The following is a 115,343-nucleotide window of genomic DNA, read 5'->3' as shown; positions in this document are numbered from 1 at the left end:
TTAGACACTATGGTGTAATTTTTCAGGATTTACATATTGAATTTTCGTATTAAATATTACTTTTGTGCATGCAACACAACAAGATACTTATTTTAGATTTCGGATCGCAGTACACGCAACTTATTGCACGTCGAGTTAGGGAACTCAACATCTACTGCGAAATTCACCCATTTAACAAAATTCCATCAACTGTAAACGAGTTTAAAGCCGTAGTGCTTTCAGGTAGTCCGTTCTCTGTAAGAGGAGAAGATGCACCTCACCCAGACTTGTCTCAAATTCGCGGAAAAAAACCACTTTTAGCAGTGTGTTATGGCGCGCAATATTTGGCACATTTTTCGGGAGGAGAAGTCGCACCTTCAAATACAAGAGAATATGGTAGAGCCAACTTAACTTACGTAAAAGACGATGCTTTTTTCAATAATATTTCTGAAGGAAGCCAAGTTTGGATGAGTCATAGTGACACCATTAAAGATTTACCAACAAACGGAGTGCTTTTAGCAAGTACACACGATGTTAAAAATGCAGCTTATAAAATTGAAGGCGAACAAACTTATGCAATTCAATTTCATCCAGAAGTATACCATTCTACAGACGGAAAACAATTATTAGAAAACTTTTTAGTAAACATCGCAGGCGTAGCTCAAGACTGGACACCACAATCTTTTGTGGAAGAAACTGTTGATGGCTTAAAAGCAAAACTAGGTAATGATAAAGTTGTTTTAGGACTTTCGGGAGGAGTAGATTCATCTGTAGCAGCAATGTTACTGCATAAAGCCATAGGAGAAAACTTATACTGTATTTTTGTAAACAACGGTTTATTACGTAAAAACGAATACGTTGAAGTTTTAAAACAATACGAAGGTATGGGCTTAAATGTAAAAGGTGTTGATGCTTCGGCACGCTTTTTGGATGCTCTTAAAGATCTAAGCGACCCAGAACTTAAACGTAAAGCTATTGGTCGTGTATTTATTGAAGTTTTTGATGACGAGTCACATTTAATTCAAGATGTGAAATGGTTAGCTCAAGGCACAATTTATCCAGATGTTATTGAAAGTGTTTCGGCAACAGGAGGACCAAGTGCAACTATTAAAAGTCACCATAATGTAGGAGGTTTGCCAGACTACATGAAATTACAAATTGTTGAACCTTTACGTATGCTTTTTAAAGATGAAGTAAGACGAGTAGGAGCCTCAATTGGAATGAGTAAAGAACTCTTAGGACGACACCCTTTTCCTGGTCCAGGATTAGCAATTCGTATTCTTGGAGATCTAACTGCCGAAAAGGTACGTATATTACAAGAGGTAGATGCTGTTTTTATAAACAACCTTAAATCTTGGGGGTTATACGATAAAGTATGGCAAGCAGGAGCAATACTATTACCTGTTAATAGTGTTGGTGTTATGGGAGATGAGCGTACATACGAAAAGTGTGTGGCGCTACGCGCTGTAGAAAGTACCGATGGTATGACTGCAGATTGGGTAAATTTACCATACGAGTTTTTACAAAAAACATCAAATGAGATTATTAATAAAGTGAAAGGTGTAAATAGAGTAGTGTACGACATTAGCTCAAAACCACCAGCAACTATAGAGTGGGAATAACATTCTGTAACATACAGAATTATTTTAAATAAAAACTTCCTCCTCGTTCATCTCGAGGAGGAGTTTTATTCTTATGTAATGCGATGTGTTACGAAATAATATAACACTCTCATTAAGAATAATATATAATTAATTTTTTCTCTTACGAGGAAATATAGAAATAAAACCATAAATGAAAAAACATCTTTTATTAGCCATCGTTATTATGCTGTCTTGTAGCTTTTTTATGAACGCACAAGATTTTAAAACTCATAAAGTAAAGCAAGGTGAAACAATTGAGACTATTGCTAAAAGCTATTTAATAACAGTTTCAGACATTTATGCTTTAAATCCTGATGCTAAAAAGAAATTGGATGTAGACACGGTATTAATTATACCAAGTTCTAAAGTTAAAAATGAACCTCTTGTAGAAGAATCAAAAGAGGTGATTGATTATAAAACGCATAAAACAAAACGAAAAGAAACATTGTACAGTATTTCTAAAAAATACAATGTTGAAATCGATGAAATTAAAAAATACAACACCTTTTTATACGCTAACAACTTGCGTAAAGGTGATAAATTGAAAATTCCGCGTTATAAAACCATCGTTTCAAACGTGAGTTTAAATAATACGCTTAAAAAATATACTGTATTACCAACAGAAGGTAAATGGAGAGTGGCTTATAAATTTGGAATTACAGTTCCAGAATTAGAAGCATTAAATCCTGAGATGAACGTTGTGTTACAACCAGGAGATGTGCTTAACATGCCTAATATTTCTAATAAAGAAGAAAAAGCAGTTGAAGACAATTATAGCTATTATACCGTTTTAAAAAGCGAAGGTTATATGGCTTTAAAACGAAAACTAAACGTTGATAAAGAAACTTTAGAAACTCTTAATCCAGAATTAAAAGATGGTGGATTAAAATTAGGAATGGTTTTAAAATTACCAGCAGAAACAGCAAAAGCATCTGAAGATGTTTTAGATATTACTTCAGTAGCAGTTGCAAATATAGAACCTGTTGAAAACGTAAACCTAACAGATAATCTAACCAACTTAAAAGCAAAACGTATTGCGTTGATGATGCCATACCGTTTAAATCGTATTGATGCTAGTGATGAAAATGCAGCCAAACGTATTATAAAAACAGATAGTAGATTATCTATTTCTTTAGATTTTCATGTGGGAGCTTTAATGGCTTTAGATTCAGCAAAACAATTAGGGATTTCTACATATTTAAAAGTTTTTGATACCAGAGATCAAATTGCTCAAGTTGCAAAAATATTAGATGAGAATGACTTTTCGGAATACAATGCCGTTATTGGACCGTTAATGCCTGCTAATTTAGAGCGCGTAGCTTCAACATTAAAAAGTGATGATGTACCAGTGCTTTCACCTTTTACAATGCCAGAACATTTATATGAAAATGTGTATCAAACAATTCCTTCAAACGATTTGTTAGAAATTGCAATGATTAATCATGTAAAACAAGATAGTTTACCAAAACAAATTATCATTATTTCTGATACAAAAAGTAAAGCGATTAGTACAAGATTAAAAGCAGAATTCCCTTCGGCAAAACAATTGTTTTCAAGAAAAAATAAAGATGGTAAAGATGCCAATTATCTTTTAGATCGCGATATTATTAACGTTTTAAAATCAGGTAGAAATATTGTGTTTTTAGAAACTGAAAGTGAAGCATTTATTTCTAACGTTACAAGTAGATTAAATAGCTTGATGGATAAAAATAAGACGATCATTTTAATGACAACCGATAAAAATAAAGCCTTTAACGGAAAAGATATTTCTAATTATCACTTATCTAATTTACAATTACATTATCCATCAGTAAACAAAGTCTTTAGTACAGCCAATAAAAATAGCTTTGTTAAAGCTTATGAAAAAGAATATGGAGTGCCACCAAGTAAATATGCTGTTCGTGGTTTTGATTTAACTCTAGATGTGATTTTACGATTGGCTTCAGAAGAAGATTTATATAAAGCTTCAGGTAAAGATGTAGAAACAGAATATATTGAGAATAAATTCCGTTACGGAAAAAAACTTTTTGGAGGTTATTATAATGAGTCTGTTTATGTTTTAAAATATGATGAGTTAACCATTGTTGAAGCTAAATAACTTAGCAGTTAATAAAAAATTACTTTTAATTTAAAACTCAACCAGTGTTATTAGAACCCGATAAAGATTTCCTGATACAACTAGCGCATACCAAAATGCCTTACGGAAAATACCAAGGCAAAGATTTAATAGAACTCCCCGAACATTATGTAGTTTGGTATAACACCAAAGGTTTCCCAAAGGGGAAATTGGGAGATATGCTTAAAACCGTTTATGAACTTAAACTAAATGGTCTTGAAGATTTAATAAGAAATATTAAAAGAAAATATCCTAAATAAATAGGAATGCTTTTTATAGAATTGTGTTTTGTAACACCTTAAATATCATTAAGTTATAAATAGCAGGAAATAACTAATAACAATACCCTAATAACTATTTAAATTTTGTAAATTTGCCTGCGTTTAACAACGCAACATGACAACTACAACAAAATACATTTTCGTAACAGGAGGAGTAACATCCTCATTAGGTAAAGGAATTATAGCTGCATCTTTGGCTAAATTACTTCAAGCTCAAGGCTACCGTACAACCATTCAAAAATTAGATCCATACATTAACATTGATCCGGGGACATTAAATCCTTACGAGCATGGTGAATGTTATGTGACTGATGACGGTGCTGAAACCGATTTAGATTTAGGACATTACGAACGTTTTTTAAATGTTCCAACAAGTCAATCTAATAACGTCACCACAGGTAGAATATACCAAAGCGTTATCAATAAAGAACGCCGTGGCGAGTTTTTAGGAAAAACCGTACAGGTAATCCCTCATATTACAGATGAAATTAAACACCGTATCCAAATTCTTGGAAAATCTGGTGATTACGATATCGTAATTACAGAAATTGGTGGAACCGTTGGTGATATTGAATCATTACCATACATAGAAGCTGTACGTCAAATGCGTTGGGATTTAGGTGAAAACAATGCTATTGTTATTCATTTAACGCTTGTGCCTTATTTATCTGCTGCAGGTGAATTAAAAACAAAACCAACACAACACAGTGTAAAAACATTAATGGAAAGTGGTGTGCAAGCCGATATTTTGGTGTGTAGAACAGAGCACGAACTTCCAGAAGACTTAAGAACCAAACTTGCCTTATTTTGTAACGTACGTAAAGAAGCTGTAATTCAATCTATTGATGCGTCTACAATTTACGATGTCCCTAACTTAATGTTGGAACAAGGTTTAGATAAAGTTGTGCTTAAAAAATTAGCATTGCAAAGTGATGTACCAGATTTAACACAATGGAACCAATTTGTACAACGTCATAAAAATCCTAAAGGAGAAGTGACTATTGGTTTAATAGGTAAATATGTAGAATTACAAGATTCTTACAAATCTATTTTAGAGTCATTTATTCATGCAGGAGCTGAAAATGAAGTTAAAGTAAATGTAGAGTCTATCCATTCTGAATACCTAACCGTAGATGATGCTGCCGAAAAATTAAAACATTTAGATGCTGTTTTAGTAGCACCAGGATTTGGAGAAAGAGGAATTGAAGGAAAAATTGAAGCGGTACGCTATGTAAGAGAAAACAATATCCCTTTCTTAGGAATTTGTTTAGGAATGCAAATGGCAGTTATTGAATATGCTAGAAACGTCCTTAAATTAGAAGGTGCAAATTCTGCAGAAATGGATCCAGAAACTAAATACCCCGTAATTGATCTTATGGAATCTCAAAAAGATGTCACTAATAAAGGTGGAACTATGAGATTAGGATCATGGGCTTGTGAACTAGCCGATGATAGTATTGTAAAAGAGGTCTATAAATCTAATACTATCCAAGAGCGTCACAGACATCGTTATGAATTTAATAATGATTATAAAGCACAAATTGAAGCAGCAGGAATGATTGCTACAGGATTAAACCCGGATACAGGATTAGTTGAAATTGTTGAAATTCCAACTCATAACTGGTTTGTAGGTGTGCAATATCACCCAGAATATAAAAGTACAGTCTCAAATCCACACCCATTATTTGTGGCATTTGTACAAGCAGCTTTAAAATTTAAGAATAATAAATAAGTGTCACAATGGCATAAAAGTAAAGATGGATAGCTTTTTGTTAAGCTTTACTTGCGCTATAAAGTTTTTGGTGCGTGTAAAACAATAGGTTTTTCAAAAAAAAATCCAATTACAATTGATTAATAAATAGATGGAAGAAAAAAAATTAGACGTTAAGTCCCTTATTGGTTTTGTACTTATTTTTGGGATATTGTTATTTATGCTTTGGCAAAGTAAGCCAACTCCAGAGGAGCAAGCAGCAGAGAAAGCAAAACAAGAACAGATCAAACAAGAGGCAGCAGAAACGTCAACCTCACTTTTAGGAGATGATACTACTGTAGCAAAAGCACAAGATTTTTCTAGTACAGCAGTCGCTACAGATTCAGTAGACTTAAATGCGCTAAAAATTAAGTTAGGTGCATTTGCATACGCATCAACTTTACCATCTGCAACAGATAATGAAACTGTTGTAACTACAGAAGCTTTTACTTTAAAGTTTAACAATAAAGGAGGCGCACTTTCTGAAGTTAAATTAAACAAATTTGTAGATTACGATTCACTTCCTATTTACTTAGTAAAAGAAAATAGTTCAGAATTTAATATCAATTTTGGAACTACAGGAAACCGAACGTTTAATACTAAAGATTTATACTTTCAACCAACCGTAACTAAAAATGGTGAAAACACAGTAGTTTCAATGAAACTTAAAGTGTCTGAAACTGAATTTTTAGAATACAGATATGAGTTAAAACCTAACGATTATATGTTAGATTTTGCAGTGAAATCTCAAGGACTTCACAATGTCATAAATGGTTCTCAAGAAGTTAATTTAGATTGGGAGTTTAAAGGATTACGTCACGATAAAAGTATTCAATACGAAAATCGTTACACACGTTTAACTTACCAACATGAAGGCGATAAGATTAGTAAATTATCTCAAGCTGGTGAAGATGATGAAGATTTAGAAGACGTAAGCTGGATTTCTTACAGACAACACTTTTTTAGTTCAATATTAGTTGCAGATGCACCATTTAAGAACGCTAAAGTATTATCTAAAAGTTTAGTTGAAGATGAAGATATTGATACTGTATACACTAAACAATACGCAACTAAATTACCTTTAGAATTAAAAGGAGGAGAGCTTAACGAAAATATGAGCTTTTATTTCGGACCAACAGATGGTAAGGTTTTAAAAGTATATGAGAAAAACTTAGAAGAAAGTATTCCTTACGGATGGGGTATTTTTGGATGGATTAATAAAGGAGTATTTATACCTTTATTTGGATTTTTAAGCGGATTCTTACCTTACGGTTTTGCCATTATTGTAATGACAATCTTAGTAAAAATCTTAATGTCGTTTGTACAATACAAGCAATTCTTATCTCAAGCGAAAATGAAAATTCTGAAACCAGAATTAGAAGCGATTAGAGAAAAACATAAAGACAACAAGTTAAAAGCACAACAAGAAACAATGAGTTTACAATCGCGGGCAGGAGCAAGTCCTTTAAGCGGATGTTTACCAGGGCTAATTCAAATACCAGTGTTTTACTCACTGTTTATGTTTTTCCCAACAGCGTTTGATTTACGTCAGAAAAAATTCCTTTGGGTAGACGATTTATCATCTTATGATGTTATTGCAGAATTACCTTTTAAGATTCCATTTTATGGAGATCATGTAAGTTTATTCCCAATACTTGCTGCAATTGCAATTTTCTTTTATATGAAAATGACAACAGGTCAGCAAATGGCATCACAACCAACGCAAGAAGGGATGCCAGATATGCAAAAAATGATGAAGTACATGATTTACTTCTCACCATTATTAATGTTAGTATTCTTTAACCAATACGCTTCAGGATTAAGTTTATATTATTTTATATCTAACTTAATTAGTATTGGAATTATGCTCGTGATTAAAAACTTTGTAATAGACGAAAATAAAGTCTTAGCGAAGATTCAGGAGAAAAAGAAAAAACCGAAAAAAGAAGGTCGTTTTCAACAAAAAATGAAAACAATGATGGAGCAGGCAGAACAGCAAAAAAATGCTCAAAAACGCAAATAAATTTAAAAGCTGCCATTTTTGGCAGCTTTTTTGTTTACACAATTTAAGTACAATAAAAACGTTATTACTTTCATGAAAAACATCTATTTTATATTATCACTATTTGTAACCTCTGTAATGGTGGCACAAACCGTAAACCAGTTTGATAAAGACGGTAAACGTCACGGGATTTGGAAAAAAGATTATAATCAAACCGATCAAATACGTTACCAAGGTACTTTTGACCATGGTAAAGAAATTGGCGTGTTTAATTACTATACCTTAAATAAAGGTAAAAGTGTATTGAGCGCCGTTAAAACTTACACAGAGAACTCAAATATTGCTGAGGTGAAATTTTTGTCTTCAAAAGGAAAAATAATTAGCCAAGGTCAAATGAATGGTAAATTATACGCAGGAACTTGGACGTATTACCACAGAAAATCTGCAGCAGTAATGTCTACAGAAAGTTATAACAATCAAGGAGAACTAGAGGGTGAAAAATTGGTGTTTTATGATAACGGGCAAGTTGCAGAACGTCTTAATTATGTGAATGGTAAAATTGAAGGTGTTTCAACTTGGTATTCAGAAAAAGGAATTGCTTTAAAAATATTTACTTATAAGAATAATGAGCTTCACGGCTCATCAAAATATTACGATATAGAAGGTGTTTTACTTGCTGAAGGTGATTACAAGCATGATTTAAAACATGGGATTTGGAAGTATTATGAAGACGGAAAACTTAAAGAAGAAAAAGATTACACTAAAAAAAGTAACAACCCATATAAACAATAGGCAAATCCTATAAACAGTATTGTTTTTTATAATGGCAACTTTAGCGAGTTGCCATTTTTTATTTCGTAATTTTGCAGACCAAAATTAATTATATTTTATCATGAAACGCGTTATTGTAGGACTTTCGGGAGGTGTAGATTCTAGTGTTGCTGCTTACTTATTAAAGGAGCAAGGATACGAGGTTATTGGTTTATTTATGAAAAATTGGCACGATGATTCCGTGACTATTTCAGATGAATGTCCATGGTTAGATGACAGTAATGACGCCATGTTGGTTGCCGATAAATTAGGGATTCCGTTTCAAACGGTAGACTTAAGTGAGCAATACAAAGAGCGTATTGTGGATTATATGTTTGATGAATACAGCAAAGGACGTACACCAAATCCAGATGTACTTTGTAACCGTGAAATAAAATTTGATGTCTTCATGAAAATCGCTCTAGATTTAGGCGCAGATTATGTGGCAACAGGACATTATTGTAGAAAAGGAATTATTTCTAATGACGGCGAAGATACTTTTCAATTATTAGCAGGTGTTGATAAAAATAAAGACCAGTCTTACTTTTTATGTCAATTATCACAACAACAATTATCAAAAGCATTGTTTCCAATAGGAGAACTTACTAAACCAGAAGTACGCGCCATTGCTACAGAATTAGATTTAGTAACTGCCGATAAAAAAGACTCTCAAGGACTTTGTTTTATAGGGAAAGTGAGATTGCCAGAGTTTCTTCAACAGAAATTAAAACCAAAAGAAGGTGTCATTGTTGAAGTTCCAGCAACAGCTGAAGCTTACCATAAACAAGTTCCTCAGTTTGATACCAAATTGGAAGCGCTTGAATATGCTACAAAAAAAATAGACTATAAAGTTACCGATGGAATTGAAGTAGGTAAACATCAAGGCGCACATTACTTTACCAAAGGACAACGAAAAGGTTTAGGTGTTGGAGGTAAAGTAGAACCTTTATTTGTGATTGATACAGATGTTATTGAGAATGTAATTTATACAGGACAGGGTAAAAATCATCCTGGATTAATGAAAAACACACTCTTTGTAACTAATGAAGAACTACATTGGATTAGAGAAGATTTAGCTTTAAATAATGGAGAAACTCTAGAAGTTTTAGCACGTATTAGATACCGTCAGCAATTAGAAAAAGCCATACTTTATAAAGTTGAAAACGGACTATATGTTGAGTTTGAAAACTTACAATCTGCTATTACAGAAGGACAGTTTGTAGCTTGGTATTTGGATGAGGAATTAGTTGGTTCAGGTGTAATTTCTTAAATTGCAAAGGCAATGTAAAAAGAAATTAAAATGTTAAAACATCTCCTGTTATTTATTGTGGTATTTTATACTTCAGTAAATTTCGCCCAACAAGAAGAAGCTTGGGTGTTTCTCGCCGATAAAGAAAACGTCGCCGAATCATTAAGTAACCCCATATCAATACTGTCGCAAGCAGCAATTGACCGAAAGAACACACACAATATTCCTATAGATTTTAAAGATGTTCCTGTTAACGAAGCTTATATTTCTCAATTAAAACTTCAAACAGGAATTACTGTAAAAGCTAAATCTAAATGGCTAAATGCTATTCACGTTAGCGGAACTCAAACCGATATTACGGCTTTAAATACCTTAGAGTTTGTGAGTAGTATTGAATTTGCAAACAGGAGTTTCAATACAACTAACACAAGAGTTGCTACCACAACCAATAAATTTGAGCTTGAAAATACTCAAGTAGATTTTACATACGGACAAACCCAAAATCAAGTAGAAATGATAGCTGTAGATCAGTTACATGAAAATGATTTTACAGGCGAAGGAATTATTATCGCTGTTATTGATGCTGGTTTTCCTAATGTAGATACTATGGGTGCTTTTCAACGTTTACGGGATAACGGTGATCTTTTAGGAGGTTATGATTTTGTAGATAGAACGGTTAACGTTTATGAAAGTACAGCAAGTAATCACGGCACACAAGTATTGAGTACCATGGGTGGTTATGTTGAAAACAGCTATGTTGGTACTGCTCCAGATGCCTCTTATTATGTGTTTAGAACTGAAGATGCACTTAGTGAAAACCCTGTTGAAGAAAGTTACTGGGTTGAAGCTGCAGAACGTGCCGATAGTTTAGGAGTTCATATTATAAATTCGTCGTTAGGTTATAAACAATACGACAATTCAAATTATACCTACAGCAATGAAGATTTAAATGGCGAAATTGCTTTTATTTCTAGAGGTGCGCAATTGGCTAACGATAAAGGGATTTTGGTAGTTAATTCTGCAGGAAATTCTGGAGCATCAGGAGTTGGCGCTCCTGCAGATGCAGCTGGTGTATTTACTATTGGATCTGTTACAGCTACTGGAAGTTATTCAGGATTTAGTTCTCAAGGAAGTATAAATCAACCTACGCCAAAACCAGATATTGTTGCACAAGGAAGTTTATCTGCTGTAATTACTGATGATAATACAATAGTAAGTAATAGCGGAACCTCTTTTAGCTCACCAATTATTGCGGGTGCTATAGCGAGTTTATTACAAGCATTCCCAAATAGAAGCATAGAAGATATTAAAAATGATATTCGTGAATCTGCATCTCAGTTTGAAAATCACGATTACCTTTTAGGCTACGGAATTCCAAATTTTTGGAGTATTTATCAAAACGCATTATCTGTAGAAACATTTAATGTTTTTGAAGCAAAAATATATCCTAATCCTGTGCAAACAACATTCACAGTACAATTAGCAAATAACGCTACAAATACTCAGCTAGAAATATACTCTATCTTAGGAAAACAATTACTGAAAAAACAATTAACAGACGTTTCTCAAACTATTGATGTGTCTTCAATAGCTTCAGGGATTTATGTTATTAAAATTTCAAAAGGAAAAGAATCACAAACATTTAAATTCATAAAATCTTAAATGGGAAATAAAATAACAGAATTATTTGGGATAAAATACCCAATTATACAAGCAGGAATGATTTGGAATAGTGGTTGGCGATTAGCGTCGGCAGCAAGTAACGCAGGCGCTTTAGGGCTTATTGGAGCAGGATCAATGTATCCCGATGTACTGCGCGAACATATTCAAAAATGTAAAGCTGCAACTTCAAAACCTTTTGGTGTAAACGTTCCAATGTTATACCCAAATGTGGAAGAAATTATGAACATTATTGTTGAAGAAGGCGTGAAAATTGTTTTTACTTCAGCAGGAAATCCAAAAACATGGACGTCTTGGTTGCAAGAACGTGGTATTACTGTAGTGCATGTGGTGAGTAGTGTGAAATTTGCATTAAAATCTGAAGCTGCAGGAGTTGACGCTATAGTTGCTGAAGGTTTTGAAGCTGGTGGACATAACGGACGTGATGAAACCACAACGTTGACGTTAATTCCTATGGTACGCGAAAAATTACAAATTCCACTTATTGCAGCAGGAGGAATTGCAACCGGTAGAGCAATGATGGCTACAATGATTTTAGGAGCCGATGGAGTACAAGTAGGAAGCCGTTTTGTAGCTAGTAAAGAATCTTCTGCACACATAGATTTTAAAAATACTGTGGTAGAAACTAATGAGGGTGATACACAATTAACTCTAAAAGAATTAGCGCCAGTACGTTTAATAAAAAACAAGTTTTATAACGAAGTTGAAGCGTTGTATAAAACGAGTCCTACGGTTGAAGAACTTAAAGAGTTGTTAGGACGTGCACGTTCTAAAAAAGGTATGTTTGAAGGTGATTTGGAAGATGGCGAATTAGAAATTGGACAAATAGCTGGATTAATTCATGATATAAAATCAACGCAAGAAATTGTTGAAGATTTTATTACAGAGTTTGATATCGCAAAACAAGAGGTGAGTAAATTTCAGTTTTAGTGACCTATAAGATATAAAAAAGGGGATGAAAAATCATCCCCTTTTATGAAACTAATTTATGTTACAATTTTTAAATCCCTCTAAAATAATAGCAAAAAAGTTTCATTTATTAATACAAACTTTACATCCAATATTAGGATAGTAAATTTTGTACTAGTCTGTAAAGATAAATATTTTTAATTGCTTTACGAAAATATTTTAAAACCAACTTATTAACAATTCTATATTTAGTTTTCTGTTTCTTTGATAAATTTAATGAGTTAACCTGCTTTTAATATTAAAAGATCGCTTACTATATCATATCTTTGCATTTTAAAAAGCAAAAGAGTGGTTTTATCAGATTATACAAAAGAATTTAAATACAATTGGCAATTAGCAGCTCCCGTAATGTTAGGGATGTTGGGGCACACTTTTGTGAGCTTTGTTGATAATATTATGGTAGGCCAATTAGGGACTGCCGAACTAGCTGCCGTATCTTTAGGTAATAGTTTTATGTTTATAGCCATGTCTATAGGGATTGGTTTTTCAACAGCAATTACACCTTTAGTTGCCGAAGCAGATACTGCTAATAACTTCTCTGAAGGGAAGTCGGCATTTAAGCATGGTTTATTTTTATGTACAGTTTTAGGGATATCATTATTCTTACTAGTGTTTTTAGCAAAACCACTTATGTACCTAATGAAACAGCCTGTTGAGGTTGTAGAGTTAGCAATTCCGTATTTGGAGTTAGTGGCTTTTTCGTTAATTCCTTTAATTGTTTTTCAGGCATTTAAGCAATTTAGTGATGGTTTATCTATGACCAAATACCCTATGTATGCGACCTTAATAGGGAATGTTATTAATGTAATTCTTAACTACTTATTTATATTCGGTAAGTTCGGTTTTCCAGAGTATGGCATCGTTGGTGCAGCATACGGAACCGTAGTTTCACGTTTAGCGATGGTTGCTTTTCTATGGTGGATTTTGTCTAAAAAAGAAAAATCAAAAGCTTACGTAACGCAAATTAAGTTTTTTGTGCTCGATAAATTAATGATGAGAAAACTGCTTAACTTAGGAACACCAAGCGCTATGCAAATGTTTTTTGAAGTTGGAATATTCACATCAGCAGTTTGGTTAAGTGGTTTATTAGGTAAAAATCCTCAAGCAGCAAATCAAATTGCATTAAACCTGAGCTCTATGACATTTATGGTTGCAACAGGATTAAGTGTTGCTGCAATGGTACGTGTTGGAAATCAAAAAGGACTTCAAAATTATAGAGAATTACGTCGCATTGCATTTTCCATATTTTTATTAGGAACCTTATTGGCCTGCTTTTTCGCATTGCTATTTTTTGTGTTACATGGCATATTGCCAAAATTATATGTAGATTTTGATGATGCTAAAAACCTTATAGATAATACCGAAGTGGTAAATATTGCTTCTACCTTATTAATTGCCGCAGCGATATTTCAAATTAGTGATAGTATTCAAGTCGTTGTTTTGGGGGCTTTAAGAGGCTTGCAAGATGTTAAAATTCCTACAATAATTACCTTCATCTCTTACTGGGTTATTGGTTTTCCTATTAGTTATTATTTTGGGAAAGAAGACGCTTACAGTAGCTTTGGAATATGGTCTGGATTATTGGCAGGATTAACAGTAGCCGCAATTTTATTGTATATTCGATTTAATTATCTAACTAAAAAATTAATTTCACAAAAAAAAGAATAACTATGGAACTTCCAAAATTTTTATTAGGAGACAATACAGATTTTCCTGACGGAATTTATATCGTTCACACCGATTTCCCAAGATTTATTATCAATTTAGAAGATGATGAGGTTGAATTCCTTGAAGAATTTGATAAAGAAGATGAGAAAGAAATTGAAAGTGAAATGGAAAATTTAATTCAAGACGCCACAGATTTTTACGATAGAGAAGTAGAACGATACGATGAATAATGATAGAACAACTTATACAATCGGATAAAGAGTTATTTTTATTTTTGAATAACCTTGGAAGCGAACCTTGGGACAATTTATGGTTAATTATTACTCATAAATTAACGTTTGTTCCATTATATGGTGGATTACTTTTTTTATTATATAAAAAATTTGGTTTAAAACCGTTACTAGCTTTTGTAGTTATTGTAGCCGCTATGATTACGTTTACCGATCAAATGACAAACGTGGTTAAAGCAACATTTGAGCGTACCAGACCTTGCAGAACTGAAGGTGTCATGGAGTATATGCGTTTTATAGCTGTGCGTTGTGGGAAATATGGTTTCTTTTCTGGGCATGCATCAAACTCAATGGCAGCAGGAGTTTTTGCAGGTTTACTTTTAAAACCTTACTATAAAAATTTACTTTTTATAATGATATTATGGAGTTTAGTTGTTGCCTATAGTCGTATTTATGTTGGTGTACATTATCCATTAGATATTGTATGCGGATTAACATTTGGTGCCTTATCAGGTTTTGGTTTTTATAAACTCGCAAAATTTGTACTTAAAAAACGATTTTCTATTTCTTAATTGAAAATATTTAAAACGTGTTTTTTAAACCGTCTTTATAGCTTTTAGTTGAATAAACTTATAGTATTTAAATACTAAGTTCTTTTTGCTTTTACTGTATTGCTGATTTAAAAAACACGTTTTTTTTGTTTTAAATATTAGATTTATGGAGTAAAAACAGGTTTCTAATATAAAAGAACAATCCTATAAAATGCCCTATAAACAGTACAGGATCTTTTCTTATAATGGCATAAAGTAATATTAATATTGCTCCAATACTACTTAATAACCAAAAACCAAAAGGGAGGATTGATTCTTTTTTACGTTCAGAATACCACCATTGATATATAAACCTAAAGGTAAAAATTACTTGAGATACAATGCCTAATATTAATAACCACAGTGGAATATTGTTGTTTTTAAACAATAAATCAATATCAATAATAATATTATTGTAGTTGTAAATTACAATTAAAACAGGTGTAAAAAGTAAAAGGTATCGTATGAGTTTTGGAATTTTTATCCATTGATTTTGTAACTGTAAATTTCTAATATATATAAAATAGGTTAGTGATTGCCCAAGCATTATGGCGAAGTCTTTCCGGAAATATCCATACACAAAAAGTAAAAAGGAAGCCAGTAAACTCAATCCCCAAAAGAGTGTTGGCGTGATCACTTTTTTTTGTTTTTCAGAAGTAATCCACTGGGTAATTGATCTTGAAGTGAATAAAATCTGAGCAATAAAACCTATGCTGTATATAAACCAATCACTCATTAATTCTTTTTAGATACCGTATAATTGATATACTTTTTTTTCATCCATAAATAAGTAAAACAATCCATTAGCGGTTGAAAAAGACGGTTCCAAAATCCAAATTTAGCCGTTCCAGCAATTCTAGGGAAATGTTGTACAGGTATTTGTGCTACCTTTCCGTTTTGTAACATAATCATTGCGGGTAAAAACCTATGAAGTCCTTTAAACATTGGGATACGTTTGGCATAATCAGTTTTAATTACTTTTAATGGGCAACCGGTATCGTCCATTCCATCATGCGTAAAAGTACGTCTAATGCCATTTGCAATTTTAGAAGACATATTTTTTACAAAGCCATCTTTTCTATTTGCTCTTACACCTGTTACAAGTGCATTTTTATCAATATGTTGAAGCAGTAAGTTGAAATCTTTAGGTGTTGTTTGTAAATCGGCATCAATATATCCAACAAGTTCTGTAGTTGTGTAATCAAAACCAGCTTTAATAGCAGTACTCAAACCTTTGTTTTCGTTAAAAGAAATAAAATTAAAAGCTGAATTTTTATTACAAATAGTCTCAATAAGTTCTTGACTATTATCACTTGAACCATCATTAACAAAAAGAATACAGGTTGATTTTGATGCTATTTTTGTATAAGCTAATAGTTCTTTTTCAACACGTATTAAATTGTCTTCTTCATTATAAACAGGTACAATGATTGTAAATGTATAGTGCATTTGATAAAATCTTATGAAGTTGCTAAATTATCCTTTTTTATTCAAAAAGGAATTATACTTATTCATATAATAATTGTTACTTTGTAAACGTTAAAATAATTACATGAAAATACTTGTTACAGGAGCCGTAGGTTTTATAGGTTCACATACAGCAGAACGCTTGGTGTCATTAGGTCACGAGGTTATTGGGGTTGATAATTTTTCACCTTATTATAGTGTAGAGTTAAAGCAATTAAATGCTGATGCTTTGACTAAAAAAGGCGTTAAAATTATTAATTATGATTTAAGAGAGACAAACTTAAATGCGGTGTTGCCTTTAGATGTGGATTATATTTTCCATTTTGCGGCACAACCAGGTATTTCTTCGACATCTACTTTCGAGGATTATTTTACAAACAACATCATTGCGACCAAAAATCTTATTGATTATGCTCTAGATTGCAAAAAATTAAAGCTTTTTGTAAATATTGGAACCTCTTCAATTTATGGATTAGAAGCTACTTTTCCTGAAAGTATCGCTCCAAAACCAGCGTCACACTACGGAGTTACAAAATTAGCTGCCGAACAATTAGTACTTCAAAAGAGTAGAGAACTGATATTTAATTCTTGTTCATTACGTTTATATTCAGTGATTGGACCAAGAGAGCGTCCTGAAAAAATGTATACTAAATTAATAGATTTAGGGTTGAAAGGTGATGCATTTCCTCTTTTTCAAGGCAGTGATAAACACTTGCGTAGTTTTACTTATGTAGGTGATATTGTAGATGGTGTAGTTAGCGTAATTGGTAATGAAACTAAAGTAAATGGCGAAATTATAAACCTTGGTACAGAAGTAGAACATACAACTAAAGAAGGTATTGAAGCTGTTGAGCAAGTTTTAGGACAGTCTATCACTTTAAATGTCATCGCTAAACGTCCAGGAGATCAATTGCGTACTAAAGCAAATATTGATAAAGCAAGAACACTACTTAACTATAACCCACAAACTACTTTATTAGAAGCGGTAACGGCACAGGTTGATTGGTTTAAAGCTAACTTTCTATAAATTTAATAAATATTCGGCAGCTACAAAAGGTGTCGTTTCTCCGTTTTCAATACGCTGAAGTTGTATTTGAAGTTCACTTTTAATTGTTTTTCTGTTGAAGAAATCCGATTTCAAGCGCTCTTCAATAGTTTGTAAAAGCCAGAATTTATTTTGCTCTGTACGGTTCGCTTCAAAAAAGGTGTTTGATTTGGTATGCGTTACATAATCGTTAATCATTGTCCAAATTTTAGAAATACCTTCTTGATGTAATGCACTACACATGGTTACTTTTGGTTGCCATTCCGAAGCTTTTTGAGGATATAAATGTAAAGCTCTATTAAATTCTAGTTGTGCCATTTTTGCGGCTTTTTGGTTGCTACCATCCGCTTTATTAATAGCAATAGCATCGGCCATTTCAATAATACCACGTTTTATACCTTGCAATTCATCTCCAGCTCCAGCTAATTTTAAAAGCAGAAAGAAATCTACCATACTATGTACAGCGGTTTCGCTTTGACCAACACCTACAGTTTCAATCACAATTGTATCAAAACCCGCGGCTTCACAAAGAATAATACTTTCACGTGTTTTGCGCGCCACACCTCCTAATGAGGTTCCAGAAGCAGAAGGTCTGATATAAGCATTTGGGTTTTTTACCAAATCTTCCATTCTTGTTTTATCTCCAAGGATACTTCCTCTACTCAAGCTACTACTGGGATCAACAGCTAATACAGCTACTTTTTTTCCTAATGTTGTAAGATGTGTTCCAAAGGCTTCAATAAAAGTACTTTTTCCAACACCAGGAACACCGGTAATACCTATTCTGACAGATTTATTAGCATAAGGCAAACACATTTTTATAATGGCATTTGCTTTTTTTAGATGCTCAGGGTTTGAACTTTCTACTAAAGTAATCGCTCTACTTAATGCGGTGATATTTCCGTTGATAATATCTTTTACAAGCGCTTTGGAAGATGGTTGTTGCTGACGACGTTTTTTAATCGCTATAATTGAAGCGGTATTTACAGCATCAGGTTCTCGCACGCCTTCTTTTTCGTGTAAACTAGATTTCATTTTTTTATTTTCAGACAATGGTTTTGAGCTTATCTTTTATTTAGAAGGTTGAACAACTACGGCTCTTAAAGGTACCGCAATTTTTGTGTTATCCCAAGCCATAGTTAGGTGAAGGTTATCGGTTGTGTTATCAAAGCCAATAGTAAATTGCTCTACAATAGTATTTAATGTTTCAACGGGAACTTCAGTTTCTAAAATATCAAATTTAGGATCACGCATAGGTTGCATTTGTGCATCTACGCCCCAAGGGTATTGTTTGGTGTTAAAAATAACCTGCCATACACTATCTTTTGGAACGGTCCATAAGGTATAAATACCTTTAGGAATTGCCATATTATCAACATATAAAGGTTTGTTGGTTTCAAACGTGGTAGCTTCATTGGCTCCAGTTCTCCATAGTTGATTATACGGTACTAAACCTCCAAACACTTCACGCCCTTTTTTAAACGGGCGATTGTAATACACTTCTAATTCTAAGTCATTTAACTCAAACCTTACAATATCTTCAGGACTCGCACGCTTACTGAAAACATTTTCAACAAATGTGTTATATAAAAAAAGACCCACAGCAATGAATGCTAATAAGATAAGGATGCGTTTTAAGAAAGTGTTCATATAAATATAGAATAATAAAAGTTTGAGATAAATATAAATTAAAAACAGAACAAAATAGCTGCTTTAACAATGTTTTAAATTAAGATGAAATAACTAAAAACAAGATCGTATTTTTATTCAGTTATAAAATGGTTGGCTTTTACCCCTTTCACTTTAGTTTTGGTTTTAAAAATAGATCCCGCTAAAGGGTATTTTTTATGTTCTTCAGCTGTCATATCTACGCTAGCGGTTGTAATATATAAAATGTCAAAGTTTTTGCCGCCAAAGGCACATGAAGTTACATTATGTGCCGGAACTTCTATTTTTGAAATCACTTTACCGGTTTTTGGATCAAAGCAAATTACTGCATTTCCGTTCCACATCGCTACCCAAAGATGATCGTTTTCATCAATCGTCATTCCGTCAGGAAAACCTAAACTATTAGGCACCTTAACCGCCACACGTTCGTTTGAGATTTCTCCAGTTGTATCATCATAATCATAGGCTTTAATTTCTGCCGTAGGCGTATCAATATAATACATGGTTTTTTTGTTCTTGGTCCAAACAATTCCATTTGAAATAGTCACGTTATCTTTTTTTAATTCAGCATTCCCTAAAGCATCAACCATATATAAGTTTGCAGCTCCAGTTGTTTCATCTAAAGCTACCGATCCTACCCATAAACGTCCTGAAGGATCACATTTACCATCGTTAAAACGGTTACTCGTTAATTGTTGTTCTACATCAGATAAGAGCTTTAAATCACCTGTTTTAGTATTCATAAAATAAATACCATCTTGTAAAGCTACAACGACAGTATCTTTTTTAGTAGTAGGTACAACGGTTCCAATACGCGACGGTGTATTTGATGTTGTGTTTTGTTGTGTTTCAGGATTGTAGGTGTGCAGTTTTTTGCCTTCAATATCTACCCAATATAACTCTTGAGTATTTGTATTCCATATGGCACCTTCTCCAAGTTTTGCTTCAATTTTATATTCTAATTCAGTTTGATGTGAGTTGGTAATAGTTGCGTTTTCTTTTTTTGTATTGCAAGAAAAGAGTAGGAGTATGGTGGCAAAAGTAAGACTGTATTTCATGTGATAAAATTAATGAAATAAGAAGTGCTATTGAAATGATATGGGGTTAATTATTTTGAAATTATTTGTTGAAAGGCTAATTTTTTTCCAATGAAAAACCCTAATATAATTAATAACGCATCAGCAGTAATAAACCAGAGTTCTTTAGGTAGCATTATGATGTTAAAAGCCGTTGCGGCAAGCATAAGAATACCAACAATGTAACTTGGTATTGTACTTGTTTTAGAAATAAATGCCGCAGTAAACATCCCTGAAATAATACCTAAAAAATGACCAATTACAACACTTAATTTTGCGCCTATTGGAATGCTGCTCATATTTTCTTTTAACCACTCCATATCCATTGGGTTTGCGCCTTCTGGTAGAGGAAATAATGTATGTCCTAAAAGTGTTTCAAAAATATAAACAACTAATGAGGCTATTATAAAACCAATAATAGTGGCGATAATGTTTTTCATGTTAATAGGTGCTAGTTCGTTTTACAAGATAAAAAAAAATCCTGAAGCATAACACTTCAGGATTTAGATATAAGATAAACAGTTTATTTTAGTCTTCAATAATTACCCATTCGCCTTTAGCGATTAAAGGTTCTGCTTGTTTAAACTTTACTGTTTTATTTTCTCCATTCATAACATGTTTGATAGTTACCTTATCATTTCTACCAATTTTTGGTTGGTCTCTAGTGATGGTTTCTACAACAGGTTGTTGCGTTTGTGTTTGTCCGGCAGCTCTACTTTGTGCTGCACGTTCATCCATATTAGGAATTTCTTCTTTTTGAGTTTCTAATTGTTCTTGTTTCTGAACTCTAGCTTCTTGTATCGCGTTTGTAGTTTCGCTAGGAAGTTCACCTTTAAACAAGAATGAAATTACTTCTTTATTCACGTCATCTAACATGCTTTTAAATAACTCAAAAGCTTCAAATTTGTATATTAATAAAGGATCTTTTTGTTCGTGAACTGCTAACTGTACAGATTGTTTTAACTCATCCATTTTACGTAAATGTGTTTTCCAAGAATCGTCAACAATAGCTAATGTAATGTTCTTTTCAAAATCATTAATTAGTTGCTTTCCTTTAGTCTCGTAAGCTTTTTCAAGATCAGTAACTACTTGAATACTTTTTACACCATCTGTAAATGGTACTACAATACGTTTGTAGTTATCACGTTGGTTTTCGTATACATTTTCAATAACAGGGTATGCTAATTCTGCATTACGCTCCATTTTTGCTCTGTAATGTTCAAAAGCCGCTTTATATACTTTTCCTGAAGCATCTTGTACAGATAATTTAGAAAGTTCAGCTTCTGTAATTGGAGAGCTCATTGAGAAATAACGAATCAATTCGAATTCAAAATTCTTAAAATCACCACCACCTTTGTTGGCTTCTACAATATTTTCAGCAGTATCGTAAATCATGTTAGCAAGATCTACAGTTAAACGCTCACCATGTAAAGCATGACGACGGCGTTTGTAAACTACTTCACGTTGCGCGTTCATAACATCATCATATTCTAATAGACGTTTACGAACCCCAAAGTTATTTTCTTCTACTTTTTTCTGAGCACGTTCAATAGATTTTGAAATCATAGAATGTTGAATTACTTCACCTTCTTCTAATCCCATTCTATCCATCATTTTGGCAATACGCTCAGATCCGAATAATCGCATTAAGTTATCTTCTAATGACACATAGAATTGAGAACTTCCTGGATCTCCTTGACGACCTGCACGACCACGTAATTGTCTATCTACACGACGAGAGTCATGACGTTCAGTACCTATAATAGCTAAACCTCCAGCATCTTTAACTTCCTTACTTAACTTAATATCGGTACCACGACCCGCCATATTGGTTGCAATAGTTACCTGACCTGCATTTCCTGCTTCGGCAACAATATCTGCTTCACGTTCGTGTTGTTTTGCATTTAAGACATTATGAGAAATCTTTCTAATAGAAAGCATTTTTCCTAATAATTCTGAAATTTCTACCGATGTTGTTCCAATTAATACTGGGCGTCCTGCTTCAGATAATTTAATAACCTCATCAATAACGGCGTTGTATTTTTCACGCTTTGTTTTGTAAACTAAATCTTCACGGTCATCTCTAGCGATTGGTCGGTTTGTTGGAATTTCAACAACATCCAATTCGTAGATTTCCCAGAATTCACCAGCTTCAGTAACCGCCGTACCTGTCATACCAGATAGTTTACGGTACATTCTAAAGTAGTTTTGAAGTGTTACCGTTGCAAAAGTTTGGGTAGCATCTTCAATTTTCACGTTTTCTTTAGCTTCAATCGCTTGGTGTAATCCGTCACTATAACGACGTCCATCCATAATACGACCTGTTTGCTCATCAACAATCATTACTTTGTTGTCCATTACCACATATTGAATGTCTTTTTCAAATAGTGCGTAAGCTTTTAATAACTGGTTTAGGGTATGAATACGTTCAGATTTCACACCGAAGTCTCTATATAATTCTTCTTTTGCTTCAGCTTCTTCCTCTTTGATAAGGTTTTTAGCTTCAATTTTAGCAATTTCAATACCAATTTCTGGCATTACAAAGAAGTTAGGATCATCTTGACCAGATAAATAGTCAACCCCTTTATCTGTTAATTCAACTTGATTATTTTTTTCATCAATAACATAGTACAATTCTGCATCAACCTTTGGCATTTCGCGGTTGTTGTCTTGCATGTATGTGTTTTCGGTTTTTTGAAGTAGCATTTTAATACCTTCTTCAGATAAAAATTTAATTAATGCTTTATTTCTAGGAATACCACGGTAAGCTCTTAATAATAAGAAACCACCTTCTTTAGTATCTCCTGCCGCGATTAATTTTTTAGCTTCAGCTAAAACACCTGTTAATAGTTTACGTTGTACACTTGCTAACTGATCTACTTTTGGTTTAAGATCTGTAAATTCATGACGGTCTCCTTGCGGAATAGGTCCAGAAATAATTAAAGGTGTACGTGCATCATCAACTAATACAGAATCCACCTCATCTACAATTGCGTAGTGGTGTGGGCGTTGTACTAAATCGCCTGGTGCGTGTGCCATATTATCACGTAGGTAATCAAAACCAAATTCGTTATTGGTACCGTAAACAATATCTGAGTTGTATGCTTTTTTACGTGCTTCAGAATTTGGTTTGTGGTAATCAATACAATCTATACTCATTCCGTGGAACTGAAAAATAGGAGCCATCCACGCGCTATCACGTTTAGCTAAGTAATCATTTACAGTTACTAAGTGTACACCACGACCAGTAAGGGCGTTAAGGTATACTGGTAAGGTAGCCACTAACGTTTTTCCTTCCCCTGTATGCATTTCGGCAATTTTACCTTGGTGCATTGCGATACCACCAATTAACTGTACGTCATAGTGAATCATATCCCAAGTGATGGCTTTTCCAGCAGCATCCCAAGAGTTAGCCCAAAGTGCTTGATCGTCTTGTAAGTTTACATAGTCTTTATCTCCAGATAATTCTCTATCGAAAGCGCTAGCCGTTACAGCGATTGTTGTATTATTTGTAAAACGTTTAGCTGTTTCTTTTACAACTGCAAAAGCTTCAGGTAATATTTCAGTAAGGACATCTTCGGTAACTTTGTAGATGTCGTCTTTTATAGTATCAATTTCAGCATAGATATCTTCTCTTTTGTCGATATCCTCAGTCGCTTCAGCTTGTTCAAGTAATTTATCTATAGTTTCATTAAGCGGTTTCCTGGCTTCAGCAATTTTAGCCTTAAAAGCGGCAGTTTTAGCTCTTAATTCATCGTGAGATAATTTTTCGAGAGCGCTTTCAAATGTTTTAATTTGATTTACGATGGGAGTAATTGCTTTGACATCTTGTTTAGATTTGTCACCAACAAATACTTTTAAAACTGAATTTAAAAAACTCATGTGTAAATATGTTTTAGGTTCAAAGCAGGAATAGTTCCTACTTATATTGTTGTTAATCGCTTTGTTAACCTTTTTAGGTTCTCAAAGATAGGGTTTGTGCGATGTTAATTAAAGTATAGCGCACAAAAAAAGTCTCGTAATGAGACTTTTTAACTATTTCTTTAGATTTATTAATATTCCTCCTCGTTCCAGAGGTAATCTTCATCTGTTGGATAATCCGACCAAATTTCCTCAATAGAATCGTAAGAGTCCCCTTCATCTTCAATAGCTTGTAGGTTTTCAACTACTTCTAATGGCGATCCAGTTCGTATTGCGTAATCTATTAATTCGTCTTTAGTTGCTGGCCAAGGGGCATCGCTTAAATAAGATGCTAATTCTAATGTCCAATACATGTCTTAATAGGTTTTAATTTTTGCAAAAATAAATTTTTAGTTTACAAAATCAAGAAAAAAAATGATTATTTCAAGTTTATTTTATCATTACTTAAAAGAACTTCAAATTTTTAGTGTTTTATAATCCTTTATATAGGATAGTCTAAAAATTTGTAATTACCAAAGTTTCTTAAGATTCTTTTTTAGGAATCCATTTTATTTCTTCGGCTTGTAAGTCATAAGTCAACTTTCGTGCCAACACAAAAAGGTAGTCCGACAAGCGATTTAAATAGGTGAGTGCTTCAGGTAAAAAGGGTTCAATGTCATTTAAAGCAGAAGCTAAACGTTCGGCTCTACGGCATACACAGCGTGCTATGTGACAGAATGACACTGTTTGATGTCCTCCAGGAAGCACAAAGTGTGTCATTTGTGGTAAGCTACTTTCCATAGTATCCATTTCGTGTTCTAAAGCTTCTATATCTGCTGTTGAAATCTTAGGAATGTTTAAGCGCTCTTTTCCGTTTTTAAGTTGTGCTTTTTCAGGATCAGTAGCTAAAATAGCTCCAACTGTAAATAAGCGGTCCTGAATATTAATAAGTGTGTTTTTGTATATAGGATTGATGTCTTGGTCTCTAATCAGTCCTAAATGAGAGTTTAGTTCATCAACAGTACCATAACTATCAATACGAATATGATGTTTTGGTACGCGTGTGCCTCCAAATAATGCGGTGGTTCCTTTATCTCCGGTTTTAGTATAAATTTTCATGATGTAGCATTTAATGGGGGAAGTTACGTCTTATACCGGAAAGTGCAAAAGGTTTTTATTTTCTAGTGTCACTTTCAATAACGCCATCACGAAGACGGATGATACGTTGTGCATGTGCTGCAATTTCTTCTTCATGTGTTACCATAATCACCGTGTTTCCTGCATTATGAATTTCATCAAACAAGCTCATAATTTCTTCTCCTGTTTTAGAATCTAAATTTCCTGTAGGTTCATCGGCTAAAATAATTGAAGGTTTATTCACTAAAGCTCTTCCAACGGCTACACGTTGTCTTTGTCCTCCTGAAAGTTGATTTGGTCTGTGATCCATTCTATCAGCTAAACCTACATCGTTTAGCACTTCTTCGGCTCTTGCGGTACGGTCTTTTTTTGTTGCTCCAGCGTAAATCATTGGTAGTGCTACGTTATCTAAAGCGGTAGTTCTTGGTAAAAGGTTGAAGGTTTGAAATACAAAACCAATTTCTTTGTTTCTAATTTCTGCTAAATCATCATCACTCATTTTACTTACGTCTTTTCCATTAAGGATATAGCTTCCGCCAGTAGGTGTGTCTAAACAGCCTAAAAGATTCATAAGTGTAGATTTTCCTGATCCAGAAGGTCCCATGATGGCTACATATTCGCCACGTTCAATATCCAAATCAATACCTTTTAATACGTGTACCGTTTCTTGACCTAATTGGAAATCGCGAATGATTTTACGAATTTTAATAACGTTACTCATGGTGTTTAATTTTGTTACTGCAAGATACAGGATTTTAATTTACAGTAGTATGACGTTAAATAGTGAAAGTTGTTACAGTCTGATTGTAAAATGTTCTTTTACTTGTTCTTTTCGAAAGAAAACAAACCCCCAATAAAAGGTATCGATAGTTACTGTAACTTTTGGGTGTTGTTTTATGGTTTCCCAAGCTTCGGTCATTGCTTCAGACCAATGGATGTCGTCAAAAATAATTAAAGACTTGTTGTGCGTTGTGGGTAATAGTGCTTCAAAATAATTTAAAGTCGCTTCCTTTTGGTGATTCCCATCTATATAAATTAGATCAAATTTTTCTGAAGTCACTTTAGGTAAGGCTTCAGTAAAATTATCAACTATAAGCTGAATATTGTTTAGCTTAAAGGTGTTGAATTGCGCTTGAGCCACAGCGGCAGTTTCTGGGCAACCTTCAATTGTAGTAATTTTTGTATGCGGATTATTGGTGCTTAAAGCAGCAGTAGCTAATCCTAAAGACGTCCCTAACTCTAGGCTATTTTTAATCTCTAAATACGTGACCAAACGGTTCAGTAATTGCGCTCTTTTTGTAGTGATTCCTGCAGTTTTAGCAATTTTAGAAACCTCACGTTTATTAGACTTAAATACGCGACTTCCTGCGCCAAAATCACTAACAGTTATTGTTTTTTTAGTGCTATAAAGTGCTTCACGATAGTTGTGAAGCGCTTTATAAGACTGTTGTGTTTTTTTATTGTAGAAACATTCTGTTATCAAAAGATACACAAAAGGGGAGTGTACCCCATGTTGATTTGTGGATGCTAACAAGAACTTGATATATTGTATAATTTGATACATTATCTATGTAAACGTATTAAGCGTCTAGTTTTTCAGATAATTCAAACCATCGCATTTCTTTAGTTGCCAGCTCATCAATAATTTTCTGTAATTCTCCCGAAAGGGTATTAATTTCATCTTGCGAAAGACTAGGATCATTAAATTTACTTTCAAAAGCTGTTTTATCTAGTTCTAGTGAACGGACTTTACTTTCTAAGTTTTTAAGCTCTTTTTGTTCGTTATAAGATAGTTTTTTAGAGGTGTTTTTTTGCTCTACTTTTGGGGCTTCTTGTTTAGCCGGTTTAGCTCTTTTTGCTTGCTCTACCGAGTCTTCATACTCACGATAATCTGAGTAATTTCCTGGGAAATCTTTCAATTCTCCTTGCCCTTTAAAGATGAAAAGGTGGTCTACAATTTTATCCATAAAATACCTGTCGTGAGACACTACTAAAAGACATCCAGGGAAATCTAGTAAGAATTCTTCAAGTACATTTAAGGTGACAATATCCAGATCATTGGTAGGCTCATCGAGGATTAAAAAGTTTGGATTCTGAATTAAAACGGTACATAAATACAAGCGTTTTTGTTCTCCACCACTTAGTTTTTCAACAAAATCATATTGTTTTTTACGGTCAAATAAGAACCGTTCTAAAAGTTGTTGCGCACTAATTTGACGTCCTTTTTTAAGTGGGATATAATCCCCAAATTCTTTAATAACATCAATTACTTTTTGGTTGGGCTTTGGGGTAATTCCGTTTTGCGTGTAATACCCAAATTTCACGGTTTCTCCAATTACTACTTTTCCTGAATCTGGAGTGGTAGTTTGCGTCAACATATTAAGAAAGGTAGATTTCCCTGTTCCGTTTTTACCAATAATTCCAATACGTTCGCCTTTTTTGAACACGTATTCAAAATTATTAAGAATCACTTTGTCTTTGTAAGATTTAGAGACCTTATGGAACTCTACAATTTTACTTCCTAAACGCTCCATGTTTAACTCCAACTGTACTTGATGATCTTGTCGGCGTTTGTGCGCTTTGGTTTTAATATCTTGAAAATCGTCTATTCTAGATTTAGATTTTGTAGTACGCGCTTTAGGTTGGCGACGCATCCAATCCAATTCTTTTTTAAAGAGTTGTTTTGCTTTACCCGTTTCGGTTTGTTCTACAGTAATACGGGCTTCTTTTTGTTCTAAATAATAAGAATAATTTCCTTTGTAGGTATGTAGTTTTCCGTGGTCAAGTTCAATAATTTCATTACACACACGCTCTAAGAAATATCTATCGTGCGTTACCATAAATAAGGTAAATTGTGCTTTTGCGAAATATTGCTCTAGCCATTCAATCATTTCTAAGTCAAGATGATTGGTCGGTTCATCTAAAATTAAAAGATCGGGGTTGTTAATTAAAACTTTAGCGAGTGCTAATCGTTTTTTCTGACCTCCAGATAAGGTAGTTATCGGTTGATCGAGTTGATCTAATTTTAGTTGAAATAATATTTGTTTGGCTTGCAGTTCAAATTCCCAAGCGTTATTGATGTCCATTAATTCAAAAGCAGCTTGGTAAGCATCGGTGTCTTCTGGATTAAGAAGCGCTTTTTCATAATTAGATATAATTTTTAAGATGGGAAGGTCGGCATTAAAAATGGCATCTTCTACCGTTTTATGCCCATCAAAATTGGGAGCTTGCGACAAGAACGATACCTTTAGGCCGTTTCTAATAACCACCTGTCCGTTATCTGGGGTGTCTGCTCCCGACAGAATATTTAGTATTGAAGTCTTCCCACTCCCGTTTTTTGCGACAAAGGCGATTTTTTCATCTTTGTGAATACTAAATGATAGATCTGAGAAGAGTTCGCGTTCTCCGTAAGATTTTGAGATATTTTCAACAGTTAGGTAGTTCAAAGTCGTTTATTTACAATTTTTTACAAATAACGTGAATATACTTAAAAAAAGAGCGAATAGTTTTGTTATTCCTAGTGATGCCTTATATTTGTCACGTATCAAGCCCTTGTTTTATGAAGAGACTTTTATTAGTTATAAGCCTTATTTTCACTGTGTTACTTAGTTCTTGTGTCCCTTATCAGGACACCATATATTTACAGGAAAAAGATATAACTACAAGTGATTCATTACAAGTGATGACGGAGCAACAAAAACCGTATCGCGTACAAATTAATGATATTTTAAGCATTCGTGTTAAAGCATTAGACCAAGAAACGGTATCCATTTTGAATCCTATAGGGGATGAAGGTTTAGGAGCTGATTCTTCTGAACGTGCTTATTTTGATGGGTTTACTGTCGATTTACACGGTAATATTAGAGTTCCTACTTTAGGTGAAATAAATGTACTGGGGCGCACGGTTGAAGCGATTCAAGAGCTCCTAGAAACACGTCTTTTAAAAGAACAATTTAAAGCCGCTTCAAATATTTTTGTAACTGTAAAACTTTCAGGGTTCCGTTTTTCTACAATGGGAGAACTGGGGAGTACAGGAACACAGACTTTATTTCAGGAACGGGTCACAATTTTTGAAGCCATTGCAAATTCTGGAGAAATCCCTGTAACAGGAGATCGAAAAGATGTTTTAATAATTCGTCAATACCCACAAGGCCAACAAATACATCATTTAGATTTAACAGACATAGCCGTTATTAATTCGCCTTATTATTATGTGCAGCCTAACGATATGATTTATGTAAAGCCTTTAAAACAGAAAAGTTGGGGAACCGGTACAAGTGGGAAAGAAACTTTATCAAGTATTCTGGCAATTTTGTCGGTGATCACCACCACACTTTTACTAATTAATACAATTTAATATATGTCGCAGGAAGATTTTTACGACACAGATATTTCCGAACCAAGAGGTGTTAGTTTCGATTTTAAAGGGTTTCTATTTAAAGTTTTAGGCTTATGGAAATTAATTATCCTCAGTGTTGTGGTTGCTTTAACGATCGCTTACTTTATTAATGTTAGAAAAGAAAATATTTACAGATTAAGCTCTTTAGTTTCTGTAGAGAGTGAACAGAATCCTTTTTTTACCGCCAATACGAGTATTTCTTTTAACTGGGGTGGTACCTCAGGAAAAGTAGGGAAGATCATGACAACTGTTAATACACGAAGTCATAATGAAAAAGTGGTAGATTCTCTTCAGTATTATATGAACTATCTTAAGGAAGGAAAGTATCGTAAAGTAGATATCTACAAGCGGTCCCCTTTTGTGGTTACTATTGATAAAACCAAAGGCCAATTATTAGGCCAATTAGGCGTTAGATTTACAAGTGCCACAACCTTTGAGTTGTTTACTGAATTTCTTTCAGAGACCAAAAAGGTACAGCGTTATAGTGATAAGGTTAAGTTTGACGTGAAAGTGCCTTTAGGTGCGTTTACTAAATCATATAAGGTAGGTGACGTTATTAATCTTCCCTTTTTTAATGGTGTTATTTCTCCCAGAGACGGGAAGGTGATAACACCCGATACCGTCTTTTTTATTCAGTTTTTAAATTTTGATAGTGTTGTTAATCAATATAAAAACGCTGTTAAGATTTCTGCATATGCCACCTCTACTTCGGTATTATCATTGTCTTTAGTAGGGAAGGATAAGGCGAAAATTGTAGATTATCTAAATTCAACCACAGCTATTTTAAGCCGTTCAGAATTAGAAAAGAAAAACTTATATGCCACGAATACTATTAAGTTTATAGATAGTAGTTTGAATGCTGTAAATACCGATTTAAAAGGTGTTGTTTCTGAAATGAATGCTTTTAGAAAGCAGAACAAAGTATTTGATATTGATTTAGAAATTACCGATTTATCTTCTCGATTACAGGTCTTAGATGGCGAGAAGGAAGCGGCTAAAACCAAGATTAATTATTTAAACTCTTTGGAGCGTTATTTAAGTACCAAAACCGATTATACTAAAATAGCTGCACCAACATCGGTTGGGATAGAAGAAAGTAATATTTTAGCGAGTGTGTCTAAAATTTCAGCTTTAGCTATTGAGCGTCAAAGTTTAGAATACACACAGCGTGAAGGTTCTCCTGTTTTTAAGGATATTGATCGTCAGATTACTGCCGAGAAGAATGTATTGTTAGAAACCTTATCTGCTACCAAAGCAACTTTAGGCATTCAAATAAATACACTAAGTCGTAAGATTGCGCAATTAGAATCAGAATTGGGAGGCTTGCCAGAAGATCAACAGCAGTTTTTAAAGATACAGCGAAAAATGGACATGAGTCAGCAGGCTTATGATGTGTATTTAGCAAAACGCAGTGAGGCAGCTATTGTAAAAGCGGCTAATGTATCGGATATTTCAGCTATTGATGAAGCTAAAGATGTTGGTGATGGCCCTATAGGTCCTAATACCACATTAAATTATATGATGGCTTTAATGGGGGGGTTTTTTGTACCTATCTTTTTAATATTCATTATCTTCTTACTCGATCATAATATTCGCAGTTCAGATGAGATAGAAAAACTATCTAGCATTCCAATTTTAGGACTCTTAGGGAAGTATAATTATAAAAACAACCTAGTTGTTTATGAAAAGCCAAAATCACCTATAGCAGAATCTTTTAGAGCTATTAGATCTAGTATGCAATTTATTCTTAAGCGTAATGGTGCTACAGAAGGCGGGCATACTATTATGATTACCTCATCGGTGAGTGGTGAGGGGAAAACATTTACCTCTATCAATATGGCTACGGTATATGCTCTTTCTGGAAAGAAAACCATTTTATTAGGATTAGATTTACGTAAACCAAAGATTTTTGGAGATTTTGAGATTACCAATGAGAAAGGAATTGTTAATTATTTAATTGGTGATAGTACTTTTGAGGATGTTGTTTTTAATACACATATCGAAAATTTAGATATTGTGCCCTCAGGACCAATACCTCCAAATCCTTCAGAATTATTGATGGGTGATCATATGAAGCACCTAATTGAACGATTAAGAGGGGAGTATGATATGATTATCTTAGATACCCCACCATTAGGATTGGTTACAGATGCTTTAGAACTTACACAATATGCAGACGCTTCTATATTTATGGTGCGTTTAGATTATACTAAAAAAGGAATGTTATCGCTCATTAACGCTAAGTATAAAGCTGGCGAAGTCAAAAACATTAGCTTTGTACTTAACTTTTATAAACATAAAACAAGACATAATTACGGTTATGGCTACGGTTATGGCTACGGCTATGGTTATGGTGTGTATGGCGATTCGTATCACGAAAAAGAAGATAGTAATTCGGTTTGGGCGCGTATTAAGCGTTTATTTAAACGCGTATAGATTTTGATTTCAACGCCACAGTTACTTATCAAACGCTGTTTTGATCTTGTGTTAAGTTTGCTTTTACTCCCTTTATGTGTCTGCCCTATAATTCTGTGTTTTACACTTGCTTGTATAGATACCCGACAATGGGGGGTCTTTAGTCAAACAAGAGTAGGTCAGCACGGGCGTTTTTTTTCTATTTATAAAATACGTACGTTACGTGGGGCTGCTCACCGCTTAGGTACTTATGAGGCGAGTATGTCTAGTTTAGGTCGCTTCTTACGTGGCACAAAGTTAGACGAGCTGCCACAACTTTTTAATGTCTTAATAGGCGATATGAGTTTTGTTGGTCCGCGTCCAGACGTTCCTGGGTTTGCAGATGTATTGGACGATGAATCTCGTATTCTTTTACGATTAAAACCAGGCATTACAGGTCCTGCAACTTTAAAATATAAACATGAAGACCGGCTATTAAACACTCAAAAATTTCCTGAGCACTATAATCGTACTGTTATTTGGCCTGATAAGGTAAAAATTAATATAAAATACATGGAGACTTGGCGTTTTTATGTAGATTTGGGCTATATATTAAAATCTTTATTTAATTGATAATGAATACAACACATAAGATCGCTATTATAGGTTTAGGTTACGTTGGTTTACCACTAGCTGTAGAATTTGCAAAAAAGTTTCACGTGGTAGGTTTTGATATCAATCAAAAACGTATTGATGAGTTAAAATCAGGTGTTGATAAAACTCTAGAGGTTGAAGGTGCCGACTTAAAAGCTGTTTTAACCTCCGATTTAAATGCAGAAACCGGTCTGTTTATCAGTAAAGATTTACCAGATATGTCGGCATGTACAGTGTATATTGTGACCGTACCAACGCCAACAGACGAGTTTAAAAAACCAATTTTCACCCCGTTAATAAAAGCGAGTGAAAGCATTGGTCAGATTTTAAAACCTAAGGATATTGTTATTTACGAATCTACCGTATATCCTGGAGTTACCGAAGACATTTGTGTGCCTATCTTAGAAGCGCAATCAGGATTAGTTTTTAATACCGATTTCTTTGCAGGCTATTCTCCAGAACGTATCAATCCAGGCGACAAAACACATACCGTTACTAAAATATTAAAAGTAACTTCAGGTTCTACACCAGAGATTGCTGATGTTATTGACGATTTATATAAAACCATCATTACTGCGGGTACCCATAAAGCCCCTTCAATAAAAGTTGCCGAAGCCGCAAAAGTGATTGAAAACTCACAACGCGACATTAATATTGCGTTTGTTAACGAGCTATCAAAGATTTTTAGACTCTTAGATATTGATACCAAAGCTGTTTTAGAAGCTGCTGGAACGAAATGGAACTTTATAAATTTCAAACCCGGTTTGGTTGGCGGACATTGTATAGGTGTTGATCCTTATTATTTGGCACAAAAAGCTATTGAGTCTGGGTATAATCCAGAGATCATTTTAGCCGGTCGAAAAATGAATGACAGCATGGGCGGTTACGTGGCTCAAGAAACTGTAAAGTTGATGATTAAAAAAGGCGCACGTATTAAAGCTTCTAATGTTTTAGTATTAGGAATTACCTTTAAAGAAAACTGCCCAGATATCAGAAACTCTAGAGCTATTGATATTATTAGAGAATTTGAAACTTATGGTGTAAACGTTGATGTTTATGATCCATGGGCCTCTTCAGAAGAAGTACAACATGAGTATCAATTAGACTTAATTTCAGATGCCAATCAGTTAAAATCTACTTATGATGGTATTGTATTAGCCGTATCACATAACGAATTTTTAGACTTAAATTTACAAGCGATGAAATCGGAAACCACTGTTGTTTTTGATGTTAAATCTCTACTGCCTTTATCGGAAGTAGATGCACGCTTATAATTATATATTACATATTAAACAACAATCATGACGCATACCATACAAGATCAACGATTTTTAGTAACCGGAGGAGCCGGTTTTATAGGTTCTAATTTAGTAGCACACTTATTAAAAAACGGGGCTTCAAAAGTGCGGGTTCTCGATAACTTTTCAAACGGTTACCGCGAGAACCTTACAGAGTTTATGGATCATCCCGCTTTCGAACTTTTAGAAGGCGATATTAGATCTGTTGAAACTTGTAAGCAAGCGATGGAAGCTATTGATTATGTTTCTCATCAAGCCGCTTTAGGTTCGGTACCAAGATCAATTAATGATCCAGCAACCTCAAACGATGTCAATGTATCTGGTTTTTTAAACATGTTAATAGCTTTAAAAGACAGTACCACGGTAAAACGTATGGTGTATGCCGCCTCAAGTTCAACCTATGGTGATAGTTTAAGTTTACCAAAAGTAGAAGATACTATTGGGAAACCTTTATCCCCTTATGCGGTAACTAAATATGTGAATGAGTTATATGCCGATGTGTTTGGAAAAACCTACGGGACAGATGTTATAGGTTTACGTTACTTTAATGTATTTGGCCCTAAGCAAAGTCCTAATGGCGCATATGCAGCGGTAATTCCATTGTTTATGCAAGCTTTAAAAGATGGTATTGCCCCAAAAATTAATGGTGATGGAGAGCAAACTAGAGATTTTACATTTGTAGCCAATGCGGTACAAGCTAATGTAAAAGCCCTTTTTGCCCCTAAAACGGCTGCCAACGAAGTTTTAAATGTAGCCTGTGGCGAGCGTATAAGTGTTAACTATTTATGGGACACTTTAAAAGCTGCTGCACAATCAGATGTTGAGGTTCTTTACGGACCAACACGTCAAGGTGATGTTCGTGATTCTTTAGCCGATATTTCAAAAGCTAAACGCCTTATAGGTTATGATCCAGAATATACTGTAAGACAAGGTTTAGAAGTGACTTGGGATTGGTTTAAAAACTAATTTACAGGTCTAAAATATATATCACTAAAGCGTATCGTTATCGATACGCTTTTTTTTGGCTCTGCTTTTTTATAGGTTTACTTGTGTGTCACTACAGTTAAGTTTTTAAATGAGGTTAACTTTAGGTGAATTGTTTCTTCGCTTTTTCCCATTCGTTGGGGATTCACTATATTAGCCGAAACCTAAATGGATAAATAAATTAAAATGACAAAAGATGATTCGTGGTTGTATGTTATTTCATCAAAGCGAAAATTAATAGACTTTAATTTTAAAGAAATATGGCGCTATCGTGATTTATTATTCTTGTTTGTAAAGCGTGATATTGTTACTATATATAAGCAAACTATTTTAGGGCCGTTATGGTATTTAATTCAGCCATTGTTTACTGCACTTACTTTTACTTTAATTTTTAATAAAGTAGCTAATATTGAGACCGGAACAGTTCCTCCTTTTTTATTCAACTTAGCAAGTATTTCTATATGGAATTATTTTAGCACCTGTTTAAACGCTACAAGTGATACGTTTAAAAGTAATGCCGCTGTTTTTGGAAAAGTTTATTTTCCAAGAATTATAGTTCCACTTTCTATCATTATTTCTAATTTAATGAAGTTTGGTATACAGTTATTTATTTTTATACTGTTTTATGTTTATTATTATTTTAATGGTGCTGCAATTACTCTCAATGGAGGTGTTGTGTTTTTTCCGTTTTTAATAGTTCTTATGGGTTTATTAGGTTTAGGCCTTGGCATGCTTATTAGCAGTCTAGTTACTAAGTATCGGGATTTAAAATTTCTAGTAGGGTTTGGGGTTCAGTTATTAATGTATATTTCGGCAGTAATGTATCCTTTAGCTCTTATGGAAGATAAATTGCCACAAATAGCATGGCTTGTAAAATATAACCCCTTAGCTTATATTATTGAAACAGCAAGATATATGTTGTTAAATACGGGTGCATTTAGTTGGTTTGGTTTGTTATACACTACAGGAGTCACTATTGCTGTATTTTTATTAGGCGTTATTATATTTAATCGTACAGAAAAAACATTTATAGATACGGTTTAGTTAAGCCATTTAAATGTTAAAAAAGAAAGATAACATGGGTGTCATTTTAAAAGCTGAAAATATAAGTAAACAATACCGACTTGGTGTTGTGGGTACAGGGACTATAAGTCACGATTTAAATAGATGGTGGGCAAGTCTTAGAGGGAAAGAAGACCCTTATTTAAAGGTAGGTGCTGTTAATGACCGAAGTACAAAAGCCGAAAGCGATTATGTTTGGGCTTTAAAAGCTATTAATTTTGAAGTACAACAGGGTGAGGTTTTAGGTATTATAGGTAAAAACGGCGCAGGTAAATCCACTTTACTTAAAATATTATCTCGTGTTACGATTCCTACAACAGGCGAAATAAAAACCAAAGGCCGTATTGCGTCTTTATTAGAAGTAGGGACCGGTTTTCATCCTGAATTAACTGGTAGAGAAAATATGTATCTTAATGGTGCTATTTTAGGAATGACCAAAGCTGAAATAAAAGCTAAAGAACAAGAAATTATAGAATTTTCAGGCTGTGAGCGTTATGTAGATACGCCAACCAAGCGCTATTCTTCGGGGATGCGTGTGCGTTTAGCCTTTGCTGTAGCTGCTTTTTTAGAACCGGATATTTTAGTGGTAGATGAGGTTTTAGCCGTAGGCGATGCTGAGTTTCAGAAAAAGGCTATAGGTAAAATGCAAGATATCTCTAAAGGTGATGGGCGTACAGTTTTATTTGTGAGTCATAATATGGCAGCGGTAAAGAATTTGTGTACACGTGCTATTGTATTAGAGCATGGTGTTTCTGTTTACGAAGGCGGAACGGATGAGGCTGTGGATTTTTATTTAAGTCAGAATAAAAAAGGAGAAGTAGCAAATACCCTTTTTCCTATTTCATGTAATGATTTAGAACTAGACTTGGTCACTATTTTTGATGAAAAAGAAAGTAAAGTTTCAACTTTAATTTTAGGTGCTAATTATTTTATTAGTGTTAAATTATCAAATGGATTAAATGAAAAAAAAATAAATATAAGGCTACAAGTTTATGATCAAGATGAAAGTTTAATTACTACTTTAAATACGTTTCATACAAACGATTCTTATGATTTAAAAAGAAATGAGTCAATCACAGCTTTATGTTTTTTAGAAAAGTTATCTATAGCCCCTGGTGAATACTTTTTGGGTGTTGAGATATTAGATCTAAATGAAAGAAAGCTATTATTTACTTCGGATCATCTCCTCCAATTTTTTATTGAAGCAGGAGATTATTATGGTTCAGGAAAAATACCAAGTTTTAAAAACATGGGAAAGATAATTTCTGAATATACATGGAAAATAAGCTAAAGTTATGATTAGTCATAAACATAAAATTATATTTATACACGTACCTAAATGTGCAGGAACAAGTATTAAAGATTATTATTTTGATACTCCAAATTTAGATTGGAAAACTCCAAATTATGAACAATTATATGGCTGGTGTCCAAAGCGAAAATTGCATATGCAACACGCTACTCCTAAAGAGTTATTAGAAACAGAACTTATAACTGAAAAGGATTGGAGTACTTACTTTAAGTTCGCATTTGTACGTAACCCTTGGAGTCGTTCGTATTCTGATTATATATGGATTCAAAAAGACAGGCAAGTTACAGGAAATTTTAAAGATTATTTAATGGCTAAAGGTCCTTTTAAATCTGTCTTAAGCGATAACTCGCAAAAAACATATAGAGGGGATCATTTAACAGCTCAGGTAGATTATGTCGCAGATCAAAACTATCCGTTAGACTTTGTAGGTAAATTTGAAACGTTACAAGATGATATAAAAAAGATAAACAAGATATTAGGGAAGTTTTCACCTTTTGATGTTCATGCAAAGAATAATACAAAGCATAAGTTGTCACATTATTCTGAATTTTATACAAAAACCAATCAAAAACTTATAGAGAAAATATATCAAAAGGATATTGAAGTTTTAGATTATAAGTTTCAGGATTTAAGAAAAGGGATACATTTAATTAAAAAGTTTTTATAAAAACAACAATGAATAAAAGTGTATATGTTATTATAGTTACCTATAACGGTATGCCATGGTTAGATACCTGTTTAAAAAGTTGTGCTAATTATCCTGTAGTGGTTGTAGATAATGCTTCTACCGATACTACAACATCTTTTATAGAAACCAATTACCCTAATGTCATTTTATTAAAGCAAGCTAAAAACTTAGGTTTTGGTCAGGCTAATAACTTAGGGATGCGCTATGCTTTAAATGAAGGAGCAGCACATGTGTTTTTATTAAATCAGGATGCTTATTTGGTCGATGCTGTTTTAGATGAATTAATAAATTTTCAGGAAAAAAATAAAGCATACGGTATATTAAGTCCTATTCATATTACAGGTGATAAGCAAAGAATGGATAAGAATTTTTCTCATTATATGCTTAAAGAAGAAACAGGTCAGTTTTATTCAGATTTTGTATTAGGCAATACATTAGCTTCTGTGTATGAACTTCCTTTTGTAAATGCAGCTGCTTGGTTAGTTTCTAGGCAATGTTTAGAAACTGTAGGAGGGTTTGATCCTTTATTTTTTCATTATGGAGAAGATGATAATTATTGTCAGCGTGTGTTATATCATGGTTTTAAAATAGGAGTGCTGCCACATGTTTATGTTATTCATGATCGTGAAAATAGAATACAAAATAAAACTTTAGTTTTTAGTGAACAATATTATACCAATAAAGAGAAACACTATAAACTAGAGTTTGCCAATATAAATGTTGAAAACATGTTAGTTTTAAGAGCGCGTAAGCTTAAAAAAACAATTTTTAAACTTCAATTAAAAACGAAGTTTAAACGCGCGGCGGCTTTTAAAAAAGAGCTAGATAATTTGTTGAAAATAAAACTTTTAGTAGAACATAGCAGGAAGCGTAATACAACTAAAGGGCGGCATTATTTGTAAAAATCAGTTCAAGCAGAGTCAAAAACCAATTGTCGACTAGCTTCTCGATACCACTTTACTCCGCTGCGCTTTGTAAAGCCACTCTAGGTGACAAGCTTAATGTTACTATTTATGTCAGTTCGAGTGATTTAGAGGCACGATAAATTGTATCGAGAACTTTATGTTGATGCACTTCTCGATACACTTTATTTCCATTACATTCCAATAAAGCACTCGAAGTGACTTCTCGATACCACTTTACTCCGCTGCGCTTTGTAAAGCCACTCGAAGTGACAAGCTTAATGTTACTATTTATGTCAGTTCGAGTGATTTAGAGGCACGATAAATTGTATCGAGAACTTTATGTTGATGCACTTCTCGATACACTTTATTTCCATTACATTCCAATAAAGCACTCGAAGTGACTTCTCGAAGTGACTTCTCGATACGCTTCTTTTTCACTAGGTTTCAAATAACGACTCGAAGTGCTTCTCGATACAACTTTACTCCGCTGCGCTTTGTAAAGCCACTCGAAGTGACAAGCTTCTCGATACACTTATTTTCCATTGCATTCCAAATAAGCACTCGAAGTGACTTCTCGATACAATTTTGATTGCTGCGCTGCTCAAAATCACTCGAAGTGACACCTAAAAAAAACGGATGCTATGGCATCCGTTTTCAGTTTTAAAAAATGAAACATTTTGTTATAGGACTTCTAATATCTGTAAGGCATTAAAAGTTCCGTTTTTAAGCGGGTATTGGAGGTTATTAATCTCCTGATAGAACGCCACTTTTAATAAGTAAAAGCTTTGTCCTGATCCAGTGGGTGCCGCTGGCGGTGTTAGTGTAACTGTAGTAACCGTTCCGTTAATGGGTAGGTTTACAATGTTACTTACTTGTAGGTCTTGGGCTTCTGTAGCAAAGTCAAGGTTTAAAAACCCTGCTGTAAACTCTACATGTGTGGCCCCTTCAGGAATGACCAATTTTTGAGAAGGATTAAAATCGGTAATCACCACTTCACCGGTTGCGGTGTCTAGGTCATAACCCGATAATAACACTTCGGATAAGCTCGATTTTCGGTTAAAATTAAACCCTTTAAAAGGTGTTTTTCCCTCTGGTGTTGCTATACCTATTGGTACATTACGCTGTCCTCTTGGAGAGGTGGTGTCAAAATTTTTCACCTGGGTCATTAGCTGTGTTACTCGCGATGCTAATTTATTGTCTTTAGCATTTGCGAGCATACTTATGATTGCCCGACGTAAAACTTTACCACTGGTGGCACTTGATCCAAACTCTGAGTTATTTTCTCTGGTTCTCTCAAATGCGGCATCATTTTTAATTCTACTTTTGTCTACGCCGCCTTTGCTGCGTAAGCGATATCCGTCTTCTGTTTTGTAGAAATTGATATCATCTATTGATCCTTGGATCTTAAATAAGCTTTTATACTTAGCCATATTCTTTTGTGTTATGTAAGTCTACATTTTTTAGACTTACGGATTAATAAAAATTTAATTAATAGTTACTATAGTTGCTTCTTAAAGGCGCGCTTTAAGTAGGGGCCCCTACCTAAAAATTCAATAATCACAACTGTTGTAACTTTCTGATGGCTAATATACTGTGTTGTTGAAGTACGTGTTTTTGTTTTTGGGCTTTAGGGTGTTTTTTAGGTGAAGTAATAGTTGTTTGTAGCTTGGGAATGTTTTGGTTGTGTTTGCCGTCTTTTTTGCTAACAGCGCTGTTTTTATTGTTTTCGGTGTTTTTAGCGTTTTCTGTTGTTTTTGGTGCTTATTCTTGATGAGGTTGGTACGGACTATGTACGGCTTATCTACGGGACATCTACGGAGTATCTACGGGATATCTATTTAATGATTAGGAGCGGCTTAATGGTTCATTATATAATTATTGTTTTTAACATTGTTGAAAACATTGTTAAAAACCTATTGGTTAGGTATTTGTGTTTAAGGTTTTTTTGTTTTAAATTGCTAGTAAACAATTAAAATAAATAATTATGAAACGACTAGCGACAGGACATGGACATCGGTATAGGAACCGAATTTTAAATTTATTAAATGAAACAATTATGCATATACCCTAAAGAGGTTAGTATTATTTTAAATAAGTCGATTTCTTCATCGCAAGAATTGATACGCACTATTAAAGATGTTTATGGTAAAAAAAAGCATCAGGTGGTCACCATACGAGAATTTTGTAAGTATGAGGGCTTGCTTTATGAAGACGTTTTTAATATGATTAATAATATTCCTCTTCCGGATGAGAGACATTCAGTTTAATGTTTTTTATCATCTTTTTTACTTTCCTTATATTATTAAGGCGTGTTTCTCCCTACAACTTTGTTTTGTTGCGCTGTAATTTGTCATTTGACGTGACTTCTCGATACGCTTCTTTTCCACTGCGTTTCAAATATACACTCGAAGTGCTTCTCGATACAATTTTGTTTGCTGCGCTGTACAAAATCACTCTAGGTGACTTCTCGATACACTTTATTTCCATTACATTACAATAAATCACTCTAGGTGACTTCTCGATACAATTTTGATTGCTGTGCTGCTCAAAATCACTCGAAGTGCTTCTCGATACACTTTATTTCCATTACATTACAATAAAGCACTCGAAGTGACTTCTCGATACAATTTTGTTTGCTGCGCTGTACAAAATCACTCTAGGTGACTTCTCGATACACTTTATTTCCATTACATTACAATAAAGCACTCGAAGTGACTTCTTGATACAATTTTGACTGCTGCGCTGTACAAAATCACTCGAAGTGACAGGTTTAATGTTTAAATAATGTATTCCTTTAGCTATCTTTTTCCGTTTTTAATTTCTTCCTTGTATATTCGTTGCTTATAATAACTGTATGCCAGAGCAACCCCTCGTTTCTATAATAATACCCACTTATAATCGTGCCCATTTGATAGGAGAGACCCTAGATTCTGTGTTAGCGCAAACCTACCAAAACTGGGAGTGTCTTGTGGTTGATGATGGGAGTACCGATGGTACCAATCAACTGATGGATAGCTATTGTGCTAAAGATGCACGCTTTCAATACCACCATAGACCAGTAGACCGTTTAGCAGGAGGTAATGCGGCGCGTAATTATGGGTTTGAAGTTAGTAAAGGGTCGTATGTGCAGTGGTTTGATAGTGATGATTTGATGAAGAAAAACTGTCTTAAAGAACGATTAGATATGTTTAAACAAGATGTCAAATTCGTTATTTCTGGAGGTGCATATTTAATAGAAAATAAAGAAAAGGATAGTTTTAATATTGAAATAAAAGACAATCTTTATAAAGATTATGTGTTATGGAAAACAAGTATTTTTACACCTTCTTTATTATTTGAAAAAGAATTTTTACTTGGTTTTTCAAGGCTATTTAATGAGTCTGTATTAAAAGGACAGGAGAGTGAGTTTTTTTCAACTATTTTTTATGAAAAATTAAACGTGAAGTATGCTATTATTAATAAGGTTCATTTTCTTTATAGAAGGCATTTGCAAACTAAATCTACAAAAAACTTAACATATAATAAAAAGTATAGTAAATCTATTGCTTTTAATCATTTTTCTAATTTAGAAAGAGGTATTATCTTAGAAGACATAAAGTTTATTAAATATTTTTATAAAAAATGTTTGAAATTATATTTTTATGCATTGCAAAATAACGATAATGAAGTAGCTGAATGTGTTTTAGATAGGTTTGAGTTTTTTTTAAAAGCGAAAAATAAAGTGCTTTTTTTAAAAATAAAGTGTTTAAAAAATATTATTTTACTGAATAATAAATTGGCTTATAAATTATTTAATCATTTAAAATATCATACAATAAAATTATGATGATACCTAAAATAATTCATTATTGTTGGTACGGTGATAAACCTATTCCTAAAAGACTTCAGTATTGTATAGATAGTTGGAGAATTCATCTAGTAGAGTATCAATTCATGCTTTGGAATGAAGATAACACCGATTTTGATTGCGCGTTTATAGAAAAGGCGTATAAAGAAAAAAAATGGGCGTTTGTATCCGATTATGTTAGACTTAAATCAGTTTATGAGCACGGAGGCATCTATTTAGATACCGATATGTTATTACTCAAGCCTGTAGATTATTTTTTAAATAAAGAATGTTTTTTTGTAGCAGAGCATACGAAAAGTATTGGGGTAGGTATATTTGGAGCAATTAAGAATAATTTATTTATTGAGAAATGTTTACGTAAATATCAAAGAGAAATAGATAGTTTTATACCTATACCTAAAATAGTTTCGGATACATTTATTGAGGAGTATAATATGAACAATGTATTTGACGAGAATATAGATTTAAATCAGATGATAATTTATAAGTCAGACTATTTTTATGCATTACCTTTTGGGAAATTATTTGATATACATCATTATAAAAAATACTTAACACAAAATTCTTATGGTGTGCATTTATGGGAGGGGTCTTGGCATAATTATAATGAGCTAATATTATTAAGAAGACAAGAGTATAATAAAGCTTTTAAAAGAATTTATATTTCTATATTTAAGGAACATAAAATGAGTAAAAAATATCTAATTAAAGTTGTTATAGCATTTAAAGATTCATTATTAACACCCAATGCTTTTAAATGAAAAGTATCCTACTCATAATCCCTTATTTTGGAAAATGGCCCATCTGGTTTGATGCTTTTTTAAAATCTTGCGAAGCCAATACGAGCATAAATTGGTTATGCCCTACAGATTGTGAAATACCAGAAGTTTATCCTAATAATATTACCTTTTTACCAACAACATTAAAGGTGTTAAATGTACATGTCAATACTGTAGTAGGAGCTGAGGTGCCATTAAATCCACGTAAGTTTTGCGACCTTAAACCTGCTTATGCGGAAATATTTGAAAAGCAAGTTTTAGGTTGCGATTTTTGGGGATTTTGTGATATGGATATTATTTGGGGAGATATTCGTCAATTTATAACCAATGAGTTGTTAGAAAATTATGATATTATATCTAGTAGAAAAGAAAACATATCGGGGCATTTTAATTTATTTAAAAATACACCACAAATTAACGCATTGTATAAACAATTGCCTAATTATAAAGCTCTGTTTGAATTGCAAAAAGGTAAATTTGTAGATGAAATAGTATTTTCTAATTTTATAAAGGAAGATGATACTTTTAAAACCATGAATTTAAAAGTATATTGGGAAAATATCTTATGTAACCAAGAGCGTGGTATAGATTCACATCAAGAATACGCACTCGATCGTTGGCAATGGCAAAATGGCAAAATGATACATATAAAAACTCAAGAAGAAGTAATGTATTTGCATTTTATAAATTGGAAACGTACTATAAAAAATAGCGAAGTACAATTTTCAGATACCCAAACCAAATTTTATATCTCTTATACTGGTATGCATTACCAATTGCATACACAATGGCAATACTTTTTAAATACTATAAAGAATGTTTTTAATGGGTATTGGGTAAAAGAAAATAGAAGAAGACAGAAGCTGAAATTTAGAAGTTTAGTAAAACGAGTTAAACGAAAATTATTTTGAATTAATATTTTTTTTGAAATAATATAATTCTATATAAATAATATAATAAACTAAACCATTTAAATTGAAAACAAGAGTAACAATACTTCACCCGTTTACAGCAGCTGCAGCAGGTGCTGTAGAACGTAGTATTCCAACCTACCATAGTCAGCCACACCTTAAAGCCATGGTGTTTTTAAATAGAGATTACGGATATCAATGTAATATGGCATATTTTACACCTAAATTATTGCCCTATAAAAAAACTGTTGGTAAAATTACTTATCAGTTTTATCCTGTTTCAAAAACACTTAATGGTGATCATAAGAAATGGAAAAAGCAAACTTCTAATAGTTGCTTAAATTCCTATAAAAAAGATTGCCCAGAGGTTACTATTATAAACATGTCAGGACATTCTAGTAAATTTTCTCACCAATTAGCAGCATGTATCTTAAAGCAAGATAAAGTATATATAGCTATGTTAGGTGGTCAGCATTATGATAATACACAGGAAAATAGAACCTACTATAAAAATGCTAATCATATTTTGGTACACACTTATTTGCAGAAGAAGGATATGGAAAGTTTGCCTTTATTTAAGGGCTGCGACATAAGAGTATTCCCTTTAGGAGTAGATTGTAATGTGTTTACTCCAAGTAATGTTACAAAAAAAGATTGTACCTCTCCAAAATTATTATATGTAGGTCGTATTATCGATTGGAAGCGAATTCATTTAGCTATTAATGCTTTAAAGTATCTTCATGATGGAGGTTTTGAAACTGCTAGTTTGAAAATTATAGGACCGACAGTGTCAGATACTTATTTATTAGAGTTAAAAAAACTAATTAAAGAATTAAAATTAGAAGATTACGTTCATTTCTTAGGTCATAAAGAGCACAATGAATTACCAAAGTATTTTCAGGAAGCAGATTTGTTTATGTTACCAAGTGATAAAGAAACTTTTGGTATGGTTATGATTGAGGCTATGGCTTGTGGAACACCTGTAGCAGGTATGAATTGTCCAGGAGGTCCAGCAGATGTAATTACACATAATGTAGATGGTGTTTTAACAGATTTAGAGACTTATAATACTGCTGTGTTTGCTTTTTTTAAAAATGAAACTTTACGAGAAAAAATTAGTGAGAATGCAAGAAAAAAAGCAGTAGATTTCTATAGTATTGAAGCGACATACCATGTACTTAAAACTTCAGTTAATAGTATTTTAAAATAATTATGAAACCACGCTATACGGTTATACTTCATACACCACAAGAACTCAATCATAGTTCTTATGTGCAAACAGGACTCTTTGAATTAGAACAAGCAGGTTTTGTAAGTGTAAAAGTGAAAGTCAATGGACGTAAAAAGCTTGGCCGTATAAATATACATAAACAGAAAGTAAGTATAACAGAACAAGCCAATCCTAAAGTCTCTTATTATGAATTAGTAGATAAGGTAACTGGAAAGGTAACTTCTTTTGCTTGTGATTTATACGATCATGATAATGCATTTTCTGAGTATGCTTTTATACATTGTGATTATGTGTTTAAACGTAATTATGAAGATAAAATGGTACAGCTGTTGCCAATAGAAAATCAAGAAAAAATATATAAATTCGGGCTTAGTTTTGGAGTGCGTTCTCCGTATCATAAATCAAAAAACAAGTTTAAATGTGGTTTATTTTTAAGTCAATTGCTATTACACTTAAAATACGATCGTAATATTTTTAAACGCTTACAGAAAACGTATGCGTTTCAGAAGAAACATTGGAATTTTATCGAAACTACGCGCTTGCTATCTCGTTTTGAAAATTTTGAGATACCTGATAAAAAGTCGGTTTTTTTTCAAACGCGATGTTTTGGACATGAAAATCATACCGATGTTAAAGACATTCATCAACAGCGCTATCATATTATAAAACTATTAAAACGTGAATTTCCTAATGCATTTCAAGGCGGATTTATAGCTTCTCCTATAGCAAATACATGTTATAAAGATGCGTTATCTAACGTGCCATCGGAACCAGAATTATATTTAAACGCCTTAAAACAAGCAAAAATTGTAATTTACACCAGAGGTTTAGCAAAATCTCCTGCATGGAAAATGGCCGAATATTTATCACAAGCCAAGGTTATTATTGCCGAAAAATTAACAACAGACTTGCCTGTACCTTTAGTTCACGGACAAGAATTACTGTATTTTGAAACCGATGAGCAATTGATACATAATATAAAAAGGGTAATGGGTGATGATGAACTTGCTTCACGTTTATCTAAAAACGCAAGAACCTATTTTGAAACTCATGTGCATCCTACGGAAAATATAAAACGTATTTTAGATTTTATGATTGCTAATAACCACCAAACCCACTAACTTTGAAAACCGTATTTGTACATCACCGTTCTAAACATCATGCTGTTAATTCAGGGTATAGTAAGCTTTTAGACTATTATCCAAACCATATCGTAGTAAGAGGAGCACCTACAATACCTTACAGTTTGGCGAAAATGGCAGCAAAAATGAGTCATCAAAATGCAGGCTTGTATAATGCTGGAAGTGTTTTTAAAGAGATAGAATTATATAAAACCTTACGGAAGTTATCTGCAAATAAATCACTGGTGCATTATTTAAATGGCGAACGCGATATACGTTATCTAATGCACTCCAAACCCTTCCTTAAAGGCGCTACGTTTTGTGCAACATTTCATAAACCACCTACTGTTTTAAACACACTTATCACTAACGATACCTATATAAAACGACTAGATGGTGCAGTAGTTGTTGGGGCACAGCAGGTAGATTATGTAAAAGAGCGTTTTAAAATAGAAAATGTAGCCTATATTCCACACGGTGTAGATACTTCTTTTTTTAAACCTAAATCAAGAGCTGAAATATCTCCGGTTCTATTATTTGTAGGACAGCATTTGCGAGATTTCGAAACCTTTAATACCTGTGTGCCTATTTTAGCTTCTAAAATTAAAGACTTAAAAATACAGGTTGTTATACGTGAAGATTTTTTAAAATACATTACGCCACATTCTAGTTTACAACTTTTTAGTGATTTAAATGATGTGCAGTTAAGAACAAAATACCAAGATGCTAGTGCCTTGTTTTTACCTTTGTTAGATAGTACTGCTTGTAATTCAATTCTTGAAGCTATAGCTTGTGGTTTGCCTGTAATTACCACTGATGTTGGAGGAAACTCTGTTTATTTGGAGGGGACAGGTACATGTTTAGCTACTCCTTATGATATTGATAATTTAATAGCTATTACTTTATCTGTGTTAAAAGAAGAATCTAAGTTAAAAGCTTTAGGGGAAGCTGTGCGTCAAAAATCCTTAACTTATGACTGGAGGATAATTTCTGATCATATACAGAAATTTCATAATCTTATAAGAACAGATAAATAACAAGCAATACAAAAATTATAATGAATACAACGCAAGGATTTTTATATGTTGCTAACCGTCCGAAGTTTTTAGAGGAAGCTTTACTTTCGGTACGTTCTTTACGTCGGTTTAATACGGCTCCAATAGGGTTGGTATGTTCACCAGAATTAAAAACTCCAGCTATTGAAGCCGCTTTTGATGTGGTGATAACCGATGAGCATTTGGTAACTTATACCTATATGGCTAAGGTTGTAGGCATGCAATTAACCCCTTTTGAACGTACCATTTTTTTGGATTGCGATACGTTTATTACAGATACTATAATGGAGTTGTTTGAGGTTTTAGATATAGCAGATTTTGCTAGTACTGTAGAAGAAAAAATTCATACCCATCGGGGATTAGCAAAAGCTTATATTGATGTGATTCCGGAGTTTAATACCGGAGTTATGGTTTATAAAAATAATACAATCATGATTAAGGTATTAGAAGAGTGGTTGTCTATTTGTGTTTCTTCTAATATTCTTATCGATATGCCAGGGTTTAGAGAAGTGGTGTTAAATAATTTTAAAGATATACACTATGTCATACTTCCTCAGGCTTATAATACACATGGGTTTAGTACGATGCTTATGTTATTTACAAAAGTAAAGGTGATTCATGAACGTTTGGGGTACAAATGGGGATATATTACACCTTATTTTGGAAGTTTTGAAAAGATGGATGCTTTTGCTAAGCGGATTAATAAAAAAACATGTAAGCGTTTATATATTCCTAAAATAGGGATAATTCCTTATAACTGGAGTCCAGATAATGTTATTTTATACATTAAAAAGAAACTAAAATTTAAACGCGTTTCCAAAAGTTATTAATATGAAACAAACCAACCCTTTAAAAATAGCGATTTTTTCAGGAAATATTCCAAGTACCACATTTGTAGAACATTTAATACAAGGTGTGGCAGAGAAACACGAGGTATTTTTGTTTGGAACCATGTCTGCTAAAACACAATATGCTTCCCCTAATATAAAAGTATATGCTAACTCGGGCTCTGTATTTCGTGATTTCTTGATCACTTTTTACAGAACTGTAGCGCTTCTGTTTAAAAGTCCTAAGAACGTATTTCAATTATATAAAATAATAAGTAAATATTCGTCATTGTACAGTCAATGGAATTGGTATCGTAAATTGTTGCCTATAGTCTTATATCGTCCCGATGTGTTACATCTGCAATGGGCTAAAGGCATTGCTGATTTTATACCTTTACAAGATGTCTTTAATATTTCTATTGTATTAAGTTTACGAGGGACTCATATCAATCAAACCCCAATAACAGCACCTAATATCGCAAGGCTGTATCGTGGGGTATTTCCAAAAGTAAAGGCTTTTCATGCGGTATCTAAGGCTATAGGCATAGAAGCACAACGGTATGGTGCAAAAGCCAATCGTATAACTGTTATTCATTCTCCCATCCCTCAATCGGCAGTATTGCGTTATCGCCCTTTTGAGAAAAAAGAACGGCCTTTAAAGATTGTAACTATAGGACGTTTTCATTGGATAAAAGGGATGCGTGATATGTTTAATGCTATCAGTTTGTTGGGTGATTTTTCATTCCAGTATAGTTGCGTGTCTAGTAGTCCGTTATCTGAAGCTGCTTTGTTTCAGTTGCACCAGCTGGAATTAGATGATAAGATAACTATCATTGAAGGCTTAAAGCAAGACGCTTTATTCGATTTCTTACAAGACTGCGACGTGCTAGTTTTACCAAGTTTAGGAGAAGGTATTGCCAATGTGGTTTTAGAGGCTATGGCTATAGGAATTCCTGTAATAAGTACTGATTGTGGCGGTATGTCAGAAGTCGTAATACCTGATGAGACCGGATGGTTAGTTCCTATTCGTAATCCAGAAGCTCTAGTCGAGGCTATTTACGATTGTGCTCAAACTCCAGAAATAGAATTGCAGCGTATTACTAAAAATGCACATGAGTTTGTGAAAACTCATTTTAATGCTGAGGATAGTATTGGTCAGTTTGTTGAATTGTATGAAGGGGTGGTTGGGCGTTAATGCCTGTTTGCTTCTCGATACAACTTTACTCCGTTGTGCTTCGTAAAGTCGCTCGAAGTGACTTCTCGATACAACTTTACTCCGCTGCGCTTTGTAAAGTCACTCGAAGTGCTTCTCGATACAACTTTACTCCGCTGCGCTTCGTAAAGTCACTCGAAGTGACACGTTTAATGTTACTATTTATGTCAGTTCGAGTGCTGAAGCATGAGGTGTCTCGAGAACCGCTGTGCTTTGTAAAGTCACTCGAAGTGACTTCTCGATACAATTTTGTTTGCTGTGCTGCTCAAAACCACTCGAAGTGACTTCTCGATACAACTTTACTCCGCTGTGCTTCGTAAAGCCACTCGAAGTGACAAGTTTAATGTTACTATTTATGTCAGTTCGAGTGCCGAAGCATGAGGTGTATCGAGAACCGCTGCGCTTTGTAAAGTCACTCGAAGTGACTTCTCGATACAATTTTGTTTGCTGCGCTGCTCAAAACCACTCGAAGTGACTTCTCGATACAATTTTGTTTGCTGTGCTGCTCAAAATCACTCGAAGTGACAAGCAGTATAGAGAGCGTTTATTACTTGAATTTTTTCTTAGCTAAATTGGGTAAAGCTTCATATTCATTATTAATCAATGCTTCTTTTTTTGCTCTAGACCATTTTTTTATTTGTTTTTCGAAAGAAATAGCTAAAGTTATTTCTGTGAATGTAGCATAAAAAACAAGTTTTAAAGGTTGTCTGTGTGATGTGTAACTGTTTTTGTATTTACCTGATTGATGATCTTCAAAACGTTGTTCTAAATTTGAAGTAACACCAGTGTAGTAGGTGTTATCTTTACATTTTAAAATATATACATAGTAAGTTTTCATAGTTTAAATTATGATTTTTTTTTAGAAAAAACAATTTAGGACTCTTGAAGTGGCTTCTCGATATGCTTATTTTTTACCGTGTTTTAAATAATTACTCGAAGTGCTTCTCGATACAATTTTGTTTGCTGCGCTGCTCAAAACCACTCGAAGTGACTTCTCGATACAATTTTGTTTGCTTCGCTGCTCAAAACCACTCGAAGTGACTTCTCGATACAATTTTGTTTGCTGCTCTGCTCAAAACCACTCGAAGTGACTTCTCGATACAATTTTGTTTGCTGCTCTGCTCAAAACCACTCGAAGTGACTTCTCGATACAATTTTGTTTGCTGCGCTGCTCAAAACCACTCGAAGTGACTTCTCGATACAATTTTGTTTGCTGCGCTGCTCAAAACCACTCGAAGTGACTTCTCGATACAATTTTGTTTGCTGCTCTGCTCAAAACCACTCGAAGTGACTTCTCGATACAATTTTGTTTGCTTCGCTGCTCAAAACCACTCGAAGTGACTTCTCGATACAATTTTGTTTGCTTCGCTGCTCAAAATCACTCGAAGTGACTTCTCGATACAGTTTTGTTTGCTGCGCTGCTCAAAATCACTCGAAGTGACTTCTCGATACAATTTTATTTGCTGCGCTGCTCAAAATCACTCGAAGTGACTTCTCGATACAATTTTATTTGCTGCGCTGCTCAAAATCACTCGAAGTGACAAAACAATATAAAAAAGGCATTCTCTTTACTTGAAATTATTATATTCGTTGTGATTTAATATTATGACAACCATTACGACTCCTATACTTCCTGTAACGCCTACTTTTGCCAAAGTAAAAGGTGAAAAGGCGCTCAATAAAGAAGCTATTTGCATTTTTGCTGCTACTGGTTTTTTTCTAGATATGGATACCTATTGGACAAATGAAGTGGTTTTACCAGCAGGTCATATTTGTACTATTGATGCTGACGGTTTTTTAATAGATTATAAACCCTGGTTTAATTGGCATCATAGTCCAAGAGCGATTTCTTTTGAAACCGCCTTGGAAGAATTTACTACCTTGTTTGAAGACATTGTAAAAACACAAACTCAAGATCAGCCGGTTATTTTACCCTTGTCTGGTGGTTTGGATAGTCGCTCACAAGCTGTAGCCTTAAAGCGTATTGGTGCTGAGGTGCAATCGTACAGCTATCAGTTTGTTGATGGTTATGCTGAAACTAAAATTGCGGCATCTATAGCAAAAGCTTGTGGATTTCCTTTCCAACAATTAGAAATTCCGAAGGGTTATTTATGGGACACTATAGACGAGCTTGCAGCAATTAATGGCTGTTATTCTGATTTTTGTGCACCAAGACAAATGGCTGTTTTAGAAGCGTTAACACCCATGACAGGTGATTTTTCGTTAGGACATTGGGGCGATGTGTTATTTGATGATATGGGTGTTGCTTCAGATGCATCTTTAGAGGTGCAAGCTGCTATTATTCTTAAAAAAATATGCAAACGAGGCGGTTTAGAATTTGCCGATAGTTTATGGAACCTGTGGGATTTAGAAGGTGATTTTAAACATTATTTATTAGATAGAATTACAACATTATTACAGCACATAAATATTACAGAAGACGCGAATGCACAAATACGTGCTTTTAAAAGTTTGTATTGGGCCCCACGTTGGACTTCTGTAAATCTCGCTGTATTTGAAAAGGCGCATCACATACATTTACCATATTATGATGACAGGATGTGTGCATTTATTTGCAGCCTACCAGAGTCTTATTTAGCAGGACGCCGTTTACAAATTGCTTATATAAAGCAGCAAAATCCTAAAGTTGCTAAGATTCCTTGGCAAGATCATAGGCCTTTTAATTTATATACTTATCCTAAAAATAAAGTCCCTTATAATTTACCATATCGTATTATAAATAAAGCCAAACGACGCTTAAAAAGTATTGTAGGCCAATCTTATGTACAACGTAATTGGGAGTTGCAGTTTTTAGGCGCGGAAAATATGACACATTTAGAAACTCATATTTTATCGGAAGATTTTTTAGAGCTTATCCCTAAAAGTTTTAGATTACAAATTTTAGAGCAATTTAAAACAGAAAATGCCTTAGAGAATGCACATGCCATTAATATGTTGTTGGTATTACAAATGTGGTTTAAAAACAATGCAAAATAGTCTATAATGAAAGTAACAGTTATATTACCTATTTATAATGGAGCGCAAACACTTTCTAAAACTTTAGATAGTTTATGTGCGCAAACTTTTAAGGATTTTGAAGTAGTAGCATGTATAGATGGGTCTAATGATGATTCTGAAACTATTTTAGAATCTTATAGAGAGCAATTTTTAAAGTTAAACATCTTAAAAAATAAAAAAAATAGAGGGCTAGGTTCTACAATGAATCGTTTGTTATCTCATGCTAATGGATTATATATAGCCGTTGCAGAACAAGATGATTATTATGTAGCGACAAGATTAGAAAAACAAGTCGCCGTATTAGATGCCGATTTAAATATTGGAATGGTATCAGGTATTGCAAATTTTGTAAGTGGAGATACTGTTTTAGCTCAGTTTCCAGGTTTTTTAGTTAATAAAAAACAATACCCAATAGGAGAGGAGATGTTTTTACTCAATTATAAACAGCAAATTAAGGTTGTAAATAGTTGTATGATGTTCAAAAAGCAAGTTCATATAGATAATGGTTTGTATTTTACACAGCACTACCCGAGTATTAGTGTAGATTGGACCTATGTATTGAGGTTTTCTTTAGTCTCTGAAATTCATGGAATACATGATGTTTTAGTGGAGGTAGATCGTTCTGAAAATCGAAATTCTGTAACCTCAAATAAAGAGAAACAATTTAAAGCAACAAGAGAGTTGTTACGCTCAATGATGTATGAATTTCCTTCTGTTGTAACCAAACCTGTATATAAGTATGCTTTAAGAACTCAAGTATTATTAGAATGGGGGCAAGCTTATGGAGTTCGTTTTTATCTATTAGGAGTTTATTATATATTATTAAACTTTAGAGATGCTAGATTTCTAAATAAAATGAAACGTAGAATTAAGTCTAAGTTGAAATGAAAGCAAACGTATTTTGGATGATATGGTATAAATTTAGAATTAGTAAAACATTAGATTAGCCAAAAAATAGAAGACTATCGATGCAAAAGAAGATAAAAGTATTATATACCATTCCAAATTTTGATACCGCAGGAAGTGGTAAGGTCGTCTATGATTTAGTGAAGGGGTTAGATAAAACTAAATTTATACCAGAGATTTTAGTGAAGCATAAAAAAGGTGCTTTTATAAAAGAAGTAGAAAAATTACAAGTCCCTATACATGTATTTCCTTATGAAACAACATACAAACCCTTTTGGTCTTTCCCGTTTCGTTTATTAAAAGTTGTGCGCTTTTTTAAAGCTCATAATTGGGATTTGATTCATTCGTGGCATTGGAGTTCTGATTTTTCAGAAGCTTTAGCAGCCAAGTTAGCAGGTGTGAAATTTGTGTACACAAAAAAAGCAATGGGCTGGGGTAATAAAGCATGGCGTTGGAAATCTCTATTAAGTACACATGTAATTGCTATAAATGAGAGTATGATGACTGAATTTTTTAATCCGATGCCAAAAGTATCAGCTAGTTTTTTGCCATTAGGTATAGATACTAATGCATATAAACCACTTGAAAAAGATAAAAGATTACAAAGTACTTATAGAATAAATGAAGATGATTTTGTTGTTATTTCTGTAGTTAATATGGTGCCTGTAAAAGGAATAGAAATTTTAATAGAAGCCGTTATAAAAACTAAATTACAACATGTTAAGTTGTTATTAGTAGGTGATGATAGATCTGAATATGTAGCAGAATTAAAATTAAAATATTGTAAAGCATATTCGCAAATTATATTTACAGGGAAACAACTGAATGTATCTTCTTTTTTATCATTAGCCGATGTGTTTGTTATTCCTACTAAGAATGAAGGTAAAAAAGAAGGCATGCCTATTGCACCTGTAGAAGCAATGGCGATGGGGGTTCCTGTATTTGGATCAAGAGTTGCAGGTGTAGCCGATATTTTAAAAGGTTTTGAGGCACAAATTTTTGAAGCAGGAGATATTGATGCACTTTGTCAACTACTTTTAGAATTTAATAGTTTAGACTCTAAGTCCCGTAAAGCATTAGGATTAGCTATGCGCGAAAAAGTATTAAAAGTATACGCTATTAAAGCGTTCATAAAATCTAGAGAAATTTTATATCATAATTTATTAAAATAGATGCCTAAAAAAATAGCCTTAGTCTTAGCACAGCCTCCAGCATATTCTGAAACCTTTTTTAATTCTAAAATAAAAGGGTTACAAGCGCATGGTTATACGGTGACTTTATATGTTGGAAAGGCTAACTCTAAATTTAAATTGTGTAAAGTAGTTGTTGCTCCAAAAGTGTCTAAACAACTTTTTATTCAGTTATTAAGGAGTTTTTGTATATGTATTACGTTGCTTTTTCATTTGAAAGCAGTCCGAAAATTTATACAATTAGAACATGGGTCAAAAAGCCGTTGGACACAGGTGTTTAAACGGTTGTATTTAAATTCGCATCTCTTAAAAGCGCGTGCTGACTGGGTACATTTTGGCTTTGCTACTTTAGCCCTACAGCGCGAACATGTGGCCAAAGCTATAGGCGCAAAACTCGCGGTAAGTTTGAGGGGATTTGATATTGCTATTTATCCATTAAAACACAACAACTGTTACCATACTTTATGGCCGCAAGTAGATAAAGTACATGTGATTTCTGATGATTTATTAGCCTTAGCTTATAAAGAAGGTTTACCAAATACAACGCCTTTTACAAAAATTACTCCCGCCATAGATGCTCATTTTTTTTCATGTTCTAATAGTATAAAGGACGGTAAAGTAACAGAACTACTCACTGTAGGGCGTTTACATTGGAAAAAAGGATTAGTTACAACATTGGAGGCTTTAGCTTTTGTAAAAGCTAAAGGTATTGCTTTTAAATATAAAATTATTGGCGATGGTTCAGAACGCGAAGCTTTACTATTTGCTATACATCAATTAGGCTTGGAAGCTGAGGTTGAAGTATTGCCCGCTGTATCGCCAAAAGTTGTAGCTGAATATATGCAAAAAGCAGATGTTTATTTACAGTATAGTGTTCAGGAAGGCTTTTGTAATGCCGTGTTAGAAGCCCAAGCTTCAGGTTGTTTATGTATTGTGAGTGATGCAGAAGGTTTACCTGAAAACGTTATACATGGCGAAACCGGTTGGGTGGTGCCAAAACGCTCTCCTCACTTGTTAGCGACTTGTATAAAGACGGTTGTTAATTTGGAGTTTTTAGAAAAAGAGCAGTTTCAAAAACGCGCAAGAATGCGTATTGAGGATGCGTTTACATTAGCACAACAGCAGAAGGCTTTTGTGGAATTTTATACGGTTTAATTATGAAGGTCTATTTCCCAAAATCACATTATAACAAAGCCTATCGAGGACATGTGTTTCCGTTACTAAAAGCATTTCTTAAAGATGATGGGTTTACAGATGACGCCCGTCAACTGATGTACGGTATTTCGGAAACCGATGTGGTATTTGTAGCATCTATAGCAGCGGCTGATGTGGTTATATTGCCCATGTCTTGGAATTATTATCGTCTTGAAAACAAACTAGAAGATGCTCAGCTATTAATTGAAGCCGCTCAGAAATTACATAAAGTCGTATGGACCGTAAATATAGGAGACGTAGGTGTTAAAGTTCCAGATGTCTCTAATATACGTGTGTTTAGAATGAGTGGGTTTGTCAGTCGGTTAGCTGCCTATCATGAAGGCTTACCTGTGTTTATTGAAGATCCTATGTTAGCGCATTATGACAGTCCAACGATTATAGATCCCGTATATACAAATTTACCTATTGTAGGATTTTGTGGTTATGCCGAAGGCCGATTGCTCCCCACTTTAAAGCGCTATATTAAAGCCTATTTAAAAGTAATTAAGTCTTTGTTTATTAGAAATACTGACGATGCAAACCCTGTTTTTATCGCACCAAAATATAGAAGTCATTGTTTACAACTTTTACAAAAGAGTTCAGGTATTACAACTCATTTTATACGGCGTAGTCAATATAGGGCAGGTGCACAAACTATAACGGATAGGCAACGTTCTACTCAAGCGTTTTTTGATAATATGACAGCCTCTCAATATGTGTTATGTGTACGTGGTGCTGGAAATTTTTCGGTACGCTTATATGAAACCTTAGCTATGGGACGGATTCCTGTATATGTACATACCGATGGTTTTTTGCCTTTACAAGATGTTATTGATTGGAAGCAGCATATGGTATGGGTTGAAGCAGACGAATTAGACTTATTAGCGGATAAGGTTGTAGAATTTCATAAGCAATTAGATCCTGATGATTTAATAGCATTATGTCGTGCTAACCGACAACTTTGGGAAGGCAAATTGCGATTAAAAGGTTTTTTTGAAGCCCTATAATTAATTTAAAAAATGACCTGTTTTATATCCCATAAAAATCCCCGTAAGATAATTAATGTTTATTATTTTAGGCCTTTATTAATTTTTTATCATTTCAAACCCCAAGATAAGTGTTATTTAACTCTATTGATTTTGCTGTATTCTTACCCATCGTTTTTATCCTCTATTGGTTTGTAACGCATAGATATTTAAAAATACAAAACCTTTTAATAGTTGTTGCTAGTTATGTTTTTTATGGTTGGTGGGATTGGAGATTTTTATCATTAATTGTTTTTAGTACTATAGTCGATTATTCAATTGGAGTTTTCTTATCAAAAGAAGACAATAATATCAAACGGAAACTATTACTTTGGGTGAGTGTTTTTATTAATTTAGGTTTTCTAGGGTTTTTTAAGTATTATAATTTTTTTATTGATAATTTTATATCAGCTTTTTCTTTTTTTGGAAGTGATATAGCCGCAAACTCTTTAAATATCATTTTACCTGTTGGGATCAGTTTTTACACCTTTCAAACGTTAAGTTATACTATAGATGTTTACAAACGAAAATTAGAACCCACTAAAGATTTTATAGCATTTTCAGCCTTTGTAAGTTTCTTTCCTCAACTGGTTGCAGGACCCATTGAACGTGCTACTAATTTGTTACCACAATTTTATGCTAAACGACATTTTGATTACTCAAAAGCTGTTGATGGTATGCGACAAATACTTTGGGGTTTGTTTAAAAAAGTAGTTATTGCCGATAATTGTGCAAAATATGCCAATATTATTTTTAATAATTCATCAGAATATTCAGGAAGTACTTTAGTGCTTGGTGCACTATTTTTTACATTTCAAATTTATGGGGATTTTTCAGGGTATTCAGATATAGCTATCGGAACCTCACGTTTATTTGGTTTTAATTTAAAGCAAAATTTTGCATTTCCTTATTTTTCAAGAGATATTGCTGAATTTTGGAGACGTTGGCACATATCGCTTTCTACTTGGTTTAGAGATTATTTGTATATTCCTTTAGGTGGGTCTCGCGGTTCTAAGTGGCAACAAGTTAGAAATGTATTTATCATCTTTTTAGTTAGTGGTTTTTGGCATGGTGCTAATTGGACTTTTATAGTTTGGGGAGCTATAAATGCTCTGTATTTCCTACCCGTTTTTATGACTAATAATAATAGAAATCATATAGATATAGTTGCTCAAGGGAAATATCTACCTAGTATTAAAGAATTGTTTTTAATGTTATTTACTTTTGGGTTAACTGTATTGGCATGGATATTTTTTAGAGCAGAAAATATTAGTCATGCTATTAATTATATACAAGGGATAATATCAAATTCATTATTTACAATTCCAGAATTAAGACCTACAAATATTCTGTTATTAATATTATTTTTTATCATTATAGAATGGTTTGGAAGAGAAGACGAACACACATTAGCTAGTGTTTTAAAAATAAATAAACGTTTTTATAGATGGTTTTTTTATATTTTAATATGCATCTTAATTTTTATTTATCAGGGTAAACAGCAGGATTTTATATATTTTCAATTTTAACTATGAAAGCATTTATTAAACTTACTTTTTTTTTTATATTTCTTTTTTTAAGTGTGATTACTTTGATTGTAATTAGCACGTCATTAATAGAACGAAAAAAAGCGAATTTTATACTAAAAAGTAACCCGAAATATATAGTTTTAGGGCATTCACATCCTGAATGTGCATTTAATGACTCATTAATGCCTAGTTTAAAAAACATCTCAGAGTCTGGAGAGTCCTATTTCTACAATTATATAAAGATAAAACCTGTTATATTACAAAATCCATCAATAGAGGTGGTTTTTGTTGAGTATACAAATAATCAAATAAATGAAGGTATGGATGAATGGATATGGGGAGAAAAGTACATGTCTAATAGATTTCCTAGATATTCTTCTTTTATGAGTTTTGGAGATAATGTAATGTTATTCAAAAATAATTCAGAAGCATATAGTAATTCTTTATCTCTTTCTGTAAAAAAGAAAACAATTAGAATTTTTAATGATGATTTAAACTATTCAAATAAAATAGGAGGGTATTTATATTTGGAAAGAGATAAAACTGATTCCATTATAAAAAATATGTCAAGTTTAAAACAGTCAAAAAATAAGAATAGAAACTTTAAAAAAGAAATTTCAGAAGTTAATCTATTATACCTAGATTCTATAATAACATTTATTGAGCGGCAGAATAAAAAAGTAGTTTTAATTAGAAGTCCACTGCATGATAAATATAAAGGTTATGAGAATGAAGAAGCGTATATTGAAATTCTGAAAACACGATATGCAAATTCTGAATATATGGATTTTTCTAAATTTCCTTTATTGAATTCTATGTATGGAGATTTAGAGCATTTAAACTATAAAGGCGCAAAGGAATTTACAGAATGGTTTGCGGATTTAATAAATGATGGACTATTAGAAAAGGAAAATAAACAAGATTATATTGATGAGAAAATAACACACATAAAGGTTAATTACAATCAATAAAAATCGCGTAAGATAATTAATGTTATTATTTTAGGCCTTTATTAATTATTACCATTTGGAACTCTACGATAAGTGTTATTTGAATTCTACTAACTGATTTACTATATGAAGATTAAAAATATTATAAAAAATCCTAGTGCTTATTTTTATGCTCTTAAAAAATATATAATACTATTTTTTTATAAATACTATTACAAAGGAGCTGTTGTTTTATGTGAAAATTGTAATTGGAAAGGGCGTCAGTTTTATAACGGTAAATGCCCTAAATGTAAGTCATTAGCAAGAACACGATTAATACCTTTTTCATTAGCATATTTTAAATTAGTAAAGCGTGAACAAAAAGTACTACACGTTGCTCCTAATTTGAGTGAATATAATAGTGTTGTTTCAAAATTAAAAAATGTTAAGCAGTATGATCGACTTGATATAAGACCTATTACACATATAAATATTGTGGCAGATTTAAAGGCTACAGGATTAAAAGAAAATACTTATGATTTGAGTGTTATATGGCATGTTTTTGAACATATTGTTGAAGATACAAAAGCCATTTATGAGGTTTATAGGCTCTTAAAACCAGGAGGTAAATTATTGATGAGTGTACCTATATATCCTGTTAATAGTCCTAAAACGTTTGAAGATGATACAATTTTATATAAAGATTATGAGAAAATTCATGGACATGATGATCATTGTAGAAGTTGTGGTTTAGATTATTATAAACGTTTTGAAGCTGTAGGGTTTACTACAGAAACATTGGAAGTAAAAAACTTAGATCCGTTAGTAATAAAAAAATATGGTTTAAGTACAGGTCATGTTGTGTGGTGTTTTACTAAGTAATATGCTGTAACGTGTTTGTGTTTTTTATCTAAAATAATATATAATAAAAAAATAAGAAGTGCTATTTCAATTTTTAAAATATCTGCAACCTACCAATTACTTTTCTTTAGCAAAGGCAAGTGGTGCTAGTGTGTTTCCTGTAGTTAGCGAATTGCCAGACACTATAATTACCCAGTTAGAATTGGTATCACATTATAAAAGTGACACCGCTAAGGACTATGATTTGTCATGGCAAGCCTTACAAAAAGGATATATAGGAGATGCCAGCACTTATAAAGTTATAAAAAACGTCTCTGTACATGATAATTATGTGTTTTCACGCCGTTATTTTAGTGTGTTTTGGGTGTTTTATATTTTAGTTTTTAGACTATTTAGTTTTAAGAACCCCATAAAAGAACTTCATGGTTTTTTGAGTACTCGAGCCGTAACACGTAGTCATTATTTAAAAACGCCTATTCTTTATCCTAATTGGGACAACTTTAAGTCGCCTTTAATTTCAGCAGCACCCAAAGTGACTGTTATTATTCCTACTTTAAACCGTTATCCATATCTTAAAGATGTCCTTGAAGATTTGGAAGCTCAAGACTATACAAACTTTGAAGTTATTGTGGTTGATCAATCTGCCCCGTTTCAGGAGGATTTTTATTCAGCATTTAAACTTGATTTAACATTACTATATCAAGAAGAAAAAGCCTTATGGTTGGCGCGTAATACGGCTATAAAACAAGCTAAAGGTGATTATATCTTACTTTTTGATGATGATAGTCGTGTGGCTCCCCACTGGATTCGTCATCATTTAAAATGTTTAGACTTTTTTAATGCCGATTTATCTTCGGGCATTTCTATCTCAAAAGTAGGGGCTAAAATCCCGGCACATTATGCTTTTTTTAGAATTAGCGATCAATTGGATACCGGTAATGTATTATTGAAAAGGGCTTTATTTTCTGAAATTGGCTTGTTTGATCGTCAGTTTGAAAAACAACGTATGGGCGATGGCGAATACGGCTTACGTGCCTATTTACACGGTATGCTTAATATCTCTAACCCCTATGCCGATCGTTTGCATTTAAAAGTTGGTAGTGGTGGTTTACGGGATATGGGCAGTTGGGATGCTTTTAGAACCAAAAAAATATTTGCACCACGGCCTATACCAAGTGTTTTATATCTTTTTAGACGTTATTACGGTAATGCTGCGGCAAAAAAAGCCTTGTGGCGTACCGTGCCATTATCTATTATGCCTTATAAATTTAAAACCCATAAAGGGATGCTTTTTCTTGGTGTTTTTGTTTCTTTGTTGCTTGTACCACTGGTTATTTTTCAGGTCATTATCTCTTGGAAACAAGCCAGTAAAAAAATAGAACAAGGTCCGTTAATAGACACATTATAATTGGAAAAAGCGCAACAACATATTCTTTTAGTAAGTTCCGAATTCCCCCCTTTGCCAGGAGGGATTGGACATCATGCCTATAATTTAGCACAGCATATTAGTGCCGAAAATATTGGGGTTTCTGTGATTGCCGATCAACGCACAGTTACAGGGCAGGAAGAACGTGATTTTGATGGTAAACTGAATTTTAAAGTCCATCGTGTCGCCTTACAACGTTTTCGTTTTATAATGTACTTTACTCGTATTTGGTTATTGTTTACACATATTAAAACCGCAGATGTTGTCATGGCCTCTGGTAAATTCTCTTTATGGATTGTGGCTTTTGTAAGTTTGTTTTACAAGCGAAATTATGTTGCCGTTATTCATGGTACTGAAGTGAATTTTACTCATAAAACTCTTAAGAAAGCTGTAGAACGTTCATTAAAACGCTTTGCTAAAGTTATAGCAGTTTCTCAATATACCAAAAGTTTAGTTGCTGAGGTACACCCCAATATTGTAGTGATTCCCAATGGGATTGATTTAAAAACGTTAGCTGCTGTTAGTCCAGAACGCTTAGATTTGAAAGGCAGTCCGAAACTGATTACAGTAGGAAATGTAACCGCACGTAAAGGGCAGCTTAATGTGATAAAACAACTCCCTGAATTGCTAAAAGTATATCCTGATCTTCATTATTATATTGTAGGCTTGCCTACCGAAAAAGCTGCTTTTTTAGAGGTCGCTGAAGCTTTAGGTGTTGCTCATCATATTACGTTTCATGGACGGGCAAGCCACCAAGAATTTTATAATTTTTTACACTCTTGTGATGTTTTTGTGATGTTAAGTCAGCATACGACTACAGGAGATGTTGAAGGCTTTGGTATTGCATTACTAGAAGCTAATTATTTTGGTTTAGCTTGTATTGGTGCTACAGGATGCGGAATTGCAGATGCTATAAAAGACGGCTATTCGGGACGCTTAGTTTCTAATACTTCTAGTGTTCAATTTATAGATGCTTTGCAAGATATTATGTCTCATAAAGACAGCTATCGCGAACAATCAAAAATATGGGCTCATCAACACAGTTGGTCAAGCATTATAAAAACCTACCTTAAAGCCATTTATTCGTGAAACTCGCTATTATATCACATACCGCACATTATAAAACTACCAACGGTACCATTGTAGGTTGGAGTCCTACGGTGAATGAAATAAATCATTTGTTAGCTGTGTTTGATACCATTTATCATGTAGCGATGTTGCATGAAGGCGACGCACCAGCAAGTGCTTTAGCTTATGCTTCGGACCAAGTGGTGTTTGTCCCTTTGCCACCTTCTGGCGGACGTACTGTGTTGAGTAAATTTGATACCCTTTTTAAAGCCCCGAAAGTGCTTAAAACGGTTTCGGAGACCTTAAGAAAAGTAGATTGTTTTCAATTGCGCACCCCTACTGGAATTGGTGTGTATTTGATACCGTACCTCAGCTTTTTTAGTCAGAAAAAAGGCTGGTATAAATATGCTGGGAATTGGAATCAGGCCCAAGCCCCTTTAGGTTATGCTTTGCAACGTTTTATGTTGCGGCATCAGAAACGGACTGTCACTATAAACGGACAATGGGAGACACAGCCTAAACATAGTTTGACTTTTGAAAACCCTTGTTTAACGGTTGCTGATGTTGCCGAAGGCCAGGAATTAATAGGGACTAGAATGCTCCCTAAATCTTGGACTTTTTGTTATGCTGGACGCTTAGAAGATGAAAAAGGAGTTGGGCGAATTATTGCCGCATTTACCGCGCTTTCTACAGTTGAGAAGTCACAAGTTAAAGCGGTACATTTGGTTGGGAATGGTGCCGATATGGCACGTTATCAGCGGTTAGCCGCTTCTAGTGGCGTGTGTATTATATTTCATGGTTTTTTATCGCGAACTGCTGTTTTTGATGTGTACCGGGAATCAGACGTGTTTATTATGCCCACAACCGCATCGGAAGGCTTTCCTAAAGTAATTGCTGAAGCTATGAATTTTGGCTGTATTCCTATGGTCTCTGATGTTTCAGCGATTGTTCAATATGTTAAACCACATGTGAATGGTTTTGTTATAGATCCGGTTACGGCAGTGACGACATTACAAATTATCAGAACAATTATGGCGTTAGATCCCGTTGGTTATAAAACTTATTTAAAAGCTATGGAGGCTATGGTATTTAAGTTTACTTTTGAACATTATAACGAACGTATCACCACTGATATTCTTAGTCACTAAACAATTTGCGAAAAGCGCTAGCCTACATAACCGCTGAAAAGTCATATTTAAAGCTCCTTTTATTACATGTGCTGATAGGGGTGCTTTTGCTTATGTATAGGCCATTAGGTAAAGTGTATTTTGTAATTGTATTAGGTTATTTTTTATGGAAGATCCTCAACTCTAAACCTCGCGAGCAAACTATGAACGTGCTGTTAGGGTGTGCATACCTAACAGGTGCAGAGGTATTGTTTAGGATGACTAAAGGAAGTTTGGCTTATGAAGCCTCAAAGTATCTTGTGATTCTGTTTATGAGTATAGGGATTTTTTACAAAGGCATATCTGGTAAAGCTTATCCCTATTTTATATGCCTTATTTTATTAATTCCCTCTGTTTTTGTCGCTTCGGTGACCTTAAGATTAGAGACTAATTTTAGAAACAGTGTTATTTTTGTATTAAGTGGCCCTGTGTGTTTATGTATTGCCGCGTTATTTTGTATGGACCGTAAGGTGACCTTTAAACAACTTATGGACGTGCTAATTTATATGTTATTGCCATTAGTATCCACAACGGTGTATTTGTTTTTATACAATCCCAGTATTAAAGATGCCTTATCAGGTACCGCCTCCAACTCAGCTGCCTCAGGAGGTTTTGGTCCTAATCAAGTGTCTACTATTTTAGGTTTAGGGATGTTTATTATGGTGGTGCGTTTATTTTTAAGATCACCTAGTTTTCTGTCTAAACTATTTAATTTAACCTTATTAGGCGCTATGAGCTTTAGGGCTATTGTTACCTTTAGTCGTGGGGGTATTTTTGCCGCCATTATAGTTATAGGTGCTTTTTTATGGAGTTTGTTTTTTAGGGCCTCATCAAGGCATAAAACTCAAATTACGGGCTCATTAGTTTTGTTAGTTTTAGGCGCTAGTATGACCTGGGTTATCAGTTCTACACAAACAATGGGGTTGATTGATAAGCGTTATGCTAATGAGGATGCTTTAGGCCGTGAAAAAGGGGATATCTCTACTGGACGCTTGGATTTGTTTGTTGATGCGCTTGATGGCTTTGTAGAAAGTCCTTTTATAGGTATTGGTGCAAGTCGCGTAAAAGACATGAGAGCTGAACGGACCGGTGTGGATTTGCCTTCTCATAATGAAGTGGGGCGTTTATTGGCTGAACATGGGTTGCTAGGTATTATTATATTACTCATTTTAATTTTTACGCCTATCATCTATTATTCACATCATAAAAAAAATGTTTTCTTTTATGCCTTTTTATGTTTTTGGTTTGCCACTATTAATCACTCCGGAATGCGTATTGCTGCGCCTTCATTTATATATGCTTTAACACTTTTAAATATTAAGAATGACAAACGTCCTATACATAGGCAACAACTTAAAAAGTAAGCACAGTAATGTATCATCTATACAAACTTTAGGTGCTTTATTAGAGACTGAAGATTATAAGGTATATTATGCTTCAAACCAACTAAACAAGGTGAAGCGCCTTTTAGATATGGTCTTTACGTTTTTTAAGTATCGAAAGATTGTAGATGTCGTAATTATTGATACGTATAGTACTCAGAATTTTTATTTTGCATTAGTGATTAGTCAGTTGTGTAGGTTGTTTAAAATGCCTTATATACCAAGTTTAAAGGGCGGGAATTTGGAGTCGCGTTTAAAACATAGTGCTTTGATGAGTCAACTTGTGTTTTCACACGCTAAAGTGAATGTGTCTCCTTCTCTTTTTTTGCAACATACCTTTAGTACTTATGGGTATACTAATGTGCAGTTTATACCTAATACCATTGCACTAGAGCAGTATGAATTTACCCAAAGATCTTATGCCACTATTCGTTTGTTGTGGGTTCGTTCACTGTCTAAAATCTACAATCCTGAATTGGCCGTTACTGTTTTAAAAAAGTTACAAGATCAAGGTTATGATGCGTCGTTATGTATGGTAGGACCCGATACTGGAGACGGTAGTTTGGAGTCTGTAAAAGCGTTAGCTACAGATTTAGACGTTTCTGTAAGGTTTACAGGGAAACTTAGTAAGACCGCATGGCGGCACTTATCGGTATCCTATAATATTTTTATAAACACCACGCATATTGATAATACTCCGGTAAGTGTTATTGAAGCTATGGCCTTAGGTTTACCTATTGTATCGACAAATGTAGGTGGTATGCCGTATCTTATTAGCGATAAAAAAGATGGTTTACTTGTTGCTCCAGATGATGCTGATGCTATGGTTGCTGCTATTATTGAGTTGTATACCAATAGGTTATTAAGAACCGAACTGATCTTAAAGGGACGTGAAAAAGTAGAAGCCTTTGATTGGACTGTTGTTAAGTCATTGTGGAAGTCTGTGTTATCTCAATAAAATGTTAACACATGCCAGATATATTACTATATTTATACCCTAAAGGATTAATAATGGTTTATGAATAACACTAAAAGAGGTATTCATTTTGAAGTCTCTGAACGGAAAATTTTACTACGTTTATTTGATGTCGTTTTTGTTTTTATAGGATTATTCTTGTTAGAATATTTCTTGGACTTTAAGTATTTGTCGCTATGCGAAGCTGATATTGTGCCTTTATTTGTGTTAGTATTTTATATTAGCATTTTTGGAACTGTTTTTGAACTATATGATCTCCGTAAGGCTAGTGCTTTAGATGTTACATTTAAAAATATTATTCTTACAGGATCTGTAACCGTATTATTTTATTTATTAACGCCCTTTTTCACTCCTTTTTTACCTGTAAAGCGCTTACATATTTTCTACTTTTACGGCGTTATTGTGGGGATGATTTTTTTATGGCGTTTGGCTTATGTGCAGCTGATAGCTACACCACGATTTTATAAAAAAATATTATTAGTAGGCGAAATATCAAATATTGATCATATTATAACCCCGTTAAAAGCCGCCGATCCCAATTATCAAATTGTAGGTTTTATTAATTGTGAAGCTGTTTCTGAAGCTCCTATTACGTTTAAAGATTTAAAAGAATACCCTCCAGCATCTCTATTACAAGTTATTAAGGATGAACAGATTTCTGAGATTTTAGTGGCGAGTTATAATTCTGAAAGTATCACTCCAGAGATTTATCACGATTTAATGTTGCTGTTAGAGCGTGGGTTTACCATAAGAGAATTTACACAAGTTTATGAAGACATCACACACCGTGTGCCTATTCAGTTTGTTGGGAAAGATTTTTACAAGTATTTTCCGTTTAGTCGTAGCAATCAAAACAAGTTGTATTTATTATTTCAGCGTACGTTTGATGTGCTATTTTCATTAGTCGGTTTATCTTTTTTGGTATTGATTTTACCCCTTTTTTATATTGGAAACCTGCTAGGTAACCGTGGCCCATTATTTTATACTCAAGAACGTGTAGGGAAAAATGGCGAACCTTTTAAGATTATAAAAATGCGGAGTATGGTTATTAATGCAGAAGCTCCAGGCAAAGCAGAGTGGGCGAAAAAAAACGATTCACGAGTTACTCCTTTTGGAATGTTTTTACGTCGTTCTCGTTTGGATGAGATTCCGCAGTTTATCAATGTTTTAAAAGGCGATATGAGTGTTATTGGTCCGCGACCAGAACGTCCGTATTTTGTTAATGAGCTTTCTAAAGTGATTCCTTTTTACGAAACCCGTCATATTATAAAACCCGGTTTAACCGGTTGGGCACAGGTGAGTACACGTTACGGTGGATCGGTGGATGATAGTTTGATGAAATTACAATACGATTTGTATTATATTAAACATCGTAGTTTCTTTTTAGACCTTAATATTATTGTAAAAACACTAAGCGCAGTACTCTATTATAGAGGCCAGTAATTTTAGTGAGGTTGATTAGGTGGTTTTCTTTTTTCTGAAATAGGCAATACATAAAATTCCTAACATTACAAAAATGCTCATTCTTGCAATTAGATCTCCTACTTTGGTATAAACTGTTAGGGTGTTGTTTGTTGTGATTTCTCCCGCTAAAGCCCCTTGGGTGTCATATTCTAACTGTTTTACAATATCACCTTTGGCGTTTATAATGGCTGAAATACCTGTGTTTGCACTACGTACTACATCGCGACGTGTTTCAATAGCGCGTAATCTTGCCAAACTTAAATGTTGTTTGTGTCCTTGGGTATTATTCCACCAAGCATCGTTAGTAATAATTGCTAAAAAGTTAGCCCCATTTCTGGCATATTCTGTGACAAACTCCCCATAAACAGATTCGTAACAAATAATAGGTGCCGCTTTAAATTTAGGATTTGTTCCGGTAAATACCGTTCTGTAATCTTGTGTGGTTTTCATGGCTACAGTTCCTCCAAGATCAATCATTTTGTCTCCTATAAGAGGTTTTAAAATACTTTGATACGGGAAGTTTTCAACCCCAACGACTAATTTGGATTTATTATATACCGCAACATCATTAGCGCTATTAATTAATATGGCCGAGTTATAATCGTCATACCACAGGTTGTCCTTTAGTTGATTAGACTGTGGTTTTACATCTGCTTTATTATGAATAAAATTAATAAAGGATACGCCCGTTAGAATATTTAGGTTAGGATGTTCGCTCACATAGCTTTTCAGCTTGTGTTTTAGCAAACTGTTATCAAATTGTTTGACTCTAATATTATCGGCAAAATAGGTTTCGGGTGCTAAGATAAAATCGGTGCTATCTGTGATTTTAGTCTCTGCTAATTCTAATAGTAGATCGGCAAACTGTATGTTTGTTTTGCTGTATTTGTCTCCGTAAGGATCAATATTTGGTTGTATAGCGATTACTTGTACTGTATCCCCTTGGTTGGTGTAGGTGTTGTATCTGATTAAAGACGCGGCAATAGGTAAGCCAATAAGTAATATCACTTTTACAGCTAATGGTTTTAAAAACTGTTTTAATTCGGTTTTAGTGGTATTTACAAGTGATTTGAAGACTAAAATGTTTACCAACCATATCCAAAGTGTGCCTCCAAAGGTTCCTGTGTATTCGTACCATTGTATCCAGGTATAGTATTCTGAAAATCCGTTTCCTAAATTTAGCCACGGCCAAGAAAATTCCCAACCTAAGTGTAGTTTTTCAAAAGCGATCCAAAGGGCGATTAAAAATATAAGCGCTTTGTTGGTTGTGGTGCGTTTTGATATGCTGTGGTACATGACAATAATAGCTGCCATTAATGCTGAGTTGACTAAAATAGCAAAACTAGCACCAAAAGGATCTGCATATTGTAGCCAATTTGTGGTGATATAATTCCAGATAAAAAAACTGAGGTATGAAAGTCCGAAAACAGTTAGTTTTTTATGTTTTATTTCTGAATTTCTAATGCTATGTTCTACAAAAAGTAAGGGTACAAAGGCAAAAAACAGGAGTAGGGGCATTCCGTAAGTTGGCCATCCTAATGCTAGCAGCAGTCCGGAACCTATGGCAAGTAAGGCTTTTTTCATTATCTAAAAATACTAAAATCAAGTTTTAAAGAAAATACATTAGAGTATAAGGCGGCACTTTGGTCCCCTATATCTGTAAAGGCATAATCTATTTGAATTCCTCTATATTTAAAACCGACCCCAAAATTAGGTTGAAAGGTTACCGATTCAGAATCATCAAATTGTACTTCATTTTGAAAATTTCCTACCCCAGCTCTTAAAAACACAAGGTCGGTATAGCCAAATTCAAACCCTAAAGCTGGGTTTATACTAGCTACCGATGTTGAAAACACATCGTTATTTTGTTCAAAACGCACATTTAAATCTAAAGCCGTTAAGAGAGAATAATCGTAGTGGAATATAAATTTTTTAGACATTCCTATTTGAAGTTTAGGAATGGTAAGTTCAGTAGTTTCTGGAAGCGTTTGGTTTTCGCCATCAATAGCACCGCTAATTTGTGCAAATTTATCTTCATTAATCGTCCACGCATTAAATGTTGTGGTGATATCTCTCGCCATGATTCCAAATTTCCAATTGTTTTTTGATTCAAATTGCACTCCGGCATCTAAACCAAAGCCCCAAGACGAGGCGAAATCTCCAATAATACGGCGGATCACTTTGGCGTTTACCCCGTAGCTAAATCCTTCAAATTTAAGTTTTCTAGCGTAGGAAAATGTTAATCCGTAATCGGCTGTTGAAAATAATTCAATACGGTCGTAGTTAATGTTTCCTTGATCGTCAATTAATTGTGTGGTATCTAAAATGTCATCGACTCCAAATCTAATTAATGATATCCCAATAGCGCTTTCTTTATCTAAAGGCATTCCGTAAGCGATATAGTTGTAATTGGCAATATTTGCAAAATAACTAGAGTGCATTAAGGCGAGTTGGTTATCCTCTAAATTAACTAATCCCGCAGGATTCCAATAGCCCGCATTCACATCATCAGTAAACGATGATACAGCATTACTCATTCCAAGAGCTGCAGCATCTACACCAATATTCATAAATTCATTTGAGTATTTACGAGTGGTTTGTGCTGTAACTATCGTTGTTATAAGCGTAAAAGCGAGAAGGATATAATTTTTCAATAGCAGAATTTTTTACAAAGATGCACAATATTTTTAACCTATTAAACAGTAATTTAAATGAGATATTGTATAAGAGTTGTATTTGTGCTAAATAGTTTGCTATTTTTACAAAAAACTTAAGTATGGCTTTTAAAAAGCAAATTCCGAATCTAGTGACGCTTCTTAATTTATTTTGTGGCTCAATTGCTGTGATTTTTGCCGTTAATAACAATTTTGTAGGGACTGCAATTTTTGTGTTTTTAGGTATCTTTTTTGATTTCTTTGACGGACTTCTAGCACGTAAACTAAATGTGCAAAGTGAACTTGGTTTGCAATTAGACTCATTAGCCGATATGGTGACGAGTGGTTTAGCCCCAGGGATTGTGATGTTTAAAATGCTATCAACCACATTAGAAACAGCTGCAGTAGAAGATTGGACCAGCAGCTTGCCTTGGCAGGATATTCAGGTTTTATTATTGGCTTCTGTGGGCTTATTTATCACTTTAGCTTCTGCCTACCGTTTGGCGGTTTTTAATTTAGATGATGAGCAACAAACCTATTTTAAAGGGTTACCAACCCCTGCAAATGCGTTGTTGATTATCTCTTTACCTTTAATTTTAAAATACCAGTATAGTGATGCTATTGCCGCTTTTATTTTAAATCCTTGGTTTTTAATTGCACTCACTTTTTTAAGTTGTTATTTATTAAATTCTAGTATTAAATTATTTGCCTTAAAATTTAAAGATTGGAGTGTTGCTAATAACCGTTTACGTTATGGGTTTATCGTATTGTGTATCGTGTTGTTACTCGTATTTCATTTTATAGCCATTCCGTTAATTATTGGCGCTTATGTATTGCTTTCGGTTATTTCAGAACAATTTACTAAAACACAACATTAAATGGCATCAGGATTTTTTGCATTATTAGATGATATTGCGGCACTTATGGATGATGTTGCTGTAATGAGTAAGGTGGCTACTAAAAAGACTGCCGGAATTTTAGGTGATGATTTGGCTGTAAACGCCGAAAAAGCCTCAGGCTTTGTCGCTTCTAGAGAAATTCCTGTTTTATGGGCCATTACAAAAGGGTCTATGATTAATAAACTTATTATTTTGCCTCTTGCCTTTTTATTGAGTGCTTTTTTACCTTGGATGATTGATGTTGCTTTGGTACTTGGAGGTGTTTATCTCGCTTATGAAGGTGCAGAGAAAATTTACGAGGTTATTGTACCGCATGAGAAAGCACATGTTGCTGCATTTCAGAAAGATATCCCCGAAGCTGAAATATTAACTATTGAAAAAAAGAAAATAAAATCTGCTATTGTCACCGATTTTATTCTTTCTGTTGAAATTGTAATTATTGCTTTAGGTTCTGTTTTAGAACAAAACTCAGCAACGCCATTAACAGAGCAAATTATGGTTGTTTCGTTTATAGCTTTATTAGCTACAGTAGGTGTATATGGTATTGTAGCACTTATAGTGCGTATGGATGATTTTGGGTATCGTTTACTAAAAATTAGTGATAATGCTAAAAGTATATCGAGCCGTATTGGCCATTTTTTTGTAAATGCTTTGCCTTGGGTTATTAAAAGTTTGGCCGTAGTTGGTACGATTGCTTTACTGTTGGTAGCCGGCGGAATTTTTGTACACAACGCGTATTTACCCTTTCATCATTTTCTTGACTCATGGCCAGATATGGCTAGAGAATTTATTGTAGGATTAGGAGTTGGCTTTGCCGTTTTACTCGTGCTTAGTAGCGTTAAAGCAATCGTGAAAATGGTTAAAAAATAAGGTTGATGTCTTAAAAGTGAATTTTCTTTTTACGCAATTCAAAATTCTGACCTAAATACACTTTACGTACCATTTCATCTGCTGCTAAATCTTCAGGGATTCCTGCTTTTAAGATACTCCCTTCAAACATAAGGTAGGTTCTATCGGTAATCGCTAAAGTTTCTTGTACGTTGTGATCGGTAATTAGAATCCCAATATTCTTTTTAGTTAATTGTGCTACAATACGTTGGATGTCTTCAACTGCTACAGGATCTACCCCAGCAAAAGGTTCATCTAATAAAATAAAGTTAGGATTGGTGGCCAGTGCACGTGCAATTTCAGTTCTACGACGTTCCCCACCAGATAATAAATCTCCTCTACTTTTTCTAATGTGTCCTAAACTAAACTCTTCAATAAGCGATTCCATTTTATGAAGTTGCTCTTTCTTAGACATTTTAGTTAGCTGTAAAACACTTAAAATATTGTCTTCAATACTGAGTTTTCTAAATACTGAAGCTTCTTGAGCTAAGTACCCAATTCCGTTTTGCGCACGTTTGTACATTGGATATTTAGTAATATCTGTATCGTCCAAATAAATATGTCCCCCGTTAGGTTTAATTAATCCTACTGTCATATAAAAAGACGTAGTTTTTCCAGCACCGTTAGGTCCTAATAATCCTACAATCTCTCCTTGGTTAACTTCTAGAGATACTCCTTTTACAACTTTACGTCCTCCGTAGGACTTCATTAAATTTTCGGTTCTTAACTTCACGTGGCTATATTCGTTTTTTGTGCATTACAATGACAAATTTACAATTTTTAATTTGATTAAAATATGTTTTATACAACTGCAAAATAGACTTAAAAGTGTGTTTGCTTTCTATTTTAACAGCATTTTAGGTTCTGTTGTTATGTGACTTGGTTTAAGCGGTTTTTTTTAATCTTCAGTATTTAACCTCATTTTTAACAAATCGGGTTTAAATCCTTTTTTATTATAAGCCTTTATAGCGCTTGTGTTTTCGGCATAAACATCTAATTGAATTTCTGTTACATTTCTTTTTTTTACTTTATCTATTAAGGCCTCAATTATTTTACCATTAATTCCTTTTCCTCGATGTTCTGGTGATACATACATAAACCCTAGGTAGGCGTATTTTTCATGTTTTTTATGAGGCTTAGCGTTGTAAATACGTGCATATCCAGAAGCTACAATTTGTTCGTTTATATGGGCAACTAGTAGATGTGCATCTTCGTCTTGAATAAGTTTTGTTAGGTTGTAATATGTAATAGGATCTTTTTTTAAATATGGCGCAAATGGGCGTTCATATGCTATAACCTCTTGTTCAAATAATTTTAAATTATCTAAATCATTATTGTTAGCTTCGCGTATTTTGATATTTGTTTCTGGCATATTAATTTTAGTAAACTATAGGTTGTGTTTATCTTGAAACTAAAGGTAAAGCGAATTGATGAATTATTTATAAAAAAAAACGGGAAGACAATATTGTCTTCCCGTTTTTTAAGTGTGAGTTATTATTTTGCTTGGTTCTCTAAAGCTTCCCAATATTCATAGGCTTTACGCAAATGCGGGATTACAATTGTACCTCCTACAAGTGTTGCAATACCTAAGGCTTCGCTAACTTCTTCTTGACTTAAACCTTCTTTGTGAGCGGTTTCTAAGTGGTATTTTATACAATCATCGCAACGTAAAACTGTTGAGGCTACTAAGCCTAAAAGTTCTTTTGTTTTTACATCTAGTGCACCAGCTTTAAAGGCATTGGTATCTAGATTGAAAATACGTTTTATAATTTTGTTGTTATCGTCTAAAATTTTATCATTCATTTTAGCACGATATGCGTTAAAATCGTTTACAATATCAGCCATTTTTTGTTGTCTTTTTCTTTTGTTTTTTAATTACAATTTTTGAGATGTAGATACTTGCTTGGTATAAAATTAATATAGGAATTGCTACAATAATTTGACTTGCAAGATCTGGAGGTGTAATAACAGCAGAAAGAATTAAAACTAATACGAGAGCAAATTTCCTGTATTTTCTTAAAAATTCCGGCGTTACTAAACCGATTTTTGTTAGGAAATAAATAATAATAGGCAACTCAAAAATAAACCCAGAAGCTAATGCCGATGAGCGTACTAAGGCAATGTATGAGCTAATATCAATTTCATTTGAAATTTCGCTACTTACATTGTAAGTTCCTAAAAAGTTAATAGAAAGCGGAGTTACTACGTAATACCCAAATAATACCCCTGTAAAAAACAGGAGCGAGGTTACAATAATAAACCCTTTTGAGTGCTTGCGTTCTGTTTCGTGTAAGCCGGGACTAATAAAACTCCAGAATTGATAAATCACATACGGGAATGCGATAATTAATCCTGAGTAAATTGAGGTCCAGATATGTGCCGAAAATTGCCCACCCATCGTTCTATTTTGAATTCTAAAAGGCAGTTCTTCTGCGCAAAAAGTAGAATCTATGCCAAAAAACGTCGCAATATCACAGAGGTATTTATAGGTAGGAAATGTCATTTGTTTAGGGCCAAAAATGATGACGTCAAAAATAAATCCTTTAAATATAAATGCAATAATCCCACCAATAAGTATGGATAATGTTGCTCTAATTAAATGCCAACGTAAATCTTCAAGATGATCTAAAAACGACATCTCGTTATTTGTGGTTTGTGCCATTATATAATTCCTTCTTTAATTAAATCGTGTATATGTACCACACCTGCGTATTGGTCGTTATTTTCTACCAATAATTGCGAAATGCCATTATTTTCCATAATCTCCATAGCCTCAACGGCCATAGCGTCTTCTGAAATGCATTTAGGCTTGCTGCTCATGATGTCTTCCGCCGTAAGGTGTATAAAATCGTTATTTTTAGTTAACATACGTCTTAAATCTCCATCGGTAATGATTCCTACAATTTTACCATCTTCAACAACTGCGGTTACCCCTAAGCGTTTTTCGGTAATTTCAACAATTACCTCTTTTACATTTGTTTTAAGGCCTACTTGAGGTTTTTCGTTAACAGAAGATAAGCCTTTAACACGTAGGTATAAACGTTTTCCTAAAGCACCTCCTGGATGATATTTAGCAAAATCTTTACTTGTAAATTCTCTTAATTCTAATAAACACACTGCCAGAGCATCTCCCATTACTAATTGAGCCGTTGTACTTGTGGTAGGCGCTAAATTATTAGGGCAAGCTTCTTTTTCGACATGTACATTTAATATATAGTCTGCTTGTTGTCCTAAAAAGGACTCTTTATTACCTGTAATGGCAATCATTTTATTTTTAGCATTTTTGATTAAAGGCACTAATACCTTTATTTCGGGCGTGTTTCCACTTTTAGAAATACAAATCACCACGTCATCTTCTAGGACTAAACCTAAATCACCATGTATGGCATCTGCAGCATGCATAAATACAGCAGGAGTTCCGGTAGAATTTAAAGTGGCTACAATTTTATTGGCAATTATGGCACTTTTACCGATTCCTGTAATAATTACCCTACCTTTAGAGTTATAAATAAGATTTACCGCCTCAGCAAAGTCATCGTCAATTAAATTGTTTAAATTAGCAATAGCATCACGTTCTAAATTGATGGTTTTTTTTGCCGTATCGAGGATTGAATTTTTAGTGTTCAAAATTTATTGAATTTTAGGTTTGGTGCGACTAAAGAAATTATTATCTTTAGTCTTCTGCAAATGTATATAAAATAGTAATAGGGATTAATGAGTATAAAAGAAATTGACTTACATGCAGCTCTAAAGCAATACTTTGGTTTTTCAAAGTTTAAGGGCCTTCAAAAAGATGTTATTGAAACACTGCTTTCTGGGAAAGATACGTTTGTTATCATGCCTACAGGTGGTGGTAAATCAATGTGTTACCAGTTACCTGCGTTAATGCAAGAGGGGACCGCCATTATTGTGTCGCCTTTAATTGCGTTGATGAAAAATCAAGTAGATGCCATTAGAGGGATCTCGAAAGAAGAGGGTGTTGCACATGTTTTAAATTCATCTTTAAACAAAACGGAAGTTAGAAAAGTTAAAGAAGATATCACCAATGGTGTTACTAAATTGCTTTATGTTGCTCCAGAATCGTTAACAAAAGAGGAACATGTTGAGTTTTTACGGACCGTTACCATCTCTTTTATGGCTGTTGATGAAGCGCATTGTATTAGCGAATGGGGTCATGATTTTAGACCTGAGTACAGAAACTTACGACATATAATAAAACGTATAGGTGATAATATTCCTATAATAGGGCTTACAGCTACGGCAACTCCTAAAGTACAAGAAGATATTTTAAAGAGTTTAGATATTACAGGCGCTACTACTTTTAAAGCGTCCTTTAATAGACCAAATTTATATTATGAAGTACGCCCGAAAACTAAAAATGTAGATGTTGATATCATCCGATTTATAAAAAGTAATGATGGTAAGTCTGGGATTGTATACTGTTTAAGTAGAAAACGTGTTGAAGAACTGGCGCAGGTTTTACAAGTAAACGGTATTAATGCAGTACCCTATCATGCTGGTTTAGACCCTAAAACCCGAGTAAAACATCAAGATATGTTTTTAATGGAAGATGCCGATGTTGTAGTGGCTACTATTGCTTTTGGGATGGGTATTGATAAACCAGATGTACGTTTTGTAATTCATCATGATATTCCAAAAAGTATAGAAAGTTATTACCAAGAAACAGGACGTGCAGGACGAGATGGTGGAGAAGGCCATTGTTTGGCTTATTACGCTTATAAAGATATAGAAAAATTAGAAAAATTTATGTCGGGGAAACCTGTTGCAGAACAGGAAATAGGCCATGCTTTGTTACAAGAAGTTGTTGCATTTGCTGAAAGTTCAGTCTCTAGACGTAAATTTATATTGCATTATTTTGGTGAAGAGTTTGATAACGACACTGGCGAAGGAGGTGATATGGATGATAATATACGTCACCCTAAAAAGCAAAAGGAAGCTCAAAATGATGTGGCTACCTTATTAGATGTGGTTAAAAAAACCAATGAAAAATATAAATCTAAAGATTTAGTGCAAGTGATTATTGGGCGTTCAAATGCTTTAATTTCTTCACATAAAACTGATGGTCAACCCTTTTTTGGTATTGGAAAGCAGTATGACAGACGCTATTGGATGGCTTTAATTCGCCAGGTTTTAGTTGCAGGATTTCTTAAAAAAGATATTGAAACTTATGGTGTTTTACGATTACCACAAGCTGGACATGACTTTTTAGAAAATCCGACATCATTTATGATGACTGAAGATCATGTTTTTGATACTATTAATGACGATAGTATTATTACAGCAGCAAAAGGAGAAGGTGCTGTTGCGGATGAGAAACTTATGGCCATGCTTAAAGACTTGCGAAAACGTAATGCTAAAAAATTAGGTGTGCCTCCATTTGTGATTTTTCAAGATCCATCTTTAGAAGACATGGCTTTAAAATACCCTATTAGTTTAGAGGAATTAAGTAATGTACATGGTGTTGGTGATGGAAAAGCTAAAAAATACGGAAAAGATTTTGTAAAGCTTATCGCTCAATATGTTGATGAAAATGACATTATGAGACCAGATGATATGGTGGTGAAAAGTACCGGATCTAATTCGGCATTAAAACTATATATCATTCAAAATGTAGATAGAAAATTACCCTTAGATGATATTGCATCATCTAAAGGCATGAAAATGCCAGATTTTATAAAAGAAATGGAAGCTATTGTGTATTCTGGAACCAAATTAAATATCAATTATTGGATTGATGATGTTTTGGATGAAGATCAACAAGAAGAAATTCATGACTATTTTATGGAATCTGAAAATGATAAAATAGATGAAGCTATTAACGAATTTGACGGCGATTATGACGACGAAGAATTACGTTTATATCGTATAAAATTTATTAGCGAAGTCGCTAATTAATAATAAACCTACACTATTCCTCTTCTGTTACATCAATAGGAGAGGAGTATATTACAAACTCCAATTGGTGTTTTTTACAACTAAGCAGTATATTTTTTATAGCTGCTTTTTTTATTTTTAGGCTATCTGCTTCTTCAATCTGAAAATCTATTTGAGTGACACTTCTGTTGGGAACACTTGAAGCTTCAGACTCTAGTTCTACCATATCAGAATTTAGCTTCAGAGTAAAATTCACACCTTCAATAGTTAATTGCGCGCCTTTTATGGTTTTAATATGAAAACCACCAATAATTATAGTTTTCATAAAATGGTATCCCCCCAATTCGCTCATTCCTGCGTACATGACATTATTCACTGCAGTTGCAAACGGCGTATCTTCTACATCATTAATAATAGCTTCGGTATGATCTTCTTGAGATACTTGTTGTTTCGCTTTAGCGCCACCAAATACTGCTTTTAATTTTGAGAAGGGTGATTTCATAGTTTTTATGTTTTTTACAAAACTACCTTTAATAATTACAAGATACAAACTACAATACTGAAGTGGTGCATTTTCAACTAAGTTCACTATCTTTGCAGCTTTAAATATAAATATACAGACATGCAAGACGGTTTATACGCAAAATTTAATACTACAAAAGGTGACATTTTAGTTGCTTTAGAATTTGAAAAAACACCAGGAACAGTTGGTAATTTTGTAGCTTTAGCTGAAGGGAATTTAGAAAATTCAGTAAAATCTCAAGGAACACCTTACTATGATGGATTAAAATTTCACAGAGTAATTCCAGATTTCATGATTCAAGGAGGTTGTCCTCAAGGCACAGGAACAGGAGATGCAGGTTATAAATTTGATGATGAGTTTCATCCAGAATTAAAGCATGATGGCCCAGGAGTTTTATCTATGGCAAATGCAGGACCAGGAACTAACGGAAGTCAGTTTTTTATCACTCATATTGAAACACCTTGGTTAGATAATATGCATACCGTTTTTGGTAAAGTGGTAGAAGGACAAGATGTTGTTGATGCTATTGCTCAAGGTGATGCTATTGAAACTTTAGAAATTATTAGAGTTGGTGCAGCTGCAGAAAACTTTAATGCTGTTGAATCTTTTAGAACTTTTGAAGGTTCTCGTGAAAAAAGAATAGCAGAAGAACGTGATGCAAAGCGTGCAGAATTAGATAAACTAGCCGTAGGTTTTGAAGAAACTGAAAGTGGTTTACGTTACCAAATTTTACAAAAAGGAACAGGTGCTAAAGCAGAAGCTGGTAAAACAGTATCTGTACACTATAAAGGTCAATTAGCAGACGGAACTGTTTTTGATTCTTCTTACAAACGTAAGCAACCTATTGATTTTCAAGTAGGAGTTGGTCAAGTGATCTCTGGATGGGATGAAGGAATTTGTTTATTAAACGTTGGTGATAAAGCCCGTTTAGTAATTCCTAGTGATTTAGGTTACGGAAGTAAAGGCGCAGGAGGTGTAATTCCAGCTGATGCTACATTAATTTTTGATGTAGAATTGATGGATGTTAAATAAGCACCTTTTACAATTATATATAAAAAAGCACCTTAATTGGTGCTTTTTTTATGCCTAAAAATGAGCTACTGATTCGCTTTTTATAACTTATTTACAATTGAGTCCTTAAAATTTACAGTTGGGAGCATTCCTTTTTTTAGATGCTTACAATCTGTAGATATTTGTATTATAATTTATAGGAAACAGCAACTATTTAAAATATTATGAGAAGAGACAGCAGGCTTATTTTACTATTTCGGCACTATTTACAAAAAGCATTACAAGATTTTACTAACTTTAAAAGAGAAAGTATTACTATTGAATATCAACTATTAAAACCCCATAGTTATAATGATAACATCTAAGAAGTATATTGGAATTACATTTATTATTGGATGCTTTGTGTATTTGATAGGGAATTTGTTTTATGACGGATTTCACTATGAGAGTCTCAACGACTTTTTTATCGATTTTGGGTTTTATCAATTGTATGGTTTTGTTTTAGGCTATTCAAATATGACTTTTTTCGATTATATGGCACGTCGTAATTGGTCTTCAGATAGTTATAAAAAACGAATTATTTTAGGCATTATCGGTTCTACTGTTTTAACACTTACAGGGCTGTTTTTAATACGGCTTTTAACCTCTTTAGTGTTTTTTGACCAATCATTTTCGTTCTTTTTTGCTCATGAATCTTTAAGAAATTATCAATTTGGGTTGTGGATTACCTTAAGCATTGTTATTGTTTTTCATATTGTATATTTTTATAATCGGTATCAGAAAAATAAAATACAAGAACAAAAAGTTATAGCTGGTACGGCTAGTGCTAAGTTTGATGCTTTAAAAAATCAATTAGATCCCCATTTTTTATTCAATAGTTTAAATGTTTTAACCAGTTTAATTGAAGAGAATCCTGATAATGCTCAAAAATTTACCACCTCATTATCTAAAGTCTATCGTTATGTTTTAGAACAAAAAAACAAGGATTTAGTAACTGTTGACGAGGAGCTTAATTTTGCACGTATTTATATGTCGCTTTTAAAAATGCGTTTTGAGGACAGTATTATTTTTGAAATTCCGGCGCAAGCCTCAAATGCTGAAAGTAAAGTGGTGCCGTTATCGCTTCAGTTATTATTAGAAAATGCGGTAAAACACAATATTGTTACTAGTAGTAAACCTTTACATATTAAAATTTATGAAGATACTCAGGGCTATTTGGTGGTAGAAAATAATTTACAACCCAAACAAATTTTAAATAAGAGTAGTGGTTTTGGTTTAGAAAACATTAAACAACGCTACCAATTATTAACCAATAAAAGTGTAACTATATCACAGCAAAGCTCATTGTTTACTGTAGCAATACCTATGCTTACCAAACATTTATCTATTATGAAAACAGCACAAACGTCAAATGAATATAGCGACAGTTATTTACGCGCCAGACAACATGTAGATAATTTAAAAGAGTTTTATTACAACCTTATTTCTTACTGTTTTGTAATTCCGTTTTTAATTTTCATCAACTATAAAACCTTTTGGGGCTTTCAATGGTTTTGGTTTCCGCTATTTGGATGGGGAATGGGGTTAGCGTTTCATGCGTATAAAGTGTATGTAAATGATGGTGTTTTAGGACGCGGTTGGGAAAAACGTAAGATTGAACAGTTTATGAAACAGGAATCACACACTAAAAAATGGGATTAATTATGGAACATTTAAACTATACAACCTCCAAAAATCAGGTAGATGCTGCGTATATAAAAAAGGAAGCATCTTATTTAAGAGCGAAAAAGAAAGTAGATAAAATTGTGGGGTTTTATTGGCATTTGGCGTCTTATGTGATTATTAATTTGTTTATTATTGGATCTATAGCCTTTAATAATCCCGAAAATGTATTTAGATATGCGACTTTTAGTACCGCTTTTTTTTGGGGAATAGGACTCCTATTTCACGGCTTGGGCGTTTTTGGTCCCGATATATTATTTGGAAAAGCTTGGGAAGACAAAAAAATTAAAGCCTTTATGGCAAAAGATAAACAACACTAGTTATGAGAGTTATTATTGTAGAAGACGAAAAACCATCGGCCCGCCGTTTACAGCGTATGTTGTTGCCTTTAGATATTACTGTTGAAGTTATGTTACATTCGGTTGAAGAGGCGATTGCTTGGTTTGAGACACATGAACATCCCGATTTAATTTTTTTAGATATTCAGTTGAGTGATGGTTTATCTTTTGAAATTTTTGAAGCTATAGCTATAGAATCTGCAGTTATTTTTACCACAGCTTACGATGCTTATGCTTTACAAGCTTTTAAATTGAATAGTATTGATTATTTATTAAAACCGATAGATGATGCTGATTTAGCAACTGCGGTTGAAAAATATAAAAGCAGAATCCCCGAAAAACAATCGGTAACTTTAGATCTTAATGCGATAAAAAATATGTTGATAACTCCTAAAGCTCCTGTGTATAAACAGCGGTTTTCAGTAAAAGTTGGTGCGCATTTAAAATTGATATCAATAGATACTATTGAATGTTTTTACAGTGAAAACAAAGGCACTTATGCCTATACGGTTGATAAACGCAGCTATTTATTAGATTATACTTTAGAGCAGTTAGAAGCAGAATTAAATCCGGATCAATTTTTTAGAACAAGCAGAAAGTTTTTTGTAAATATCCATGCGATAAAAGATATGGTAAGTTATACCAACTCTAGATTACAAATACAACTGAATATTTATAATGAAGAGGCTATTATTGTGGCTCGAGAACGCGTAAAGGATTTTAAAACCTGGTTAGAGTAGGTTTATTTTTCTTCAATTTTAGGAATGTCGTCTTCAATGATTCTGTTATCATCAAATGCAGAAGGTAATAATTTAGGGATAAATTTTATAAAGATAGGAAGTAAAATAGCGCCACCGGGTAACATGAAAATAGCTAAACTAGGTATCGATTTAAAGATATCTAGTAATTGATCTTGCATTTTTTTCTGTTCGCTTTCAGTCAGTGGTCTTGTGGTAGATTTTGTAAGTAAAATCATTAACTCTTTACTCTCTCTAAGTTCTTTTAAAAGCCGTTTGCTATTTCGTTTTATAAGTTTACTTACCATTTTGGTAGAGTTATCATAAAAACTCTGCACCATGTTTTTAGCATTTAATAATGCTATTTTATCTTTGTTTTCAGTATAAAAACAGTTGATATCTTCTACTGCTTGTTCTGTGATTTTAGTCTCTAAATTTAAATCTGAAGTCAGTTGTTTTAAAAATTGATGCTCTTCATTATCAATTACTTTATCGCTCCAAAGTGCCATACACACAATGTCAATAATATAGTATTTGCTTAATTCTTCATCTATATAATTAATAACATCATTATAAGTAAATAACGGACTGCTTTTGTAGCGTAAAGACGATTCAATAAGTTTTATAAGTCCTTCGTCATACTTTGTTTTTTCGTTTTTAAATTCAAATACAGTAATTATAGAAGTTTCAATAGCGGCTTCAATATTCTTAATGTAGTCTTTAGAAACTTGTGTGTTTTTAAGGTAATTCTGATAGGCTAAAACATCAACAAAAAGGAGTGCGTTTGTAATTAGGTAATTAAAATTCTTAGTTAATACGTTGTCATCAATATGCACACGCTTATTAATCATAGACTCTAAAAGCTCTGTAGATTTCTTTTCACCAAGTAATTCTTCAAAAAATGAAGATTTGTATTCATCGACTTCAGTATAAAAATTTAAAACACTTTCTGTAAACTCTATTTCGGGTTTATGTTGGTTATAAATGTATAAAAAAGACAATAATAGATTGACTTTGCTAATTTCTTCATTAGTAAAATCATAATTTTTTACAGCATTATTAACCACTGCAATATTGGTTCCGTAAATAAAACCAGCATGTTTAAGGTGTTTGTAAAAATCAGCCTTAGGTAGTTGTATCCCGCTTTCTGTCTGGTCTGCCTCTTTTAATAATTTTTTTATCCAGCCATTTGCCGATGGATTCATAGTCTTTATAATTATAGGATAAAGATACTTTTTATCTCTTAAACAGGGCGTGATTTTATTTTTTTTAAAAAAATATAAAACCGCCTCTATCATTTTCTCGTAGGTAGAACAGAGACACTAATAATTAACAAAATCTCAAAATTATGAAAAGAACAAAAATTTTAATGGCAACAGCAGCCATCGGTATTGCATCATTTGTTGCATTTGCAGCAGATCATATTGATGCGCCAGCAGTACAAGGTGGTACCAGTGATATCACAGATTTCTATGCCTTTCAAGGAGAAGACACCAACAACATTGCATTTGTTGCCAATGTGCAAGGTCTTTTAGGAGCTGGAAGTGATACGCAAAACGCCGCGTTTGATGAAAACGTATTAGTAGAAATTAATATTGATACTGATGGTGACCATATTGAAGATTTAGTTATTCAAGCTACGGCTAGAGATGGTAAAATGTATGTTTTTGGTCCGGAAGCTCCTTCTCAAACTGGATTAAACAGTAGTATTTTATTTGATTCAGCACATCAAGTTGTTGTAGATATTACCGCTTACGGCGCATCTCCAATTGTAGCAACTGCAGGAGGCATTCAAGCTTTTGCAGGTCCTAGAGACGATCCTTTCTTTATGGATTTTGCACGTTACGGTCAAATTATTGGCGGTATGGAAACAGAATTTGCTAGTCCTGGTTCAGACACTTTTGCAGGAACAAATGTAATGTCTATAGTTGTTGAAGTTCCAAAATCTATGATTGGAGGTTCTGGAACCATTAATACTTGGGTAGAGTCAAAAAGAAAACAATAATCTTAAAAAATTTAGAACAGATGAAATTTAATAATATAAAACATATCGCACTTGCCATTTTAGTATCAGCAACCGCTTTTAACTGTAGTAATGATGACGATAATAGTACAGAAAATGTAGGCTTAAACTTTTTAGGAACCTACGCACAAGAAGATCAAATGGGACGACCAGCAGTAAATACTGTATTTGTTTCAGCAGATTCAAAAGATACTTTTAATACCACTATTCCTTCGGAACAAAGTGCTGCATTCCAAACCATGTTTCAAACTAATTTAGAAGCTTTAAGTCCTGCATACAATATGCCAACCGATGCTAACGCATTAACTTTAACATCGGCACAATTTACAGGATTGTTAGCTACAGATGTTTTAAACGTGTCTTTAGATGGCACCACCACATTTTATGATGGTACCAATGTATTAACAGGTAGAGCTTTATCTGATGATGTGATTACGGTAGAATTATTATTGATTTTTGGAGGAGAAGATTTCTCTGAAAACCCAGGATTATCTAATGATAATGTAGATGCAAATGACAAAGAATTTTTAACGTCATTCCCTTACTTAGCTTCAGCTTGGTAAACTACTAATACCTATTCTGAAGTGAGGCGCTTGTGTGTCACTTCAGAATAATTTTAAACCAAAAAACTCACCATTACCCCCAAATCATGAGACTAAAACATACACTTCCCCTTTTTTTATTAGTACTTATTTTTAGCTGTAATTCTAAAACAGTCACTCATAAAGAAGATTATAAAACCTACATGACTACCACAATTGACACCCCCGAAATGATGGCTAATGTAGAATTATGGACCAACAAACTAGAGGCCACTCCAACACAATTTCCTTACTACGGAAAACGCGCCAGTGCCTATTCGAAATTATTTAATACTACCGGAGATATCTCTTATTTAATTAATGCTGAAAGTGATTTATTAACCGCACTTAACATGTCGGGAGGCAATAACTCTTCATATTTAAAAAGTTTAGCATCCAACTATATTTCTCAACACCGCTTTAAAGAGGCATTATCACTTTTAAAACAAGCAGAAGCTAATGGAGATAAATTAAATGGGACTAAAAAAATGCTATTTGATGTGTATTTAGAATTAGGGAATTTTATTTATGCTGAGGCGTATTTAAAAGCGCTTAAAAATACATCAGATTTCGATTATTTAATACGTTTAGCAAAATGGGAAGATCATAAAGGCAATTTAGACGGCGCTATTATTAATATGGAAAAGGCGACAGTTATTGCTGAATCGTCAAATATGAAAGGCACAAAACAATGGGCCTATACTAATTTGGCAGATTTTTATGGCCATTCTGGAGCTATTGAAAAATCGTATACCTATTTCTTAAAAGCTTTAGAGTTGGATCCTAATGATGCTTATGCAAAAAAAGGAATTGCTTGGATTATTTATTCTTATGAAAAAAATCCTGAAGAAGCTTTAAACATTCTTAACCATGTGACTTCTTACTATTACGCACCAGATTACGATTTATTAAAAGCTGATATTTCTGAATTTAAGAAAGATGAAGTTGCAAAGTCAGAATTTATAATGGCCTACAGAAAATCGGTTCAGAATAAACAATATGGGGCGATGTATAACGCTTATAACGTGCTGGTATATGCTGAAGATTTATTATTAACAGAACGTGCTATTGAAATTTCAGAACAAGAAATTAAAAACAGACCAACACCACATTCTTACGATTTATTAGCTTGGAGCTACTTTAAAAATGGCGCTGTTGATAAAGCCGTTGCGATTGTTGATAAGTATGTTGATGGACAAACTTTTGAGCCTAACGCATTATACCATACCGCAGAAATTTATAAAGCTGCAGGTAAACCTGATGCTGTAATCCTTTTAAAAGAAGAATTAATGGGGAGTTTATACGAATTAGGTCCAAATATGATCGCTAAAATTAACCAACTATAATTATGAAAAAGCACATTTTAACTCTCATCATTATGGGGTGTTTTTCCATAACGGCTCAAGCACAACATATAAAAGGTTTAATTTTAAATGAACTAAAGCAGCCTTTAGACGCTGCATATGTTTATAATTTAACTTCAGGAAGTCATACACATACTAGTGAAAACGGTGTGTTTATTATTTCAGAAACCAAAATAGGCGATTCTCTAAGAATTGGATTATTAGGATATAAAACACAACTCATAAAATTAGAAGATCACAAGATGACTACTGTTATTCTTCAAGAAAAAGCATTTCAGTTAGATGAAATGGTTCTTACCGAAGAATTAAGTACGGTAAGCACTATTTCTAGATTAGATTTAAGTATTACGCCTGTAAATTCTTCTCAAGAAGTGCTACGTAAAGTCCCAGGGTTATTTATTGGCCAGCATGCAGGAGGTGGAAAAGCAGAGCAAATATTTCTTCGTGGATTTGATATTGATCACGGTACCGATTTATCTATTTCTGTTGATGGCATGCCTGTAAATATGGTGTCTCACGCACACGGTCAAGGGTATAGCGATTTGCATTTTGTAATTCCGGAAACGGTTAATAAAATTGACTTCGGCAAAGGAAGTTACTACGCACAAGAAGGTGATTTTAATACTGCTGGTTATGTGAATTTTGAAACTAAAGATTATTTAAAAGAAAGTAGCCTGTCATTTTCTGCAGGACAATTTAATACGTTGCGTACTGTAGGATTATTCGACTTAATGAAATCTACAAAAAACCAGAATGCTTATGTGGCTTTCGAATATTTAGCAACCGATGGTCCTTATGAGTCTCCACAAAATTTTAATCGTGTTAACCTTTTTGGAAAATACGTCATGTTTTCTCCCGAAAATGATAAGTTGACTTTTACCGCATCTCATTTTACAAGTAGATGGGATGCTTCAGGTCAGATTCCGCAACGAGAAGTTGATAATGGAAATATTGATCGTTTTGGAGCTATTGATGCTACTGAAGGCGGCGAAACCGAACGCACCAATTTTAACGTGTCATTTGATAAATATATTAACGATAATACCACTTTTACAACCAATGCTTTTTATTCGCATTATGCTTTTGAACTGTACTCAAATTTTACTTTCTTTTTAGAAGATCCCATTAATGGTGATCAAATTAAACAGCAAGAAGACCGAAGTATTTTTGGTGTAAATACCTCTATAAATTATAATACTCGTTTAGGTGCTACCGCTTTTAATTTAACCACAGGTTTAGGTGTGCGTCATGATATTGTTGATGATATAGAACTGTCTAGAACATTAAACCGCACAACAACATTAGAAAACCTTCAATTAGGCGACATTAATCAAACAAATATTGATGCTTTTGTAAATGCTGAATTTGAATTTGGAAAGTTTAAAGTGGCGCCGGCATTACGTTTAGATTATTTTAAATTTATGTACAATGATGCTTTAGTGACAGATTATAACACACAGTCTCAAACCAAAGTTTTATTGAGTCCGAAATTAAACTTCTACTACAATGCTCAAGATAATTTACAGTTGTATTTAAAATCTGGAATTGGATTTCACTCTAACGATACTAGAGTAGTGGTTGCTAATGGAGGTGAAGCTATTTTACCAAGATCTTATGGTGCAGACTTAGGAACCGTATGGAAACCATTCCCAAAATTAGTAGTAAATTCTGCACTGTGGTATTTATACTTAGAACAAGAATTTGTGTATGTTGGCGATGCTGGTATTGTAGAGCCTAGTGGAAAAACTAGACGTTACGGCTTAGATTTAGGTTTGCGTTATCAAATGAATGATTGGTTATTTTTTGATACCGATGCAACACTTACAAATGCAAGAAGTATTGACGATCCAGACGGACAAAACTATATTCCTTTAGCTCCAGATTTTACACTTACCGGAGGCATATCTGTAGATGATTATAAAGGGTTTTCAGGAGGATTACGTCTTAGGTATCTAGATGATAGAGCAGCAAATGAAGATAATTCAATAGTTGCTAAAGGTTATACTGTTACAGATTTTAATGTAAATTATACTATAAATGATGTTACGTTAGGTGTTGCTATTGAAAACTTATTTGATGTAGAATGGAATGAAACTCAATTTGTAACCACATCACGTTTACAAAGCGAAACTGCTCCAGTTGAAGAAATACATTTTACTCCCGGAACACCATTTTTCCTAAAAGGAACAGTGACTTATAAATTTTAAAATAATTTAATCTGTCGGGAAGCAGGTTGAGTTTCGTTGATTGCTAACAAAGAACGTTAGTTTTTAGTATAAATAATTGATTAGTAGTGTTATTCTTATTTATACTGTTTTGAGATTTTTGTTAGAAAAACACCTGCGTATTATACGCGGGTGTTTTTATTTTTAATAGCTTTTTAAGCTGTTTAATTCTGTTTTGATATCCATATAACTACTGCTCTCCAACAGATCTATTTTGTTATTATAAGTGATTATACTATTGTTTTATTGAAATTGTAACAGTAAGGATTTTAGTAAGAACTTCTATCTCTATTTTTTTATCACCTATTTATAACATCAAAATAATCTTTACCAAAAAAGGAGTGATGCTTGTCCTTTTTTATATTGAGCAGTAACTTTAATTAAGTTCATATGTTTACTACTGTAAAATTATAAAACAGCCTCTATGCAAGTTGATTATTTGAAAATTTCGCATAAAAAAACCACCAAGTTTTACAAGGTGGTTTTTAATATAAAATTTATTCTTTTTAAGGTGTACTAGCTACAATACCAAGTGTATATAATTGTTCCATAGTTGGTGATTCACTTCCGCCTTCTGGCTCTAAAGTAATCCCAAATGCCTGACTTTCGTTGGTATTAGCAATAGCAAATATTTTATTATCGTCGGTATTAAAATCGTCAATAGTTCCTAAACTAGTAGGGGTTAACGGGTTTAAAGTTAACGACCAAACTTGCCATACTTTTCCTTCTGGAGCATCAGGTAATCCTTGAGCATCTACGTAAATTGTATTGTCTTTTTTGTTCCAATATACTTTGGAGTAAGTTGCAGCGTAGTCGCCTTGTCCACCAAGCGGAACAGCTAAAATATCTTTATCTCTAATTACGTTTAATAGATTTTTAGCCGCAGCCAAATTGGTTTTTGCAGCTTCTATTTGTAACTCTAAATATTGATTTTTAATTTCAACAGTTTGTAGGTTAGATTTTAAATGATTGGTATCGTTAAGTGTCCATAATAAACCAGCCGCTAATAAAACTGAAGCTGCCCAACCGGAGTAAGACATCCAATTTGTTTTGTTTGCTTTAAGATTTACAACTTTTGTGTCTGTGGTATTTAATTTATCTTTAAAAGACTTAAAATCTACAGCGTTTGGTGATGCGGCAGCAGTTAATTTTACAACTGCAGCTTCTATTTCTAAAACCTCTTGTAACAATTCTGGATATTGTTTCAAAAGCTCATAGACTGTCTGATTTTCTTCTTCAGAAAGTTTTCCAGCTACGTATAGCTCTAAAATACCTGATTCTATGTATGCGTTTATATCCATAATATTATAATACCATATCTCTTAATTGTTGAATACAGTTTCGGTTTCTTGTTTTTATTGTACCTATCGGAATTTGTAATTCTTCGGAAGCTTCTTTTTGAGTAAACCCTTTAAAATAAAGTGCCTCAATAATGGCTTTACATTTGTCTCCTAAATGGGTTACAAATTTTTTAATTCCAATAGCATCTGTACTTTCATCTAAATTATCGTTGCTTTCTATTATATCTACGAAAAAATCGGCATTGAGGTTTTGTTTAGATTGCTTAAATGTCTTAGAACGTGTTTTATCGATAGCCGTATTGCGGGCAATATTTAATATCCACGTAAAAAAACGGCCTTTTTTTGAAGAGTAAGTTTCAGCTTTATTCCATGCTTTTATAAACACATCTTGCATGAGTTCGTCGGCAATATCAGCGTCTTTAACAATGTTAAAAACAACACCATGTATGCTTTTACTATACATATTATATAGTTTTTGGAACGCAATTTGGTTTTTATCTTGAAATTGCTCTACAAGAAGGTCAATGTTTATCATATAGGGAGTACATTACTTTAATGTTCTAAAATACAAAAGCCATCATTAATATGATAGCTTTTGTATTTATTATTCTTTAACGCTGTTGTTTCCGTTAGTTGTACTACCTAGTTTTCACGTAAAAAAGTAGTGATTTCAATAGCAACATCTTCCCATGTTTTGCTAACGCCATCTGCTCCTTTGTGTAAATCAAAACATACTTTGTTTAAAGATTCTAGCGCTTCAAGAGCATTCCAGTTTTTTAAATCCATAGTTGTTGTCATTTTCACACGTCTTTCGTCAGTAATTTCAACTTCTAAAGGCAATTCGTTTGTAACGCCATTCATTGTAATAAAAGCAGTGTATTTATCATTGCTATATTTAAGTGTTCCTGTTAAAAACTCAGTATCTAACATGGCTCCAAAAAATGAGGCTTTTAGTTTTGAGTCTCTTCCGGCATCTTTAGTCATTAAGCTGCTTACAGGAATAGAAAACGTTAAGTTGTTTAATGCCTCTTGTGGCGTTTCTCCAGATTTTTCTTCAAAATTTAAAGTTGCAAATTCTCCTCCAACGGGTGTTTTTGCTGTTGTTTTATAAGCGGTCCAAGTAACTTTAGTAGCTTCTGGTTTTACAACAAATTGCTTACTAGCAACAACTTCTGTAGGCGCTTCATTAGCTTCCGTTTCTGTTGTTTTTTTATCCTTACAAGATGTGTTAAATACTAATGTAAATACAGCTAAAGTGAGCACAAATTTTTTCATTATAATAGGTGTTTTTGTTTTAATCGAAATTAAGGATTTAATCCTCCAATTCAAATTTATTAACAGCTTTCTTTTTTTGAAGTCTGTATTTGAATTTAAATTAGTGTTTTTTGATATATATGTTATTTTTGTTGGTGATTTTAAAATGAATTAACATTATTTTTGCGATATAATCAATATTATAAGTCGCTTTTTTTGTTAGAAAATTCGTACCTTTTTATAGTCTTAAAAGACATCAATTATACATCAAAAAATTAATACATATTATGAGAAAAATTATTGTACCTATTGACTTTTCAGAACATTCTGAATATGCTTTAAGAGCAGCAGCAACTATTGCTAAAAAAGAAAATGCTGAGGTTATAGCACTTCATATGTTAGAACTTTCGGATACGGTATTAACGAAAGCCGATTCAGAAAAAGATATGGAAACTATATTTTATTTGAAATTAGCTGAAAAAAAGTTCAATGAGTTTTTAGAAAAACCATATTTAAAAGACGTTAATGTAACTCCTATAGTGAAGCATTTTAAGGTATTTAGTGAAATTAGCGCTGTTGCTGACGAGCATGATGTAGATTTAATTATCATGGGGTCTCACGGTACAAGTGGTTTAAGCGAATTATTTGTAGGATCAAACACAGAGAAAGTTGTACGTTACTCTAATGTACCTGTTTTAGTAGTAAAAAATGATGTTGAAGCATCTACTTTTGATAATGTTGTATATGCTACAGATTTCTCTGAAGCTTCAATTCCTGCATTCAAGAAAGCAATTTCAATATTAAGTGCTGGTGTAGTTTTACACTTATTACACGTAAATGTTCCTGGAGATAGCTTTAAAAGTTCAGATGAAATAGACGCTAAAGTGGCTTCATTTTTAGAAAAAGCAGATGGTAATTTAGATCGTCTTCCATCGGTACATTACATAAGTGATTATACTGTTGAACGCGGAATTTTAAATCATGCTGCGAAACATAATTTAGATTTAATAGCTGTATCTACTCATGGTAGAACAGGAATTTCTCATTTCTTTGAGGGTAGTATTTCAGAAGATGTTGCTAACCATTCTAGCTTACCAGTAATGACTTTTAAACTGTAATAACACCGTTTTAATTTCAATATATACTAAAAAAGCCAACGTAATTACGTTGGCTTTTTTTATGATATAAACTTAAGTTTAGTGACAATCAATAGTTCCTGTAGCCATATCCATAGCAGGAGCAGGAGAGAGGTAAGGAATTCCTAAACCTAAACCTCTAATAATAAATAAAGCCCCTATAATAATTACAAATACAGGTATCGCTTTTTGTATACGTTGTTTTACGGTCGCATTTAAAAACTTACCTAAGTAAATAGCTGTAGTCATTAATGGGATTGTTCCTAATCCAAATAGTGCCATATATAAACCACCTTGCCATGCGCTAGACATTGCTAAAGAAGCAAAAACGCCCATGTAAACTAATCCACAAGGTAAAAATCCATTTAAAAAACCAATGGTTAAAAAGGTGTCGGCAGTTTTCTTTTTTAATGATTTTCCTAAAGCTGTTTTTACTTTAGAAATTACTTTATAAATAGGTTTTGAGAAATTATAAGCATTAAAAACTTTAGCAGGAATAAGTATCACCACTATCATTAATACACCAATCGCTATAGATAGCTGTTGTTGTAAACCAAAAATGTAAAGGCTTTTTCCAACCAGTCCAAAAAATAAACCAATACAACTGTATGCTAATAAACGCCCAAAATGATAAGTGAAAATTTGTGCTACTTTTTTTACTGAATTACTACGATCTACCGGCAGCATAAATGCAATTGGACCACACATACCCACGCAGTGAAAGCTACCCAAAAAGCCTAATATAATTGCCGACCAAATCATGATTCTAGTAAATAATTTCTTTTTTATACATATAGTCTTTACCTTCGTATGACCAATCTATTTTAATGTTCCAACGACCATCTAATAAGCGTTTGTCAGGTATGAGCAAATGAGTTTTTGACAAAGAGATAGGGATCTCAAAGTCAAATTGCTTATTAGACGGTCTATATAGGAACACTTTTCCAGTGATTTTTTCACTCTCAAAAGCTTCCGGAAAGTGAAGTTCAATACCTTCCGTAGATTTTTTCCAAGTAATATTTTCTGCTAATGTTTCTGCTTTTTTTTCTTTATTTAGATCATTCTGAAACTCTAGTTCTTGTCCGTAATAATCTTCTACCACTAAGTCATAATCGTATTTTTTATCTGTACTCATTGTAATAATGAAATACAAAATAAAACTCATAAAACTTAAAAAGGCAATTACAATTCCTGTTCCCCAATTTATTTTCATAACATTTCTGTTTTTATTCATTGTCATGGCATTCCCTTTCAGGTCAGTCTTTCACAACTCGCTCTCTGCGAGTAGCTCAAGCATTTTGCTCAATCCTTAATGCGGGTTTAAGCGTACCATGGTACTCATTATTAATTATAACTTCTAGGTCCTAAAAAGTTTACTGTTGTGGTTTCAATCATCTCATCACCACTATAAACCTCAATCATTAACTTGTTTTTATCTCCAGAAAGCAAGCTTTTATCAATTTCTATAAATAAAGTCCCTTCGGCTAATCCTTGTTGTGGTACTGTAAACCCATTGGTTGTTGATACCAATTTAATTTCACCTTTATACTTACGAAGTTTAAAGTTTACATTATTAATGTCTTTAGTTGTTTTGTTAACTAGTTTGTAAGTAAATACATTACTAATTATGTTACCTTCTTTATGTTCGTATAATTGTCCTGGTAATCTAAGCACAGTAGCTTCAACATCATTACGTAATAACAATAATCCTATAAAAACACCTGTTAAAATGGTAAGTACAGCAATGTAACCTTTCATTCTTGCTGTAAGCTTAAACTTTTCTTTCTTTTCAATTTCGTCTTCACTGGCGTATCTTATTAAACCTTTTTTAAGGTTGATACTTTCCATAATGTGATCACATTCATCAATACAAGCCGTACAGTTTACACATTCTAATTGTGTACCGTTTCTAATATCTATTCCAGTAGGGCACACGTTTACACATTGTAAACAATCAATACAGTCTCCATGTCCAGCAGCTTGACGGTCTTCGTTTTTTCTAAACTTTTTTCTACCATTTTCTGCTTCACCACGTTTATGATCGTAAGCCACAATAATAGATTTGTTGTCTAGTAATACACTTTGTAATCTCCCGTAAGGACAAGCGATAATACAAACTTGTTCTCTAAACCAAGCGAACACAAAATAAAATACAGCTGTAAAAATAATAAGCGGTATTAAAGTGCCTAAATGGTTTAGCGGATTTTCGCCAATGTATTGTAGTAATTTATCGCTACCTATTAAATAGGCTAAAAAGACGTTGGCAATTAAAAACGAAATCACTAAAAATAGAAACCATTTTATAACACGTTTTTTAATTTTTTCGGCATTCCATTCTTGCTTGTCTAGTTTACGTTGTTTGTTACGATCTCCTTCAATCCAATATTCAATACGACGGAATACCATTTCCATGAAAATGGTTTGCGGACAAATCCATCCACAAAATACTCGTCCAAAACTTACTGTAAATAATGCAATAAATACCACTCCAATAAGCATTGACATTACCACGAGGTAAAAATCTTGTGGCCAAAATGGGAGTCCAAATACATTGAAACGGCGTTCTAAAATATTGAACATTAAAAATTGATTACCGTTAATTTTTACAAACGGGGCAGCAAATAAAAACACCAGTAAAACATAGCTTACTATTTTACGATATTCGTAAAGTTTACCACTAGGTTTTTTAGGGTAAACCCAAGCACGTTTTCCATCATCGGTCATTGTGCCAATACTGTCTCTAAACGATTCTTTTTCTGGTGTTTCCAAAATATTATGTTTTAATATTCTAAATAATTAGTTATTTTCAGCGACCCATTTATCACCTTCTGGTGCTTTAGGTTCTGCTGGAGTTGTGCCTTGAAATTGCAAGACATAACTCGCTACTTGAGCAATTTCTGATGGTTTTAATCCGTTTTTAGACCAGGCAATCATTCCTTTTCCATCTCTACCACCTTCAGAAACTGTTTTAAAGACATTTTTAATTCCTCCACCTAATACCCAAAATTCATCGGTTAGGTTAGGACCAATACCTCCACCACCATCAGCTTTATGACAAGCGACGCAGTTACTTTCAAAAATTTTCTTACCATTTGCTAAATCAGAAGCATCAGTAAGTAGCTCAACCGTATTAAAATCGACTAAATCTTTAGCTGTTTTTTTGTATTCTTCGATCGCTATTTTAGCTTCAGCATATTCAGTTTTTAATTCATTAAACTGGTTGTCGGCATTAAATATTTCGTATTTAATAAGGTAGATTGCTGCAAAAATAATAGATGCATAAAATCCGTAGATCCACCATGGCGGAAGGTCGTTATCTAGTTCTTTAATGCCATCATAATTATGATCTAAAATAATTTCGTGTTCTTCTTCAATAGCTTTCGAACCTAACATTTTTTTGTAGGTACGTTTTATCCAAGCCATTACTTTAGAGTCGCTAGTGCGTTCTTCGTTATAACGTGCTTTTCCTACTTCATCTAAACTTTGATAAAGGATGTTTCCCATCGCTCCAACAATAGCTTCGGTAGCTACAAGAATAACTAACACCAATACTAAAAATAAAGCGAGTAGTGGGTAAGCTATAAATGCGGGCTTATCACCAGCGTCAATAAGTAGTTCGGCTGCAATAAATATGGTAAAGAAAACGATTATTACTCTTAACCAAGAAGGTGTTGATTTTTTCATAGTTCTATGTCGTTTTGGTTATCTAATGGTAATAGACTTACTGAGTTTATATAGTCTTTTTTAGCAGTGATTACCCACCAGAATAAGACTACAAAAAAGATGAAAAATATAAGTAAAGATATAATTGGATATATTTCAATACCTACGATGCTTTCCATGTGATTTTTTACAAATTTTAGCATGTGATTTAGTTTTGTTCAGTTTTCTGTTCTTTTTTAACTTTAATATCTGTACCTAAACGTTGTAGGTAAGCTATTACTGCTGTGATTTCTCTGTTACGCATTTCAACAAACTCAGTCCCCCCTGCTTTTTTATCAGCTTCGTAACTTGCTGCAAAGTCAGGATCAGTATATAGGTTTTTCTCAATTTGAGTTCCTTGTTCTAACATGTGTTGTTGTGCGTTTTCAATTTCAGCGTCTGTATATGGTACTCCTAGGGTTACCATCACTTTCATTTTCGCTTCGGTATCAGATTTGTCAAGCTCATTTCTAATTAACCATTTATAAGCAGGCATTATAGAACCTGATGATGTACTTTGTGGATCATACATGTGGTTTAAGTGCCAGTTGTCTGAGTATTTAGCACCAATACGGTGTAAATCTGGTCCGGTACGTTTTGATCCCCATAAGAATGGATGATCGTATACAAACTCTCCAGCTTTAGAGAATTCACCATAACGTTCTACTTCACTTCTAAACGGACGAATCATTTGTGAGTGACAACCTACACAACCTTCACGAATATAAATATCTCTACCTTCTAATTCTAAAGGCGTGTATGGTTTTACACTTGTTAATGTTGGGATATTAGATTTTACCATAATGGTTGGTACAATTTGTACAATACCACCAATTAAAATAGCGATTGTAGCAAAAATGGTAAGTTTTATTGGTTTACGTTCTAGTACGGTATGCCATCCTTCACCTGCACCTCTGTGTTTTGAAACACGTTGTAATGCTGGAGCTTCTGCTAATTCATCGGTAACAGCACTACCTTGACGGATTGTTGCAATAATATTATATACTAAAACTAACATTCCTATTAAGTATAATGTACCACCAATAGCTCTCATAATGTACATTGGCATAATTTCGGTAACAGTTTCTAAGAAGTTACCATACATTAATGTTCCATCAGGATTAAATTGTTTCCACATACTTGCTTGAGTAAACCCAGCAACATATAATGGTAATGCGTACATAATGATTCCTAAGGTACCAATCCAAAAGTGGAGGTTGGCTAATTTTGTAGAGAATAATTTTGTTTTAAAAAGTCTTGGGATCAACCAATAAATCATACCAAAGGCTAAGAATCCATTCCAAGCTAAAGCTCCAACGTGTACGTGCGCAATAATCCAATCGGTAAAGTGCCCAATCGCATTTACATTTTTAAGTGATAATAAAGGTCCTTCAAAAGTTGCCATACCATAACCGGTAAGTGCTACAACCATAAATTTTAATACTGGCTCAGTACGTACTTTATCCCAAGCACCACGTAAAGTAAGTAGTCCGTTAATCATACCTCCCCAAGATGGCATTAATAACATTATTGAAAATGCTACTCCTAAATTTTGTGCCCATTCAGGTAAAGCTGTGTATAATAAATGGTGAGGTCCTGCCCAGATATAGATAAAAATTAATGACCAAAAGTGAATGATAGACAGTCTGTAAGAATATACAGGTCTGTTAGCCGCTTTAGGAACAAAATAATACATTAACCCTAAAAAAGGTGTTGTTAAAAAGAAAGCTACAGCGTTATGTCCGTACCACCATTGTACCAAGGCATCTTGTACTCCTGCGTAAACAGAGTAGCTTTTCATTGCACTTACAGGAAGTGATAAACTATTAAATATATGAAGTACAGCAACTGTTACAAAAGTGGCTAAGTAAAACCAAATAGCCACATACATGTGACGTTGACGACGTTTTATAAGAGTTCCAATTAAGTTCCATCCAAAAACTACCCAAATTACGGCAATAGCAATATCAATAGGCCATTCTAATTCTGCATATTCTTTTGATGAAGAATATCCTAATGGTAATGTAATTGCTGCCGCTACAATAATAGCTTGCCATCCCCAGAAATTAATTTTACTTAAGGTATCATTAAACATTCTTGCTTTAAGCAAACGTTGTGATGAATAATACACTCCAGCAAAAATTGCATTCCCTACAAAGGCGAAAATTACGGCATTGGTGTGTAATGGTCTTAATCGTCCGAAACTTAACCACGAAATACCGTCGGTAAGATTTGGAAAAATAAACATGAAGGCTAATAGTAGCCCCACCAACATTCCTATAACTGCCCAAAACATTGTAGCATAAAGGAAATTTTTTACGATTTTATTATCGTAATAGAATTGTTGTACTTCCATAATAATTAATTAGTCTTATTGGTTTTAATTGTTGTTTTTGGTTGCTCTTTTACCAGTTCATCTTCAAAAAGCATTCTTACTGAAGGTGTATAACTGTCGTCGTACTGACCACTTCTTACTGCTACAATGAATGCAACAAAAAAAATGACAGCGACCAAGATGCTGATACTTAATAATATATATATAACGCTCATACCTATTGAAGTTATGGTGTAAATTTACGTGTTAACATTATCTTAAAATATGATTTTTATCATGTTTTAAGATTTTATATCGTCATTGAAAACATTTGTGTTTCTGGGCGGCTTTTGTGTAATCTTACATCAAAACTCATACATACATTTCTTATGAATGCTCTTGAGTTTTCTGAGACGATTAAATTGTTGTCATTAATACTAATAATATTGTCTTTTTGAGTTTCAGATAAAGATGCTATAATAGCATCAATTTGTGGTATTTTTAAATGATTTTCTTCCCAAGAGGTTTGTAAATCGCACATAATATTTAAGATATGACGACGAATAATAATATCTTCCTTAGTTAAGATATGACCTTTAAATACTGGGATTTCTCCCGAATTAACAATGCTTTCATATTCTTTTACTGTTTTTACATTTTGAGCAAACCCATACCAACTATCACTTATAGCAGACATTCCTAAACCAACCATTAATTGTGTGGTATTTGCAGAGTACCCCATAAAATTTCGATGTAAAGTTTTAGCAACTGTGGCTTTGTATAAACTATCTGATTTTAGCGCAAAATGATCCATGCCAATTTCAACATAACCTAAATCAAGTAGCATTTGTTTTCCTATTTCGTAAAGTGCTCTTTTTTCATCTCCACTAGGTAAATTGCTTTCATCAAAACCACGTTGTCCAACGCCTTTTATCCAAGGTACGTGTGCATAACTGTAAAATGAAATACGATCGGGGCGTAGTAATTTAGTTTTATTGATACTTTCTATAATAGATGTTTCTGTTTGAAATGGCAAGCCAAAAATTAAATCGTGACTAATAGACGTATATCCAATTTCTCTAGACCATTGTGTCACTTTTTCTACCTGTTCAAAAGTTTGAAATCTATGAATGGCTTTTTGCACTTTAGGATCATAATCCTGAATACCGTAACTCACTCTTGTAAAGCCTAAATTAAATAAGGTTTGAAGTTGCTCTTTTGTGGTATTATTTGGGTGTCCTTCAAAACTAAATTCGTAATCTTTATGTTTTGTAGCCGGTTTTAATATCCCGTTAATAAGTTGTGCTAAATTTTCTTCTGAAAAAAAAGTTGGTGTTCCACCACCTAAATGAATCTCTTTAATAATAGGTGTTTCGGGCATTTTATTAACATATAATTGCCATTCTTTTAAAACGGTTTCAATGTAAGAATTTTCAACACTATGACGTTTTGTAATGTGTTTATGACAGGCACAAAATGTACATAAGCTCTCACAAAAAGGAAGATGAATGTATACGCTAATTCCTTGTGAAGCATTACTCTCGTTAAAAGAAGTTGTAAACGTATTTAACCATTTGTTTTTTGTAAATGTTTGCTCGTCCCAAAATGGTACTGTTGGATAACTAGTATATCTTGGACCAGGAACATTATATTTTTTTATGAGTGAGATGTTATTCATATTTTGAAAGTTTATAACCAACACGGTTGGTTGCAATGGTGGTAAATACTACGATACTTATTGAACTTAGAGGCATTAAAATAGCTGCAACTACAGGAGCAAGTTGTCCGGTAACTGCGAAATAAAGTCCGATACTATTATAAATGAAGGATAAAACAAAACTCCATTTTATGATTTTTATACCGCTTTTTGAAGCTTTAATAAATTGATGTAACTGATTAAATTTTGAAGCATCTAAAATGGCATCACAAGCAGGAGAGAAAACGTTTACATTTTCTGATAAGGCAATTCCTACATCACTTTGTGCTAAAGCTCCAGCATCATTAAGTCCGTCACCAAGCATTAAAACTTTAGCGCCCTCGGTTTGGTGGAATTTTATGTACTCTAATTTATCGTCTGGTTTTTGATTGAAAATCAATTTGGTTTTTGAAGGTAATAATTTTTTTAGATTATCAAATTCGCCTTCATTATCTCCCGAAAGAATCACTAAATCGTATTGTTTTTTTAATTGATTAAATAACTTTGCTAACCCTTTTCTGTAGCTATTATAAAAGGTGTATTTTCCTTTATAATGGTTATTTGTACTAATATGAACGGTGGTGTTTAATACAGAAGCTTCTGTTGAACCTACAAAACTTGCCGACCCAATTTTAATACTATCATTATTATGAGAGGCTTGAATACCTTTTCCTAAATGTTCTTCAAAATAATTTAAGTCTATAATATGATGTTCGTCTAAAATATCATATAAGGTTCTACTTAGTGGATGATTAGATCCGCGAAGTGTATTTTTAAATAGTATGCTTTCAGAAGCAGATAAAGCTTCTCCATCATAAGTTGCGGTACTTTTTTTATTTGAAGTAATTGTTCCTGTTTTATCGAAAATGATGGTGTTTACGGCTGCTAATTGTTCAATTACTGCCGCGTTTTTAACATAGAATTTTTGCTTTCCAAAAATGCGTAGCAAATTTCCGAAGGTAAAAGGTGCCGATAAAGCAATTGCGCAAGGACAAGCAATAATAAGTACTGCTGTAAAAACATTCATTGCTTTAGACGCATCAACAAACAACCAATACGCTGTTGCAATTATTGAAACGCTAAGAATGGTAATGGTGAAATTTTTACTAATTTTATTGGTTAGCGTGGTAAAGCCATCTTCTTTGTTTTTACTGAATACATCATTACTCCATAATTGGGTAAGGTAACTTTGCTCCACAGATTTTAAGGCTTCCATTTCAATAACTCCAGAGGTTTGTTTTCCTCCAGCAAATAATTTATCTCCCGAAAGTTTACTTACTGCTTCAGATTCACCAGTTACAAAACTGTAGTCTATTTTTGCATTTCCGTTAATAAGAATACCGTCAACGGGGATGAGTTCTTCATTTCTAATTAAAAGTCGATCTCCTCTTTTGATATCGTATACCTGAATTGGCGTTTCTTTGGTATCTGTAATTTTTGTGACTGCGATAGGGAAGTATGATTTGTAATCGCGCTCAAATGATAAGAATGAATAGGTTTTCTGTTGAAAGAATTTTCCTAGTAATAAAAAGAAAATTAAGCCTGTTAAGCTATCAAAAAATCCGGTTCCAATATCAAAGCTAATTTCAATAGTACTTCTAATAAAAAGTACTGCAATTCCTAAAGCAATGGGCACATCAATATTTAATATTTTGGCGCGTAAGCCTTTGTAAGCTGAGATAAAATAATCTAAACCTGCATAAAATACTACGGGAAGTGAGAAGGTAAACATAAGCCATCTAAAAAGCCCTTTGTATTGTTCTAGCCAGAATTCACCAACTTCAAAATATTCTGGAAACGATAAAAACATTACATTTCCGAAAGCAAAACCAGCAACACCAAGTTTGTAGATTAAACTACGGTTAATTTGTGATTTTCCTGTTTTATAATCATCTAAAGAAATATAAGGTTCGTAACCAATTGTGCTTAGTAAAATTACAACGTCTTTTAGTGATGTGGTTTTACAATTATAAGTAATTCGAACATCTTTTTTGCCGAAATTAACTTGAGAAGATGAAATATTTGGATTTAGTTTGTTAAGGTTTTCTAAAATCCAAATGCATGAACTACAGTGAATATGTGGAATATACAGTGTAGCAACTTGCAGATTGCCATCATTAAACTCAGTGAGTTTGTCAATAATGTTTTGTTGCGATAAAAAATCGTATTTCCCTTTAATTTCTTTCGGAACAGCACCAGGAGACGATTGTAAATCGTAATAACTGGTTAAATCATTCTCCGAGAATATCTCGTACACGGTTTTGCAACCATTACAACAGAATGACTTGTTGTTGAAAGTAATAGTGGTTTCGTTGCAGAAATCACCACAGTGGAAACAAGTTAACTTGTCCATAATATTTGCTCATTTATACCTGTAACAAATGTCACAAAAGAAGTGGTTATAAAATATGATATTTGTCATGTTTTAACTATTTTTGATTAACCCTTAATATTTCTTATGAGTAAATGCGAACAATGTATCGTTAAGCAATTTAACGCCTTAAAATCTTTAAAAAAAGATGACTTAATTAGGATTTCTGGATGTAAGACTTCTAGGATAATTGCTAAGGGTGAAGTTTTGTTTCATGAAGGTGAAAATATTAATGGTGTTTTTTGTATTAAAGATGGTGTTTGTAAGCTTTCAAAGTTGAGTGCTAATGGTAAGGATCAAATTGTAAAACTTGTTGAGCGAGGTGATCTTTTAGGGCAACGATCGTTAGTGAGTGACGAAACATCAAATTTAACTGCAGTTGCTTTAAATGAAATGGAAGTTTGTTTTATTCCTAGAAAAGAAGTTATCCATGATTTAAGTCAGAATGCTAGTTTTTCTTTAAGTATGTTGCAAGATATGGCTAAAGAACTTCGTGATGCTGATAATATTATTGTTGATATGGCTCAAAAATCTGTAAAGCATCGTATGGCTGAAACCATATTATATCTACATAATAATTTTGGTGTAGATGATGCAGAGTATTTAAATGTTGTATTGTCACGTGATGATTATGCTAATATTGTTGGTACTGCTACCGAATCTGCAATTAGAATTATTTCTCAATTTAAAAAAGAAGGATTAATATCTACAAGAGGGAAACAAATAAAAATCGAAAATTTTCAATGCTTAAAACAAGTAGAATAACATTGTTTTAAGCTCATTATTGAATTTCGATTTTTATAAGTCGTCCTATTTTATTTTGCAGCACATCAATTTTTAATCTATAAATTGATGTAGTACATGTCTTACTTCTTTAGTGTTTTTTACATAATATTTTGCACTTGTCTTTTTAAAACCAACTTTAACGGTATATGCCGATTTTGGTAATTCTTGAAACATATATTCGTCGGTCCAATCATCTCCAATACTAAATATAAAATCATAATTTGTATTGTTAAGTAGGCGAGAAGAGGCTCTTCCTTTATTTACACTACTACTTTTAATTTCAATGACTTTGTTTCCTTTTAGTACCGTAAGATCATGATTAGAGGTTAAACTGGTTAAAACCGTATCAATTTCTATAGTTCTTATTTGTGCTAATTCTGGATCTGCTTTTCTGTAATGCCACGCTAAAGAGTACTTTTTGGTTTCTATAAATGTTCCTGGAGTACGATCAACAAAAGTTTCTAAAATAGGGCTAATACGTTCCATCCAATCATTTTTTAAACGCTCTAGTGCTTCCCAATCATTGTTTGGTGTTTTTAGCCACACCCCATGATCGGTAATTAATTTGTAATCTTTATGACCAAACCACTCGGTAAATGTTTCGCGATCTCTACCACTAATAATCACCACATCATTTTTAGGGTTTGCCTGCAGCGTATCTAATAATTCATAAAGTTGTTCATCTGGGCTAGCATCTTTTGGGTTGTCTTTAAAGCTGGCTAAAGTGCCATCATAATCTAATAAGAATAAACGGTTTTTAGCTTGGTTATACTCTGAAAGCATATTCTTTTTAACTGTTTCATCTAAGCGTTTTGCAACAATAGCTGCAGCAATTTTTTTAGTAGCATGTAATGATTTTATAAATTCGTCGGCCCATTTTTCAACGGTATAACGTTTTAATCGTTTTTGAAGAATTTTCATGCGTTCTTGTTGTTCTTTAAGCGGCATTTCTAAAGCATATTTTAAGGTGTCTGCAAGTTGTTCAAAATTATTAGGGTTTACCAACATAGCTTCGTTCATTTCTTTAGAAGCTCCTGCCATTTCACTTAAAATTAAAACGCCATCTTGTTCTGTTCTTGTTGCTACATATTCTTTAGCTACAAGATTCATCCCGTCTCTAACCGGAGTAATCATGGCAACATGTGATGAGGTGTACAATTCTATAAGATTTTCAAAAGGCATTGCACGATAAAAATACCAAATAGGAGTCCAGCTTACAGTTGAAAATTGGCCGTTAATACGTCCAACAAGTTCATCAGTTTCGCGTTTTAATTTTTGATATTGAGGGACGTTTGATCGTGATGGAACCGCCAACATAATTAAACGTACTTTTTCTTTAAACTGCGGGTATTTTTTTAAAAAATACTCAAAAGCACGAATACGGTTTGGGATACCTTTGGTATAATCCATTCGGTCAATAGATAAAATCATGCGCGTATCAGGACTGGATTGCGTATGATCGTCTAATCGTTTTTGAAACTCTGAGCTTTCCTGGTTTTTTTGCTTTACCGCAGAATTATGAAACTTGTCATAATCAATTCCCATAGGGAAAGAATCTACTTTTATAATACGATCATCAAGTGTGATCTCGTTAAAGTTAACTTCTAATCTTAAAATGCGTTTTACTGAACTTAAAAAATGACGTTCATAATCATAGGTATGAAATCCAATTAAATCTGCACCTAACATTCCGTTTAATAACTCTTCACGCCAAGGGAAAGTTCTGAAAATTTCATAAGAAGGAAAAGGAATATGTAAGAAAAACCCAATAGTTGTATTTGGTTTTTTCTCTTTAATAAGTTGAGGTAATAATAATAATTGATAATCATGCACCCAAATAGTGTCGCCATCTTCAACATGTTCTAAAACGGCATCAGCAAATTTTTGGTTCACCTCTTTATAAGATTCCCAATGGTCGTTTTCAAATTCGGTATATTCCATAAAATAATGAAATAAAGGCCAAAGTGTACGATTGCTAAATCCGAAATAAAAATTATCTAAATCCTTTTGAGTTAGAGAGACCGTATCACATTTTTCTTTTTTTACTAAAGCTTTTACTTCTTTAGTTTGTGCGTCATTTAACTCTTCTTCGGTTAATCCAGACCATCCAATCCATAAACTATTTCCTTCGTTGTGAACCGACTTTAGCCCAGTCGCTAAGCCACCTACGCTAGGTTTTACGTTAAGAATATCATTGTCTAATGTGACTTGTAATGGTAGGCGATTAGAAATTATTATTGTTTTATTCATGTTAAAACTTTTGATTATTGGAGGCTTTTTTGTTAATTTAATGTAATTAGATAATATAATCCTTAATTTATATAAAAGATTTGATAAAAAATTTAGACTACGGAATAATAGGAAATTGTAGAAGTGCAGCTTTAATATCAAAAACGGGGTCTTTAGATTGGTGTTGTTTACCTGAATTTGACTCGTCATCGGTTTTTGCAAAATTATTAGATGAGAATATTGGAGGTAGTTTTGAAATTAAAGTCGCTGATAATTATACAATCACACAATCTTATTTAGAAAACACATGTGTTTTAATTACAAATTTTTCAACAGAAAACGATGTTTTTGAAATTCATGATTTTATGCCACGTTACAAGAAAGAAGATGGTGCTTATTATGCGCCACCAGAAGTTGTACGATTTATAAAATATGTAAAAGGTAATCCTACATTTAGCGTCACATATAACCCTAAATTAGAATACGCTATTGGTACCACAAACACGTATGTTAAAGACGATTTTATAGTTAGTTTAACTGCAAAAGAAAAATACGACACCTTATTTTTATATACCAATTTTGATAAAGAAGCGGTTATAAATGGTGATGACATCACATTAAAAGAAGATGGCTTTTTTCAAATAGGTTATAATGAAAAAATATTTTCATCAACGGTAAAAAAAGTAAGTTTAGAATTAGAACGTACTAAAGTATATTGGCTTAATTGGATGGAGCGCACACCAACTTACCGATTATATAACAAAGAAATTGCAAGAAGCGCAATGACTTTAAAACTATTAAGCTATGAAAAAACAGGCGCCGTTTTAGCAGCAGCAACCACATCTTTACCAGAAACTATAGGTGAAGTAAGAAATTGGGATTACCGTTTTTGCTGGATCAGAGATGCCTCAATGGTGATAAAAGTAGTGTCACAATTAGGGCATAAACGTATGGCCAAACGTTACCTGCGTTTTATAACCAATTTAATTCCGCATAAGGATGAGAAACTTCAAATTATGTACGGTATAAATGGTGAGAAAAAACTAACAGAAATACAATTAGAGCATCTTTCAGGATACATGGGATCTAAGCCTGTACGTATTGGAAATGCTGCATATTCGCAACGACAAAATGATATTTACGGAATTTTAATGGATGTGATTCATCAACAATTGGTGAAATTTAAAACTGATATTGAAAATGGCGAAGAACTTTGGACCATTACAAAAGGTATTGTTTGGGTAGTGAACAAACACTGGAAAGAAGCCGATAAAGGAATTTGGGAATTTAGAACCGAAGATCGTCACTTTACGTTTTCAAAAGTACTGTGTTGGGTTGCTATTGATAAAGCAATGAAAGTTGCCGAAATTTTAGGCAAAACACATAAATTAAAAAAATGGACAGTTATTGAGGCGACCATAAGAAAGGATATTATGGATAATGCGTGGAATGAAGATGTACAGTCATTTACGCAAAGTTATGGTACTACAGCTTTAGATGCATCTGTATTATTAATGGAACCTTACGGATTTATTGACGCTAAAGATCCTAAATATGTGAGTACAGTAAAAGCTATTGAAAAAGAATTAAGTAACGATGGCTTACTGTATCGTTATAAAAATGAAGATGATTTTGGCTTGCCATCGTCTTCTTTTACAATTTGTACATTCTGGTTTATTAATAGTTTATATAAAATTGGAGAAGAACAAAAAGCTAAGAAATTATTTGATCAACTATTAAGTTATAGTAATCATCTAGGATTATTTAGTGAGGATATTGATTTTAAAACCAAGCGCTTATTAGGAAATTTCCCGCAAGCATATTCGCATTTAGCTTTAATTGAAACTGCAGCTAATCTATCTAAAATCACAGAAGAAGAAAAAGTGATTGAAACTATGGGTTAGATTGCTTTTAAGTATATTATAGTATGTAAAAAGTGACATTTTTTTTAAAATAATGTCACTTTTTATATTTTGATTAAACCAGTTTTGTAATCACTTGTATATCGCTATGTAATGTTTTATGAACAGGACATTTATCTGCAATTTGAAGAATACGTTGTGTTTGCTTATCATCTAAATTTCCTTTTAATTGTATTTCTCTATTAAAAGTATCTATCTTAATATCTTTATTCTCGCCATTTTCTACAATTTGTGTCGTTACTTTTGTGTGAGAAGTATGCACTTGGATGTTTTGTAAATCCCAACCTTTTCTTTTAGTATACATTTGCACAGTCATTGCTGTACATGCCGATAATCCTGCCGATACTAACTCGTATGGTGAAGGTCCAAAATCATTACCACCATAACTTGTAGGCTCGTCAGCCATCATAATATGATTTCCAACCGTCATTTGAGTGGTAAATCCATCTTGAGCATCTAAACTTGCTACTGCTTGATGTGAGGTTGAAAGTGTTTCTGTTTTGGGAATTGATATATAACGTTTTGCCCAAGTAGCAATTACATTTCCAACGTAAATAGAATCCTCTTTTTTCATTAATAAATGATCTGCGCCATCAAGAGAGACAAAACTTTTTGGGTGCTTTGCAGCGATATAAATGGCTTCAGCATTTTCAATACCAACAGTGGTATCTTGTGGGGAATGCATTACTAATAAGGCTTTACGTAAGTTTTTGGCAACATCTGGTAAGGATTTTGTTTCAATATCATCTAAAAACTGTTTTTTAATTGTAAACGGTCGTCCTCCAATATTTACATTAGCTTGCCCAGTCGTTTTAATCTCATCAACACTGCTTTGTATTAAATGTTGTACATGTTTTGGGTGAGATGGCGCTCCAACAGTTGCTACTGCTTTTACAGACTCAATTTCTGCTGCGGCAAATATAGCTGCAGCTCCGCCTAAAGAATGTCCAATTAATAAAGTAGGTGCGGTATAATTTTCTTTTAAATAATTTGAAGCACTTATAAGGTCGTCAACATTTCCTGAGAAATTGGTGTTTTCAAAATCACCATCGCTTTCTCCTAAACCTGTAAAATCAAAACGTAAAACTCCAAATCCGTTTGCGGTTAATTCGCGACTAATATTTTTAACTGCAGATAAGTTTTTATTGCAGGTAAAACAGTGTGCAAAAATAACATAATTATGTGCATGTTGATTTATAGGAAGTTCTAAACGACCAACTAATTGTTGGCCTTCAGCGTTTGTGAAATTTACTTTTTGAATGTTCATGTTTTTATTTGATTTAGTATTCAGTCGAAAAATATATGAAGTCTTTCATAATTTAGAAATTACCACATATCTCTAGATTTTATATTGGCTTCACAAAATTTAATAATTTCTGTAATTCGTTTTTCTTTTGTAGCTTCTCGTTTGGCTTGGTTTAGCCAGTATAAATAATGCTTTCTGTAGGAAGGCGCAAAGTTGTTATAGTTTTCAAAAGCTTTAGAGTTTTTATCAAATGCCAATTGTAAGGCTTCAGGAATAATGCCTTTTTCAACCGCATCTAAAGCGGTCCAGCTTCCATTTTGTTTTCCAATATTTATAATTTCTAAACCTTTTGCATGCATTAAATCATCAGCGAGTAAGGCTTTAATATGTCGTTTATTGAGTGCACTCCAGACACTTTTAGGGTTTCGTTTACAAAAATATTGTCGGCGTTTTCCATCACCTAAACTTTTTACAGTACTATCAATCCAACCATAGCATAAGGCTACTTTTACGGCTTCTTCCCAACGCATACTTTCGTTTTTATGATTTACTTTGTAAAAGATGAGGTAAATACCAGTGTCGCTTTCATGATTGGCATGTAACCATGTGCGCCATTCGGTATCAGATTTAAAGTAATATTCTTCCATTTAAGTTTTATTATTTTACGTAGTATGAATTGATATAATAATTGCTGTTAACTTTAAAAGAATTAATATCTGAATCAACTTTTAATGTGTTCACTTTTTTGTCTGAAGGATTTATAAAGTATGATTTTTTATTGATTATAATTTCAACCGGCATATTAAAATTGTCTACAACATGATTCCAATTAAATTTAATTTCTCTTTTATAGATTTTATATTCTAAAGCAGGAATTTTTGTTGTTCTTAGATATTGATTAAAAAAGCCCTCAAGATCTAAACCAGATGCTTGGGCTAAGTAATCTTCAATCTGTTTTGTAGTCACTGTTTGGTGGTAAAACTTACTATTTAATGTGCGTAATATGTGTCGCCATTTTTTATCATCATTAATAAGTTGACGTAAAGTATGTAACATATTTGCGCCTTTGTAGTAAATATCTCCAGAGCCTTCTTTGTTTACATTGTATGTGCCTATTAAAGGTCTGTCATTTTTTATGCTTTTTCTTGTGCCAATACTATATTCTGAACCTGCTTTTTTACCGTAATAATATTCTAAAAATAAACTTTCTGAATAGGCTGTAAAGCTCTCATGAATCCACATATCTGCAATGTCTTTGTTGGTAATGTTATTGGCAAACCACTCGTGACCAGATTCATGAATAATAATAAAATCGAATTTTAATCCCCAACCAGTTCCCGATAAATCACGACCTAGATATCCGTTTTTAAATTTATTACCATAAGTAACAGAACTTTGATGCTCCATTCCTAAATACGGAACTTCAACGAGCTTAAAACTGTCTTCATAAAACGGGTAAGGACCAAACCAATGCTCAAAAGCTTTCATCATTTTTGGAGCATCTTTAAACTGTTTTTTTGCTTTTTGAAGATTGTAATCTAAAACAAAATAATTCATGTCTAAATCCCCTTTTTCACCTTTATAAACTTCCGAGAAATTAACATAGTTTCCAATATTAATATTTACGCCATAATTATTTATAGGATTATTTACAAACCAATTAAAGGTTGTTGAATGTTCTTTTTCTTCAACACTTTTAAGTCTCCCGTTAGATACGTTTGTTAAACCCTTTGGTACATTTACACTAATAAGCATACTATCAACTTCATCATACATGTGATCTTTATTTGGCCACCAAACACTAGCGCCAAGTCCTTGACATGATGAGGCTACAAAATGATTTCCAAGACTATCTTTTTTCCATGAAATTCCTCCATCCCAAGGTGCTTTTATTGCTTCTTTAGGATGTCCTTCATAATAGATATCAATAGCGTTAATGTCTCCAGTTTTTTGAGCATCTATAAGCTTGATAAAGTGTGCGTTTCCATCTTTATTAATCTGTAATTCTTTGTGGTTTTGAATTGCTTTAGTGATTTTTAATGGCGCTTGTAAATCTATTTGAAGTACAGAATAGGAGTGTAGAACGTTATACTGAATAGTATTTTTACCGCTAATAAATTTTTTATCGGGATTTACTGTAATATCTAAATGGTAATAGGTTAAATCCCACCATTCGCGTTCAGGAGTAATGCTACCACGAAGTGTATCTTGATGTGAGAAATTGTTTTTTTCAACCAGTAAGCTTTGGCTATTTCCTGATAATGATATGGTGATGAAAGCTAAAAGGAGAAATATTTTATGCATGTAGAGAATTTAATTTTCAACTAAAATACAAAAAAAAGTGGCGGACTAAATAACAGTTAACGGGATTGTTTTCAGTTGAAAATATCTTTTGACTTCACATCTATTAATTAAGAATTGTTTTATAATTTAAAAAGAAAAAAGCCAATTCAACTTAATGAATCGGCTTTTAACATCATCTAATTAACCAAATTAAAAACAATATTTTTCTTCAGATTTTACTTTTTCAGCAATTTCATTACGTAAATCAACAATATCTGGATAGTTTGCATATTTTGTGAAACGTTTAAGTCCCATAAGCATCATACGTTGCTCATCACCTTCAGCAAAAGAAATAATACTTTCTTTTCCTTTTTTCTCTATAATATCAACAGCATTGTATAAGTATAATTTAGACATTGCTATTTGTGTTTTTTGTGACTCTTCACCAGAACGTTTTACGTTTTTCTCAGTTCTAAGAATTGCAGATTCAGCCATATAAATTTCAATTAATATATCGGCAGCAGCAATTAATAACTGTTGGTGATCTTCTAATTGTGGACCGTATTTTTGAACTGCTCCACCGGCAACCATTAAGAATGTTTTTTTCAACTTCTTAATCATTTCCTTTTCTTCTGAAAATAATACAGAGTAATCAGGCGTTTCAAAAGAAGGAATACCCATTAGTTCTTCTTGAACTTTTTGAGCAGGACCTAATAAATCTACATGACCTTTCATCGCTTTTTTAACTAACATACCAACAGAAAGCATTCTGTTAATTTCATTAGTTCCTTCGTAAATACGAGCAATTCTAGCATCTCTCCAAGCAGATTCCATTGGTGTTTCTTCTGAGAATCCCATTCCTCCAAAAATTTGGATACCTTCATCTGCACAATGTTGTACATCTTCTGATACGGCTACTTTTAAGATAGAACATTCAATAGCATACTCTTCAACACCTTTTAATTCTGCTTCTTGATGACTGTTTCCTGCTGCTTCACGCATAGCAATACGGTCTTCAATATTTTTTGCAGCTCTATAAGTTGCAGACTCACCAACGTAAGCGTTAGTTGCCATTTCAGCTAATTTTACTTTGATAGCTCCAAAATCTGAAATAGAGGTTTTAAATTGTTTACGTTCATTAGCATATTTCACACCTGTTGTTAAAATACGTCGTTGTGAATCTAAACAAGCAGCTGCTAATTTAATACGACCAACGTTAAGTGCATTCATAGCAATTTTAAAACCTTCTCCACGACCAGCTAACATATTTTCGGCTGATACCACTGTATCGTTAAAAAATACTTGACGCGTAGATGATGCTCTAATTCCTAATTTATGTTCTTCTTCTCCTAAAGTGATTCCGTTAGTATTGTCTTTATCATATTCAACAATAAAACCAGTGATGTTTTTATCATCTTCAATACGTGCAAACACAATCATCACACTACAGAAACCTGCATTTGAGATCCACATTTTTTGCCCATTAATCTTGTATGATTTTCCATCTTCAGAAAGTGTTGCTATTGTTTTACCAGAATTGGCATCTGATCCTGCACCAGGTTCAGTTAAACAATATGCTCCAAACCACTCACCAGTTGCTAATTTTGGTACATATTTTTTCTTTTGTTCATCAGTACCATATAATGTAATTGGCATAGTACCAATTCCTGTATGTGCACCAAAAGCAGTACTAAAAGATCCTGTTCCAGAAGAAATATAATCACAAGTTAAAACTGTAGATACAAAACCCATTCCTAAACCATCATAAGCTTCAGGAACTGCAACTCCTAAGAATCCCATTTCTCCAGCTTTACGCATAACCTCTTCTGTTAATGCATAATCTTTTGCTTCAAAACGTGCTTTATGAGGAATAATTTCACGGTCATTAAATTCCATAACCGATGCTTTCATCATTTCTTGTTCTTCTGAAAAATCTTCAGGAGTAAACACGTCTTCACATTTTGTTTCTTTTACTAAAAACTGACCTCCACGTAGGATATCTTTTTCTATATCTGCCATTTTATATAAGATTTTAAGATTTCTAGACTCAAGAATCAAGACAGCTTAAGTCTAGATTTGAACCTTGAAAATTGTTTTTTATTAATTGTTTTTTATTCGATTGTAATCGAATCTATTTTAAATTATCCAATCAAATATGGTTTTAATGCTACTTGATTGGATTGTAATATATTTTAATTAAGGAATTCAAATATTCCACAAGCACCTTGACCTGTTCCAACACACATGGTTACTGCACCATATTTTCCTTTCATGTCGCGCTTACGCATTTCATCAAAAAGTTGAACAGATAATTTGGCTCCAGTACATCCTAATGGATGCCCCAATGCAATGGCTCCACCATTTACATTAATAATATCTGGATTAAGGTCTAACTCTCTAATTACAGCTAATGATTGTGAAGCAAACGCTTCGTTTAATTCTATTAGTCCTAAATCGGCTTGTTTTAATCCGGCTTGTTTTAAGGCTTTTGGAATTGCTTTTACAGGTCCGATTCCCATGATACGAGGTTCAACACCTGCAGCAGCATAGTTTACCATTCTTGCGATTGGCTCTAAACCTAATTCTTTAACCATATCTTCACTCATTACCATAACAAATGCAGCACCATCACTCATTTGCGAAGAGTTACCAGCAGTAACACTTCCACCTGCAGCAAATACAGCTCTAAGTTTAGCTAAAGCTTCTTTACTTGTTCCGGCACGAGGTCCTTCATCTTTAGTTACTGTGTAAGATTTAGTCGCTTTTTTTCCGTTAGCATCAATGTAAGTTTGTTCAACTTCAATTGGTACAATTTGATCTTGAAAACGGTTTTCAGCTTGTGCTCTTAAAGCTTTCATGTGCGAATTAAATGCAAATTCATCTTGGTCTTCACGAGATACTTTAAACTGTTTTGCAACAGCTTCAGCAGTATTTCCCATTCCCCAATAATAATCTTCGTGACCTGCTTTTACAATGGCATCGTAGTTTAATTCAGGTTTAAAACCTGTCATTGGAACACTACTCATGCTTTCTGCTCCACCAGCAATAATACAATCTGCCATTCCAGCTTGTATTTTTGCAGTTGCCATACCAATAGTTTCTACTCCAGAAGAGCAAAAACGGTTTACAGTTACTCCAGGAACATCAACAATATCTAATCCCATTAAAGAGATTAAACGTGCCATATTTAATCCTTGAGCACCTTCAGGCATTGCGTTACCAACAATAACATCGTCAATACGCTTTGGATCTAAATTAGGAAGCTCTTTCATCATGTATTTGATGGTTTCTGCTGCTAATTCATCTGTTCTTTTAAAACGGAACACACCTTTTGGAGCTTTACCAACTGCGGTTCTGTATGCTTTTACTATATATGCGGTTTTCATTTTTCTTAGTTTCTTAACGGTTTCCCTTTGGTTAACATGTGTTGAATACGTTCTAAAGTTTTACGTTCTGTACATAAACTTAAGAAAGCTTCACGCTCTAAATCCAATAAATATTGCTCACTAACTAAGGTTGGTTCAGATAAGTCTCCACCAGCCATAACGTATGCTAATTTATTTGCGATTTTCATATCGTGTTCAGAAATGTAATTAGAGTCTTGCATAGCGTCAGTACCTACCATAAACATTCCTAATGCTTGTTTTCCTAATACTTTTACATCGGTACGTTTTACGGGTTGTGTGTAACCAGCATCTGCCATTAACATAGCGTGTTGTTTTGCAACTGCTATTTGGCGATCTTTATTTGTAACAACAACATCTTTTCCTTTTTGAAGGAAACCTAAATCAAAGGCTTCGTAAGCTGAAGTTGATACTTTTGCCATACCAATTGCTAAGAAGTTTTCTTGTAATACATTTAATTGTACATCTCCTTTTTTGAATGAATCTGAAGCTCTTAAAGACATTTCTTTAGAACCTCCACCACCAGGAATCACACCAACACCAAACTCTACAAGTCCCATGTAAGTTTCTGCTGCTGCAACTACTTTATCTGCGTGTAATGATAATTCACAACCACCACCTAAAGCCATTCCGTGAGGTGCAGATATTGTTGGGATAGAAGAGTAACGCATGCGCATCATTGAATCTTGGAAGTATTTAATGGCCATATTAAGCTCATCATACTCTTGTTCTGCAGCCATCATAAAAATCATTCCGATGTTTGCT

At 33.4% G+C, this 115,343-nt stretch carries 101 protein-coding genes (2 of these 101 running past the window's edge); 59 read left to right on the top strand and 42 right to left on the bottom strand.

The window, feature by feature from the left end; translation table 11 throughout:
* The 13 genes from ACU4C5_RS01490 to ACU4C5_RS01430 form a co-directional block, all read left to right on the top strand.
* Nucleotides 1-18, top strand: partial view of a pyridoxal phosphate-dependent decarboxylase family protein gene (locus tag ACU4C5_RS01490; RefSeq protein WP_446845292.1) — the 3' end only. The gene continues 1,353 nt to the left of window position 1, outside the view; the window shows 18 of its 1,371 coding nt (coding positions 1,354-1,371); its start codon lies off the left edge, out of view; the stop codon is at nucleotides 16-18.
* Nucleotides 19-68: 50 nt separating this feature from the next.
* A complete protein-coding gene (gene guaA / locus ACU4C5_RS01485; protein ID WP_446845291.1) occupies nucleotides 69-1,601 on the top strand; it encodes a glutamine-hydrolyzing GMP synthase in 1,533 nt (510 codons plus the stop codon).
* A gap of 172 nt (nucleotides 1,602-1,773) precedes the next feature.
* Complete coding sequence (locus tag ACU4C5_RS01480) at nucleotides 1,774-3,720, top strand: PBP1 and LysM peptidoglycan-binding domain-containing protein (protein ID WP_446845289.1); 1,947 nt, start codon at nucleotides 1,774-1,776, stop codon at nucleotides 3,718-3,720.
* 44 nt (nucleotides 3,721-3,764) lie between these two features.
* On the top strand, nucleotides 3,765-3,998 hold the full coding sequence (locus ACU4C5_RS01475; RefSeq protein ID WP_446845288.1) for a DUF3820 family protein: 234 nt from the start codon (nucleotides 3,765-3,767) through the stop codon (nucleotides 3,996-3,998).
* Between the two features lie 136 nt (nucleotides 3,999-4,134).
* Nucleotides 4,135-5,751, top strand: coding sequence for a CTP synthase (pyrG, locus tag ACU4C5_RS01470; protein WP_446845287.1), 1,617 nt, complete (start codon nucleotides 4,135-4,137; stop codon nucleotides 5,749-5,751).
* Between the two features lie 130 nt (nucleotides 5,752-5,881).
* The gene (gene yidC / locus ACU4C5_RS01465) at nucleotides 5,882-7,792 is read left to right on the top strand and encodes a membrane protein insertase YidC (RefSeq protein WP_446845286.1); all 1,911 of its coding nucleotides are present in this window, start codon (nucleotides 5,882-5,884) and stop codon (nucleotides 7,790-7,792) included.
* Between the two features lie 72 nt (nucleotides 7,793-7,864).
* Nucleotides 7,865-8,563: a toxin-antitoxin system YwqK family antitoxin gene (locus tag ACU4C5_RS01460; RefSeq protein WP_446845285.1), complete on the top strand. Its 699-nt coding sequence runs from the start codon at nucleotides 7,865-7,867 to the stop codon at nucleotides 8,561-8,563.
* Between the two features lie 100 nt (nucleotides 8,564-8,663).
* The gene (gene mnmA, locus ACU4C5_RS01455) at nucleotides 8,664-9,851 is read left to right on the top strand and encodes a tRNA 2-thiouridine(34) synthase MnmA (protein WP_446845284.1); all 1,188 of its coding nucleotides are present in this window, start codon (nucleotides 8,664-8,666) and stop codon (nucleotides 9,849-9,851) included.
* A gap of 30 nt (nucleotides 9,852-9,881) precedes the next feature.
* Nucleotides 9,882-11,492, top strand: a complete 1,611-nt coding sequence (locus ACU4C5_RS01450) for a S8 family serine peptidase (RefSeq protein ID WP_446845283.1) — start codon at nucleotides 9,882-9,884, stop codon at nucleotides 11,490-11,492.
* A complete protein-coding gene (locus ACU4C5_RS01445; RefSeq protein WP_446845282.1) occupies nucleotides 11,493-12,440 on the top strand; it encodes an NAD(P)H-dependent flavin oxidoreductase in 948 nt (315 codons plus the stop codon). It begins immediately after the preceding gene.
* Between the two features lie 327 nt (nucleotides 12,441-12,767).
* Nucleotides 12,768-14,147, top strand: coding sequence for an MATE family efflux transporter (locus ACU4C5_RS01440; RefSeq protein ID WP_446845281.1), 1,380 nt, complete (start codon nucleotides 12,768-12,770; stop codon nucleotides 14,145-14,147).
* Nucleotides 14,148-14,149: 2 nt separating this feature from the next.
* Nucleotides 14,150-14,377: a DUF8828 family protein gene (locus ACU4C5_RS01435; RefSeq protein WP_446845280.1), complete on the top strand. Its 228-nt coding sequence runs from the start codon at nucleotides 14,150-14,152 to the stop codon at nucleotides 14,375-14,377.
* The gene (locus ACU4C5_RS01430; protein WP_446845279.1) at nucleotides 14,377-14,949 is read left to right on the top strand and encodes a phosphatase PAP2 family protein; all 573 of its coding nucleotides are present in this window, start codon (nucleotides 14,377-14,379) and stop codon (nucleotides 14,947-14,949) included. The genes ACU4C5_RS01435 and ACU4C5_RS01430 overlap by 1 nt, the downstream gene beginning before the upstream one ends.
* 130 nt (nucleotides 14,950-15,079) lie before the next feature.
* On the opposite strand, the gene ACU4C5_RS01425 is transcribed toward ACU4C5_RS01430, so the two are convergent.
* Together ACU4C5_RS01425 and ACU4C5_RS01420 are read right to left on the bottom strand one after the other, a co-directional pair.
* Nucleotides 15,080-15,703, bottom strand: coding sequence for a lipid-A-disaccharide synthase N-terminal domain-containing protein (locus ACU4C5_RS01425; RefSeq protein ID WP_446845278.1), 624 nt, complete (start codon nucleotides 15,701-15,703; stop codon nucleotides 15,080-15,082).
* The gene (locus ACU4C5_RS01420; RefSeq protein WP_446845277.1) at nucleotides 15,703-16,416 is read right to left on the bottom strand and encodes a glycosyltransferase family 2 protein; all 714 of its coding nucleotides are present in this window, start codon (nucleotides 16,414-16,416) and stop codon (nucleotides 15,703-15,705) included. The genes ACU4C5_RS01425 and ACU4C5_RS01420 overlap by 1 nt, the downstream gene beginning before the upstream one ends.
* Before the next feature lie 103 nt (nucleotides 16,417-16,519).
* On the opposite strand from ACU4C5_RS01420, the gene ACU4C5_RS01415 reads away from it, so the two are divergent.
* Nucleotides 16,520-17,461: an NAD-dependent epimerase/dehydratase family protein gene (locus ACU4C5_RS01415; RefSeq protein WP_446845276.1), complete on the top strand. Its 942-nt coding sequence runs from the start codon at nucleotides 16,520-16,522 to the stop codon at nucleotides 17,459-17,461.
* Here ACU4C5_RS01415 and meaB read toward each other — a convergent pair.
* From meaB to ACU4C5_RS01365, 10 genes are all read right to left on the bottom strand, one after another.
* The gene (meaB, locus tag ACU4C5_RS01410; RefSeq protein WP_446845275.1) at nucleotides 17,456-18,514 is read right to left on the bottom strand and encodes a methylmalonyl Co-A mutase-associated GTPase MeaB; all 1,059 of its coding nucleotides are present in this window, start codon (nucleotides 18,512-18,514) and stop codon (nucleotides 17,456-17,458) included. The genes ACU4C5_RS01415 and meaB overlap by 6 nt on opposite strands.
* A 36-nt stretch (nucleotides 18,515-18,550) precedes the next feature.
* Nucleotides 18,551-19,129 carry a DUF2911 domain-containing protein gene (locus ACU4C5_RS01405; protein WP_446845274.1) on the bottom strand — a complete coding sequence of 193 codons (579 nt, stop codon included), beginning with the start codon at nucleotides 19,127-19,129 and terminating at the stop codon, nucleotides 18,551-18,553.
* A 113-nt stretch (nucleotides 19,130-19,242) separates the two neighbouring features.
* Nucleotides 19,243-20,205 carry an SMP-30/gluconolactonase/LRE family protein gene (locus ACU4C5_RS01400; RefSeq protein ID WP_446845273.1) on the bottom strand — a complete coding sequence of 321 codons (963 nt, stop codon included), beginning with the start codon at nucleotides 20,203-20,205 and terminating at the stop codon, nucleotides 19,243-19,245.
* 50 nt (nucleotides 20,206-20,255) lie between these two features.
* Complete coding sequence (locus tag ACU4C5_RS01395; RefSeq protein ID WP_446845272.1) at nucleotides 20,256-20,663, bottom strand: hypothetical protein; 408 nt, start codon at nucleotides 20,661-20,663, stop codon at nucleotides 20,256-20,258.
* A gap of 88 nt (nucleotides 20,664-20,751) precedes the next feature.
* Nucleotides 20,752-24,105, bottom strand: a complete 3,354-nt coding sequence (secA, locus tag ACU4C5_RS01390) for a preprotein translocase subunit SecA (RefSeq protein ID WP_446845271.1) — start codon at nucleotides 24,103-24,105, stop codon at nucleotides 20,752-20,754.
* A 170-nt stretch (nucleotides 24,106-24,275) separates the two neighbouring features.
* Nucleotides 24,276-24,497: a DUF2795 domain-containing protein gene (locus ACU4C5_RS01385; protein ID WP_446845270.1), complete on the bottom strand. Its 222-nt coding sequence runs from the start codon at nucleotides 24,495-24,497 to the stop codon at nucleotides 24,276-24,278.
* A 169-nt stretch (nucleotides 24,498-24,666) separates the two neighbouring features.
* Nucleotides 24,667-25,242, bottom strand: a complete 576-nt coding sequence (locus ACU4C5_RS01380) for a cob(I)yrinic acid a,c-diamide adenosyltransferase (protein ID WP_446845269.1) — start codon at nucleotides 25,240-25,242, stop codon at nucleotides 24,667-24,669.
* Nucleotides 25,243-25,297: 55 nt separating this feature from the next.
* Complete coding sequence (locus ACU4C5_RS01375) at nucleotides 25,298-25,981, bottom strand: ABC transporter ATP-binding protein (protein ID WP_446845268.1); 684 nt, start codon at nucleotides 25,979-25,981, stop codon at nucleotides 25,298-25,300.
* Nucleotides 25,982-26,053: 72 nt separating this feature from the next.
* A complete protein-coding gene (locus ACU4C5_RS01370) occupies nucleotides 26,054-26,824 on the bottom strand; it encodes an O-methyltransferase (RefSeq protein WP_446845267.1) in 771 nt (256 codons plus the stop codon).
* A gap of 16 nt (nucleotides 26,825-26,840) precedes the next feature.
* On the bottom strand, nucleotides 26,841-28,706 hold the full coding sequence (locus ACU4C5_RS01365; RefSeq protein WP_446845266.1) for an ABC-F family ATP-binding cassette domain-containing protein: 1,866 nt from the start codon (nucleotides 28,704-28,706) through the stop codon (nucleotides 26,841-26,843).
* 113 nt (nucleotides 28,707-28,819) lie between these two features.
* On the opposite strand from ACU4C5_RS01365, the gene ACU4C5_RS01360 reads away from it, so the two are divergent.
* From ACU4C5_RS01360 to ACU4C5_RS01320, 9 genes are all read left to right on the top strand, one after another.
* On the top strand, nucleotides 28,820-29,617 hold the full coding sequence (locus ACU4C5_RS01360) for a polysaccharide biosynthesis/export family protein (protein WP_446845265.1): 798 nt from the start codon (nucleotides 28,820-28,822) through the stop codon (nucleotides 29,615-29,617).
* 3 nt (nucleotides 29,618-29,620) lie between these two features.
* Entirely contained in the window at nucleotides 29,621-32,095 is a 2,475-nt protein-coding gene (locus ACU4C5_RS01355) for an exopolysaccharide transport family protein (RefSeq protein WP_446845264.1), read from the top strand.
* A 3-nt stretch (nucleotides 32,096-32,098) separates the two neighbouring features.
* On the top strand, nucleotides 32,099-32,686 hold the full coding sequence (locus ACU4C5_RS01350) for a sugar transferase (RefSeq protein ID WP_446845263.1): 588 nt from the start codon (nucleotides 32,099-32,101) through the stop codon (nucleotides 32,684-32,686).
* A gap of 2 nt (nucleotides 32,687-32,688) precedes the next feature.
* Nucleotides 32,689-33,981, top strand: a complete 1,293-nt coding sequence (locus tag ACU4C5_RS01345) for a nucleotide sugar dehydrogenase (protein WP_446845262.1) — start codon at nucleotides 32,689-32,691, stop codon at nucleotides 33,979-33,981.
* Nucleotides 33,982-34,008: 27 nt separating this feature from the next.
* The gene (locus ACU4C5_RS01340) at nucleotides 34,009-34,971 is read left to right on the top strand and encodes an SDR family oxidoreductase (RefSeq protein ID WP_446845261.1); all 963 of its coding nucleotides are present in this window, start codon (nucleotides 34,009-34,011) and stop codon (nucleotides 34,969-34,971) included.
* A 204-nt stretch (nucleotides 34,972-35,175) separates the two neighbouring features.
* Nucleotides 35,176-36,033, top strand: coding sequence for an ABC transporter permease (locus tag ACU4C5_RS01335; protein ID WP_446845260.1), 858 nt, complete (start codon nucleotides 35,176-35,178; stop codon nucleotides 36,031-36,033).
* 34 nt (nucleotides 36,034-36,067) lie between these two features.
* Nucleotides 36,068-37,342 carry an ABC transporter ATP-binding protein gene (locus ACU4C5_RS01330; protein ID WP_446846416.1) on the top strand — a complete coding sequence of 425 codons (1,275 nt, stop codon included), beginning with the start codon at nucleotides 36,068-36,070 and terminating at the stop codon, nucleotides 37,340-37,342.
* Nucleotides 37,343-37,346: 4 nt separating this feature from the next.
* Complete coding sequence (locus ACU4C5_RS01325) at nucleotides 37,347-38,030, top strand: sulfotransferase family 2 domain-containing protein (protein WP_446845259.1); 684 nt, start codon at nucleotides 37,347-37,349, stop codon at nucleotides 38,028-38,030.
* Nucleotides 38,031-38,038: 8 nt separating this feature from the next.
* On the top strand, nucleotides 38,039-38,953 hold the full coding sequence (locus tag ACU4C5_RS01320) for a glycosyltransferase family 2 protein (protein ID WP_446845258.1): 915 nt from the start codon (nucleotides 38,039-38,041) through the stop codon (nucleotides 38,951-38,953).
* A 683-nt stretch (nucleotides 38,954-39,636) separates the two neighbouring features.
* Here ACU4C5_RS01320 and ACU4C5_RS01315 read toward each other — a convergent pair.
* Entirely contained in the window at nucleotides 39,637-40,386 is a 750-nt protein-coding gene (locus tag ACU4C5_RS01315) for a hypothetical protein (protein ID WP_446845257.1), read from the bottom strand.
* A 1,424-nt stretch (nucleotides 40,387-41,810) separates the two neighbouring features.
* Here ACU4C5_RS01315 and ACU4C5_RS01310 point away from each other — a divergent pair.
* The 8 genes from ACU4C5_RS01310 to ACU4C5_RS01275 all read left to right on the top strand — a co-directional run bounded on the left by ACU4C5_RS01310 (nucleotide 41,811) and on the right by ACU4C5_RS01275 (nucleotide 49,922).
* Nucleotides 41,811-42,782 carry a glycosyltransferase family 2 protein gene (locus tag ACU4C5_RS01310; protein WP_446845256.1) on the top strand — a complete coding sequence of 324 codons (972 nt, stop codon included), beginning with the start codon at nucleotides 41,811-41,813 and terminating at the stop codon, nucleotides 42,780-42,782.
* A complete protein-coding gene (locus ACU4C5_RS01305; RefSeq protein ID WP_446845255.1) occupies nucleotides 42,779-43,564 on the top strand; it encodes a glycosyltransferase family 32 protein in 786 nt (261 codons plus the stop codon). Before ACU4C5_RS01310 ends, ACU4C5_RS01305 begins: the two co-directional genes overlap by 4 nt.
* Nucleotides 43,561-44,493 carry a DUF6625 family protein gene (locus tag ACU4C5_RS01300; protein ID WP_446845254.1) on the top strand — a complete coding sequence of 311 codons (933 nt, stop codon included), beginning with the start codon at nucleotides 43,561-43,563 and terminating at the stop codon, nucleotides 44,491-44,493. The genes ACU4C5_RS01305 and ACU4C5_RS01300 overlap by 4 nt, the downstream gene beginning before the upstream one ends.
* Nucleotides 44,494-44,557: 64 nt before the next feature.
* A complete protein-coding gene (locus tag ACU4C5_RS01295) occupies nucleotides 44,558-45,703 on the top strand; it encodes a glycosyltransferase family 4 protein (RefSeq protein WP_446845253.1) in 1,146 nt (381 codons plus the stop codon).
* Nucleotides 45,704-45,705: 2 nt separating this feature from the next.
* Nucleotides 45,706-46,845, top strand: coding sequence for a glycosyltransferase (locus tag ACU4C5_RS01290; RefSeq protein WP_446845252.1), 1,140 nt, complete (start codon nucleotides 45,706-45,708; stop codon nucleotides 46,843-46,845).
* A gap of 2 nt (nucleotides 46,846-46,847) precedes the next feature.
* On the top strand, nucleotides 46,848-47,882 hold the full coding sequence (locus ACU4C5_RS01285; RefSeq protein WP_446845251.1) for a glycosyltransferase family 4 protein: 1,035 nt from the start codon (nucleotides 46,848-46,850) through the stop codon (nucleotides 47,880-47,882).
* A 20-nt stretch (nucleotides 47,883-47,902) separates the two neighbouring features.
* Nucleotides 47,903-48,730 (top strand): putative nucleotide-diphospho-sugar transferase, encoded by an 828-nt coding sequence (locus ACU4C5_RS01280; RefSeq protein ID WP_446845250.1) that lies wholly within the window; start codon nucleotides 47,903-47,905, stop codon nucleotides 48,728-48,730.
* Between the two features lies 1 nt (nucleotide 48,731).
* Nucleotides 48,732-49,922: a glycosyltransferase family 4 protein gene (locus ACU4C5_RS01275; protein WP_446845249.1), complete on the top strand. Its 1,191-nt coding sequence runs from the start codon at nucleotides 48,732-48,734 to the stop codon at nucleotides 49,920-49,922.
* 565 nt (nucleotides 49,923-50,487) lie between these two features.
* Here ACU4C5_RS01275 and ACU4C5_RS01270 read toward each other — a convergent pair.
* Complete coding sequence (locus ACU4C5_RS01270; protein WP_446845248.1) at nucleotides 50,488-50,778, bottom strand: GIY-YIG nuclease family protein; 291 nt, start codon at nucleotides 50,776-50,778, stop codon at nucleotides 50,488-50,490.
* Nucleotides 50,779-51,545: 767 nt separating this feature from the next.
* On the opposite strand from ACU4C5_RS01270, the gene ACU4C5_RS01265 reads away from it, so the two are divergent.
* The 14 genes from ACU4C5_RS01265 (at nucleotide 51,546) to ACU4C5_RS01200 (ending at nucleotide 68,053) form a co-directional block, all read left to right on the top strand.
* A complete protein-coding gene (locus tag ACU4C5_RS01265; RefSeq protein ID WP_446845247.1) occupies nucleotides 51,546-52,937 on the top strand; it encodes an asparagine synthase-related protein in 1,392 nt (463 codons plus the stop codon).
* A gap of 6 nt (nucleotides 52,938-52,943) precedes the next feature.
* Nucleotides 52,944-53,846 carry a glycosyltransferase family 2 protein gene (locus ACU4C5_RS01260; RefSeq protein WP_446845246.1) on the top strand — a complete coding sequence of 301 codons (903 nt, stop codon included), beginning with the start codon at nucleotides 52,944-52,946 and terminating at the stop codon, nucleotides 53,844-53,846.
* Between the two features lie 80 nt (nucleotides 53,847-53,926).
* Nucleotides 53,927-55,036, top strand: a complete 1,110-nt coding sequence (locus tag ACU4C5_RS01255; protein ID WP_446845245.1) for a glycosyltransferase — start codon at nucleotides 53,927-53,929, stop codon at nucleotides 55,034-55,036.
* The gene (locus tag ACU4C5_RS01250) at nucleotides 55,037-56,209 is read left to right on the top strand and encodes a glycosyltransferase family 4 protein (protein ID WP_446845244.1); all 1,173 of its coding nucleotides are present in this window, start codon (nucleotides 55,037-55,039) and stop codon (nucleotides 56,207-56,209) included.
* Between the two features lie 2 nt (nucleotides 56,210-56,211).
* Complete coding sequence (locus tag ACU4C5_RS01245) at nucleotides 56,212-57,255, top strand: glycosyltransferase family 47 protein (protein ID WP_446845243.1); 1,044 nt, start codon at nucleotides 56,212-56,214, stop codon at nucleotides 57,253-57,255.
* A 110-nt stretch (nucleotides 57,256-57,365) separates the two neighbouring features.
* A complete protein-coding gene (locus tag ACU4C5_RS01240) occupies nucleotides 57,366-58,802 on the top strand; it encodes an MBOAT family O-acyltransferase (RefSeq protein WP_446845242.1) in 1,437 nt (478 codons plus the stop codon).
* 2 nt (nucleotides 58,803-58,804) lie between these two features.
* Nucleotides 58,805-59,773 carry an LB_356 family protein gene (locus ACU4C5_RS01235; RefSeq protein WP_446845241.1) on the top strand — a complete coding sequence of 323 codons (969 nt, stop codon included), beginning with the start codon at nucleotides 58,805-58,807 and terminating at the stop codon, nucleotides 59,771-59,773.
* Nucleotides 59,774-59,878: 105 nt separating this feature from the next.
* On the top strand, nucleotides 59,879-60,613 hold the full coding sequence (locus ACU4C5_RS01230; protein WP_446845240.1) for a methyltransferase domain-containing protein: 735 nt from the start codon (nucleotides 59,879-59,881) through the stop codon (nucleotides 60,611-60,613).
* A 58-nt stretch (nucleotides 60,614-60,671) separates the two neighbouring features.
* The gene (locus tag ACU4C5_RS01225; protein ID WP_446845239.1) at nucleotides 60,672-62,000 is read left to right on the top strand and encodes a glycosyltransferase family 2 protein; all 1,329 of its coding nucleotides are present in this window, start codon (nucleotides 60,672-60,674) and stop codon (nucleotides 61,998-62,000) included.
* A complete protein-coding gene (locus ACU4C5_RS01220; protein ID WP_446845238.1) occupies nucleotides 62,001-63,107 on the top strand; it encodes a glycosyltransferase family 4 protein in 1,107 nt (368 codons plus the stop codon).
* Nucleotides 63,104-64,234 (top strand): glycosyltransferase, encoded by a 1,131-nt coding sequence (locus tag ACU4C5_RS01215; RefSeq protein ID WP_446845237.1) that lies wholly within the window; start codon nucleotides 63,104-63,106, stop codon nucleotides 64,232-64,234. Before ACU4C5_RS01220 ends, ACU4C5_RS01215 begins: the two co-directional genes overlap by 4 nt.
* 5 nt (nucleotides 64,235-64,239) lie before the next feature.
* The gene (locus tag ACU4C5_RS01210) at nucleotides 64,240-65,616 is read left to right on the top strand and encodes an O-antigen ligase family protein (protein ID WP_446845235.1); all 1,377 of its coding nucleotides are present in this window, start codon (nucleotides 64,240-64,242) and stop codon (nucleotides 65,614-65,616) included.
* Nucleotides 65,576-66,592: a glycosyltransferase family 4 protein gene (locus ACU4C5_RS01205; RefSeq protein ID WP_446845234.1), complete on the top strand. Its 1,017-nt coding sequence runs from the start codon at nucleotides 65,576-65,578 to the stop codon at nucleotides 66,590-66,592. The genes ACU4C5_RS01210 and ACU4C5_RS01205 overlap by 41 nt, the downstream gene beginning before the upstream one ends.
* 60 nt (nucleotides 66,593-66,652) lie before the next feature.
* On the top strand, nucleotides 66,653-68,053 hold the full coding sequence (locus ACU4C5_RS01200; RefSeq protein ID WP_446845233.1) for a sugar transferase: 1,401 nt from the start codon (nucleotides 66,653-66,655) through the stop codon (nucleotides 68,051-68,053).
* Nucleotides 68,054-68,068: 15 nt separating this feature from the next.
* Here the strand turns inward: ACU4C5_RS01200 and lnt are convergent, their stop codons facing one another.
* The gene (lnt, locus tag ACU4C5_RS01195; RefSeq protein ID WP_446845232.1) at nucleotides 68,069-69,658 is read right to left on the bottom strand and encodes an apolipoprotein N-acyltransferase; all 1,590 of its coding nucleotides are present in this window, start codon (nucleotides 69,656-69,658) and stop codon (nucleotides 68,069-68,071) included.
* Nucleotides 69,658-70,728, bottom strand: a complete 1,071-nt coding sequence (locus ACU4C5_RS01190) for a putative type IX sorting system protein PorV2 (RefSeq protein ID WP_446845230.1) — start codon at nucleotides 70,726-70,728, stop codon at nucleotides 69,658-69,660. The genes lnt and ACU4C5_RS01190 overlap by 1 nt, the downstream gene beginning before the upstream one ends.
* A 122-nt stretch (nucleotides 70,729-70,850) precedes the next feature.
* On the opposite strand from ACU4C5_RS01190, the gene ACU4C5_RS01185 reads away from it, so the two are divergent.
* Together ACU4C5_RS01185 and ACU4C5_RS01180 are read left to right on the top strand one after the other, a co-directional pair.
* Nucleotides 70,851-71,606 (top strand): CDP-alcohol phosphatidyltransferase family protein, encoded by a 756-nt coding sequence (locus ACU4C5_RS01185; protein WP_446845229.1) that lies wholly within the window; start codon nucleotides 70,851-70,853, stop codon nucleotides 71,604-71,606.
* Entirely contained in the window at nucleotides 71,607-72,497 is an 891-nt protein-coding gene (locus ACU4C5_RS01180; RefSeq protein WP_446845228.1) for a DUF808 domain-containing protein, read from the top strand.
* Nucleotides 72,498-72,507: 10 nt separating this feature from the next.
* Here the strand turns inward: ACU4C5_RS01180 and lptB are convergent, their stop codons facing one another.
* The 5 genes from lptB to ACU4C5_RS01155 all read right to left on the bottom strand — a co-directional run bounded on the left by lptB (nucleotide 72,508) and on the right by ACU4C5_RS01155 (nucleotide 76,142).
* On the bottom strand, nucleotides 72,508-73,248 hold the full coding sequence (lptB, locus tag ACU4C5_RS01175; RefSeq protein ID WP_446845227.1) for an LPS export ABC transporter ATP-binding protein: 741 nt from the start codon (nucleotides 73,246-73,248) through the stop codon (nucleotides 72,508-72,510).
* 165 nt (nucleotides 73,249-73,413) lie between these two features.
* Complete coding sequence (locus ACU4C5_RS01170) at nucleotides 73,414-73,887, bottom strand: GNAT family N-acetyltransferase (protein ID WP_446845226.1); 474 nt, start codon at nucleotides 73,885-73,887, stop codon at nucleotides 73,414-73,416.
* 122 nt (nucleotides 73,888-74,009) lie between these two features.
* Nucleotides 74,010-74,360: a carboxymuconolactone decarboxylase family protein gene (locus ACU4C5_RS01165; protein WP_446845225.1), complete on the bottom strand. Its 351-nt coding sequence runs from the start codon at nucleotides 74,358-74,360 to the stop codon at nucleotides 74,010-74,012.
* On the bottom strand, nucleotides 74,353-75,177 hold the full coding sequence (gene tatC, locus ACU4C5_RS01160; protein WP_446845224.1) for a twin-arginine translocase subunit TatC: 825 nt from the start codon (nucleotides 75,175-75,177) through the stop codon (nucleotides 74,353-74,355). The genes ACU4C5_RS01165 and tatC overlap by 8 nt, the downstream gene beginning before the upstream one ends.
* Entirely contained in the window at nucleotides 75,177-76,142 is a 966-nt protein-coding gene (locus ACU4C5_RS01155) for a KpsF/GutQ family sugar-phosphate isomerase (protein ID WP_446845223.1), read from the bottom strand. Before ACU4C5_RS01155 ends, tatC begins: the two co-directional genes overlap by 1 nt.
* A gap of 87 nt (nucleotides 76,143-76,229) precedes the next feature.
* On the opposite strand from ACU4C5_RS01155, the gene ACU4C5_RS01150 reads away from it, so the two are divergent.
* Nucleotides 76,230-78,431, top strand: a complete 2,202-nt coding sequence (locus ACU4C5_RS01150) for a RecQ family ATP-dependent DNA helicase (RefSeq protein WP_446845222.1) — start codon at nucleotides 76,230-76,232, stop codon at nucleotides 78,429-78,431.
* A gap of 13 nt (nucleotides 78,432-78,444) precedes the next feature.
* Here ACU4C5_RS01150 and ACU4C5_RS01145 read toward each other — a convergent pair whose 3' ends face one another.
* On the bottom strand, nucleotides 78,445-78,912 hold the full coding sequence (locus ACU4C5_RS01145) for a hypothetical protein (protein WP_446845221.1): 468 nt from the start codon (nucleotides 78,910-78,912) through the stop codon (nucleotides 78,445-78,447).
* Nucleotides 78,913-79,032: 120 nt separating this feature from the next.
* Here ACU4C5_RS01145 and ACU4C5_RS01140 point away from each other — a divergent pair, with 120 nt between their 5' ends.
* The 4 genes from ACU4C5_RS01140 to ACU4C5_RS01125 all read left to right on the top strand — a co-directional run bounded on the left by ACU4C5_RS01140 (nucleotide 79,033) and on the right by ACU4C5_RS01125 (nucleotide 82,744).
* A complete protein-coding gene (locus ACU4C5_RS01140) occupies nucleotides 79,033-79,965 on the top strand; it encodes a peptidylprolyl isomerase (RefSeq protein WP_446845220.1) in 933 nt (310 codons plus the stop codon).
* 330 nt (nucleotides 79,966-80,295) lie between these two features.
* On the top strand, nucleotides 80,296-81,645 hold the full coding sequence (locus ACU4C5_RS01135; RefSeq protein WP_446845219.1) for a histidine kinase: 1,350 nt from the start codon (nucleotides 80,296-80,298) through the stop codon (nucleotides 81,643-81,645).
* A gap of 2 nt (nucleotides 81,646-81,647) precedes the next feature.
* Complete coding sequence (locus ACU4C5_RS01130) at nucleotides 81,648-81,986, top strand: 2TM domain-containing protein (protein ID WP_446845218.1); 339 nt, start codon at nucleotides 81,648-81,650, stop codon at nucleotides 81,984-81,986.
* A gap of 2 nt (nucleotides 81,987-81,988) precedes the next feature.
* Nucleotides 81,989-82,744 carry a LytR/AlgR family response regulator transcription factor gene (locus tag ACU4C5_RS01125; RefSeq protein WP_446845217.1) on the top strand — a complete coding sequence of 252 codons (756 nt, stop codon included), beginning with the start codon at nucleotides 81,989-81,991 and terminating at the stop codon, nucleotides 82,742-82,744.
* Between the two features lie 2 nt (nucleotides 82,745-82,746).
* On the opposite strand, the gene ACU4C5_RS01120 is transcribed toward ACU4C5_RS01125, so the two are convergent.
* Nucleotides 82,747-83,946: an LETM1-related biofilm-associated protein gene (locus ACU4C5_RS01120; protein ID WP_446845216.1), complete on the bottom strand. Its 1,200-nt coding sequence runs from the start codon at nucleotides 83,944-83,946 to the stop codon at nucleotides 82,747-82,749.
* A 143-nt stretch (nucleotides 83,947-84,089) separates the two neighbouring features.
* Here ACU4C5_RS01120 and ACU4C5_RS01115 point away from each other — a divergent pair, with 143 nt between their 5' ends.
* The 4 genes from ACU4C5_RS01115 to ACU4C5_RS01100 all read left to right on the top strand — a co-directional run bounded on the left by ACU4C5_RS01115 (nucleotide 84,090) and on the right by ACU4C5_RS01100 (nucleotide 88,916).
* Nucleotides 84,090-84,746 (top strand): DUF4331 family protein, encoded by a 657-nt coding sequence (locus ACU4C5_RS01115; RefSeq protein ID WP_446845215.1) that lies wholly within the window; start codon nucleotides 84,090-84,092, stop codon nucleotides 84,744-84,746.
* 20 nt (nucleotides 84,747-84,766) lie between these two features.
* Nucleotides 84,767-85,327: a DUF4331 family protein gene (locus ACU4C5_RS01110; RefSeq protein WP_446845214.1), complete on the top strand. Its 561-nt coding sequence runs from the start codon at nucleotides 84,767-84,769 to the stop codon at nucleotides 85,325-85,327.
* A gap of 182 nt (nucleotides 85,328-85,509) precedes the next feature.
* Nucleotides 85,510-86,691 (top strand): tetratricopeptide repeat protein, encoded by a 1,182-nt coding sequence (locus tag ACU4C5_RS01105; RefSeq protein ID WP_446845213.1) that lies wholly within the window; start codon nucleotides 85,510-85,512, stop codon nucleotides 86,689-86,691.
* Nucleotides 86,692-86,693: 2 nt separating this feature from the next.
* Nucleotides 86,694-88,916 carry a TonB-dependent receptor gene (locus ACU4C5_RS01100; RefSeq protein WP_446845212.1) on the top strand — a complete coding sequence of 741 codons (2,223 nt, stop codon included), beginning with the start codon at nucleotides 86,694-86,696 and terminating at the stop codon, nucleotides 88,914-88,916.
* 524 nt (nucleotides 88,917-89,440) lie between these two features.
* On the opposite strand, the gene ACU4C5_RS01095 is transcribed toward ACU4C5_RS01100, so the two are convergent.
* From ACU4C5_RS01095 to ACU4C5_RS01085, 3 genes are all read right to left on the bottom strand, one after another.
* Nucleotides 89,441-90,235 (bottom strand): anti-sigma factor, encoded by a 795-nt coding sequence (locus ACU4C5_RS01095; RefSeq protein ID WP_446845211.1) that lies wholly within the window; start codon nucleotides 90,233-90,235, stop codon nucleotides 89,441-89,443.
* Between the two features lie 4 nt (nucleotides 90,236-90,239).
* Nucleotides 90,240-90,770: an RNA polymerase sigma factor gene (locus tag ACU4C5_RS01090; RefSeq protein WP_446845210.1), complete on the bottom strand. Its 531-nt coding sequence runs from the start codon at nucleotides 90,768-90,770 to the stop codon at nucleotides 90,240-90,242.
* A gap of 107 nt (nucleotides 90,771-90,877) precedes the next feature.
* Nucleotides 90,878-91,510: a YceI family protein gene (locus ACU4C5_RS01085; protein ID WP_446845209.1), complete on the bottom strand. Its 633-nt coding sequence runs from the start codon at nucleotides 91,508-91,510 to the stop codon at nucleotides 90,878-90,880.
* A 266-nt stretch (nucleotides 91,511-91,776) separates the two neighbouring features.
* Between ACU4C5_RS01085 and ACU4C5_RS01080 the strand changes: the two genes are divergently transcribed.
* Nucleotides 91,777-92,607, top strand: coding sequence for a universal stress protein (locus tag ACU4C5_RS01080; protein ID WP_446845208.1), 831 nt, complete (start codon nucleotides 91,777-91,779; stop codon nucleotides 92,605-92,607).
* Between the two features lie 78 nt (nucleotides 92,608-92,685).
* Here the strand turns inward: ACU4C5_RS01080 and ACU4C5_RS01075 are convergent, their stop codons facing one another.
* The 9 genes from ACU4C5_RS01075 to ACU4C5_RS01035 form a co-directional block, all read right to left on the bottom strand.
* Complete coding sequence (locus ACU4C5_RS01075; protein WP_446845207.1) at nucleotides 92,686-93,387, bottom strand: sulfite exporter TauE/SafE family protein; 702 nt, start codon at nucleotides 93,385-93,387, stop codon at nucleotides 92,686-92,688.
* Between the two features lie 4 nt (nucleotides 93,388-93,391).
* Nucleotides 93,392-93,838: a FixH family protein gene (locus ACU4C5_RS01070; RefSeq protein ID WP_446845206.1), complete on the bottom strand. Its 447-nt coding sequence runs from the start codon at nucleotides 93,836-93,838 to the stop codon at nucleotides 93,392-93,394.
* Between the two features lie 131 nt (nucleotides 93,839-93,969).
* Nucleotides 93,970-95,394: a cytochrome c oxidase accessory protein CcoG gene (gene ccoG / locus ACU4C5_RS01065; RefSeq protein ID WP_446845205.1), complete on the bottom strand. Its 1,425-nt coding sequence runs from the start codon at nucleotides 95,392-95,394 to the stop codon at nucleotides 93,970-93,972.
* Nucleotides 95,395-95,421: 27 nt separating this feature from the next.
* Nucleotides 95,422-96,309, bottom strand: a complete 888-nt coding sequence (locus ACU4C5_RS01060; RefSeq protein ID WP_446845204.1) for a cbb3-type cytochrome c oxidase N-terminal domain-containing protein — start codon at nucleotides 96,307-96,309, stop codon at nucleotides 95,422-95,424.
* Nucleotides 96,306-96,491, bottom strand: coding sequence for a CcoQ/FixQ family Cbb3-type cytochrome c oxidase assembly chaperone (locus tag ACU4C5_RS01055; protein ID WP_446845203.1), 186 nt, complete (start codon nucleotides 96,489-96,491; stop codon nucleotides 96,306-96,308). The genes ACU4C5_RS01060 and ACU4C5_RS01055 overlap by 4 nt, the downstream gene beginning before the upstream one ends.
* A gap of 5 nt (nucleotides 96,492-96,496) precedes the next feature.
* Nucleotides 96,497-98,683, bottom strand: a complete 2,187-nt coding sequence (gene ccoN / locus ACU4C5_RS01050; RefSeq protein WP_446845202.1) for a cytochrome-c oxidase, cbb3-type subunit I — start codon at nucleotides 98,681-98,683, stop codon at nucleotides 96,497-96,499.
* 5 nt (nucleotides 98,684-98,688) lie between these two features.
* The gene (ccoS, locus tag ACU4C5_RS01045; protein WP_446845201.1) at nucleotides 98,689-98,877 is read right to left on the bottom strand and encodes a cbb3-type cytochrome oxidase assembly protein CcoS; all 189 of its coding nucleotides are present in this window, start codon (nucleotides 98,875-98,877) and stop codon (nucleotides 98,689-98,691) included.
* A 74-nt stretch (nucleotides 98,878-98,951) separates the two neighbouring features.
* A complete protein-coding gene (hemN, locus tag ACU4C5_RS01040; RefSeq protein WP_446845200.1) occupies nucleotides 98,952-100,319 on the bottom strand; it encodes an oxygen-independent coproporphyrinogen III oxidase in 1,368 nt (455 codons plus the stop codon).
* Nucleotides 100,312-102,690 carry a heavy metal translocating P-type ATPase gene (locus tag ACU4C5_RS01035; protein WP_446845198.1) on the bottom strand — a complete coding sequence of 793 codons (2,379 nt, stop codon included), beginning with the start codon at nucleotides 102,688-102,690 and terminating at the stop codon, nucleotides 100,312-100,314. The genes hemN and ACU4C5_RS01035 overlap by 8 nt, the downstream gene beginning before the upstream one ends.
* A 105-nt stretch (nucleotides 102,691-102,795) precedes the next feature.
* Between ACU4C5_RS01035 and ACU4C5_RS01030 the strand changes: the two genes are divergently transcribed.
* Nucleotides 102,796-103,473: a Crp/Fnr family transcriptional regulator gene (locus tag ACU4C5_RS01030; protein WP_446845197.1), complete on the top strand. Its 678-nt coding sequence runs from the start codon at nucleotides 102,796-102,798 to the stop codon at nucleotides 103,471-103,473.
* 72 nt (nucleotides 103,474-103,545) lie between these two features.
* Here the strand turns inward: ACU4C5_RS01030 and ACU4C5_RS01025 are convergent, their stop codons facing one another.
* Nucleotides 103,546-105,744 carry a bifunctional alpha,alpha-trehalose-phosphate synthase (UDP-forming)/trehalose-phosphatase gene (locus ACU4C5_RS01025; RefSeq protein WP_446845196.1) on the bottom strand — a complete coding sequence of 733 codons (2,199 nt, stop codon included), beginning with the start codon at nucleotides 105,742-105,744 and terminating at the stop codon, nucleotides 103,546-103,548.
* Between the two features lie 83 nt (nucleotides 105,745-105,827).
* On the opposite strand from ACU4C5_RS01025, the gene ACU4C5_RS01020 reads away from it, so the two are divergent.
* Nucleotides 105,828-107,627 (top strand): glycoside hydrolase family 15 protein, encoded by a 1,800-nt coding sequence (locus tag ACU4C5_RS01020; protein WP_446846415.1) that lies wholly within the window; start codon nucleotides 105,828-105,830, stop codon nucleotides 107,625-107,627.
* Nucleotides 107,628-107,700: 73 nt separating this feature from the next.
* Here the strand turns inward: ACU4C5_RS01020 and ACU4C5_RS01015 are convergent, their stop codons facing one another.
* From ACU4C5_RS01015 to ACU4C5_RS00990, 6 genes are all read right to left on the bottom strand, one after another.
* The gene (locus ACU4C5_RS01015; protein ID WP_446845194.1) at nucleotides 107,701-108,912 is read right to left on the bottom strand and encodes a bifunctional alpha/beta hydrolase/OsmC family protein; all 1,212 of its coding nucleotides are present in this window, start codon (nucleotides 108,910-108,912) and stop codon (nucleotides 107,701-107,703) included.
* 59 nt (nucleotides 108,913-108,971) lie between these two features.
* On the bottom strand, nucleotides 108,972-109,538 hold the full coding sequence (locus tag ACU4C5_RS01010) for a YdeI/OmpD-associated family protein (RefSeq protein WP_446845193.1): 567 nt from the start codon (nucleotides 109,536-109,538) through the stop codon (nucleotides 108,972-108,974).
* Between the two features lie 10 nt (nucleotides 109,539-109,548).
* Complete coding sequence (locus ACU4C5_RS01005) at nucleotides 109,549-111,195, bottom strand: M1 family metallopeptidase (protein ID WP_446845192.1); 1,647 nt, start codon at nucleotides 111,193-111,195, stop codon at nucleotides 109,549-109,551.
* Nucleotides 111,196-111,384: 189 nt separating this feature from the next.
* Nucleotides 111,385-113,193 carry an acyl-CoA dehydrogenase FadE gene (locus tag ACU4C5_RS01000; protein ID WP_446845191.1) on the bottom strand — a complete coding sequence of 603 codons (1,809 nt, stop codon included), beginning with the start codon at nucleotides 113,191-113,193 and terminating at the stop codon, nucleotides 111,385-111,387.
* Between the two features lie 173 nt (nucleotides 113,194-113,366).
* Nucleotides 113,367-114,560 carry an acetyl-CoA C-acyltransferase gene (locus tag ACU4C5_RS00995; RefSeq protein ID WP_446845190.1) on the bottom strand — a complete coding sequence of 398 codons (1,194 nt, stop codon included), beginning with the start codon at nucleotides 114,558-114,560 and terminating at the stop codon, nucleotides 113,367-113,369.
* A 5-nt stretch (nucleotides 114,561-114,565) separates the two neighbouring features.
* Nucleotides 114,566-115,343: the end of a 3-hydroxyacyl-CoA dehydrogenase NAD-binding domain-containing protein gene (locus tag ACU4C5_RS00990; RefSeq protein WP_446845189.1), read on the bottom strand. It continues 1,631 nt past the right edge of the window; only the last 778 of its 2,409 coding nucleotides appear in the window; its start codon lies off the right edge, out of view; the stop codon is at nucleotides 114,566-114,568.

The sequence above is a fragment of the Lacinutrix undariae genome (assembly GCF_052934785.1).
Note: the sequence above shows the minus strand (reverse complement) of the source record. Positions and strands in the feature narration are given on the sequence as shown.

Coding starts and splice junctions, on each gene's coding strand:
- guaA (WP_446845291.1), top strand. CDS start 69: ATGCAACACAACAAGATACTTATTTTAGATTTCGGATCGCAGTACACG.
- ACU4C5_RS01480 (WP_446845289.1), top strand. CDS start 1,774: ATGAAAAAACATCTTTTATTAGCCATCGTTATTATGCTGTCTTGTAGC.
- pyrG (WP_446845287.1), top strand. CDS start 4,135: ATGACAACTACAACAAAATACATTTTCGTAACAGGAGGAGTAACATCC.
- yidC (WP_446845286.1), top strand. CDS start 5,882: ATGGAAGAAAAAAAATTAGACGTTAAGTCCCTTATTGGTTTTGTACTT.
- ACU4C5_RS01460 (WP_446845285.1), top strand. CDS start 7,865: ATGAAAAACATCTATTTTATATTATCACTATTTGTAACCTCTGTAATG.
- mnmA (WP_446845284.1), top strand. CDS start 8,664: ATGAAACGCGTTATTGTAGGACTTTCGGGAGGTGTAGATTCTAGTGTT.
- ACU4C5_RS01450 (WP_446845283.1), top strand. CDS start 9,882: ATGTTAAAACATCTCCTGTTATTTATTGTGGTATTTTATACTTCAGTA.
- ACU4C5_RS01445 (WP_446845282.1), top strand. CDS start 11,493: ATGGGAAATAAAATAACAGAATTATTTGGGATAAAATACCCAATTATA.
- ACU4C5_RS01435 (WP_446845280.1), top strand. CDS start 14,150: ATGGAACTTCCAAAATTTTTATTAGGAGACAATACAGATTTTCCTGAC.
- ACU4C5_RS01430 (WP_446845279.1), top strand. CDS start 14,377: ATGATAGAACAACTTATACAATCGGATAAAGAGTTATTTTTATTTTTG.
- ACU4C5_RS01425 (WP_446845278.1), bottom strand. CDS start 15,703: ATGAGTGATTGGTTTATATACAGCATAGGTTTTATTGCTCAGATTTTA.
- ACU4C5_RS01420 (WP_446845277.1), bottom strand. CDS start 16,416: ATGCACTATACATTTACAATCATTGTACCTGTTTATAATGAAGAAGAC.
- ACU4C5_RS01415 (WP_446845276.1), top strand. CDS start 16,520: ATGAAAATACTTGTTACAGGAGCCGTAGGTTTTATAGGTTCACATACA.
- meaB (WP_446845275.1), bottom strand. CDS start 18,514: ATGAAATCTAGTTTACACGAAAAAGAAGGCGTGCGAGAACCTGATGCT.
- ACU4C5_RS01405 (WP_446845274.1), bottom strand. CDS start 19,129: ATGAACACTTTCTTAAAACGCATCCTTATCTTATTAGCATTCATTGCT.
- ACU4C5_RS01400 (WP_446845273.1), bottom strand. CDS start 20,205: ATGAAATACAGTCTTACTTTTGCCACCATACTCCTACTCTTTTCTTGC.
- ACU4C5_RS01395 (WP_446845272.1), bottom strand. CDS start 20,663: ATGAAAAACATTATCGCCACTATTATTGGTTTTATAATAGCCTCATTA.
- secA (WP_446845271.1), bottom strand. CDS start 24,105: ATGAGTTTTTTAAATTCAGTTTTAAAAGTATTTGTTGGTGACAAATCT.
- ACU4C5_RS01385 (WP_446845270.1), bottom strand. CDS start 24,497: ATGTATTGGACATTAGAATTAGCATCTTATTTAAGCGATGCCCCTTGG.
- ACU4C5_RS01380 (WP_446845269.1), bottom strand. CDS start 25,242: ATGAAAATTTATACTAAAACCGGAGATAAAGGAACCACCGCATTATTT.
- ACU4C5_RS01375 (WP_446845268.1), bottom strand. CDS start 25,981: ATGAGTAACGTTATTAAAATTCGTAAAATCATTCGCGATTTCCAATTA.
- ACU4C5_RS01370 (WP_446845267.1), bottom strand. CDS start 26,824: ATGTATCAAATTATACAATATATCAAGTTCTTGTTAGCATCCACAAAT.
- ACU4C5_RS01360 (WP_446845265.1), top strand. CDS start 28,820: ATGAAGAGACTTTTATTAGTTATAAGCCTTATTTTCACTGTGTTACTT.
- ACU4C5_RS01355 (WP_446845264.1), top strand. CDS start 29,621: ATGTCGCAGGAAGATTTTTACGACACAGATATTTCCGAACCAAGAGGT.
- ACU4C5_RS01345 (WP_446845262.1), top strand. CDS start 32,689: ATGAATACAACACATAAGATCGCTATTATAGGTTTAGGTTACGTTGGT.
- ACU4C5_RS01340 (WP_446845261.1), top strand. CDS start 34,009: ATGACGCATACCATACAAGATCAACGATTTTTAGTAACCGGAGGAGCC.
- ACU4C5_RS01335 (WP_446845260.1), top strand. CDS start 35,176: ATGACAAAAGATGATTCGTGGTTGTATGTTATTTCATCAAAGCGAAAA.
- ACU4C5_RS01330 (WP_446846416.1), top strand. CDS start 36,068: ATGGGTGTCATTTTAAAAGCTGAAAATATAAGTAAACAATACCGACTT.
- ACU4C5_RS01325 (WP_446845259.1), top strand. CDS start 37,347: ATGATTAGTCATAAACATAAAATTATATTTATACACGTACCTAAATGT.
- ACU4C5_RS01320 (WP_446845258.1), top strand. CDS start 38,039: ATGAATAAAAGTGTATATGTTATTATAGTTACCTATAACGGTATGCCA.
- ACU4C5_RS01315 (WP_446845257.1), bottom strand. CDS start 40,386: ATGGCTAAGTATAAAAGCTTATTTAAGATCCAAGGATCAATAGATGAT.
- ACU4C5_RS01310 (WP_446845256.1), top strand. CDS start 41,811: ATGCCAGAGCAACCCCTCGTTTCTATAATAATACCCACTTATAATCGT.
- ACU4C5_RS01305 (WP_446845255.1), top strand. CDS start 42,779: ATGATGATACCTAAAATAATTCATTATTGTTGGTACGGTGATAAACCT.
- ACU4C5_RS01300 (WP_446845254.1), top strand. CDS start 43,561: ATGAAAAGTATCCTACTCATAATCCCTTATTTTGGAAAATGGCCCATC.
- ACU4C5_RS01290 (WP_446845252.1), top strand. CDS start 45,706: ATGAAACCACGCTATACGGTTATACTTCATACACCACAAGAACTCAAT.
- ACU4C5_RS01280 (WP_446845250.1), top strand. CDS start 47,903: ATGAATACAACGCAAGGATTTTTATATGTTGCTAACCGTCCGAAGTTT.
- ACU4C5_RS01275 (WP_446845249.1), top strand. CDS start 48,732: ATGAAACAAACCAACCCTTTAAAAATAGCGATTTTTTCAGGAAATATT.
- ACU4C5_RS01270 (WP_446845248.1), bottom strand. CDS start 50,778: ATGAAAACTTACTATGTATATATTTTAAAATGTAAAGATAACACCTAC.
- ACU4C5_RS01265 (WP_446845247.1), top strand. CDS start 51,546: ATGACAACCATTACGACTCCTATACTTCCTGTAACGCCTACTTTTGCC.
- ACU4C5_RS01260 (WP_446845246.1), top strand. CDS start 52,944: ATGAAAGTAACAGTTATATTACCTATTTATAATGGAGCGCAAACACTT.
- ACU4C5_RS01255 (WP_446845245.1), top strand. CDS start 53,927: ATGCAAAAGAAGATAAAAGTATTATATACCATTCCAAATTTTGATACC.
- ACU4C5_RS01250 (WP_446845244.1), top strand. CDS start 55,037: ATGCCTAAAAAAATAGCCTTAGTCTTAGCACAGCCTCCAGCATATTCT.
- ACU4C5_RS01245 (WP_446845243.1), top strand. CDS start 56,212: ATGAAGGTCTATTTCCCAAAATCACATTATAACAAAGCCTATCGAGGA.
- ACU4C5_RS01235 (WP_446845241.1), top strand. CDS start 58,805: ATGAAAGCATTTATTAAACTTACTTTTTTTTTTATATTTCTTTTTTTA.
- ACU4C5_RS01230 (WP_446845240.1), top strand. CDS start 59,879: ATGAAGATTAAAAATATTATAAAAAATCCTAGTGCTTATTTTTATGCT.
- ACU4C5_RS01205 (WP_446845234.1), top strand. CDS start 65,576: ATGACAAACGTCCTATACATAGGCAACAACTTAAAAAGTAAGCACAGT.
- ACU4C5_RS01200 (WP_446845233.1), top strand. CDS start 66,653: ATGAATAACACTAAAAGAGGTATTCATTTTGAAGTCTCTGAACGGAAA.
- lnt (WP_446845232.1), bottom strand. CDS start 69,658: ATGAAAAAAGCCTTACTTGCCATAGGTTCCGGACTGCTGCTAGCATTA.
- ACU4C5_RS01185 (WP_446845229.1), top strand. CDS start 70,851: ATGGCTTTTAAAAAGCAAATTCCGAATCTAGTGACGCTTCTTAATTTA.
- ACU4C5_RS01180 (WP_446845228.1), top strand. CDS start 71,607: ATGGCATCAGGATTTTTTGCATTATTAGATGATATTGCGGCACTTATG.
- ACU4C5_RS01170 (WP_446845226.1), bottom strand. CDS start 73,887: ATGCCAGAAACAAATATCAAAATACGCGAAGCTAACAATAATGATTTA.
- ACU4C5_RS01165 (WP_446845225.1), bottom strand. CDS start 74,360: ATGGCTGATATTGTAAACGATTTTAACGCATATCGTGCTAAAATGAAT.
- tatC (WP_446845224.1), bottom strand. CDS start 75,177: ATGGCACAAACCACAAATAACGAGATGTCGTTTTTAGATCATCTTGAA.
- ACU4C5_RS01150 (WP_446845222.1), top strand. CDS start 76,230: ATGAGTATAAAAGAAATTGACTTACATGCAGCTCTAAAGCAATACTTT.
- ACU4C5_RS01145 (WP_446845221.1), bottom strand. CDS start 78,912: ATGAAATCACCCTTCTCAAAATTAAAAGCAGTATTTGGTGGCGCTAAA.
- ACU4C5_RS01140 (WP_446845220.1), top strand. CDS start 79,033: ATGCAAGACGGTTTATACGCAAAATTTAATACTACAAAAGGTGACATT.
- ACU4C5_RS01135 (WP_446845219.1), top strand. CDS start 80,296: ATGATAACATCTAAGAAGTATATTGGAATTACATTTATTATTGGATGC.
- ACU4C5_RS01130 (WP_446845218.1), top strand. CDS start 81,648: ATGGAACATTTAAACTATACAACCTCCAAAAATCAGGTAGATGCTGCG.
- ACU4C5_RS01125 (WP_446845217.1), top strand. CDS start 81,989: ATGAGAGTTATTATTGTAGAAGACGAAAAACCATCGGCCCGCCGTTTA.
- ACU4C5_RS01120 (WP_446845216.1), bottom strand. CDS start 83,946: ATGAATCCATCGGCAAATGGCTGGATAAAAAAATTATTAAAAGAGGCA.
- ACU4C5_RS01115 (WP_446845215.1), top strand. CDS start 84,090: ATGAAAAGAACAAAAATTTTAATGGCAACAGCAGCCATCGGTATTGCA.
- ACU4C5_RS01110 (WP_446845214.1), top strand. CDS start 84,767: ATGAAATTTAATAATATAAAACATATCGCACTTGCCATTTTAGTATCA.
- ACU4C5_RS01105 (WP_446845213.1), top strand. CDS start 85,510: ATGACTACCACAATTGACACCCCCGAAATGATGGCTAATGTAGAATTA.
- ACU4C5_RS01100 (WP_446845212.1), top strand. CDS start 86,694: ATGAAAAAGCACATTTTAACTCTCATCATTATGGGGTGTTTTTCCATA.
- ACU4C5_RS01095 (WP_446845211.1), bottom strand. CDS start 90,235: ATGGATATAAACGCATACATAGAATCAGGTATTTTAGAGCTATACGTA.
- ACU4C5_RS01090 (WP_446845210.1), bottom strand. CDS start 90,770: ATGATAAACATTGACCTTCTTGTAGAGCAATTTCAAGATAAAAACCAA.
- ACU4C5_RS01085 (WP_446845209.1), bottom strand. CDS start 91,510: ATGAAAAAATTTGTGCTCACTTTAGCTGTATTTACATTAGTATTTAAC.
- ACU4C5_RS01080 (WP_446845208.1), top strand. CDS start 91,777: ATGAGAAAAATTATTGTACCTATTGACTTTTCAGAACATTCTGAATAT.
- ACU4C5_RS01075 (WP_446845207.1), bottom strand. CDS start 93,387: ATGATTTGGTCGGCAATTATATTAGGCTTTTTGGGTAGCTTTCACTGC.
- ACU4C5_RS01070 (WP_446845206.1), bottom strand. CDS start 93,838: ATGAAAATAAATTGGGGAACAGGAATTGTAATTGCCTTTTTAAGTTTT.
- ACU4C5_RS01060 (WP_446845204.1), bottom strand. CDS start 96,309: ATGAAAAAATCAACACCTTCTTGGTTAAGAGTAATAATCGTTTTCTTT.
- ACU4C5_RS01055 (WP_446845203.1), bottom strand. CDS start 96,491: ATGCTAAAATTTGTAAAAAATCACATGGAAAGCATCGTAGGTATTGAA.
- ccoN (WP_446845202.1), bottom strand. CDS start 98,683: ATGGAAGTACAACAATTCTATTACGATAATAAAATCGTAAAAAATTTC.
- ccoS (WP_446845201.1), bottom strand. CDS start 98,877: ATGAGCGTTATATATATATTATTAAGTATCAGCATCTTGGTCGCTGTC.
- hemN (WP_446845200.1), bottom strand. CDS start 100,319: ATGAATAACATCTCACTCATAAAAAAATATAATGTTCCTGGTCCAAGA.
- ACU4C5_RS01035 (WP_446845198.1), bottom strand. CDS start 102,690: ATGGACAAGTTAACTTGTTTCCACTGTGGTGATTTCTGCAACGAAACC.
- ACU4C5_RS01030 (WP_446845197.1), top strand. CDS start 102,796: ATGAGTAAATGCGAACAATGTATCGTTAAGCAATTTAACGCCTTAAAA.
- ACU4C5_RS01025 (WP_446845196.1), bottom strand. CDS start 105,744: ATGAATAAAACAATAATAATTTCTAATCGCCTACCATTACAAGTCACA.
- ACU4C5_RS01015 (WP_446845194.1), bottom strand. CDS start 108,912: ATGAACATTCAAAAAGTAAATTTCACAAACGCTGAAGGCCAACAATTA.
- ACU4C5_RS01010 (WP_446845193.1), bottom strand. CDS start 109,538: ATGGAAGAATATTACTTTAAATCTGATACCGAATGGCGCACATGGTTA.
- ACU4C5_RS01005 (WP_446845192.1), bottom strand. CDS start 111,195: ATGCATAAAATATTTCTCCTTTTAGCTTTCATCACCATATCATTATCA.
- ACU4C5_RS01000 (WP_446845191.1), bottom strand. CDS start 113,193: ATGGCAGATATAGAAAAAGATATCCTACGTGGAGGTCAGTTTTTAGTA.
- ACU4C5_RS00995 (WP_446845190.1), bottom strand. CDS start 114,560: ATGAAAACCGCATATATAGTAAAAGCATACAGAACCGCAGTTGGTAAA.